We start from the raw sequence: 115,343 nt of genomic DNA on the forward strand, positions 1-115,343 counted from the left end.
CGCCTTCAGAAATTGGAATTTGCATGCCAATTGCCTGCTGCACCCGTTCCTGAAGCAGGGTACGCAATTGGTCAGCCTGACGTTGTAAATTGGCGACTGTGGGATGGCTGCTGCGGTAGCGGGCTTGCTCGATGGCCAACTGGCTCTGAACGTTCTGGTACTGGCTTAAGACCTCTTGCACACCGGGCGTTTGGCTCAAGGAAGCCAGCAGCGCGGCCTGTCGAGAGTCCATCCCCAACTGATTGCGCAAAGCGCTCGACCGGGCCACCATCTTGGCCAACTCAGCTTCGGTATCGGCAATCTGCTGGTCAATGGACGCAATGATATTTACGGCAGCCGTCGCTTCGGTATCAAGCGCCACAATTTGGTTGGCTTCCTTAAATTCTCTTAGCGCTCGCTCCGCCTGTCGAACTGCCGCCTCGACTCTGGGAATCTCGCGGCTGATAAACTCCCGAGCTGCAGCCGCTTCAGCGCGATTCGCCGCAACGTTATTCTCGATATAGACATTGATGACCTGATTGACAACCTTAGCTGCTCGTTCTGGATCGCTATCGGTGTAGGCCAAATGAAGCACATCAGTGCTAGGAATGTTTTTAACCTTGAGTTGTTTGGAAATGTCTTGAGGTTGCAAACGCTTGCCGTTATCATCCCGCAGGTCAAGCGCCTCAATTGTGGTCCTGGCAATGGCAGCAGAGCGTACAATCTCGGCCTGGGTTTCTACTGGGCTGTTAGCCGTGGTTAGGGCCTGTAGCTCGCCCGTCTCCACTTTGGTCAGGCCGACCAACGAGGAACTGCGATCCGCTTTGACCAAGAGGCTTGCGGTTGCCGTGTAGGTTGGCTTTTGCATGACTGCCGCCAGAGTAGATAGCGCGACAACAGTGCCAAAAACGCCTGTTGCAGGTAGCCAGCGCCGCTTCAGCACCAACCAATACTTTTGTAGATCTACTTCTTCTAAATGATCCTTAGGATGCATATTGAAATGCCAAAATGAGGCTGTTGCCGAACTGATGCCAGGTAGACGACCCGAATCGGAGACCTAAAAGGGCCATACGATTCAATCCACTCTGCACAAGCCTTCCTATGCCCTTTACTGCCCTCAGGTCTAAATCAGGAGTTCAACGGCGGGAATTCAACAGGCCACACATTTTGGAGTAATACGCTTGGGAGTAACACACTGGGAAATAACACACGTGGAGCAAGGAACCGAAGAAACTAATTGATGACGCTAACCTACGACCCAGTTGCTCCAGTCCTCTCGCTAATCAAATCTTCTCGTCAACGCCCCCGATGAACTTTCTGCGTTAACCTTTGCATGGCTCCTGTTCACCGATAGTGAGAAATCAAGAATTAATTGAGTCTCTTCAGTATAAACAAGGATGTCTAAGGTTAACAAGTTTAAATCATACGGGGAAATCTCGGAGGTTTCGATAGCTAATACGTAGTGCTTATGAAGGCATTAATCAAGGGAGACCGCAATATTTCTAATAAACCTTGATATCAGCCCCAGAGTATGTAAATTTTTGATGAACTTTTCCTCAAAAATTTTGGCACCTGAAGAATGAAGAGTAGCAATCAATACCAGTTGCCTGAATGAGGATTTGTCGCCGGGTGCCCCGCCTCACCCCTGCCTTATCCCCGCCTCAAGGTTATTAAGTGTTGCCAAATATTAAGGACTGTGTGGAGTTGAGCTAGGGGGTTGACTTTAAACGAAAGCATAGTACATTTGTTTTAAGTTCACTTGTACCAACCCTTTCCACTAGACCTATGCCACAGCAACTCCAACTCTTTGTTGAGTCAACCGTTGATTCAACATCAGAATCATCCCCCCAACCTCCTGTGCTCAACCTCTCCTCAATATCGCTAGCTGCTGACTCTTGGGATGATACGGGTTCTGACTCTTTGCTGGAACAAACTCGACAGCTCTTTCAACACAATGGCTCCAATACAGAGCTGATGGCACAAGTCATGGCTGCAATTAGAGCACTTGACGAAATTTTTGAACGGCCTTGTGAGCATCAATTTGAATAATTTGAATAATTTGAATAGATGTAAGAGTAACTAGTTTTCTGCAAAGTCCGTTCTAGATACAAACCTCCATCACAGTTCCTGGTTCGATCGTCCTGCTCCTAGGGCGATCGTTTTTATTTGCTCTGAGTCTTTGACTGTTACAAATGCGCTATCGTAGGTCTGAACTGGCGTAAGAGAAGAGATGTGAACTATATTTGCGTATTTTGTGGCTCTAGTTTCGGCATTCGGCCTGCCTACAGACATGCAGCCCAAGCAATGGGAACTGCCTTAGTTGAGCGGGGTATTGGTTTGGTGTACGGGGGTGGCCAGGTGGGATTGATGGGGCTTGTGGCCGATACAGTGATGGCCACAGGCGGTGAAGTGATTGGCGTCATCCCCAAATTTTTGGCTGAAAAAGAAATCGCCCACAGCGGCCTGACCCAGCTTCATCTGGTTGACTCCATGCACGAACGCAAAGCCCTGATGGCAGACTTGGCCGACGGCTTTATTGCTCTGCCCGGTGGCTACGGTACTCTAGAAGAATTCTGCGAGGTGCTGACCTGGACCCAGTTGGGTTTACATCAAAAACCGCATGGTTTGCTGAACGTGGAAGGCTACTACGATCACCTGATCCGGCTATTCGACCACGCCCTGAGTGAAGAGTTTGTTCGCCCCCAACACCGCTCGATTGTGTTGACCGCTGCTACACCTGAACAACTGCTCGATCAGTTTGCCGCCTACCGGCCCCAAAATGTAGCCAAGTGGGTTGAAGATATCAAGCCATAAGCGCTTGATGCGTTGTTACCGATTCAGCTTGCCATTCAGCTTGCCCATTCAACCCCATTCAATCTATTTGGGGTTAGATTCCCCGATCCTTGAGGCGTTCGTATTTGGTCATGTGAACCGAAATATCCCGCCGCTTGCGGCGGGGTGAGTTTATTCAATGACTGCTACAACGATGGCTACAATTGGTGCAGCTAACCTTCCTCTCCCTGCCCTATGTTCCCTATTTTCTACTCAGACGAATTTTTGGAACACGATACTGGTTTCTATCATCCGGAAAACGCAGGTCGCCTAACAGCCGTGACTACTGCATTGCAGGCAACCACTTGGGCAGACCAACTCGAATGGTGCACTCCTACTCCGGCCTGTTTAGAGGATGAGCGGCTGGCCAATGCCCTCTATGCCGTGCATCCGCAGCGGTATGTTGAGGCGCTCAAACGCTTGGCCGATGAGGGAGGTGGTCATATTGACCCGGATACAGCTGTTTCTCCTCGCAGCTACGAGGTGGCCTTGTTAGCAGTGAATGCTTGGCTCGATGGAGTTGATCGGGTGTTGCAGGCGAAGCAGCCAGCTTTTGCGCTCACTCGTCCCCCCGGTCATCACGCCCTTGCTCAACGCGGGATGGGCTTCTGTATTTTCTCGAATGCGGCAATTGCGGCTCTGTACGCCCTGCGGCAGCCTCAGGTAGAGCGAGTGGCGATTCTCGATTGGGATGTGCACCACGGGAATGGAACTCAGGCCATCGTCGAAACCAATCCGGCGATTGTCTACTGTTCGCTGCATGAATTTCCCCACTATCCGGGCACTGGTACAGCTCAAGAACGCGGCAAGTTTGATAATGTACGCAATTTTCCAATGGCGGCAGGCAGCAGCCTCAAAGACTACCAGCCGTTGTTCGAGCAGGAAATCATTCCTTACTTGCGGGATTTTCGTCCGAATTTGCTGATCGTCAGCGCTGGATACGATGCCGCCAAAGCCGATCCCCTGGCTCACATCGCTCTCAATCCCAGCGACTACGGCCTTTTCACCCAGTATTGCTTGCAGTTGATGCCTCAGGTGCTCTTTGGTTTAGAAGGCGGCTACGATTACAAGGCTCTAGCAGAATCGGTTGTCAGCACAATCGAAGCTTGCAAAGAGTATTTCTAATCTGTCCTTGCTGATTCAGTAGACCGTCAGCGAAAACGACGCGACATTGCTACCACGAAGCTTTAGACTAGAGGATGCACCTTTTTGAACTGTTGAGACGAGATAGCCATTGAATTCACCCGTGCGTAAGGTCATAATTGCTGGCAACTGGAAAATGTACAAAACCCGTGCAGAAGCACTGGAGATGTTGCAAAAATTTCTCGATCAGCTCGATGAGATCCCAGAGGATCGGGAGATTGTCATCTGTGCGCCCTTCACGGCATTAGAGACGCTATCTAAAGCGCTGCATGGCACACGAGTTCGCCTCGGCGCTCAAAACGTTCACTGGGAAGCCGAAGGAGCCTACACCGGCGAGATTTCTGGCCCCATGCTGGCAGAGTTAAATGTACGCTATGTCGTGATTGGTCACAGCGAGCGGCGGCAGTATTTTGGCGAAACCGATGCTACGGTCAATCTGCGGCTGAAGGCGGCACAAAAACATGGTCTGATTCCGATCCTCTGTGTGGGAGAGTCAAAGCAGCAGCGAGATACAGGCGAAACCGAAACGGTGATCACTGACCAGCTCACCGAAGATTTGGTAGGAGTCGATCAACACAATCTTGTGATTGCCTATGAACCAATTTGGGCGATTGGCACCGGCGAAACCTGCGATGCTACTGAAGCCAACCGGATTATTGGCCTGATTCGCAGCCAGCTCAAAAACCCGGATGTCTCGATTTTGTACGGCGGTTCGGTGAAACCTGGCAACATTGACGAAATTATGGTTCAGCCCGAAATTGACGGTGCCCTGGTCGGTGGAGCCAGCCTGATGCCGGGTGATTTTCTGCGAATTGCCAATTATCAGAGCGCTTAAGCCCGGCCTACGGCTCAAAAACTTGCCAAAAAACTTCGGGGCAGAGAGTTTCCTCTGCCCCACTTAATTAGCTGGAAATTAGTTGGAAGTGCTGCATCCATGCATTCTATAGCTGCTGGATCCTATAGCTGTAGATCGGGCGGCAGCAACACTTGGTCGATACCGTGGACCACACCATTGCTAGCTTGGATATCAGGTTCGGTCACAGTTGCGCCACCAACCGTCACTTGGCCAGCATCGGTAGCGATGTTTACAGGTGCACCGGCAACGGTTTCAACTTCACCGGGTGTAATGTCTGCCGAGGTGAGCGAGTTGGGAACCACGTGGTAAGAGAGAATTTGCTGAAGCTTGTCACGATTTTCCGGCTGGCGCAAGGCTTCCAGCGTTTCTGGAGGTAACGCTCTAAACGCCTCATCCGTAGGTGCAAAAATGGTGTAGGGACCGGCTTGGGCCAGGGTGCTTTCGAGTCCAGCTTCGCCGATTGCTTCTTCCAAAATGCTGAAGGAATCGTTGTCGCTAATCACTTCCGCCACAGTTCCATCGGTTGTGGTCGTTTGTGGAGCTTGGGTTGTGGTCGGGGCTTCTGTGGTCGGAGCTTGAGTCGTATCAGGTGCAGGCGCAACTTCAGAGGTAGTTTGGGGCTGGTTGCAAGCCGCTAGCGTCGCAAAAACGCCCAATCCGGCGGCACTCAACAAAAACTTTTTGAAAACACGATTGCGCTGAAGCATAGCTATATCGGTCCTTTACAAAACATCCTCAACAGAAGTTAACAATCGTGGCACGGCTCAGCCCTCGTCCATGAGATAGACCTTTCGCCTCAATTTTTTCTACCCTTGTCTAGATGTTGAGCAGGTTCCCCAAATTAGTTCGGAAATAATCATTGACTTGAATCAGAAGCTGTTTGCTTTGCACAAAGGTGATTTGCTCCAGCGCAGCTTGGAACGGTAGCCAGGCATAATCGCGGATCTCGTCAGCCTGATAGTTCACCTCTGCTGAATTCACGAGAGCCACAAAATAAGTTACCGTTTTGCGTAGCGTTTTGCTTTTTTTAAAGACGGTATAGGTTTCACTAAAACTGGTGGTGCCAATTAGCCGATAGGCGCGAATTCCTGTTTCTTCTTCAAACTCTCGACAGGCTGACTCAATTGGCGTTTCGCCCAACTCGGCGTGCCCCTTGGGGAATCCCCAGTGCCCTGCTTGATGCTGAATCAGCAAATATTTTTCTGCGTCAACTTCTGGACTAGACCCTCCAGATGCTGCCAAAATGGGCACAATTCCAAAGGCTTGATCGTCTACGCCATTATTACTCGCCATCGTTCGTTCCTAAAGTTGCTACTGCTGGTTCTGATTTCACGTTGGTAACAGCCATATCGCCTCGCTAACCTTAGTTTACAAAGCTAGTTACAAAGCTAGTTACAAAGCTAGTTACAAAGGTCGAAGCACTCCCCAGAAGAGCCATCAGAAAAACCATCAGGAAAAACGCGCGCATCCTGATGCCATACTTGCTATCGGAATTGTCGCTTACTCAATGTTGTTTTAGTACTATGCGAATTGATATCAAACGCTAGGGTGAATGGACCAGCAAAATAAAAGTAGTGAGAATTAGACAATCATTTAGAGCGTCCGGATGGAATTACCAGGATTAAAATCGCCCCAACTTTGAGAAAAGCCATAATATAGAGGGCAATATAGTAGCTCCAGTTTGATTCGCAGCTTAGCTAAACTGCACAACTTACAGAGCATGTCGGTGTAGGATTAGGTAGATTAGTAGCCCCAGATACATAGTGCCCTATGACTTCCACTGCAAAGGTGCCGCGATATTCTCCCGCAACCCTAGAGCGAGCCGAACGAGCTGTTCGTTGTGCTCCCTTTCAATTGAAATTGTTTACAACGATGCGGCGGCAAAGTGTAGATATCAGGGCGATTGCCGGATCTGCAGGCGTTGAAAATGGATACAGCCAGCAGCCGCTTCCAGAAATGGCGGTCGAGCAGTTAATGCTTTGGTTAATTCAGGTGGGACTATTACGGCGAGAGGTGGATGGTCAGGGGTTGACCAGCAGCTTTCGCTTGACCCCATTGGGGCATCTGTTGGTGGAACAGTGGCAGCAAGGAGGTAAGCTTCCTGCCGCGAACTGGCGCGATCGTTTATATAATTCCCTGAGTCGATGGCTTCGTTTGCCGGATTGGTTACAGCCGCTTTAGCAGCGGTGGAGCGACCTGAGGGAATCGCTTGCTTCTGCATAGCAATGATATAGAGGGATGAAGGAGGACTGGCATGAAAGCCATCATGGTTGTGGGAACGACATCTCACGCTGGGAAGTCGCTGCTCTGTACAGCGCTCTGTCGGATTTTAAGCCGACGGGGCTGGCGCGTGGCTCCGTTTAAGGGGCAAAACATGGCGCTCAATGCCTATGTCACTGCTTCTGGGGGAGAAATCGGTCATGCGCAGGCAGTGCAGGCGTGGGCCGCTGGCATTGCCCCACGGGTGGAGATGAACCCGATTCTACTCAAGCCCCAAGGCGATATGACGTCCCAGGTGATTCTGAAGGGCAGAGCCGCTGGCAAGGTGGGCGCGGCCGACTACTACGAGCAGTTTTTTGAACCAGGTTGGCAGGCAATTGAAGAATCGTTGCAGCGCTTGGGTGAGGAATTTGATCTGCTGATTTGCGAGGGGGCAGGCAGCCCAGCGGAAATCAACCTGCGCCATCGTGACTTAACTAACATGCGAGTCGCCAAATACCTGAATGCCCCTACTCTGCTGGTGGTAGATATCGATCGCGGCGGGGCGTTTGCCCATGTGGTCGGCACGTTGGAATTGTTGGAACCGGATGAGCGTGCACTCGTGAAGGGCATTGTGATCAACAAGTTTCGGGGGCAGCGGTCGCTGTTACAGTCTGGGATCGATTGGTTGCAGGAACGCACGGGTATTCCGGTGATTGGCGTGGTGCCCTATTTTGAAAATTCCTTTCCTGCCGAGGATTCTCTGTCCCTGCTAGATCGCAAAGGCGAAAACGCCGCTAACGAAATTACGATTGCCGTGATTCGGCTACCGCGCATCTCTAACTTTACCGACTTTGACCCGCTAGAATCGGAACCCAGCGTTACCGTGCGCTATGTGGGGTTGCGCGACTCGCTTGGCTATCCAGATGCAGTGATTCTACCTGGTTCTAAAACTACGATTGCCGATTTAGTAGCAATGCAGCGAACCGGCATGGCAGAGGCAATTCAAAACTACGTTGCGGCTGGCGGCACGATTCTCGGTATTTGCGGCGGCTATCAAATGATGGGCAAAGTCCTAGCCGATCCGGAAGGAGTGGAGGGGCAGGAAGGTCGCTATCGGGGGCTGGGCTTGTTTCCCCTTAAGACAGTAATTACTGGCCAAAAAGTAGCGCGGCAGCGATTAGTCACGTCTAACTCTCCGCAGGCGGGGCTGCCGGTTGCTGGCTATGAGCTGCATCAAGGGCGTAGTCACCTGGCGATCGAACCCGATCCCGAAACTGGCAAACCTCAATTTCAAACCCTGTTCGATGATTCCAACCTAGGCGCGGTGGATGTCACCCAGTCGATTTGGGGGACCTACCTGCACGGCATTTTCGATAACGGCCCCTGGCGGCGAGCTTGGCTGAATCGGCTGCGGCAGCAGCGCGGCTTAAAATCCCTACCAACGGGCATTTCCAACTATCGAGAGCAGCGGGAAACCATGCTGGACAGCATCGCTGAAGCGATTGGAAAACACCTGGACCTGACGCCGATTCTGAACCATTTGGATAGTAAGTAGATGGAAGGCAGGAGGCAGGAGACAGAATGGGGTTTAACTCCTGTAGGGACAGAGTCAAGTCAAGTCAAGTCAATGGATGCTCTGCTAGACTGTTCACCTAGCTGCAAAAGCCACCCCTACGGCTACTTCTAGCTCCTAACTGCTGACGCCTGACTCCTGTTTCCTAACTCCTCCATCCCAAACCTCCAGGCAAAGGGGTTCATGCTGCATACTGGAACTGTTGACTGTTTCACTAACTGGTACCAAACCCTTACTCAACCAAGTCAATGAGCGTGCAAATTCGGTTCCTTCCAGACGATGTCACAATCGCAGCCGAAGTCGGCGAACCCCTACTGCGCGTTGCTAGCCGAGCCGGATTGTCAATTCCGACCGGCTGTTTGATGGGATCGTGCCATGCCTGCGAAGTCGAGCTGGAGGACGGCAAGATCATCTGTGCTTGCATCAGTTCGGTCCCTCCAGGTTGCCAAGAGCTGACAATCAATTTGTTTGTCGATCCCACCTGGTAGAGGATTTACGTTTTAATTTCTACATGCCTAATTCACCTGATTCTCAATTGCCTGTCCATCAAGCAGCAGTAGCTATGGGCAGTAATTTGGGAGATTCCTACGCCATTTTAGAGGCGGCGCTCAAAACCTTGGCCCACAGTCCGGGGATCATCCTGCAAGCCCAATCGCCGATCTATCAAACCGCTGCCGTGGGTCCGCCCCAGCCTGACTACCTCAATGCCTGCGCTTTGTTTAGCACGACGTTGGAGCCAACGGCTTTTTTGGAGACGCTGCTGCGAACCGAAGCGCAGTTTGGCCGGGTGCGGCGAGAACGTTGGGGTCCCCGCCTGCTCGATCTCGATTTGTTGTTATTTGATGACTTAATCTTGCAGTTGCCCAATCTACAAATTCCCCATCCGCGCATGACGGAACGCGCCTTTGTCTTGGTGCCGCTCAACAACATTGCCCCCGATTGGATCGAACCCGTTTCCCAAAAATCGATCGCCCAGCTGGTTCGGCAGGTAGACTGCTCTTCAGTGCGAGTTTTAAGTTCTAAGTTTTGAGTTTTGAGTTACGGACCATGGGTTCAATCAGTGTTAGGGTAGTTACGCAAAACCCGAAAAACGAAATTTATTTCAGCTCAAACTGAGAACTCAGAACTACTGCTACGATAGGCTACGCTACCAAAACTCAAAACTCAAAACTCAAAACTCAAAACTTCTCCAACCATGCCCATCGGACCCGAACCACCCCAATTGTTACGCCAAAAGCTGTTTTATAAGGGACGTAAATTCAACTTTGAGGTCAACCGGTTGCGCTTGCCAAATCAAGCCGAAGGCGACTGGGAATGTGTCCGCCATCCGGGAGGTGCTTTAGCGGTGCCGGTGACGCCTGATGGCAAATTGGTTTTGGTGCGCCAGTATCGCTTTACAACTCAAGGACGGATCTTAGAGTTTCCGGCGGGTACAGTGGAACCCGATGAAGACCCGGCCACCACGATCCGGCGCGAAATCGAAGAGGAAACCGGCTACCGCGCTCATCAATGGCAGGCGCTGGGCAAATTCTTTTTGGCTCCTGGCTATTCGGATGAGGTAATTTACGCCTTTCTGGCCCAGGATCTGGAAAAGCTGGAAACCCCACCCGGTCAAGATGAAGACGAAGACATGGAAACCGTTTTGCTCACACCTGAAGAGTTGGAGCAGGCGATTATGCGCGGCGATCCAATCGATGCCAAGTCGATTTGTAGCTTCTTTCTGGCCCGTCCGTTTCTGAACGGCTCCTCCAACGGTGCTCGTGACCAGTAGCAGCGCAACCTAGCCGACCTGGGGGCTGCCATACCAGTGCTGCTCAATCGCTTGAGCAATCGCCTCGGCTTCCATCCGATCCTGATTGTCGTTCAGGAGGACTGTGACATGCCCCAGTTTGCGGCCTGGACGGGAGGTTTTGCCATACCAGTAGACATGGGCTTGGGGAAATTGGCTGAGGCGCTGGCGTTTTTCCGCATAGTCGCTGCTGGAGGTTTCATAGCCTAACAGATTCACCATCACGGCTCCTGTTGAAATCAACTGGGGGCTGCCCAAGGACAACCCGCAAACAGCCCGCAACTGCTGCTCAAACTGGGAGGTGACGCAGGCATCGAGGCTGTAGTGGCCGGAGTTGTGGGTGCGGGGAGCCAGTTCATTAACCAATACGTTGCCGTCGCGGTCGAGGAAAAACTCAATTCCAATGACGCCAACATAGTTCAATGCGTCTAGAATGCGGCGGGCAATTGCTTCGACCTGAGCTGTGATGGCTGGGGCAAACGCCGTTACATAGACGCGCCGGCAAACCTGCTGTTCCTGCTGGGTTTCCACCGTCGGGTAGATCACCACCTCGCCATCAATGGAACGAGCAGCCATTACGGCTAACTCACACTCGAAGGGAATGAACTCCTCTAGCAGCCATTGGTTGGGGGCAGCTTTCGGCAAGTCTGACTCAGGATGCTGCAAGATAAAAGTACCCTGACCGTCATATCCGTGACGGCGGGCCTTGAGAACGGCAGGTAGACCAAATTGCAAAACTGTGTGCCTGAATTCCCCATCTTCGCCCTCAACGGCCAGAAATCGCGGCGTAGGCACACCGATGCGCTGCAAAAACTGACGCTGATCCAGCTTGTCTAACAGCGGTTTGAGAGAATCAAGCGTGGGATAGAACCTAGCTGCCGCGATCTGGGACAGGGCCGGTAGGTCAACAAATTCGTTCTCGAACGTAATCACATCGCACTGGCTGGCGAGTTTAGCCGTCGCGGTGGCGTCATCTACCGGAGCAAAAACGGTGGCGCTGGCAATTGCCACAGCCGGATCGGTGGGGTTAGGCGTTTGCACCAGCAGTTGAAGGCCCAGCTTGCGAGCACCCGCTGCCATCATCCAAGCCAACTGACCGCCGCCGATTACTCCAACTCGTTTCATCATTGCTCCTATCGGCATCCCAAAGAGTCTCGTGTAGCCACACCCGTTTTAGAGTTGACGCCGCTGGCATGCTGACAGAGTTCCTTCACCTGAGCGCCATCCAGAATCGCGTCACTGAAGTCTGCGCCAGTAATATCCGTGTTCTTGAACGTCGAGCGCAGCAAAATCGTTTCGACCAAAACGGCATCGCTTAGATCTGCACCCGCAAAGTTAACCTGATCGGCCATCGCGTTCGTCAAGTCTGCTGCGTGCAGATTGGCCTGGGTCAGCACCGAAGCACTAAACACCACCCCCCGCACATCTGCCTCGGCAAAGCTAGTTCGTTCTAGATGCGCGTTAGAAAATTCTGACCCTTGCAGCTCCTGCCCAGAAAAATCCCGTCCGTGCAAATCCGCATTGCTGAAGGACATCGGTATTGTCCAGTCTGCTTCAGCCGGTAAGCTCCAAGCCCAGCTCAGGCTCCAGCTCAACAGCACAATCAAAAGACATTTAGCCAAGCGCCCCATGATGTTCACTCTATTTCTCTCTATCCATCTTATCGAGGATATCTTATCGAGAATTGCTATTGAGGTTGAGGCTGGGGAGCCACATTCATCGTTTGGGCCTGCTGAAGCAGTTGGGCGGCACTGTTGGCCCAGGGTAGATTTTGCTGCGCTGCAAACAAATCTCTGGCATGTTGCAGCACTTGCTGAGCATCGGTTGGTTTGCCCTGACGCAAAAATACTAGTCCGGCTCCGTAGTAGGCATTGGGATAATTGGGGTTGGCCTCTGCCGAGCGGCGAAAGGCATTCAGCGCCTCCTCGAAATTGCCTCGCTGATACCAGATCGTACCCAAGCTGTAGTGGGCTTCAGCATATTGCGGATTAATCGTTACCGCTTTTTGTAAGGCTTCCACGGCATCGCGCACCTGCCCCTGCTGTAGGTAGAGCAATCCCAAATGATAGGCTGGTTCTGCGGCGCTAGAACTTAAATTCATCGCTTTGCGAAATGCTGTCACCGCCTCCTGGAGATTGCCCTGCTGCCGTTTCACCAAACCCATGTTGTAGTGAGCCAGCGCCATGTTGGGATCAAGCTGGATTGCGCGCTGCAGGTACTGTTCCGCCTGAGTGAGGTTGCCGCCTTCTAGCAGCGCTGCGCCTAAATTGGCGTAGGACATAGCAAAGTTGGGATCGGCCTGGATCGCCTGATAAAACGAGGTAGCTGCTGTCTGCAAGTGTCCCTGCTGCCGTAAAGCTAAACCGAGATTGTAGTGAGCTGCTGCCAGTCTTGGATTGAGAGCAACGGCCTGTTGAAAAGCGGCAACCGCCTGATCCACGTGACCCTGCTGGATATAGTCCAGCCCCAGCGCTAACTGAGACTCAGCCGTTGGCCCATTGGTTGGAGGAGCCGGTGATGCCGGTTGGCCAGTTGATGGATTGGGGGCCGGGTTGGGCGCACCATTGGCTTGAGCCAGCAGGCTGGAGGGCGTTTGAGCCACGCTGGGTGAAGCGAGTAGCAATATCCCCGCGCCTAGGGTCACGATTCGCCAAATTTTGACCATCTGCTGATTCCTGCTCATGCGTTGCTCTAGTGCTCGATTCTGGTTTCCGGTTGGACAGCCGTTTAGCGTCTTGTCGCCAGGAATTTTAGCCTAGGACAGCAAAAATGAGCATAAAACTTCTGAATTGATCACCAAAAACAACGTTAGAGGGTGTTTTAAAAGTCGCCGATGCAACCCAAACCGCCCCCTACATCCCCCATTCTGTTGGTTGCCGCGCTCGAAGCGCGAGGGGGGACGTTGAACCAGCCCCCTCCATCCCCCATCCATGGGGGACTGTGAACCAGACATACGGGATCGGAAGTCCCCCACTCGTGGGGGGTTGGGGGGCAATGCAACACGTTTGATACGTTTCAAACATCCTCTTACTTTCCCGGATCTACTTTCCCAGTGACGCTTGGGCACGAGCGTTTCGCAAAATGTTGTTTAACCACTAGAATCAGCGCCAGAAACAAACCGCAGCACACGATTGCCACCAGCGTTTCCCTGAGGCTGGGTGAGATAACTACGATGAACCCTTTTCCCTTAATTAGGGCCGAGAAACTGGAGACGCAAAAGGGCATCAAATATAGCCGGAAGGTCTGCCAATGGTCTTTTCTCCCCCTCTCGCCTGCCGAAACGCTAAGCACCAGTCCAGTGCCAATCACAGCGCTGATTCCAAGAGAATTGATCCACAGTTTGGGCGAAGGATCGAAATGAAAGTAAACCGTCACCAAGTACCAAATTAGGTAACACCAAAGAATGGCTTTACCTAACTTGAGCTGATAAAGATACTGAATCACCCCTTTCATATTTGGAACGGATCTTTTCGCCTGACCCGGTGTTGCACAATCAGCACAGATCGGAGCAAAGCAGTGCGTACGCACCTGAATGCTGCCTCCTCACCGAGCCTAAGGGGATAGGCCGAAACTTTCCGTATTGGGGGTGACGTTAACGGAATGGTTTCAACCGATTACATCGCTGAGGGGAGCGGCTGCCGGTTCCACTACCGCTGTCGGCATTGGTTCTAGTTTGCCAATTGCCGCCTGAATCAGCCCGTGAAAGAGGGGATGGGGTTTGCTGGGACTGGACTGAAACTCTGGATGAAACTGGGTGGCGATAAAGAAGGGATGATCGGGTAACTCGATGATTTCGACTAGGCGACCATCGGGCGAAGTACCGCTGATTTTGTAGCCTGTTTCCAGAAACAAATTGCGGTAGGCGTTGTTGAATTCATAGCGGTGCCGGTGCCGTTCGTAAACCACCTCTTCGCCATAGAGTTTTTCGGTCAGGGTTTGGGGCGTGATCCGGCAAGGATAGAGGCCGAGGCGCATCGTGCCGCCCAAATCCACCACATCTTGCTGTTCTGGCAGCAGGGCAATCACCGGATTCTGGCAGCTAATATCAAATTCAGTGCTGTTGGCATCTTCTAGGTTTGCCACATGGCGTGCCCATTCAATAACCGAACACTGCATTCCTAAACATAACCCCAAAAATGGAATCTTGTGTCCACGAGCGTATTTAATTGCGGTAATTTTACCGTCAATTCCGCGTGATCCAAACCCCCCCGGCACCACAATCGCATTCACTCCCGCCAATAATCGCTCTACCGTATGCGGTTCAATATCTTCTGAGTTAACCCAGCGCAGACGTAGCTCGGTACAGGCAGCAATCGCCGCATGCCGCAGAGATTCCACAACCGACAGATAGGCGTCGCTGAGGCGGACATATTTGCCCACAATCGCCACTTCCACAGTTTGCTGCGGGTGGTGCAGCCGATCCACTAGGGTTTGCCATTCGCTCAGGTCAGGCTGGCGCTGTTCGAGCTGTAACAAGTCCAACACCTGATGGGCCAAGCCTTCGCGCTCCAGGGTGAGCGGCACTTCGTAGATACTGCTAGCATCCTGGGAGGTGATCACGCACTCCACCGGTACATCGCAGAATTCGGACATCTTGTCTTTCAGTCCGGGCGGCAGGGGCCGATCGCAGCGGCAAACCAGAATATCCGGCTGAATCCCAATCGAGCGCAGTTCTTTTACCGAGTGCTGGGTCGGCTTGGTTTTCATCTCGCCCGCCGACGGAATCCAGGGCACCAGCGTCACGTGAGCATAAATCACATTGCGGCGTCCGCCCACATCTTTGCGGAACTGACGAATCGCCTCCAGAAACGGCAGGGACTCGATGTCGCCCACGGTGCCACCAATTTCGGTAATCACCACATCGGGATTGGTGTCTTTGGCGACGCGCAGGATGCGTTCTTTGATTTCGTTGGTGATATGGGGAATCACCTGCACGGTGCCGCCCATATAGTCGCCGCGTCGTTCTTTGTTGAGCACGGCCTGATAGATCGAACCCGTCGTCACACTGTTAAGCCGCGACATGGAAGTATCGGTAAACCGCTCGTAGTGGCCTAAGTCCAAATCCGTTTCGGCTCCGTCTCGCGTCACAAACACTTCCCCATGCTGAAACGGACTCATCGTGCCCGGATCGACATTAATGTAGGGATCGAGTTTGAGAATGGAAACCGAATAGTCGCGCGACTTCAGCAGCCGGCCCAAACTAGCCGCCACAATGCCTTTGCCGATACTAGAAACAACTCCACCCGTAACAAAGACAAATTTCGTCATAATCACCTGCCCATTCACTCACCGCCAGATTTTAACCCATCTATTGTGGCATCGGATGGCGGGTTTGGCGTGGAAGAGCACGAGCAGGGCTTCCATTACTCAGGCTAACTGTGGGTAATTTCACCCAACGCTGTTTCAATCACCGCATCACTCACACCATGTCGCTTCAAACTCGCGATCAATGCAGTTACAGTTTCGCTCTCGAACCGCTCTAAATCGGCTCGCAGTCCCTGACCAATATAGGCACGAATCAACGGTTGGTAGCCAGAAAAACCAAGTAAGGGTGCCAGCCGCTTCAAATCATCGACTACATCTTCGGGAATGCGAATGGTGATACTAGTCATGGGACGGTTTTTATCCAATCGTTTTTTGAGTGCTTCAACTTTCATACTCTGCTCGCTCCTGACGAGTTGCTTTTCGGGCTGAGATAATCCGAATCATGTCACCTTCATACTCGATATGAACGACGTAAAGTAAATTCCATCGAACATCCATGCCAATTACTGCATCGCGTGCTTCATGGTTACGGCTTGCATCCACAACAATCAAAAATGGGTCAAAAAACGCTTCAGCCGCTTGCTGAAATGTAATGCCATCATGTTTGCTAGGGTTACTCCGCGCTTTATCAGCGTCCCACACAAACGTAATGCCGTTTAGCACGAAATACATATCCATGCTTTGAAGTGTAGCCAGGTGTATTTACATTGTCAATACGCTTCAGAAGGTCGAATATTTTCACTGGTAGCAACAGCTTGATGGAGCGATCATGCTGGCGTGCAAATCTGGATTATTGACACGAAAGACCAGCTGATCCACCAAATCAACGAGTTCTACGTCCAGCAGATTGCGGCCGACCGCAGCCGCTTCACTCTGCTGATTCCCGCTCCCTGTGGGCGAGATAAGTACATGACGATGTTGATTCAATAAATTTACAGCCTTTTTCAGGCTAGTGAAGTATGAAAAACGGGGTGTAGGGGCAGTGCCCCTGAGTGGGGGCTTCGTCCTCACACCTCCATCCCTCACATGAGTGAAAAACGCTGTATTTGGAATTCGGAGTCAAAAACATAAGTCAGAATCCAAATTCAAGGAGTCAGAATAACACAGCGAACTGTTGCTGCGTTGAACCCATCTCAGACTTGGGTACTCTAAGCGTGACACTGGTATCTATTCATACGACTGCTGAAACTCGTCCCGCTTTTACCTCTTGCTGCTATGTTGATTCTCCAGCCTTCCACGCCATCTGTTCGGTTAAATCAATCTTGCCTGGTAGCAAATAGCACCCAGATACTGGCCTTTGTTGATGCTACCTTTATCAATCATCTGCCGTTAATTGGCAGTATTGATGCGGGCTTGGAAGTGGTGCTGCTGGATGCAAACCGTGATGGGATTGAGCAAGTCACTGAAGTTTTGTTGGGCCACAGCTCTGTGAGACGACTGCAAATCTTTACGGCTAGTGCGCCTGGAACTGTGCAAATTGGCTCAGCACGGCTCAACCTCTCTACAATAGAAGCCTACAGTCATCAATTTCAAACCTGGCAACGGATCTTGACACCGGATGCTAGCATTCTGCTCTGGGGCGAGGTGGTAATGGGTACGGCAGGAATGGCCTTGATGGGGCGATTGAGCCAATTGACGGGAGCAGTTGTTGCGGTTACGGGTCAGCCAAACCACGCTCCAGAATCCGATTGCTCTGGCTCAGATGATGCAGCTACCTGGAGCCAATGGATGGATCTACTCGACTAGGTTGTGAGGTTTATGGCTAGTTTGGGACTAGTCTATTCTGAGAGCAAGTTTGATAGTGAGTTGAGGCGCACCGAATGATTGGCGTAATTGGGACTGGCTTGATGGGTGCACCGATGGCGGAGCGGCTGCTGGCGAACCGGGTGGCTCTAGTCGCGTACAACCGCACACCGGAAAAACTGACATCTTTGCAGCAGTTGGGCGTAGAACTTGCAGCCTCGGTGCCAGATCTACTGCATCAGTGCAATGCGGTAATTTTGATGTTGAGCGATGCGGCAGCAATCCAGACCGTAATTTTGGCCGAAGACGTAACACCTAGTCTGGCCGGACGGACGCTGATCCAGATGGGGACGATTGGGCCAAGCGAAAGCCGTTGGATTGCCGAAGCAGTGCAAGCCAATGGTGGCGAGTATCTGGAGGCTCCGGTACTGGGCAGTATTCCAGAAGCCAAGGCCGGTACCCTGCAAGTCATGGTAGGAGCTACGCCGGCTCAGTTCCAGCAGTGGGCACCGCTGTTGTCTCATTTAGGAACACCAGTCCTGATTGGTGAAGTGGGCACTGCCGCTGCCCTCAAGCTGGCTTTGAATCAGTTAATTGCGGCCCTAACAACGGCCTTTGGCCTCAGTTTGGGGTTGGTACAGCGTCAGGGGGTGGAGGTGGAAACCTTTATGCAGATTCTGCGGCAGAGTGCGCTCTATGCTCCTACATTTGACAAAAAACTTCAGCGCATGGTCGAGCAAAACTACGCTAATCCCAATTTTCCCACCAAGCATTTGCTCAAAGACACCAACCTGTTTCTCACCGAAGCCAAAGCTGCTGGCCTTCAAGTTGACAGCCTCACCGGGGTGCGGCAAATTCTAGAAATGGCCTGTCAGCTTGGTTTAGCCGAGGCAGACTATTCGGCCCTATTTGCGGCTGTTAATCCAGCGAACCCATCATCTCTGGAGGAAACCAATGCAGAGTAAAACCGCCACGATTCAGATGGTGCTGCGACCGATAGCTTGGGCGTTAGCATACCCCCTTTTGCCAGATAGCGCTCGTAGGCAATAGTAGACCAAAAACCACCGCAGCGTTCATTCTGACTCTTGACTCCTGACTCCCGACTCCTGTCGGCTGACGCTCTGGGAAGCCCGACTCCTGACTCCTGCTTACTCCTCACTCCTCCACCCGCAGTTCCTCCACATTCCACAACCCCCAGCTCGGCAGGCCGTTGTACTTCACTCCGGTGACGCGATCGCGCACGGCCATCAGGGCTATTTCGTTGACCAGATGAATTACCGGCAACTGCTGCTGCACCACGATTTGGAACTGGTCGTAGAAAGGTTTGCGTTTCGCGGGATCAAACTCGCGTGCTCCGGCGTTGAACAAACGGTCGATTTCCTGTTCCCAGTCGGAAACGACCCAACCAGTGAGCGGCGGCTGGCCTGGTTGGGGACCGAGATTAAACAAATGCGAGCTACCGTTGCTCATCCACAGGTTAGCTCCGCCGTGGGGTTCGATGCCGCCGGTGAAACCGACCAGCACACAGTCCCAGTCGCGGGTGTCGCTGGTTTTGGTGATTAGCGTATTGAAGGTAATCGGGCTAAAGTTGACCCGGATGCCGATCTGAGCCAAGTCTTCCCGAATTTGGCTGCCCATCGCTTCGCGGATTTTGTTACCAGCGTTGGTAATCAGGGTGAATTCTACCGGGTTGCCCTCAGCATCGAGCAATTGATTGTTGGCGTTGTATTGAAATCCGGCAGATAGCAGGAGCTGCTTGGCTTTGGCTGGGTCATAGTCATACACGGGCAGGCCGGCTTCGGGTGCAAGAAAATAGGGACTTTGCACCGAGATGGGCGAGTTCTGCGTGGTGCTGATACCGCGATAGATATTGTTGATCAGGCGGGGACGATTAATCCCATAGGCAACCGCCTGTCGAAAGGCTACATGATTGAACCAGCGCGATTTAATTGGATTCACTAATGACTGTCCTCTAGCGTTCTTCGCCTGATTCAAGTTAAAGGCAATAAAGGTTGTTCCCGACCATTCACCGCCGGTATAAACCGTAAATCGGCCCCGCCTTTCCTCGCGTTTCAGCAGCTCAAAATATTCGGGCCGCAGTGGACGTACATCCCCCATGGCATCTAGATCACCGGAGCGAAAGGCTAAAAGCTGGGTATCGGTGGATTCGGCAATTTGCCAAACGATGCGATCTACATAGGGCAACGGCTGGCCCTGGGTATCTTTTTGCCAAAAGTAGGGATTGCGACGAAAAATTACACGCTCGCCCGGTCGATATTCAGCAATCTGGTAAGGACCATTGACGACGATTTCGTTTGGATCAGTGCCGGTGCCCCAAGTGGAGAGAAACAGGGGATTGCCGTTGGCATCCAAGGTTTGCACCGATTGCTCCAGCTTGTGCTTGGGCAGGATGACGATATCGGTGGGAGGGCCAGCGGTGGCGGCAAGAAAGGGCGCAAATGGTTCTGCCAGGGTGAACTGAATCCGGCGGTCGTCCAGCTTTTGCACGTCGGGTAATTGCCGTTCTGGACCAATCCGCAGCGCTTCTTGTGACTCAGCCGGAATTTTGGGATTAAAAATCACATCCCGATAGGTAAACACTACATCATCTGCGGTGAGCGGTGCTCCATCAGACCATTGCAGCCCTTCCCGCAGGGTAAACACCACCTGCCGCTGGTCCGGCGAGATCTCCCAGGATTCGGCCAAGTCGGGCTGGAGTTTGCCGGTAGTACCTTCTTCGCGCGTCAACCCTCGATAGCAAAACAGAAAAATACTAGGAAACTCCTGGTTCAGCGCATAGTTAAAGGTTTTGGGGTCTTGGATTGTGCTAAGCACAAGCTGGGTTCCTGTTGCCGCCCTAGTTCTGAGACCAGTACAGCCAGCGAGGCCAGCTGCCACCAAGCAAATTAACAGCAGCCCTAACAACCAGCGACGAACGGTAACGGTGATAGTCATCGGTCCAGCATAAAGGCGGAAATCCCTGCGTTCCAGCCATTGTCTCAGCATAAGGGAAGCTAGCTGATTCGGATCAGTGAATCGGAACACGAGCTGTGCTTTTTGAGTCCGGAACTGAACACAAACCGCTTGTAGAATTTGCCAGAATCGATTCAACATCTGAATAGGAGCATGGTGCTCAATCTCATGAAGCTAAAGCACTGGACAATCATCACTCTCGTCGTTGGTTTAGGACTCCTCACTGTCCGTCAGGGTCCGGCCACAATGAAGCGCCAGTTTCTAGTTAATCATTTGCTTAGCAGCAAGAATTGTACAGGCTGTGACCTCAAGGGAGCCGATCTAGCAGGGTTAGACCTGAGCGGCATCAATTTGACCGCTGCAAATCTGGCAGGAGCCAATCTACGCGGCGCGAAACTGAACAACACGATTCTCACCGACGCTAACCTAGCACAGGCGGATCTGCGAGATGCGGACCTGGGTTGTGCCACAGTCAACTTCAATCTAAAAGCCGATCAGGAAACGGCCAAGGTGAATTTGACGGTCGATCCCGCCAGTCAAGCAGCCATCACCCAGCGAGACCACATTCTGGATTTCAACTTCGACGCAGATGGACAGGGTGCGACCATGAGCTTTAACTTCGGCGGCTGTGCCAATCTAGAAGGAGCAAATCTTGCTGGAGCCACCCTGCCCGATGGAACAGCCTATGATAAGTAGAATCGCGGTCCCTAAAATCGCGACCATCCACTCAAAACAAAGCAAACTCAACTTACTCCTCTGCATTTTCATCGGCTTAATCCTATCGTCCTGTTGGCAGCCTACCAGCAATCAGAGCGGCAACCAGACACCCTTATCATCCTCCAGCCAACCCCCGACCGATGCCGCCGGTTTAGAGGAACCTGTTGTCGTGTTTAAGTCGGTGACTCAACTCACGGATGTTGCCTCCACCGATCAGGTTTATCAAGCTCTAGAAAATCTGATCGATCGCTATGGAATTGCCGTGGCCTATGGCGATACAACCTTTAAAGCAGACAAAGGGCTGACGCGATACGAATTAGCCATGACGTTGGGCAGCACGGCTGATCAATCCACAGCAATTGCCAACCTCGCCTTCGCGCCCTACGCCACACAGGAGCAACTTCTGATTATCAAAAGATTTTCAGAAGAGGTGGCTGCCGAAATAGCGGTCGTTACAAAGCAGCTAGATATTTTAGAAGCCGAGCGCGCAGCTCGAAGATTGTCTGGAAGCTTGTCTGATCCAACGATAAATACTTGTGCCGCAACTAGTGCATCCCATCTCATTACATCCCATCTCATTGCATCTAAGCCTAATCCGGCCTTGCCCAGAAGCCAGATTTTGAGCAGCAATGCTTCGATTCAATCCAATATTCAAATCGCATCAACCGATACTACCACACCGCCATCTCCCGCTGGTGTCAGTACCATAACCCAGATTCCAGATGTATTGCCAACGGATTGGGCCTATCAAGCAATTCAATCGCTAGTTGAGCGTTACGGTATTGGAGATGCTCTGGTGTATCCAGATGGAACATTCAAAGGTAATCAGGTTCTCAATCGCAGTAAATTCGCTGTTGCCTTGAGTGCAGCGCTGGAGAGAATCATTGAATTACAACAAACTCTCTCCGTTGATATTGCTACCAAATCAGAGGTTATTCTCCTGGCGGCCTCTTTGCAAGATATGGCTACAGAATTAGAAAACCTGAAGGTTCGCTTAAAAGACTTGAGACAGGAAACTTCGACCAGCAGCTTGCAAAAATTAGACGCAGCTCAAAACGCTCGGCATGGCGTTCTCAGGGCTTTCTATCGTTCTTGTAATCAATTTCCGCAATTAGCATTCTCTAAAGATGCAAATTTAGATTCAGCTCCTCGCTTGATTGCATTGAATCAAGTCAATTCCAACCCTGAAAGGCAATCGGAACTGTTGCTCGCCCAGGTTACGTCTACTAGCCAGATTATTGATGTTCCCAATAACCACTGGGCCTATGAAGCAATCAGAACAATGGTTGAAAAGTTTGGGGCATTAACAACTTATCCTGACCGTACCTTTCGAGGCAACAATCAGGTGAGTCGATATGAGTTTGCTGCGGTTCTCAATGCTACTCTTGATCAAGTGGTTGAATTAATTGGATCATCCAGTGCTGAACTTGCTAGCAAACAAGATTTGGAATCCCTGCAAGCCATATATACAGAAGCATCGGTGATGCTCAGCACTTTAGAGCAGCGGCTGATGGGATTTGAGAATGAGGACAGCAGTTCGCGGTTGTAGATTTTGGATTGACGAGTTGTAGATTTTGGATTAACGAATGGATGCGTTTTCGATCTAAGAAAGGTCAAAAAACCTGATTGCGTACTTCTCTCCGAAATGATGGTCGCGCTCAAATCCATCTCGGTAATGATGTCGACGGGGCAGCGGGCGGCTATTTGGGCTGTGATGCTCTACCGTGTTCAAAAAGCAATCTGGTAAATGATCGGGCGGTACTTCGGTTCAGGAATAGGCTTACCCTCTGCTTCTGCTGCCTCTAACCATGCTTTTTTGGCATTCAGGACTTCATGCAAGGCTGCTTCCTCTGTTTCACCCCAGGCCGAACAATATTTCAAGTCGGGAATATCAGCAATATAACCACCATCTTCTTCGCTATAGAAAATATTGATATGATAGGCTTTCATGATTCATCCTCCAACGTTAAGGCATATTGCTCAATCAAAGAGAGAAATTGACGAACTTGATAGGGAACTGCTTTCCCTTGCTTATTTTGCAGATTAACAATTTCTGGGATTTCAGGGTGAGTAAAAATATGGTGACTTCCATTGATTCGTGACAATGTGAATCCAAACGCTTTCTTGAGTGCAGCGGGCTTTATGCTCCCACTCCCAGGCTCGAATTGCCTGCTGAAGACGGTTCAGTCCAGCAGAGGTGAGAAGGTAAACGTGGCTCATATCTGCCCGAATAAAATCCCGGCTACTCACTGCGAAGCGCCGGGTTAATTCAGTTGTTCAGTTGTTTTGGCTCCAGTGGTTTTTAGAAATCCCCCACCAAGCCGGTGGAATAGTGGGGGAGGCTCGATTCACGTCGGAGCACTAGCCAACTCGTCAAACCAGGGAAAGCTACAGCCGCGTTAGCTATAGAGGTTTTGCTGATATGACTGGTCAAATCTGGAGTTGAGCGCATTCAGGGTTTCCTGACGCTCCTGGTCAAAGCGCTGATTCAGGGAGTTCAGGTTGTCCCGGTAGGACTGATCAAAGCGAGGGTTGAGGGCATTGAGCGTTTCTTGCCGCTCTTGGTCAAACCGTTGATTCAGGGAGTTTAAGGTCTCTTGCCGCTCCTGGTCAAAGCGAGGGTTGAGGGCATTCAGGGTTTCCTGACGCTCCTGATCAAACCGTTGATTCAAGGAGTTCAAGTTATCGCGGTAGGACTTGTCGAAGCGAGGATTCAAGGCATTGAGCGTTTCCTGCCGCTCTTGGTCAAACCGTTGATTCAGGGAGTTCAGGTTGTCGCGATAGGACTTGTCAAAGCGGTCATTCAGCTTATTGAGAATGTCCTGCCGTTCCTGGTTAAAGCGGTCATTTAGTTTGTTCATCGTCTGTTGGCGTTCTGCATCGAAGCGGTCAGACAGCGCCAGTGTAGGGGTTGCAGTTGCCGTCAGAGCTAGGACAGAGAGAGTAGCGAGTACGATGCGTTTCATGATAGTTGCTCCTTTGAGGTTGTGTGAATCAGTGAGTTCGTTTCCTTGCTTGATTACTAGAATGCGACCCCTGCCTGAATCTGCTCTGACAGCAACCTGAGTGCAGCTTAATCGTTTGCTGAGAAAACTGAGAGACTCACCTAGCATGGAGCTGTACGTAAGCCTGAAAGAGGTTTATCTATTTGCAGGAATCTTGCAGAATCTTGCAGGAATCTTGCAGGAATCCCCTTACAGCCCTTGACAAAGCTCCTGATCTAGTTTGCTGGAACTGCTGTTGACAAAATAATTTCTGCCCCAATCGCAGCTATCGGCTAAAAGTTGTTTCAAGCCAATTGCGCCTAACCCGATTGTTCCATCGTTACTGGCAGAGGCAACCATCTGACCATCTGGGCTAAAGGCAACGCTGTTTACAGCATCCTGATGCCAATTAAATGTATCGATCAATGTCCCATTAGAACGCCAGAGCCTGATGGTTTGATCGCGGCTAGCTGAAACAATGAACCGATTATCGGAGCTGAACCTAACGCTGCTGACGTAACTAGTATGTCTACCGCTAAAGCTTTGCAGGATTTGCCCGTCGAATCCCCAAGTTTCGATCGCTCCATTCAATAGCCCTACAATCAAGCGTTGACCATCGGAGCTGAAGCTGAAGCTGGTCACACTGGCATCGCGGTTTTCTGGTTCAAAGCGCAAAGGTGTGCCATCCCGATCCCATAATTGGACTTTACCCTTGATATCCAACGACGCTAAAAAGACACCATCAACGGTCTTAGGACTGAAGATTACACGGGTCATCTCTGCATCACCGTCGATTGTTCTAATTAGCGTACCATCCAGTTTCCATAGTTTGATCGTTCTATCTCGGCTAGCAGATGCAATCATCTGACCGTCTGGACTAAAACTGGCGTAATTAATCCGATCACTGTGTTGTTCCTCACTATCTGCTCCAAGTTTCGCCAGCAGTGTACCGTCCTGTTGCCAAAGGCTCAATTGCCAGGTAAACGGTCCAAACTCCCATCCGGTAGAAACTAGCATTTGCCCATCTGGGCTGAAGCCGATCTGGGTAATGTGCGTTGAGGTGTCCAGCCAAGTCTTAAGAAATTCTCCATCTCGTTGCCATAAACTGGTTGTGCCATCTCCATTTACAGACGCCAACCATTGTGAATTTGGCACAAAATCCACTTGGGTAACAATGCTTCTCCGCTGTTTCAAATAGGCAGGCAGCCGATTATTACCGAGTTGCCAGATTCTGACTGTTTTGTCGTTGCTGCCAGAAACTAGAGTTTGATCATCCTTGGGATTAAACCTGAGGCTAGTAATTGCTTCCGTATGGCCTTCTAGGGTTTGGATGAATTCCCCATCGAGTTGCCAAAGTTTGATAGTATTATCAGCCCCACCAGAAGCAATCGATTCACCATCTGGACTAAAGCTGAGGCTGGTTACAGCACCATTGTGCCCCTGGATAGTTTTGAACGAATTGTCCTGGGGCTTTGTCTCTTGAGTCTCTGTAGATTGATCGGCCTCAGTAGATGCCGGAGTGGATGCTTTAGTAGGTACTTGAGTAGATACCGGAGTAGATATTGGAGTAGAAACTTGGCGATTCGCTAATGATGCTGACTCAAGGTCTTGCTGACGATCTGAGCTATTCGCATCTATATTCGCATCTATATTCGCATCTATTTGCCACAGCTTGATCGTTCCATCCTGGCTGGCAGACGCTAGCAATCGACCATTGGGGCTAAAGTCAATCTGAGTTACTCTGTCTTGATGGCCGTTGAGGATAGCGATTGGTCTACCGTCAAGTTGCCATAGTTTGATTGTGTTATCCTCACTCGCAACGGCAAGCATTCTGCCATCTGGACTAAAGCGGACACTAGTGACTGCACCGCCTTGATTGGGGAAGTTGCGCAGCAGTTGACGATTGCTGATTTGCCACAGCTTAACCGAATCATCCGCGCTTCCGGTTACGAGCAGTTGGCCGTCTGGACTAAAGCTAACGCTTGTCACGGCTGCCCCATGTCCTGGCAAGAGCTTAAATGTGCCATCTACTTTAGCCAGAATCACCATATTTTCAGTTGTTCCAGCCGCAATCGTCTGCCCGTCTGGGCTGAAGCTAACGCTATTGATCTCAAACCTTTCTGGTGGAATGGATTGCAGCAGCTTGCCATCCGGCTGCCAGAGCTTGATCATGCTGTTTTGACTGGATACGACCAACTGCTCACCGTCTGGACTCCAAGCAAGGCTCGTAACCTGTCCAGGATGGCTGAGACGATTGCGCTCCTTGATGCCATAGCTGGCTTTGATCAGCCGAACGGCTACATCTTGATGGATATCCTTTGGAACAACCGTAGCCCAAAATGGATTCTGGAGTTGTTTAGCAGCTCGTACACTCTCTTTCAAGGCATCCAGCCGATTATTAGCATCGAACAGTTCCCTCGATGAAGCAATCAGCACCTTCAGCAATTGATTTTGGGCATTGATCCCTAAGACCAGTGCAATTATTCCGGCAATTCCTACAACTCCCACAAATGTAGTCACCGCACTGAACAACCGCAGCCGATTATTGCGATTGCGGCGAATACTGCGTTCGATGAATTCAGTTTCTGGCAAATTCAACCAGGAGTGGTCTGATTGATAGATCTGTTGCAGTAAAGGTAAACGCGGATCATCATCCCACAGTAGACCCAGAGATTGTTTACTGTTCTGTTCTGCATGCCATTTATTGACGGTTGGCGTCAGTTCTCGCTGTAATAATAAATTAGCTAAATCTTGCTGTTTCCAATCCAACAGTCGCTGCCACCCCTGCACCAATGCATCATGGGCTGGCTCTACATAAGTCTGCTCCTCTACATCTGTGCCGCTCACCAGCAATCGAGCCGCCGCAAACCGCTGCACGACCTGTTTGACTCTTGTATTTTCCGGCTCTGGGTACTCCAACTCCGATAACAGCACCCGTCGGCGTGCCAGTTCACCGCCCACCGCCACCATCCGCAGCATCACTAGCCGCACCGTTTGGGCATAGGCCGGATCTTGCTGCATCAAGGCTTCATATTCCTGATCGGCCCGCTGTGTTAATGATCGCGTCACCCCGCCTAGTTCGTCGTAATCGGTTTGCGTAATCGCTCGCTCCACCAGTTCACCGCTGATCTGCGCTGCTAAATAGCGTTGGACCAGCTTCAAATAAAGCTCACTCAACGTAAAGGACAGTAACGGCAAGGCCCCTGGCATTTGCGCCACCTCATCGATCAGCTGATCCACCAACGAATGCGGCTGGAAATACACCACCTTGGCAGATGCTGGCTCCTCAATCGCTTCTCGCAACTCCTCCCGCGTCATGGCAGGCACTATAAATCGAGCTTCCGGCCAAAAAGTCTCTAAGGCCGTGTCCCGGAACTGGGGTTCAAAGTCGGAGCGCAAGGTCAGAACTAGATGAAACTGCCTGGAGCCAGTTTGCAAAACTTCTGCGAGCAGAGCCAAAAACTGGTCGCGTTCTTGTTCGCTTCGGCTTTGTGTAATGACTTGTTCACTTCGACGTAGCGTAATTAACTCCTCAAACTGATCGATCACCAGCAGCAGATTGACATCAGGATGAAGCGAACTCCAGTCGGTAATCGCCTGACTGACTGTTTTTGCATCGAATGCAATCTCTTTTAACAGCTCTGCTAACGGTGATTCTGGACGTTTTAGGGCTGCACTCAATGCTGTTAACGGTGTTTCTCCTGGGCGAATCGCTGCCAACGTTTTCCACGATTGTGCAGGAGCGGACGGTTTTTGATCGTTTAAGCGGCGATGCTGATGATGCCCTGATTGCTCCAGATAAGGCATCAAACCCGCCTTCACCAGGCTGGACTTGCCTGTCCCCGATGCCCCTAGCACCACCGTCAAAGAATGGCTGGCAACCCTCTCAGCAAGTTTTTCGGTCAATGCCGTTCGGCCAAAAAACAGTTCGCTATGCTCTTGATCATAGGATTTCAAGCCGCGGTAGGGATTGTTTTTCTCCTGCGCGTCTAGCTCTGGTGCATTTGGTAGATTCAGGACATGCCCTGGAGTCAGAAAAATATACTCGCCTTTATCATGCTTCTTTAAGCACCACAGTCCCGGCGTTTGTCGCATCCGTTGGGCATCGGTTGCCACCTCAACTGCGTCGCGTAGATACAAATAGAGTTCTGTAGCCGTAATCACGCCATCCCCCGCCGGTCGTCCATCTTTGGCCGCAGGATAGGCATCGGCTTCACCTCTCAGCGCCTTGATCAAGGCGGCAGCAAATGGAGAATGCTGAGCAGTAGAATCCCCCCCTCGATCATCCTTTAGTTCCAAATTATCCAGAGCATACTGGTCATAGGAGGCGGAGGTAATCACCTGCCAAGCGGCATCCTGAATAAAGCGGTCATAGCGCTCTTTATGAATCACTTGCGTAATTGGCATCAACTGACGAGTGCTCGACCAACGAAATGCCCCCGCAAAGCAGCAATCGAGAATCACCAAACAATGCCGACAGGGTAACTGAGCCAACCAGGCTTCTACCTGCGGCATCGGCAAGTAGGTGCTGACATCGCCCAGTGTGGCACCTTGGGGAATCAAATAGCCCTGTGGGCCATCATCGCCATTTAGCGCAATTCCATGGCCAGCAAAGTAGAACAGCAAGCGGTCATCTTCCTGCACAACGGCGGGCAACGTCACTGTCAGCAGGTTCTCTAGATTCGTTCGGGTTGCGGCTGGAAGACCCGTCTGGGGAGCGGCGGGGTCAACCAATTGCCAGATCGGCTCATACTGGTGCGCCTCTCTCAAAACTTGAGCAAGGGCATTCGCATCATTTGCAGCTGTGCTGAGTGCAGTAATTCCATTGGTGTAATGATCAATACCGACGATTACCGCAAGACTGCGATTGAACTTTGCCATAGAAATCACGCTTCAGGAAACTGACGCTACTGACATGAGCTGATATAAGTGAGCTGATATAAGTGAGCTGATACAAATGCATCAACCCGTATTTCGCCGAACTTAACCTATGTTCCGCTCAAGTGTCAAAAAGCTCAGTTGCAGCCTCTAGAATCTGTTCACGGCAAAATCCCTACCAGGAAGAGGTAGCGCAGACTTACCTACTAGTGGGAGTCCCGCACTACGGCTTGCCCAAATAGCTTGGCCTACCTGTGATATCCTCAATCATGCTCACGAGGCGCAACATCATCGGAATTGTTGCCGCGATTATCTATCTAGTTATCACTTGAATCATTCTGTAATTCAACAGCACCTTTTATCGTTTTAGTTTGAAGAACAAGTATTATTCATCAGGCGATGAATCTGACACAAACTTAAAGAGCAAGCACAGCAAAAACTGACTGTCCTGAGCCAGCCAGAAGCTTCAGTGCAATCAGTTTCTGTTAATCCAATCTTTGACTTGAGGAAAACTAGAGTTACCCTGGGGGGCTGTCAATACTAGGCGGATGACGATCGGCAAGGTTCTCCATATTTTCAATCACATTGACTGAATCGGTGAGAGCGCTAGCATCCTCGGTTTTGCGATCATCAATCGTGTCAGTTTCCGTGCCTCGTTTAGCTAGATTTTGCCAAGTGGCTTCTTTACTCTCCTCAGATTGCAATTCGTTCGGTTGAGGAGTGCGAAATAGAGGTTCAGAAGGATTGGGCTGATTTGAGGTCATGTACTTCTATACCAATGCAATTCTATGCCAATGCAACTGGGGTAGCCAAATTGTTCTAGTTGGCATCCCTAGCTACTAGTTTCCAGCCTCTACCCAAAAAGCTTCATCCTCCTAGCGAAGCATAAGTGTTATACCATGTTCAATCTATTCATCATGGAATCAAAAGCAAATCCGGAATTTTTAGCGGAGTTTACAGTTCCTCGCTGATTTGGTGTAACTTCTGTAAAGTCCGAGTTATCCACTGGCTTGATCAACACAGAATAACAGAGAATCACAGTAGATCCACTGAAGCGGACAAAAAGATGACTGTTGACACCTTAGACTTGGCTAGACAGGGCGATCCTGTTGCGATTGCTGCACTGCTCAATCATTCGCTTGGGAATAAGGGGGTCACTACCAGAGCTACAGGCTATCATAAACGCTTAATTATCTTTGTTGAATACCAAGCTAGTTCAAAGCGAGATGCCTTGGTTACTTTTCTCAAGAATAGCCTGATCAAGCTTCAACCTAGGAATATTTCGCAGGTTACTATTCGTGGTTCTGCGGTTGGTCACACCATCGATGCATGGCGCGAATCGTTTGAACTGGACGCAAACGAACCCGTTGGTAGCAATTGTGCTGCTGATAATGGCATTGCTGAATTTAGCTTGGCGACTGCCTTGCAACATTCCAATCAACAGAAAGCGCTGGCCCAAACGGCAACTAACCCAAACGAAATGCTGGCATTTGGCATCATCACATTCCTGTTGATTGTCAACCTCGGTTTCTTTTTCCATTCCTCCTGGACTGGACTGGTTGCTGCCCCCTCCAGAATCGATAGGCCCTGCAATTTGAAGTAATGGAGACCTCCCCATACAGCTAAACCGTGCCCATATAGAAGTTAAACGCCATTCCGACTCCTGACTCCTGGCTGCTTAGCAACCAATGCCAACATAATTCGGCTGAGATTGGACACGAGTCAGCCAAGCTTGAATCGCCGGAAACTGGCTTAAATCAAAGCCGCCTTCATCAGCCACATGGGTGTAGGCATAGAGGGCAATGTCGGCAATCGTGTAGCGGTCTCCGACGAGAAACGGATGGTCTTGCAGCCGTTGTTCCATCACGCCTAGGGCAGCATAGCCGGGAGCGCGCTTCTGTTCAATCACCGCTTGGTGCTGTTCAGGGTCTGTGGCATAGTGCAACAAAAACCGAGAGGTTGCGATGTAGGGTTCGTGGCTGTACTGTTCAAAAAACAACCACTGCATCACATAGGCCCGCTCTAGTTTGGGTTCCGGCTGGTAGGGGGTGCCTTCGCTGAGGTAAATCAAAATCGCGTTGGATTCGGATAAATACACATTGGGTTCAAGCTCTAGCACGGGAATTCGTCCGTTGGGGTTGATGGCTAAAAACTCTGGCGTGCGGGTTTCACGCTTCAGAATGTCTTTCTCGATGTACTCGAACGGAATGCCGAGTTGGGTCAGCAGCAGTCTGACTTTGTAGCCATTGCCAGAGGGGCGGAAGTCGTAGAGCTTGTACATGGGTGGATGGGTGAGTGGTAAATGACAGGTGAGTATGGGTATCTTGCTTGCGTCGGTGGGCGGTTTGTAGGCACCATCATTTGCAGCATAAGTAGGTAGGCTAAATTAATCTTCGCTCCACAATGCCGGGTCTCGACTCCGCTCAACCCTCTGCTCCCCGAAAAGTTGCGCATTGAGCGGAGTCGAAATGCGTCTTCTCAATCATTGCGCCCACCTACTTAATTGAGGTGCTCTACTTGTCTCAAACTCTCAAGCTATTAACGCTGTTCACCTATTTCTTTTTCTTGCCGCCCTTCTTTTTATCGTCAGGTTTTCTGTTGTCAGTCTTTTTAGCAGGTTGATCCTCAGATACATCCAAAGCACCATTCACCAGACCGTTGAGTCCATAGACCTGGCGACTGCCTACAAACGGCACTAGTGTCACTTCTCGCTCATCCCCAGGTTCAAATCGCACGGCTGTGCCAGCCGGAATATCAAGCCGCATGCCTCGCGCTTGCTGGCGGTCAAACGATAGCGCTTTGTTCACCTCATAAAAGTGAAAATGGGAGCCGACCTGAATCGGGCGATCGCCGGTATTAGCTACAGTCAGGGTGACAGTGGGGCGACCTGCATTTAGCTCAATTTCGCCGGCTTCAATCAGCATTTCTCCTGGGATCATGGGGATGCTCCTCTAGTGGGGATTTATGGCGTGAATGTTTTCTAGAATAAGAGAAATTAGCAGCCGGAATTGCTTTCTGCCTACTTTTTATCTAAAGTTTTGCTGCGAAGGCCGCATCGAGTTTGGCTTGAACCACAATTGCAGCATCACCACCAGTGGGATCAGGTACAGATAAAACGCAAAGGGAATGAACCGCCAGTCGGTCATCAGCACGGTGGCCGGGACCAAACCAGCGATATTCCACGGCACTAGCGGAGCCAACACCACGACTGTATTCTCTAAATCAAGCGCGAGTTCGGTTGGGTCTTTGGAACTGGTTGCGTACTGCTGCCGCACCAAATGTTCGGTTAGAAGAATGCCAATCGCTTGTGTGCAGCCAAAGGCCGAGGCTGCAATTCCCACCAGCACAGTATTGAGGAAGATAGCAAGCCGAGACTGAGCAGATTTCAGCAGTTGTTCAATACCCTGTAACGCATTTGTTCCTGCTAATAATCCCGAAATGGCGGTAGAAATCAGGACAATGCTACATACTTTAGCCATTGATACAATGCCACCGCCGATTAAAATGGCCTGAATGGGAGTGTCGGCGTCGAGGCGAAAGCCCAGCAGCGCAAAGCGCAACACCTGCCAGAAAGAGTAGTGTTGATGGAACACCGCAAGGGTGATAGCAACGCCAGTGCTGATCAGCATCGAACGCTTTACTTCTACGCGGCATAGCGCCAACACTAGAATCATCAGCGCTGGTAACAGTACAAGGCCATTCAAATCAAAAAATTGCTTCAGTTCCGTAGTGAGCGAGCGGTTGCTGGTGGCAACCGGGTACAGCCAAGACAAACCGGCGTACAGCAGACAGGCAAGGCCAAAGGGCAGCAGTCCGGTTTTGACCATGTTTTTCAAATTGGCATAAAGGTCGGTGCCTGTAATGGCCGCCACCAAATGAGCGCTCGACGACATCGGAGAACAGCGATCGCCTACATAGGCTCCAGCAATCACCGCTCCAGCCACTAGGTGGGGATTCGCTTCACCGCCCTTGGCCATAATCATCAGCGCCAAACCGATAGTGCTTGCCGCACCAAAGGATGTGCCAATCAAAACCGAAACCAAACTCGTCAACAAAAAAGAGGCCAGAATAAACCAATGGGGATTGATCAGTTGAATACCATAGTAAACAATCGCAGGAACTGTTCCTGCCGCCATCCATGTGGAAGTCACAGCCCCAATCAGCAGCAAGATCGAGAATACCGGCCATGCTTTACGACTGCCCTGAATTGCCATTTGTCCCAGCGCTGCTATGGAAAATCCCTTGCGCATTAGTACGAGGCTCAGAATAATCAGCGTACAAAACAGTGGATAGACAATAAAGACACCATTGACAACGCTAACAATCAGGAGAACAAACGAAGTCAGTAAAGCAAATAAGAGATCCATGATGGGGGATTTATGGGGGTGAGGAGTCAGGCTTGGAGTATGGACAATAGCGCAGAAAGATGGCTAGGTAATTTATTACACAAATGTCGTTCAATCTATACTTAGAATCATGTGGACTGCTATCCGTCTACAGTCAGTGATATAAAGAAATCGTTACTATAAAACATAAGCTTATTTGGAGTCGATGCCTGAGCCGGTTTGGGAAATGTTGATGCAAATTCTGCTAGTTGAGGATGATCCCTCTACTTGTTCAATTCTGACTCAGAGCCTAACGGCGCATCACTATCAGGTCAACACAGCAGCAGATGGACAAACCGGCCTAGAGATGGCCCAGCAGTATGAGTATGACCTAATTTTGCTCGACATTGAGCTGCCCAGGCTAGATGGGATGCGGTTGTGTCAGAAATTGCGCTCGCAGGGCTATGTCAACCCGGTTCTGCTGCTCACCGCCCGCGACAGCACCAGCGATCGGATTCTCGGCCTCGATGCCGGAGCCGATGACTATGTCGTCAAACCTTTTGACATAGAAGAACTCTTGGCGCGGGTGCGGGCATTGCTGCGGCGTGGCAAAGCGCTCGATAACTCGGTGATTACCTGGGAAAATCTGCGCTTTGATGCTGCTAACAGTCAAGTTGTGGCAATCCATGCCTCCAGCGAGCACCTCCTTCACCTAACGCCTAAGGAATATGGCCTATTAGAACTGCTGCTGCTCCACCCCAAACGAGTCTTTAGCCGCAGTGCAATTCTGGATCGGCTGTGGGACTTAGCCGAAGCGCCGGGCGAAGAAACCGTCAGCACCCATATCAAGTGCTTGCGACAAAAGCTGAAAGCTGCCGGGGTAGCCGATTTAATCGAAACCGTGCATGGCATGGGCTATCGGTTACGGCCACCCTCTGCTTCACTGGCACCAACGCCGCCTCAAGCCAATCAACCTCAGCAGGCTATTAGCAAGCAAGCCATTAGCAAGCAAGCCATCCACCGCGAGCAGGTCAAAGCCATCACAGCCCGAGTTTGGCAACGCTCGAAGCAGCAATTTATCGAGCATATGCAAATCTTGGAGCAGGCTGTTACCAGATTAGAAAATGACAACCTGACACCTGAGTTGCGTCAGCAGGCAAAGCAAGCCGCTCACAAACTAGCGGGGTCGCTCGGTATGTTTGGCTTGAGCAACGGCTCCGATTTGGCAAAACATCTAGAAGACTGGCTACAGCCACAAATTTGGCTAGACTCCACTCAGTTTGCCCACCTGAAGCAAACGGTGCAGGAGCTGTATCAAATCATTCAACCTCAGGCCATTCAACCTCAGGCCATTCAACCTCAGGCCATTCAACCTCAGGCCATTCAACCTCAGGCCATTCAACCTCAGGACTCAGATGCGCAATCGGAGCACGGCTCTACCACTCAAATCGGATCTAGCCTGTGCCCAGTTTTCCCCATATCGTCAGATTTCCAAAATCCAAAATTGCCGCTCGTCTTAGTAATTGACACCAATCAACCTCTGATTCACCAACTTCAGACCCAAGCACCCAACTGGGGCATTCAGATTGAGGTGGCGGCTGATCTAGCAGCGGCTCGCGCCATTCTCCAGGAAAGACCTCTTGAGGTGATTCTGTTGAATCTCGATCTTTCCGGCATTACCCCTGAGCTGTGGACTGAACTGCGTCAGCTTACCCAGCCGATTCCCCTGCTAGCCCTGACCACACGAGACCGCCTGCAAGATCGCTTAGCCGCAGCTCAGTTGGGCAACTGTTTGGTTTTGCAGCAACCCTTGCCGCTAGACACTATCCGAGCAGCGATCATGCGCAGTCTGCAGCAGCCAAACATGCCTGTCAATCGCGTCATGGTGGTTGATGATGAAGACGCCGTGATTGCCTATCTCACCGCTCTGCTCCAGCCTCTGGGCATAGAGGTGATTGGGGTAAGTCGGCCACAGGATTTTTGGCAAATGTTGCAGCAGACTGCCCCCAGCTTGGTGATTCTAGATTTAGAGATGCCCGACTTGGATGGCCTCCAGCTCTGTCGCGTCGTGCGTAGCGATCTCTATTGGTCTAGGCTCCCAATTGTGTTTCTTTCTAGCCACAGCCAGTCTGAGCAAATCGACCAAGCGTTTATCGCCGGAGCCGATGACTACCTATCCAAATCAGCCGCTGCCCACGAAGTCACCGAGCGGATTGTGCGACGGCTAAAACGGACAGGCTTTCGAGAGCAAACGGGCAAGGACATTGAAGAATGCATAGAACAATGAAGCAACAATTCTCCAGGTTCATCGCGTCCCGGTGCTGGCTCCAAGATAAGCTCCTGCTGCGCGGCGGCTTGGGCATCTCTCTCCTATTACTTTGTGGAGTTGGGACGGCCTCCTATCTCAACACGCGACAATTGGCCGCCAATCGCTATTGGGTGGAACATACCTATCAGGTGTTGGGAACGATTCAAGATGTTGAGGATGGCCTCCAAAATGCAGAGCGAGGACGGCGGGCTTATAGATTGACCCAAGACCAGGAATTTTTGCAAATCTACCGCCAGGGTATTCAAGGCACCCAAGCCTCCTTGCAGCGCTTAGACAGCCTCACGGCAGACAACCCCCGTCAACAACAGCGCTTAGCTCTGGTAAATCCCCTAATTAAGCAGCGGATGCGCTTACTGCAACAGTCCATTCAGCTACCTCCCACAGCGACAGAGGAACAGGCGGCGTTAACCCGCCAGGATATCCAGATGCAGCAGGGGATCCAAACGCTCCTCAAGACTATGGAGGAGGAGGAACAGACTCTATTACAGCAGCGCGCCCAAGCCCCGAACATCGCCCTATCCGTAACCAACCTGTTCAATATTCTGGGGTATGGCTTCAGTTTCGCTTTACTAACGCTGATCTATGCGTTGCTAGAGCAGGAAATTCGGCAGCGGCAGCGGGCAGAAATTGCAATTAAACAATATGTCGATGAAGTAGAAGACCTCTATAACCATGCGCCCTGTGGTTATCATTCGCTGGATGCAGAGGGACGATTGATCCGTATCAACGATACTGAGCTGAAGTGGTTGGGCTATGACCGTTCTGAAGTAATTGGGAGGCTCTACACCGAACTTTTAACTCCCAACAGTCAGCAAAGTTTCTTCTCTAACTTTCCCAAATTTGTCGAGCAGGGCTGGATCAACAACCTGGAGTTTGAAGTTAAGTGTAAAGATGGCTCGATCTTGCCGGTAGAGGTGAATGCTACCGCCCTCACAGATGCCGCCGGCCAGTACATCAGAAGTCGCTCCACCTTGGTAGACATCCGAGAACGCAAACGGGCTGAAACCGCGCTCCGCACCAGTGAAGCCAAATTTCGTTCCCTCAGTGAAGCGGCACCGATCGGGATTTTCATGGCCGATGCCCAAGGCTACATCACCTACACCAATCGGCGTGCCCAAGAAATAGGCGGCTTTTCGCTAGACGAATCGTTGGGCTATAGCTGGATGCAGTTTATTCACCCTGATGATTCTGAGTGGATGTTAGCCCAATGGCAAGCCGATTCTGTCGCTGCACAAGGCAGCATCTACAACGACGTTCGGTTTCTGCATCGCAATGGCATCATTCGCTATGTCCGGATTCAAACAGCCCCGATTGCTGATGCCTCAGACCAAGTATTGCTCGTCGTTGGCACCATCGAAGACATTACCGAAAGCCGCCGCGTCGCCCAAATGAAGAGTGAGTTTGTTTCGACCGTCAGCCACGAGTTGCGCACTCCCCTCACTGCCATTCGCGGAGCTTTGGGTCTACTGGCTGCTGGCGTGTATGAGCGAAAACCCGAAAAAGCCAAACGCATGGTACAAGTGGCCGCCGAGCAGAGCGATCGTCTAGTGCGGCTGATTAACGACATCCTCGATTTTCAACGGCTAGAGTCCGGCAAAGTTCAGCTTGTGATGCAGCCATGCAACGCCGCCGATCTACTCCAACAGGCCGTAGAAACCATGCGCCCCAGTGCGGAAGAACATCAAATTAGCCTCAGCCTCACCGCTGCCCCCATGCAGGTCTGGGCCGCCCCCGACGCGATTCTGCAAACCCTGACTAATTTGATCAGTAACGCCATTAAGTTTTCTGATCCTGGCGGGGTGGTGTGGGTTGGGGTGGAAATGGCGGCTCGTGAGCCTTGCCGAACGGGGAAGATGGGGGAGATTAATTCTTCCTCACCTTCCCCACCTTCCCCACCTTCCCCACCTTCCCCACCTTCCCCACCTTCCCCATTCGTCCTCTTCACCGTCCAAGATCAGGGGCGCGGCATTCCGGCAGATAAGTTAGAAATTATTTTCGAGCAGTTCCAACAGGTGGATGCATCGGATTCGCGTCAGCGCGGCGGCACTGGGTTGGGTTTAGCCATTTGTCGTAAAATAATCGAGCAGCATGGCGGCAAAATTTGGGCGGAGAGTGCTCTGGGGCAGGGGAGTCGCTTTTATTTCACGTTGCCGATTGTTTCTCAAGTAAGCCATACCGATGCTGATGAGTAAGCGTGTCCTAATTGTTGATGACGAAGCCCCAATTCAAGAAGTCATCCAGGGGTGCTTGGAAGAGCTGGCGGGTTGGGAAGTTTGGACAGCCTCGTCGGGACTCGAGGGGTTGGAGCTTGCCTCAGACCAACCGGATGGGATTCTGCTGGATGTTTCGATGGCAGGAATGGATGGGTTTGAAGTACTGCAAGCTCTAAAGGCTGACCCCAAGACGCAAACCATTCCCGTCGTGTTGTTGACGGCCAGGGTGCAGGCCAGTGATTTGGCCCAGTTCGCCAAATTGCCCATTGCGGGCGTAATTCAAAAACCATTTGATCCAGTCCTGCTGATTGATCAGGTGGCTGAGGCATTCGGCTGGTAATGGTTTTGGCTGGTACTGGTTTTGGCTAGTAATTGTAACGTTTTACAACTTCAGAAATTCCTCAAACTTTATTTCTAAATTAGGAGACGTTCACAGAACACTTGCAAGCTGAGGAACATGAGTAGACAGAGGGAATGCAAGAACTGAATTGGGGAGGTATGTTTTTATCAGCCCTAGGTTTCACAACTGGGTGCAGTGCGAGGGGAGAAGAATACGGCAGAAAAGATCAGGGGGTTACTCCAAACTCTCGACGCTGCTATTCAAATCCATTGCATCGGTTGCTGAGATTGGTCCCTCAGTTCTGAATTCCGTCTGTCTTTTTTCAATGGTTTGACTCACGTTTCAATTCATCTTTCAGTTCGCAGCTGCGGCAATCGTGGAATTGGAGTTGGGACATAGTGTGGAAGGATCAAAGCGATGGAAGCCAGCTCAGCTCAGCCTGTTTTGTTAGTAATTGAGGATGACGATCCAGTTCGAGAAGTGATTACCAATTGCTTTGAAGATATAGCAGGATGGAAAGTAATTGCGACCAAGTCTGGGCAGGAGGGGTTAAAACTGGTTGCCTCTCAACACCCTAAAGCCATCGTTCTGGATGTAATGATGCCAGAAATGGATGGAATTACGTTCCTGCAACAGCTCAGAGAACTAAACACAACTCACTTGGCAGATACTCCAGCAGTTCCTGTTATCATCATCACTGCCTATTCTTCTGGTTTGAATTCAAGTGAATTAACGGCATTGGGTGTGAAGGGCGTCATTGCCAAACCCTTTGATCCGTTCCGACTGACAAAGCAAACGGCTGAACTTTTGGGATGGGTATGATTTCATGAAATGATATCGGATTTATTTAAGCAGTATTCTCAATTGATATCATATTTCTCTAAGCAGCATTCTCGATAGAGTACCATAGCGATATCTATCTTCTATGGATTAATTCTTATTAGAACTTCTAAACATGATCACAGTTTTGGTTATCGAAGATAATCTTGATTTTCAAAAAGTGTTGGTAACCTGGCTATACCTGGAAAATTTTTTTGTACTCACTGCCGAAAATGGTGCAGTAGGTCTACAAATGATTCGAATCGAGCAGCCCGATATGGTGCTCTGCGATCTACACATGCCGATCTTAGATGGGATGAGCCTGCTCAAACTGATTCGCCAAGAACCCAAAATTGCCAATACCTTCTTTTTTATCATGACCGCAGGTTGTGAAGATGCAGCTTACCAAGAAGCACAGCGTTATCGAGTCGATGGCTGGATAGATAAATCTCGCATTTGGGAGCGCATTCCCGAAATTATTGCAGGTCGATTTCGCTAAACTTTCAAAATTAGTTTGAATGCACCAATGATTCTAATTCTTGAAAATGATCCAGCCTTTCGGAAAAGTTTAACAACTTGGCTGGTGCTAGAAGGCTTTTCGGTCCAGACAGCCAGTGACGGGATTGCCGGATTACAGTTGATTCAATCTCAACATCCAGATGCTGTGATTTGTGACCTCGATTTGCCGAAACTAAACGGTTTAGATGTTCTCAAAGCGCTACGACAAAATGCATCGGTTGCTGATACAGCATTTTTGCTAATGAGCAGCAATCCCAATGACAAGATGCGCTGTCAAGCCCAAAAGTTGGGAGCAAATGGTTTTCTGGAGAAACGACGAATGTGGAACCAGCTATCTCTGATTCTCAAATCGTGTTTATCCAATCAGTCTTACTGCAAGGATATGACAAGATGAAAATTATTGATCAAGGCTATCGCTGCTACATGCACAATCGCATTCTGGGCCATTGGAAACTACAATGCCATCTCTATATCTATTTCTCTCACCCAGAGCAGCAAACTATTGTCATTTCTAATCTGCGCCTAGAGTCGGGACAATTCGCGTCCTTCTTAATGACCCATGTAGTCGAGCAAATCATCTATGACTTTAAGCTCAATCCTGACACCACCGTGTGGATAGAACATTACACTGGTTCTCACGAACAACCCGCTGCTCATGCATTTACCCACATCACCTTTCAATGGGTTGACAAACACGTTCAAGATCTACAGCGAAAGTTAATTAGCCATCAACAAGCACAAATCACGAGCGGCGAAAGTTTAGAGTTTTTGTTGACCGAGTAATACCAATTCTTAGTTTTAAGTTTTGGCTTCCGGTGAGTCAGCCGAACCGAGTTTTGAATGACGGAAGCTGCATACCGCAACCCACCGAATGCTGTAATCTGTAGCCCGATTAAAGGGAAATGGTATGAGAGACCGGAAGCAGCACCGAGGCAGAGCCTCTTCACAACTGACATCGCAACCCACCTCATTTCTGTGTCTTTAGATAAAGCGCTAGAGTTTTCAGCCCTAATAAAATGTATTGCGTTGAGTAGATTTGGCCCTCTGCGTCAGTTAGCCTTTGAGCCATCTGCTGTAGCTGTTGGGAAGTGGGTGGCGGACATTTGCCGAAATAGCCTTGGCGGCGGAGCAACAACAAATCGTGGCGGTAAACGATATGGTAGATTTCGAGTAGGTGACAGGCTCGTTCAATTTTTTCTGCGGTCAAGTCCTCTGTTTTCTGAAGATAACGGCGCAATCTTGCCGCAGTTAAACTATTCAACATTGACCAATCGCTAGGGGATGACCGCTCTCGGTCTTTAGGACGAGACGAGGAATCGTGTTGCGTCGGTAGGTTGGGGGGAAAGCCATAGTTGGAAGTAGGAGTAATCATAATCTGTGCTCTAAATTTGAAATAACAGCAATTCGATTCAATTGACAGGTTCTCAAGCAAGGTCGTTCACTCCAAAGCCACCACCACCGGGCGTCTCAATCACAAAGCAATCACCGGGCTGCATCTGAACTTCGGCTTTACCGGGTAAGGGTTCAATCGTGCCGTCGTGGCGCTCAACAAAATTGCGGCCCACCATTCCTGATTCACCTCCAGCTATCCCGAATGGCGGCACGACTCGATGGCCTGACAGAATCGCAGCCGTCATCGCTGCTCGAAATTTAATCCGGCGAATCACCCCATTGCCGCCTTGAAATTTGCCTCTACCGCCGCTGTTGGCCCGAATTGCAAAGTTTTCGACCAGCACAGGAAAGCGCCATTCTAAAACCTCTGGATCGGTTAAGCGCGAATTGGTCATGTGGGTTTGTACGGCATCGGTGCCATTGAAGTCCTTTCCAGCCCCCGATCCGCCGCAAATCGTTTCGTAATATTGGTGGTGCTGATTGCCAAACGTGAAGTTATTCATCGTGCCCTGAGCAGCCGCCATCACCCCTAATGCTCCATACAAAGCATTTGCGATTGCCTGCGAGGTTTCCACATTGCCTGCTACCACCGCTGCTGGATAGCGGGGATTTAACATGCACCCATCTGGAACATGAATCTGCAAGGGTTTGAGGCAGCCTGCATTGAGCGGAATGTCATCGTCTACCAGGGTGCGAAAAACATATAGCACAACGGCTTTACAGATCGCGAATGGCGCGTTCAGGTTGGTCGATTGTTGGGGAGAGGTGCCAGTGAAATCGATTGCAGCCGAGCGGTCGCGGTGATCAATGGTAATCTTGACACCGATCTGGCAGCCGTCATCCATTGCGTAGACAAACTCGCCATCTTGCAAAACATCAATCACGCGCCGCACCGATTCTTCTGCATTGTCTTGAACATACTGCATATAAGCCTGCACCATCTTCAATCCGTAATGTTCGACCATGCGCACTAGCTCATGCACACCGCGTTCATTGGCGGCAATTTGGGCTTGCAGATCGGCGATATTCTGAGTCAAATTGCGAACTGGATACGGTCCAGAGGTTAACTGCTGTATCAGTTCTGCTTCCCGGAAGTGGCCCTGATCGACTAACTGGAAGTTATCGAGCAACACCCCCTCTTGTTCCACCGAAGTGCTGTAAGGTGGCATAGAACCGGGCGTGATGCCGCCAATATCGGCATGGTGGCCACGAGAGGCAACATAGAACAGGGGAGACGGTGGATTGCCTAGATTGATAAATACAGGAGTGATTACAGTGACATCCGGCAGATGAGTGCCGCCATTGTAGGGATTGTTAGAAACATAGACATCTCCTGGTTTGAGGGCAGCTCCTTTGGCTGTGATCAAACTATGAACACTTTCGCTCATAGAGCCGAGATGAACTGGAATATGGGGCGCATTAGCAACAAGCTGCCCCTGTTGGTCAAAGATGGCGCAGGAGAAATCTAAGCGTTCTTTGATGTTGACAGAGTAGCTGGTATTTTGCAGCGTAACTCCCATCTCTTCGGCAATGGCCCGGACTAAATTATTGAAGATTTCTAGAAATACAGGATCGGGTTTTGCAACAGCGTGGAGTGGATGGGTAGACGTCTGCTGGCTCGCTGCCCCTACCTTGCTCTCCTGCCGCAAAATCAGGTAATTGCGATCGGTGAGTTCGGCACTCCATCCGGGTTCAATCACATTGGTGCCCGTCGGTTCAATAATTAGGGCTGCTCCCACAATCCGATCGCCTGGCTGCAGGTCTTCGCGCTGATAGATAGGAGTTTCGTACCACCTGCCTTTGCTGTAGATCGGAACGGTTGCAATTGGAGTCAGAGGAGTCATTCGTTTAGCCGTGAGCAGTGGTTCTGTCAACGATGTTGCTTGCCCAATCGCTTCGACCGAAACAGCTTCAACAATCAGGGCTTTGTCTGGCATCGTGAAGCCATAGCGCTGTCGGTAAACCTGCTCAAACCGCGAGCGCATCTCATCCAGGCTACCAAACCGGACCATCAGAGCAGAATCCGTACCTTCGTAGCGCAAGTGTACATTGCAGAGAATTTGCAGCCGCTCGCGACTGACCCCCTGAGCCAGAATTTCTGCTGCTCCATCAGCCGTTAGTTGCTCTAGCACCTGCGTCAATAGGGGCAGGGTCCCAGCCGTTAAGGGGGCTTCTATGGCTTTTTCCTTGAGGCTACGCAAATCGGCCAAACCGATGCCATAGGCCGAGAGCACACCTGCATAGGGGTGAATAAAAATCTGCTGCATTCCCAAAGCTTCGGCAATCAAACAGGCATGTTGTCCTCCTGCTCCTCCAAAACAGCAAAGCGTGTATTCAGTTACGTCATAACCGCGCTGCACCGAAATTTTCTTGATTGCGTTCGCCATTTTGTCAATTGCGATGGCTAAAAACCCTTCTGCTACCTGTTCCGGAGTACGAGAGTCGCCAGTTTTTTGCTGAATTTCAGCACTCAGGGCAGCAAATTGCTGCTGCACCACGGCCCTATCTAGCGGCAAATCTCCAGATGCCCCAAACACATGGGGGAAAAACGCCGGTTGAATCTTACCCACCATGACATTGCAGTCAGTGACGGTGAGCGGTCCGCCTTTGCGGTAACAGGCAGGTCCTGGGTTCGCCCCAGCCGATTGTGGTCCCACACGATAACGAGAGCCATCAAACTGTAAGATAGAGCCGCCGCCCGCCGCCACGGTGTGAATCGACATCATTGGTGCCCGCAACCGCACACCCGCCACTTCGGTTTCAAAGGTCCGCTCATACTCGCCATTGAAGTGGGATACATCGGTGGATGTGCCGCCCATATCGAAGCCAATAATCTTGTTGAATCCGGCGACAATGCTAGTCTTAACGGCTCCTACAATGCCGCCTGCCGGACCAGAGAGAATGCTGTCTTTGCCTTGAAACAAATTAGCGTCGGTTAGCCCGCCATCGGATTTCATGAATTCTAGCCGAGTAGAATGGGTCGCGGTTCCCTGGAGTGCTGCCGCCACCTGTTCAACATAGCGCCGCAAAATCGGAGATAGATAGGCATCTACTACGGTAGTATCACCTCGGCTGACCAATTTCATCAAGGGGCTGACCTGATGAGACACAGAGATTTGGGTAAAGCCGATTTGGGCCGCAATTGCCGCGACCTGCTGTTCATGATCTGGGTAACGGTAGCCGTGCAGCAATACAATCGCACAGGAGCGGATCCCAGCCTCGTAGGCGGACTGCAATGCAGTAGTTAATCGAGCTGCTTCGGATGCGGTAATCGGCACTAATTCTTCGCCTTGGGCCGTATAGCGCTCATCTACTTCAATCACGCGCTCATAGAGCATCTCCGGCAAAACAATCTGGCGGGCAAAGATATTGGGACGGTTTTGATAGCCGATGCGTAGCGCGTCGCCAAATCCTTTCGTGGTCACTAGTACCGTGCGGTCGCCTTTGCGTTCGAGCAAGGCATTAGTCGCGACCGTGGTGCCCATCTTCACGACCTCGACCACCTCTGCTGGAATTAGCTCGTGCGCCTCTAGTCCTAAAATATCTCGAATTCCCTGAATCACCGCATCCTGATAGCGTTCCGGCTGTTCCGACAGCAGTTTATAAACAATCACCCACTGCTGGTCAGGTAAGGCAACCACTTGAAAGCGTTCTGGCAATTGCGCGAGCCGCTGGACAATGGCCTGATCATCTGTAACAGCCACTAAGTCAGTAAACGTACCACCACGATCAGCAAATACTTTCAACATGATTTCATCATCCAAACTTGATTGCGAGCAAACCTGATTTCGCTCAGACAGTGCGATTAGTTGTTGATTAATTTGTCGTCTGGAGCCGCCCCCTTTCCTGGGATGCCCACAGGGCTATCATCCCCTATTAGTGGGAACTTATTAGTGGGAACTTGGAACAGCGATGGTTCGGGAAAGTCCCCCAGAATATGTAGGGGGATGTAGGGGGCTTTTTAAACGGATCCTCTAGCGCTTCATCCTACAAATCGCTGAGCAACCTCAGTAGATCGAAAATGAATGCGTTTTGATGACTAGACTTAGGTTCGTTCGCGCAGTGTGTGCATAGCACAATCCCCCTAAATCCCCCTTCATAAGGGGGACTTCAAGCCACGGGTGGCCTGGTTCCCCCCTTTGGTAAGGGGGGCTAGGGGGGATCTCAACATGATTTGCGATCTACTGAACCTGCTTGTTCCTACCCCCTATTAAGCAATAAATTTTTGTGTCGTGCTACTGACAGGCGTGAGGATTTTTTTAAATAGCTGTAAGCAGCGTCGCTAATCAAGCGTCGCTAATCAACGGAGTGCCGGTTTGCCTCTTGCAACCCTCTTATTCGGGCTTTGACATAGATCTCAGATGCACCCAAGCCCAGCGTTTTTTGATTTCAACACTCGTGCCAGCGTGGATGTGACCGTCTTCTTGCTGCGGCTCCGAGACTTCCTGCACGGCTACAATTTCTGCTGGTGGAGCGATGCGATTGCCATTCTCCTGAAACTTGACTATGCCCGTTACCCCTTTCACTGCTTTGTTCTTCACCTTAAAAAATCGGCGCATTTGCACCAGCAGGCTCTCGTTCTCTTGCTGGTGTTCCAGAGTTTTGAGAATGATCAGCACCGCATCAAACGCGGTGGCGCTGCGCCATGTCACGTTTGCACGTCCCCATAGCTGACTACCCAACTGGCAAAAGTATCGCGCTAGGGCGTTCGGGCTATTACAACCATTTTCCTCGCTGTACCAGTGCCAAGGAATGCAGGCAAGCAATTGGTTCTGAGCTATATTGCTCTCTCGCTGGCTGCGCTCATACATCCAATGCAGCACATTTTGTTGATAGAAGGTTGCTGGCCCTACAATCATGCAGTTTTTCAGATTGAGGCGGCTAATCAATCCGGCATTATGCAAGGAGTTTGGTTCGATTCCACCATCGGGAATCAAAATCACGATATCAACTCCTGTCTGCTGAATCTGGGTGAGATAGGTCTGAATTTCGTCAAACTCTCCGCCCAACCGCCCAAATTCTGATTGCAGTTCAAGCTGATTTTGATGATTTTCTAAACTTGCTTTCACTGCTGCCCGATAGGAACAGCTATAGCCACTATTTTCGTTATAGATAATCGCCACTTGCTTGATGGCTTTCTTGAAGCCGGAGCCAGACGAACTTGTGGCTAAATAGTGAATCAGTGACGTTGCGCTAACCCGGTCGTGGGTTGTCAGTCTAAAAAACCCCATAGTTTCGTCCAGCTCTGATAGCTCATCGGACGTGCTAGAGGCATTGATCAAAACGATGCCCTTCTCCGAATAGAACTTCAATGCTGTTTGGGTCATTTCGCTAGAGTAGTGACCAATCACAGCACTGAGATTGAGCTGAGCAGCTAAGCTGGCCAATCGTTCAGCTGTCTGATTGTAGGGGTCATAAACATGATTTGGATCGTTGACGACCATGATTTGCAATGCGAGCTTGCTAGACGTAATCGGCCCAGCATTACCAAAAACCGAGAAGATGTTGGATCTAGTGATTTTCGGTTGCTCAGCTTGATCAGATTTCCCATTTTGGCCAACATCCGATTCTGCCGATTGACAAAATTCCATCTCTAGACTGGGAATGTCAAAATTCTGAAAGTTGACCTGAGATTGGATCTGAGCAATTCCGCGTAGAATTTCTGCCGCAACTCTCCCTTGATTGTGATGAAACGGCACAACCACAGCCAGAGTATAGATGGGAATGTTCTGTTTCTCTAAAAAGGGCTTTTGATATTCAATTAAACAGTTATTCAGATAAATGCAGATTTCTGGATTCCCTCTGCCGTAGATTTTCTGTTCTTCATTCCAGGCTTTCACGAAAAATAACAGCGCTTGGTAATATAATCCCTGTTGATACCGTTGGGTTCCTTTGATTTGAAGCTGAACAATGCGCTGATCCGGCGAATAGAAGAACATCTGCCGCCCAAAGCTGCCTTGAAAATTATCGCTGTTCAACTGAGTGGCCGGATTCAACCGATAGCCATGCGCTGGATTCAGCAAAAAATTCAGAATTAACACCCAGTTATTGGCGATTTCGCTTTGCTCTACCTGCATCAAATCGGCAATTCTGGGATAAATGTTGGCGTTGAGCTGATTGCCAACTTCGGCATCGCACAGGTTAACTTTCTCGGCAATTTGCTTGCGGCGGTAGCCCAGCAAAAACAAACAGATGATTTCCTTGTCCCGCTGGCTGAGCGGCTTTTTATATAGACCTGCTTCTAGTCGCTGCAGAAACAGCTCAATGTCAATCCCTAATTGCGCGATCACCTGCTGATAGCTGGAAACCATAGAAGGCAACTCTTATCCGTACCTAAAACAATACTCCGATTGCCTCGAATTGAAAACTGACGGATGTAGAAGAATTGCTTACAGCTATCAGCACGGCAATGGGGGGCATTTCCATTCAATTGTTTTCCCCAGCGAGTGGGGACTTACAGACCTCGCCGACATCGACCTAGGAGGCGCTAAGTTTCCATTCAATTGTTTTCCCCAGCGAGTGGGGACTCTACTGAACGTCCCTTTACACGGCTGCATCCGTGTTTCCATTCAATTGTTTTCCCCAGCGAGTGGGGACCTGAGGTTGGGTCGGCTTGCAGCCAGCTTTGTCACCGAGTTTCCATTCAATTGTTTTCCCCAGCGAGTGGGGACTGTTGAGCTCAGAAAACCCATGAATAAACAACAAGCTGTTTCCATTCAATTGTTTTCCCGAGCGAGTGGGGACTACCCTCTACCTCAGAAACCTCAGTAACCAGTTCAAGTTTCCATTCAATTGTTTTCCCCAGCGAGTGGGGACCTTAGTTAGGCCGCATGGAGAAGTTGTGACAATTAAACAGTTTCCATTCAATTGTTTTCCCCAGCGAGTGGGGACGAAATTAAATCGCTAATTGAAGCACCAAAAGGGTTTAAGTTTCCATTCAATTGTTTTCCCCAGCGAGTGGGGACCTATCCAAGAAGCTGCTGATGCCTTCAGCGTTGAAGTTTCCATTCAATTGTTTTCCCCAGCGAGTGGGGACGGCTATCTTTAGTCAAGATCATGGGAACATTGCCGCACGTTTCCATTCAATTGTTTTCCCCAGCGAGTGGGGACTTGGAAATTGGCTTGTGCCCTCCGTTTGACCCCTATTCGTTTCCATTCAATTGTTTTCCCCAGCGAGTGGGGACCAAGCAGAACATGATTCTCAGAAACAACATCACCAAGTTTCCATTCAATTGTTTTCCCCAGCGAGTGGGGACCCTACTAAACACAGTACTAGAACTATCCCCTGTTAAAACGTTTCCATTCAATTGTTTTCCCCAGCGAGTGGGGACTTGGGGATATCCAAACAGTGTTGGTACTCACCGGCACGTTTCCATTCAATTGTTTTCCCCAGCGAGTGGGGACTCAATGGCAGGATAGCTGGGCTATCACAGGCAAGGGTTTCCATTCAATTGTTTTCCCCAGCGAGTGGGGACGGTACCTGGTAGAGAAACCAAAGTTCTATAACTTGATGTTTCCATTCAATTGTTTTCCCCAGCGAGTGGGGACCTAATGAGCAAGAACAAGAAACAACCACTGGAGAAATCGTTTCCATTCAATTGTTTTCCCCAGCGAGTGGGGACTGTACTATCCCTAAATATCTTTAGATATTTAAATTAATGTTTCCATTCAATTGTTTTCCCCAGCGAGTGGGGACGTAGTGCCGAGATTTCTAACATCAGGCAGCGATTATGTTTCCATTCAATTGTTTTCCCCAGCGAGTGGGGACCCATATACGGTGAACCAGATCAAACTGACTCTGAGACGTTTCCATTCAATTGTTTTCCCCAGCGAGTGGGGACCTAGTTTAGAAAGGAGTAATTTTTATGGGGCCAAATGAGTTTCCATTCAATTGTTTTCCCCAGCGAGTGGGGACAGAACGTATTAACCCATCAAAACCAGTGGATCCACTCAAGTTTCCATTCAATTGTTTTCCCCAGCGAGTGGGGACCTATTTTCAAAGAAAAAACTGGAAATGTCAAAAAAAGTGTTTCCATTCAATTGTTTTCCCCAGCGAGTGGGGACAATATCCGTAGATTTAGAAGCTACTGTGTCCTTAGGGTTTCCATTCAATTGTTTTCCCCAGCGAGTGGGGACTTAATTCTGAATGCGGTGAGTACTGTGCTAAATTTGCGTTTCCATTCAATTGTTTTCCCCAGCGAGTGGGGACATGATTGAATTCGAAGAATGGGAGTCGCCAGAGATTGTTTCCATTCAATTGTTTTCCCCAGCGAGTGGGGATCCTGTAATTACAACCTTCAGCACCAGGTCCTTGATGCGTTTCCATTCAATTGTTTTCCCCAGCGAGTGGGGACCCTTGATTTGACGTACTATTCAGGCTTTTTAACGGGCAGTTTCCATTCAATTGTTTTCCCCAGCGAGTGGGGACCTATGTCATTATCTTCGCGTTCAGCTACCAAAACCAAAGTTTCCATTCAATTGTTTTCCCCAGCGAGTGGGGACCTTTCTTTGTTGCTTTAGCTGGCTTGCTGCCAACCAAGTTTCCATTCAATTGTTTTCCCCAGCGAGTGGGGACCCATCCAAGTAGTCTTACAACCTTTTGACACTGTAATGTTTCCATTCAATTGTTTTCCCCAGCGAGTGGGGACATATAGCTTGAATCCATTAACAACACATAAGCTGCAAAGTTTCCATTCAATTGTTTTCCCCAGCGAGTGGGGACTTAATCGATTCAATAGCTATCTCATAACTAGATTTAAGTTTCCATTCAATTGTTTTCCCCAGCGAGTGGGGACATGGGTAGTTTACACCCATCCAGACAATAGCTACAAGTTTCCATTCAATTGTTTTCCCCAGCGAGTGGGGACACGTCATACATTCACTAACGCTAACCTGACATCAGGCAGTTTCCATTCAATTGTTTTCCCCAGCGAGTGGGGACTTGACAAGTTCGGTGCTTGTCGAGTCTTCATTAAAAGTTTCCATTCAATTGTTTTCCCCAGCGAGTGGGGACAACATAAAGGAAGCTATCTTTCTGTGTTTTAGTTTAGGTTTCCATTCAATTGTTTTCCCCAGCGAGTGGGGACGTTAAGGTAACTAAAATGCAAGAACTTAAAAATTTCTTGTGTTTCCATTCAATTGTTTTCCCCAGCGAGTGGGGACAATCAGTTACAAAACCTTTTAACCACAAACTACTTAGGGTTTCCATTCAATTGTTTTCCCCAGCGAGTGGGGACGAACTAGTATTGCGTTTGGAATCGAATTAGCCAGGTAAAGTTTCCATTCAATTGTTTTCCCCAGCGAGTGGGGACGATATAGTTATTGCTGGACTGTTCGTGGGACAAGGACGGTTTCCATTCAATTGTTTTCCCCAGCGAGTGGGGACTTTACGTTCACCAACTTTGGTGAACGAGTTAGTTAGGTATTCACGCGTTTCCATTCAATTGTTTTCCCCAGCGAGTGGGGACTTAATCTGGACGTAGCAAACTTGACGTTAACGCAAGCGTTTCCATTCAATTGTTTTCCCCAGCGAGTGGGGACAACGCTTCCGGAAGTGCGTTACAAGTTAATCTAAAAGGTTTCCATTCAATTGTTTTCCCCAGCGAGTGGGGACAAAGAACAGAAACAGAAACTACTAGACCTACCGCTGTCGTTTCCATTCAATTGTTTTCCCCAGCGAGTGGGGACGCGATCGAGGCGACGCCTAATCCCCAGACCAAACGATGTTTCCATTCAATTGTTTTCCCCAGCGAGTGGGGACCTAGAATTGACCGACCTTGAGCAATGGCGGGCAGTTGTTTCCATTCAATTGTTTTCCCCAGCGAGTGGGGACCTAAAAACTTTTGATTGACATGTTTTGCTGGATAGCGTTTCCATTCAATTGTTTTCCCCAGCGAGTGGGGACTACCCAGCGTGCGCTTGATATGCGAGTAGGCATTAATGTTTCCATTCAATTGTTTTCCCCAGCGAGTGGGGACCCACCAGTTCCATACCACTCTCCCACGGTACGGTATTGTTTCCATTCAATTGTTTTCCCCAGCGAGTGGGGACCAATTTACGGCGCATCTCAAATCGTTGCAGCAGAAACTGTTTCCATTCAATTGTTTTCCCCAGCGAGTGGGGACTGGAATAAGGGGCAACGTCAAGAGATTAATTTAGGGTTTCCATTCAATTGTTTTCCCCAGCGAGTGGGGACAACCTCAAAGTTACCTATGCGGCTTATATTGGCAGCAGTTTCCATTCAATTGTTTTCCCCAGCGAGTGGGGACATTTACAATTCACAACACACATAAAACAATGGAAGCAGTTTCCATTCAATTGTTTTCCCCAGCGAGTGGGGACCCCAAGATTACCGGACGGCAGCCCCGTGCTCGACTGAGGAAAAGGTTTCCATTCAATTGTTTTCCCCAGCGAGTGGGGACTCCCTGCGCCATTGACTGGTATCAGACCCAGGCTGATTTGTTTCCATTCAATTGTTTTCCCCAGCGAGTGGGGACCCCCTCAATTGTGGCTCTAGAAATATCGGCAGCCGCCGTTTCCATTCAATTGTTTTCCCCAGCGAGTGGGGACTCTTACTCAGCTTCATAGTAACCATCCTCTTGTTGGGGTTTCCATTCAATTGTTTTCCCCAGCGAGTGGGGACGTGTATGGGTCTGTTCCTACCCCCCAATGGGACATGTCGTTTCCATTCAATTGTTTTCCCCAGCGAGTGGGGACTCCCCTCATTCAAACCCAGAATCAGCGCTTTGTCCAGCGGCCATTTGCGAAGGATCCATCAACCATTTCCAGTTTACCATCCGCTTCAGCCCTCAGAACAGCCTGTAACCCCTACCCCAACAACCATCGAGCGATTCCACCCAAAACCTTAGCTTCAGCGATTTCCGCCATCCCTCGCAGCAGTTTCCGACGAAATCCATACCTCGCCAAACTCCTAAACAATAACTGACCCTGGTACTGGCGTCAGCGGCGGTTCGCCCCACACCTCCACCTGCCCCAGCGTATGCCCAGACAGCGGATAAAACCGCACGCTATCTTCCTTTATATTAATCCGAGCACGCAGACGAGAACGCAACTCATCATACTTTCGAGACGGCAGCACACATTCAAACACACTATACTGCACCCGTCGCCCATAGCCCTCTAGTAGATTCGATACACGCCTGCGACGGCGATGACAAGGAATATCATAGGTGACAATATAAAGTAACATGGTTTTAGCAAATTTGCTTCAACGAATTAGATACGGCTGATAGCCCGAACTCGGCGCATAGACAAATCGCTTAAACGCCTTCACCTGCTGCGTCAGCAAATCCCAGCGGGGTTGGGTGCCGTCCTCCGTCTGCAACGGTTCCTCCATCCGCTGCACAAACGCCCGCAGATACTTTTTCCGTCCCGACTCATTCAAAAAACAACCCTGATTGCGGTACTCAAAATCCTCCTCAATCCGCACCACACCTCGATTCACCAAATACAGCATCAGCGAATCCACAATCGGTGCCCGAAACTCTTCAATTAAGTCTGATGCCAACGCCGCATGCCGCTCACTGCCCTGATGCAAACAAGCACAATAGGGATCCAACCCCTGCAGCTCAATCAAGCTCAGCAGATGGTTCCACAACACCTGATAGCCAAAGCTCAGCAGCGCATTCACCGGATCCGCAGGCGGACGGCGGGAGCGCGCCCCAAACGCAAACCCTGCCCCGACCAAACAATCCCCCAACGCCCCAAAATAAACTGCCGCTCCACTACCCTCCAGCCCCATCAACGCCTCTAACGAATCTGTCCGCTGCACCTGGGCCATCAACAGCTCCAACTGCCCAATCGCCGCCAGAATCCGCTCCGTGCCCCGCTGCCGCTGCTGCCGTTGCAACATCACCCGACTATTCTTCAGCTTCGCCTGCACAATTGCCCGCGCCACCCCCATCCGCTCCCCAAACGCCAACTCCTGCTGATAGCGTCCCAACTGGCGATAGCCCCGACCAATCGGCAACACCCGCCCATAGCACCAACCCAACCGCGACAAATACCCAATCGGAATCTCCCGCCACAAACAGGCCCGAATTGCGGGCGTTGTCACCTGTGCCTGACCAAAAATCAACACTTGCTCCAGCAATGGCAACGGCACTTCCTCCAGCACCGCCCCACCCCGCTTCACCCGCAGCGACTCCTGCCGCACCGAAACATAGCAGCCCTGCTGAGAGACATACAGCGTTCGCATCATTGCCTCCCTAGCGCTGCTTGATTGAGATTTCTAAAAGACTATTCACCCCCACAGGCCCAATCGCCCGTTTGCCTGCCAGATCCTGGACCTGAGCCATTTGTATCCAACTATTCATCACAGGGTCACCTCAGAGAAAAAGGCATACCAATCTTTCACGCTGCACCCTGGATGCTCCTATCATTCCCTGCCACAGGTTGTCGTTAACGTTGCTTCAGTGCCCGCCCACTACCTCCTGTGCTGCTATCTCATTCAGCTGGACTTGCGCCTCAAACGTTAACTCATCCTCTGCCAACGTTCATGTTGCAACATTCAACGCTTGATCCAACAGCTGGCAAATCTGCCAATTCAAATCATCGAATGGATTGGTTTCAGGCAAACTCGTGACCCGCTTCATCAAGGTTTTGAGCGTAGACAGCAGCTTCTCCTGATCTTGAATCTCAGAAACCCCAGCAAACTCATGCACCGCCCGATTGCGTAAATCACAATAGTCATTCAAATAATTGATCAACGGCATCACCGAAGTAAGCTGCGGTACATACTCTAAAATGGCAATCATCCCATAGCGGCTGACGGATTCGTCTAGTCTCAGCGATCCTCCTTTGGGCAATCTGTAGTTCTGCAAATGTCGATAGAGCTTGCCCTGATCCACTTGTTTGATCCGCTCCCAAAACTGAGGCGTCTGTGCTCGATCCGGCACTGGCAGCCCCATATAGCGCTCAACCAGATGCTTCAGTAAGCACTCCTGCAACCCAAAGACATCAATCAAAAAATCAGCATACTTCTGGTTCTTCAACCGAATTTGAGCGTTAAAATACGCCTCTTGCAGCCGCGCTTTCACATCCTTTTGCCGCAGCCGCGCCATCTCCTGAGTCCAGCGGCTATCAATCTGCCCTCTCACCGACCCCAAGCTCGCATCCGCTCGATCAAAGTCGCGAGAACTGCGGTAATAGCCATAGTGCAGCAAGGCGGCGATTTCGTCAGTCAATAACTGGCTAGATCCCAGAGTCATCAATGCGCCGCTATAGTTGTAATCCTGAACCTGCTGCTTTGCCACTTTCAGATCAAATTCCCGCTTCAAAAAATCCAGATTCGACGGAAACACCCGCTCTTGCCCAGCCCGGATCTCATTGGGATTCCTCACCTGCCACACCTGACTATTTGGCGCATACCCAGCCGCCTGCAAAATACTCCAGGCTGTTTTCATCGCTGGTGTGCCTGATGAAGTATTAAACGCCAACCAATCCTCTGAAGTTTGCTGCTGTTTCGCCCGCTCCAACGCACGACGCGCCTCCTGCACCGCCAATCGCGAATCGACCGGATCCTGAGAAAGCGCCTCATCGACTGCAATCAACTCAATCGCCTCTTCTGTCAATGTTGACTCAGACAGCAGCCAATCCCTAGTGTCCATCGCATTCGATTGCGTTCCCGCCGTATACAGCAGCAAAGCGCGCTTCAGCGGCTGATGGTGCGCCTGCAAATGAGCCACCAAACTGACAATTGAACCCGGCTGCTGAGTGGTATTGGAATAGGGGTCTTGGCTACCCACAAACGAGAGGAGAATCGTTGCCATAGGAAACAAAAGTAGAAGAACAGCAATTGGACATAATGAGAGCTGGCTGAGCGAAGCCGAAGCCAGCTCTGGTTCAGGTGGGGCTTTGTTTAGTTAGCTCTGGTTCAGGTGGGGCTTTGTTTAGCCAGCTCTGGTTCAGGTGGGGCTTTGCTTAGCCAGGGTTGACTTGGTGGAATAGCCCGTTATGCCGGGAACACTCACTACAAGATAACCAATGCTACTACCCTCGCTGACCCAATAAATCCACACACTCTGTTTGCCAAGTCAATTCCCACCTTCCCATTAACCCAGCAAACCCATACACCCTCTGTTTGCTGAGCGAAGTCGAAGCAAAACACCACCATGCCCTACACCTACATCCTCGAATGTGCCGACGGCAGCTTTTACACTGGCAGTACCTGGAACCTAAAACGAAGGCTTTGGCAACACCAGCAAGGACTGGGAGCAAAGCACACCGCTAAACGATTGCCAGTTAAACTTGTTTACTATGAGACATTCGATCGCATCGACCTGGCTTTCTACCGCGAAAAGCAGATCCAGGGCTGGAGCCGCAAGAAGAAACTAGCTCTGATTGCAGGAGACACGAACCAACTCCATCGATTAGCTGAATGTCAAAACGAAAGTCACTACAGGAATATTCAAAGATATCAGAAAAGCTAAGAGACTTCTTGCCAACAAACTCTCTACTGCTTTCAACTGCATTCCTGATGGACTTTCGTCACCAAACTCGCTTCTTCTAAGAGCTTGTTTGTAAACAAAGATTGAGATCCCCCTAAATCCCCCTTAAAAAGGGGGACTTCAGAGATTTAACTCGGTTCCCTCCTTATTTAAGGAGGGTTAGGGAGGATCAGATGTGAAGTCGATTCTAGCCTCTTAAAATTCATTTACAAACAGTCTCTAAGGACTCAAACTCTTTAGGCAAATCTTCTTTAGCAATAAAATTGAGACCGTTGAAAATTCCCTTCTTCCATTGTGTTCATTTGTAAGAGATATCTCGACGATGCACCAATATGAATAACGAGAACCATCCGCTGCCTATGATTAATCTCTAAGGTTGTCAATTTCTAACCCTGCTCAAGCGGCTCCTTAGCGTCCAAAGGTTGGCTCAAAATTCCTAACAAAATCGCCATCAAATCAGCGATATCCGCCGGAACACGATACAGGTTCAAATCCTGCACAATCGAAGTCTGCTGCAACTGCGCAAACTGCCAAATATTCCCTGTTGTCACCGCACCATAGCAATCTCCCATCTCAATCATTTCAGCCGCCAATTGCGTAAACCCTCTAGTCAAATCATCCTGCTTGGCTTCTACCACGAGCAGCGTTGCCTCACCGCGAATCAAATAATCGAGCGTTCCCTTCCCGCGCTGTCCCGAAACCGGATACTCAATATTCAGCCGCAGATTGAGCTGCTCCACCACCCAAAACAAGATTGGCGATACCAAAGCCTCTCGCCGTGCCTGCTCACTCGTTAAAGGCGTTAACTGGATTCGCCGCTCCAGAGTTTGCCGCAAATCTGCCACATCCGTTACTGGAGCTGTGGGAAGCGCCAGAGGCTGAATCGAGTACTGATACCCTAGCTCAGCCAAAATTTCATTCGGGGGCTGGCTAAATTCGGCAAACTGACTGAACAGATACACTCGATCGGTTTCTAGAATCGGCATAGCAGGTAGAACCAAGGTCAAAGCTACTTTTAGTATGAAACTTTGTTCTTCACCGCAGCAAGGCTGGAAAAAGCGCGGTCGAAATCCTGAGTCATTCGATGTTTTTCAGTTTAGGCTCACAGCCCCCTTAACGATAAATATCTCGACGATGACCAATGTGAACCACTAGAATCATCTGCTGCTCATCATCAATCTCATAGATGACGCGGTAGTCTCCTACTCGAATCCGCCATCCCTCTCGTCCTTTCAGTTTCTGACAACCTGATGGTCTAGGATCTTCTGCCAGTGCCCGCACCGCATCTCGAACTTTGATATAGGCGGGTTCAGAGATGCCTGCTAATTCCTTTTGGGCACGACGCAGCAGTGAGACTTGATAGCTCATGGTGCACTTTGTCGGGATTGCTCAATTTCAGCAATTGCCGCTTCCAAAGCTACTACTTCATCTTCTAACGCTTTTGCTGCATCATATGCCTGGATTGCCTCCAATTCCTCCCATGCTTCCAGCAGACGCTCATATTCTTCAAGGCTCAAGATGACAGCAACCTTTGTACCATGCTCATCGGTTAAATATCGCTCTTTTAGTCCACTCATGGTTTTGCTCCTAACTTGCCTTTAATCCGGCTATCCAGTTCTATTTTCCCTATTTTCAACGCTTCGCACAGAGATCAAATGCCCGCCTCAGAGAATCAACGTTCGACTGAAAACCCCGCGCCTGTAAACAACCGAGTGGAAGGTTTTCATAGCACATTTACGCCTTTCTTTATCTAAGATTCAAGAGTTGACGAACTTGTCTCAAAAATTGCTCTGACGTTTCAATAGCTTGTTCGGCACCGCACGCTATAGCCGCAATCTCATCATCGTGACTCACAGCACTTTGCCCTCTTGCTGAATATTGCGATAAAGCTGAGTTGCTCCTGCCTCAAACTCAGAATAGAGCGCAGGTTTCGCCGAAATCCAATGGCTAGCTTCGAGCTGAATCGGATACAGCAGATCCACAATGGTTCGCAATTCGCTGAAATAATCGATTGGTGGATTGAGTACGACCAGCAGATCGAGATCGCTATTGGGACTGAGATCTTGTCGTGCGGCTGAGCCAAACAGAACCAACAATTGCAGACGATTGCCATAATATTCTCGAAGCAACCATTTGCAGGCAGCTAAGGTTGTAGAAATATTGGAATCGCGAGACTGAATGGCTGGCATGGGCAAGTTCTGTTGAGAAGGCTATGTTTCTCTAGTGTACGAAATCAATATGGCTAGTTACGATTTCTACAGCGGCCAAATTTGGGCAAAATTGCTCTGTCTAGTACGCTTTCGCAATTCATTTACAAAACGTTTGCGTGGATCTTGTGTTGATCCAAAAACTGTGACAACTTAGTACTTTTCTAAATTTTATAGGGTTGATTCAGATCTCCAAAGCGCTGCCTTCCGTGTATGAGCTGCCCCTCTAGTGTAAACTCCACTTGGAAGAACCCTTTTTTCGTTACTTGCCCTGCTCTTGCGATTTCTCCATTACGAAAAAGGGCTACCCATTCGTTGACGCACCCAACTGCGGAACTGGCGGATTACCGTGGTATCGTTCGTAGTTTCTGCCAGGGTGATAAATCGGGTGAAGTCAGAAGGCTGAATTGTGGGGAACGTGGCGCTGTGGGTCAGCCGTTCGTAATGATCGCCTTGCCGTTCGAAAAATTCCAGCGTCGTACCATCAAACCGCCAGACTTCAGGAATGCCCAGAGCGGCGTAAATGGCCATGCGGTTGAGAGAACTGCTGGTCATGTCAATTTCGATTGCCAAGTCGGGAGGAGGATCTTGCGCCAGATCGATCGCCTGTTTCCCTCGCACATCGGGTTCATGCTCAATGTAAAAACATTCGTCCGGTTCTAATCCCCGTTCTAAATCTTGACGCTTGAACGTGGTCGAGCCACCCCCCGCGATTGGAATATCTAACTCTTCAGTCAAGGTTTCGACAAACCGAGCCAATAGTTTCTTGTAGCGTTCATGTTGATAAGACAAAATCATCAGTTCCACTACCCCTTGGCTGTAGGTTGTGCGAACAGGGCGATTGCCCAGCACATTCAGCAGGGTTTCATACCCCTCCCAACTGATGTCGTAAAGTGTCAATCGTTCGGTGATTGCGGTTGGGGTCGAAGTCATAAAGCACCCTCCCATGAGGCATCCATAATAATTCAGAGTAACCCAGTTGCCTGATTCGCTTTGCTCTGGCGAGGGCTTTTCCTCGAGAGTCTGAGCTGGCAAACCCGACAACTGAAGGATTGTAGGTTTATCACAAGCCTCCACAACGCCCAAACCGTCTCTTTTAATCCTGCAACAAAGCCATAAAGAATCACTAGCAGATCCAAATCGCTATTAACTCTCAGAGGCTGCCGCGCTGCTGAGCCAAATAAAATTCAGTGTCATGTTCTCTAAGCAGCCGCTTGCAGGCAGCTAGCGTGGTGGAAATGCTGGAATCACGGGGCTGAACGGCTAGCATGGGTATTGTTTAATGGCAAAGGCTGCTTTCAGTATACGAAATTGGGATGGTTATAATACCATCAGTCTAATAAACCCCAAATAGACGAATAGAGCCAGGAATATTGGCAAGCTCTTGTAAAAACTGTTCTCGTAGTGTGTTACGTTCACCCATAAACAAACAGACAGTTTCTTGACATTCCTGTTGTTTAGGTATTTTGTGTCGTTTAATACTAACCCAAGAGCAATGAGCATTGCTACCACCTGCTGCCTTCCCTCCCACATCAACTTTTCCTTTATACGTTGATTTATAAATGAGATTCATGCCCTCGCCACGGGTAGCTGTAGGTGTCGTTGTAATCCACTCTAAATTCTGTGTATCGATCGGTTCCTCATGAGGTTGAGGCACAAGATACACAGCACAGGAAGTTGGAGAAAAAACTTCTGCTCTTAAGCCTACTTGCCCAGGTGCAAATCGATTAGCCCAATGAGTTTGAACAGCAACCTGCCATTGTTCGTAAAGCTGCTGCCAATCATTCGAGTTCAGTGCTACTCCGAATGTTTTTGTCACGAGCTGTGGCTTATCCTTCAGCTTTACCTGATAAAACAAGCGGAGATAACCACCTCTGGCTGCTGGTTTGCCATTATTTTTCATTACAAAAATATGCAACGGTCGTCGCCAACCGCGTCCAACTCCCCCTACCGTTGCTGCAAATTTGATTACCGGCAGAATCACCTGATTCAAAATGTCAGTAGGAGCCGCAATAGAAATTTTCCCCTTCCAAGTATAAAAATAAGGGCTATTTTCAGACCGTTCTCCCCAGATATCCCCCGCCGTCATTTTGAGTTGAAGAAGTCCTTTACGACTCCCACCATCATCAGGAGCTTGCAAAGTTCCCATCAACTCACCAACTGTTAGCCTCGCATCTTCTGGTGTCATTACACCTAAAAAGAATCGTAGCAGCCATGAGCGTAGCCATCCTCGCCAATGAGACGGGCGTAGTTCCATTTTTTTTGGGTTAGGTCCAGCATTGCCCTGACTATGAAGGATAAACTCTAGCTGTTTGGTCGCGAAACCTGGGGCTGGTTTGCGAAGTTCCGGTGCAACTTGAGGTTTATAGGATGGCTTCAGAATACCGTAGCCTGACGCAGTGCGGCTTCCCACTCCATGTGCAATCAAGGCTTGTTGAACCCATTGCCAAACTTGCTCAACGTCTGTTTCAGTTGCTTTACCTGGAATGCCGCGAATAGCAACGGTAATTGGAATCTTGCTCTGACCATCTCCTAAAGTGTAAAGAGAAAGAGGTGTTCCTTGTCCTTGATGGTAAACCTGAAACTGTTCTTGCGGATTGACAATATCGAGTCTTAGTTTAGTTGGTTTTTCCGGAAAGGCGTCCAGAAATTCAATCTTACCTGCCCTAATTGCGTCACCTTCTTGGTTGCCTAGCAATCGGATCATCTCAAGCTTAACGTCAGGTCGTTGATTTGCCCAAGCTCTGACAATGCCGCGGATTGAGGCTCCTGGAATATAGCCATAAAGCGGCAACTCTGGAAACTGTTCCCAGTTATCTCCTACATTGCGCTTATCTTCTGGTCGTCCTTGCTTAGGTCGCCAACTTCCGCAAGGCTCCCCTGCTGAAACTAACGTTTCCACATCAGCATGAGGGAAAGAGCCGACTTTCGCTCGCCATTGCAACACAAAGGTTCCTTTTTTGAACAATCCTGTTTGTGCTCGCGCTTGGTGTTGTTGTTCTAATAGCGTGATTAATTTTACTCCACTGTATGGATACATCATGCCTCCGAGTATGCCCTCGCCCAGAAATTCCAATGATTTGCCAGCACTAAAGACTTGCGCCAAGTCTGCATATATTGACTGGGCTGGTTACGAGCCATTTCAACGACCCGCCGCATTAGATCTGCTCTTGCAGGAGGATTTTGCTCATTGATCAGTTGACCTAACAGAGATTCCCAGACCGGAACTGTGCGTCCACGAACTTCTCCACCTTGGGCGTTCGCCTGATTCACATATCCAACCGCAGATAACAACCCAAACACTCGCAAGTGCTGTGAGAGTCGCAATACGGCTGTTACATCATTGTCAGACAACGCTTCTTTACCATCTAGATAGACTTGAATATGTTGATGAGCCATCAAACTTACTTGTTCTGGTTGCACCATATTGTTTAGTTCTCCATATCAACAGATGTACGTTCATTAGAAACAGGACTAGATTGATCAGCAATCCAGCTTTGTACCCAACCTCGACCAATATTGGCTTGCCCTCCTACCTGAAGCAACCCACTCAAAATAGTTGTCAGACCTTCATGATCTTGGCTAGTGATGGGATGTTGTTTGTGAAGACTATAGCCCCAGGCATAGTAAAGGATGGTATCTCTGGGAATGCAAATATCAGTCCAGAAAATCTGCGCTGCACCTACATCTTCATCAATTTTGTTTCGCACCTGTGTCCACAGCGAGTGCTCCATCAGAACTTGAAAATCACTATCTGGTAAAACAATTCGGCATGTAGACCAAGTGGGTTTTACCGCTGTTGCTAGCGAGTCTGCCCATTTTCCAGCCAATTCAATCATTTGCTTCTGAGTATTACTGAAAGCAGTAACTTGAATTTCTGCGTCTGCTACAGTATATGTTCCGGCACGATCACCAACTGCATAATCAGGAAACACTTCAAAAGACCGTTTAGCAAGCAGAGCATGATCACGCAGCAGAGATGGGCAACTAACCCAGAGAAAAACATCGTTTCCTTGTAAGGACATCGTTCGCATTGGTACCCACAGCAGACGAGCATCACTAAACCAAACCTGATGGACACCCATCTGGTTGCCATCTTCAAGCTCTTTACCAAACAGACGGTCGGCTGATTCTTTGCTAATGCTCTGTTGTACCTCTTCTCGTAAACCACCTCTCAAGGAAGAACCAGGGATATAAGGGAAATTGGTATGGACCTCGCGGGCAATCTCTAGAATGTTGCCCAAATCACCCTCACCGCCGCAGTGAATCGGAGCAAGACTGTAAAGGTAGCCAACTCGAAAATCAGCCATAATTGATCCTCTCTAGGGTTGATAAGAAATCCAAAGTAGTTCCGAGTAACCAAGCTGTCGCCAGATTCTTGCTCTATGCGGTTTTCCATTCTTGCTTAGTGGTGGGTCATCCTGAAACAAGGGATAATTTCCTCGGATTTTGGGTGGAGAGTTCAGGTAGTAAACCGTTCCGGGTGGAGCTGCAAACACCTGGGGAGCAGGAATACTTTTAGTTTTATCCTTCTCATCCCGAATGCGGCAGCTTATTGGTACAGCTTTAGCCGTTGCAACACTGACTAATGGCCCCTGGGTTTGAGTTGGGTTGCTTGTATCAGCCAACTTCCATTCCCAGGGCCATGCCTGACAAATTGCTCTGCTCTGCGTCTGGCGCTCAAAAACACCAGGCGTAACAAGATAGGCGAGCACTCGCCCTCCTCGATCAAAATTCGCTCCTGATGAGCATTGAAGCTCCTGCCATTGCTCATCTAAGGTTTTACATCGTTCCAATACTGCCCGATGCCCTTCACCGCCTAAACGCACCACCAAAGCACGCCCCGCAGCTTGTTGTTGAATCGCTTGATGAGTTTGATTATCTAACCCAATCGCCAAGCTCCAGTGTTTATACAGGCGAATGGCATTCTCCACAAAATAGCCATCGGCATCCTTTACTTGCCGACTCCCTGGCTCAATGCTATTGTGGGAGCGAGATTCGACTGTCCAGGGTTGGTCTTCTCCTTGATACTGCAATTGCCAAACCTCTTCGGCAATCGTACCTTTGTCCAAATAATCCTTTACAATTTGCCAAGGCAGATATTGGCGACACTTGACTTCGGCCCTATCAGAGCAGAGGGTATCTGAGTCATCATGTTCGGACTGAGGACCAAATGGCTTAACTAATGGACAGGGTCTGGTTCTGTCCCACTTCAGTTGACCATTTAAAGGATGATTATTTGCCCAATTGAGAGGAATAAGAGGTATCTTATTTACGAAACCAAGGGGACAAGGAAAATAGAGCGTTTGATAATCATGACAGAAAAAGGGACCTCGGATCTGGAGTTTTTCTTCGGTGCCTAGTAACCCCCGGATGGCTCCAGCAATTGCATGCCCATTGGGAGGAAACGTGCTGCCTGCCCAAGCTCGTTCTCCTGGTGTAAAGGGTTTAGCATCCCGAAGCATCAATACGTCCAAGGGTGTGATGGTGTACCAGAAGAATTGAGGCGATAAAGTCATGATTGAACACCTCCAGTTTTGATGTCCCGATTACGCAAGACAAAAGCAGTGAGTTTGAACCAGCATTGGATTTGGCGATCGCAATCGTGATTTGGAGTGGTCAAACACAGTGCTTTGAGATAATTAGCTAATGCTTGTTGAAACTCTTGTTGAGAGCCGTCACCGTTTTCACACTTAAATAGATCCCGACGTTCACAGAATGCTTTTGTCCAGGGGGTAATCGCGGCAAATGGGTCAGGTGAATTTTCTAAGAGTGGAACGGAATGCTGACTCCAAAGCTCAGCTACTTGCTCAAATAAGGCAGGGTCAAAATCAAGCTGTGAATGATTTTGCTTAGAATTCAGCAATTCTTTCCACTGATTAAATACATCGAACTTACTGGTTGCCTTCAGAATATTGCCATTACTATATAACACTCGAACTTGCACTGCGTCCTTTGAGTACTTTTCACCGTTTTGCCAAAGTACATGTCCTTTTGCTTCTTCTTCGGCTGCCCACAGGTTTTCCAGAGCTATTGCCAATGGCACCGAATGATGAGCAATCACAATGCCGAAGCTAATAGAGGCTTTCTTTCCCATGGTAAATAGCGGGCGAGGTGAGATATTCTCAGGTAGCTCTCTACTCTTCCACTGCCAATAATCCCCCGTATTATCAAACTCATCGTGGGGATCTTGATTTCCCTTAAAACACTGGCGGATGTCCCACAGCCATCCATCCCACTCCCACAGGTTAGTGTAAGCCAGTACATCATCCCCACCACTGTAGATTAGCCGTCCCGCGTGGCGTTGCTCAGTCAGGTAGGGCACGAGTTGATTGGAGAAGTCAAGCAAGGCACGAGAGAGGGCGGCGTGGGTTGCAGGTCCCATGCGCTTACGCTGTTTTAAGAAGTTGTCGAAGGCTTGTCCTTCTTCCTCTGGCGGTTGTTGCTTTGGGAAACAAGAAGGAACATACCTTTGATAAGGTTCCATTTTTGTGCCTTGCAGCCACTCCCCCATATCATCACCGTCACCGCACGCCAGCACGTACCAATCAGTAGGATTTCTATTGGAAAAATACTTATCAAGAAAAGAACGCAGTTTGGAAGTCTCTTCTTTGGTCTGTTTTTGTTTCTCTCTTTGAGTCAGAGGGCGTGTAGTGTCAGAGGGGATTGGCATATAGTCGTCAATCAACCAGCCAGCATTCAAAAGTCTCGGATGTCGCCAAGTATCGCGTCGTTCTTCGTCGTCATCAACCCAAGGTATTCCCCAAGGTTCTACTGCCACTTCAGATGCCCAAGGAAATTCAGCTAAGACAGCTTCACAAATTTTCTGATAATTCGGTATTTCGTCTTGGTTCTGCCTCAACCAACCGGCTACCCCACTCGTTAGATCTGGATAGGTTGGAATTGAGCTAGATGGCAATGATAGGAATTTAGGTAGAACTTTCTTAAGACCACGCTTAACAACTTCTGTTGCATTGAGTTGCTCTCTACCATCAAACAACCCTCTTTGTTTTTGCCAAAAATAGTTGATAGGACTCAAACCATCAGTCTCATCAGAATATACCCAGTCATTCTTCGCCTCTCGGCGCACAACTGATCCAATCCCTGAAATCGTTGATCGAGAGCCAAATGCCGTTGGTAAAGACCACACACGAGCATTCTTGATAGCACTGAGGCTATTGCGTGTTTGGTCAAAGATGGGTGCCCACCAAGAACCAACGTTGATGAGGTGGAGTTCGCCTATCTTAGTTTTTGCTCGTGGTGATTCCTGGAAGAAAAAAGCTTCAGCTTCCTCAAATAGAGAATCTTTATTCGATAGACCTGCTAGACTATTTTGTTTTCTGCGCCACGTTTCAAAACTTGCTGCGGCTGGCTTGGCTAAAGGTACACTTAGATCTCCTAGAGGTAAAGCCGTCCAGTAAATTTGCCACTGAGCCTTTAGCCACTCTTCCCAAACAGACGATGCAATTGGCTCATTCCCAAACACATCAAGCTTGACCTGATCGGCTAGCTTCATCCAAGGACTTTCAATTTCTTGAGATTCGCCAGTTAATAGCCGTCTTGCCAAGTCCATCGCAGACTGCACTTTACTCTCAGGTAAGACAATAACTAAAACATTTGGGAACCCTGCTGTTAAAAGTCTGCGAAGCATTGGCTCTCTAATCAGATCCTTGTGCCAATAAGGATGAGTCGATAGTGGGAATTTTTGATTTAACAACCAGTGATCAATCAAAGGCTGATCGTAGAGACTGGGATACACAATAGCGTCGGGTCCATATTCATTCGCCCATGCCCAACAGATGCAGGCAGAAAGATAGTGCAAAATCCAGGAGCCGGCCCAAAAATCTTGCATCTTACGACTAGCTTTCACAACTTCCTGAACGGGCGTGAATGTAAATGTTGCAATGTAAGGACGCGAGTTGTCAGATCCATCGTATCCCATTAAACTTCCAGCCAAAGCAGCCGCCACACTGCTATGGCTCCAAATCGAGCAATCAGGAATTCGAGTCTCTGCAGGAATCAGAAGTAGTCGTGGATCGCTGATCTCAGGATGACGACTCAGCGCTTCTGGTAAACAACGCCACATCCACCAGAAGACTTCTTTAGGATCGCTGGACCGTTTAATTTCTTGAGGGATTATGTTGCGAATAAACTCCTCAGCAGCTTCTCTTTCTTCTTTGGCTAATTGTTTAATCAGATTTTTTTCATCATTTGTATAGGCATTCCAGTCAGATTTTCCAATTCTTAGGTGCTCCGCCTCAATTCTGTCACGCCCCTGCCTCAAAGGGCTATCTTCAGGCAAATGAAAAGGTATATTTGCACCTGATAACAAATGACATAATTCATCGCTGTAATCTACCTCTGCCCATTTTGGAAGTGCTCCAAAAGCAGCACGATCACTTGCAGCAGCGATATAGTCTGCTTGCAGGAGGCGATCATTTTTACTAGGAGCCTGCCATCCTGCCATGACATGTAAGTCTGCCCATGGTCCTGTTCCACTCTTGTCTGCAATCAATGGCTTGAGCGGCGGATCATGCAGTAGCCCCCAGATTTTTGCTTGCCAGAATTTGGTCAACACAAGCCGTCCTCATCAACTGTTTATGCAACTATAGCCAGAGTTTCCGATCAAATGCTCGAATATCACAATATCTATAAAAATGTATTTCTAGTGTGTAAATTGTTTATTTTTTAGTACTTTGGCCACACTAATAGACAACAAATCAATATCATGATTTTGCCCCTCCCTCTTAACTATGGCAAAACCGCCCGATCTCCACTCCTACTCCGACCGTGCCAGTTTTGAGCGGTTGCTTTTATTGATGGCGGCCCTAGTCAAGCAGCCGGGGGTTGGTGCCGGAGATAAGACCGAGCGCATCGCCGCTGTGCAGCAGCAGATGCAGACCATTGCGGCTGAATTAAAGATTTCACTGCCCTGGTACGCCGAACCGACCTTACAAAAAGACCTAGGCGTGTTGCGGCGCTATGGCATTCTAGACCGGCAGATTTACCGGCACGGCTACTATGTGGGAACTGGGGTAATGACATCAAATGAGCTGCGGTTGGCGCTGAATGCGTTGGCCTCTCAGGCGAAATATCAGGGGGATGCGCAAGCGCGACAGGCTTACCAAGCGATTGGTGAACGGTTGCAAGGACAAAAATTTGAATCAGAAGCGGCGTTTTATCCGGTACGGCTGCAGTTCAACCGCCCAACCACCTACACCGACCCGGACGAGATGATGCGCAAGCAAGCATTTCGCAATACGCTATTTCACCAGCTCGAACAGGTCGAAGTAGCCATTTTACAGGGCTTACCTTTAGAAGTTTATGCCCACAAACGTGGGCTATACGAATCAATTTATCCGCTGCAGCTTTTGTACCATGATGTGGCTTGGTATCTGCTTTGCGAGGAGATGACGACGGGGCATCTCATGACCTACCGGATGGATCGGCTTGCCAATTATGCGCGCCCATTGGCTCAAGTGGGGCGTGGTATCGCAGCTCAACAAGAGAGTCTACAAGCAGTTCATCAGTTGCTAAAAACAGGATGGGGATTGTTTTTAGGAACACCTAAAGAGCAAAAGCGAGAACGGCAAGGGTTACAAGAATTTGAACAAATTAGAGTGCGATTTTATGACGAGACAATTCCGCTGATCTTAGAAGCAGAACGACGGCATCCTAAACAAAAGCTGCGGGTAGGAAAACTCGATGCAGACACCGGCTTGCCGCTGTATGTGGACTATAAAATCAGCTTGCCGCCTCGATCGTTACCTGAATTTGGCCTCTGGTTGAATCGGTATATGGGCAATGTCCGTGTGCTTGCTCCTACGGCACTTCTAGAACAACAGCAGCAGGGAGCGAAACGCTTGCTAGAGCGCTACCAAAATTCGGTTTGAAATCCTCAAGATCTGCGACTAACTTTAGAGGATATCAATGCGATGCTGCATCAATTCCTTCAGGTAGTTCAAGGTCGTCTTACAGCGTTTTTCACTCATGTGAGGTATAGGGGGTGTGGGGGTGTGGGGGCACGGCCCCTGCACCCCATTTTTCGTACTTCACTAGCTTGAAAAAGGCTATATCACCAAAGAAGAGCCGCCACTAAATGCTACTGAAACAGACAGAAGTAGATCTGGCCAATAGACTTGATGAGCAGCGTGACGGCATCCTCTAAAATCATGCGCTGCCAAATGCAGCCGTGAATAGAAGCAAAACTAGCGGATCAAAATTTCAAGTTGATAAGTGGCGTTTCCGCGCGTTTTACCCACTACGATCAGATGATCACCGGTCAGCGGAAATCTCAAGATGTCATCGATTCCTGGAATTACTTCCTGATTATTAGCAGTAACGATTGAATCTATAACAGCGTTGTCTTCTGGAGATGTGATATTGAGCCGAACAATTTGTCCAGCTTTGGCATTGACGACATAAACTTCAAAATCGCCTCGCACTGAACTAGTTGCAACAATACCGGAAGTGGCACTGGGGGCAAACTCAACTCGAAAGGGTCTAAAGTTTGCGGTTTCTGAGAACGCACCTGGCAGCGATTCCCGAAATAGAACGGACCAGGTTTGAGGGCCGACAATTCCATCGACCGTGAGATTAAATAGAGTTTGAAATCGTCGCACGCCTGCTGCGGTTCGAGGACCAAAGTTTCCATCTACGGTTAATGCGGCTAAACCGGTTAGCCCAGGAATGGTGCGGATGATATTCAAGCGCTGCTGAAGTAAGCGAACATCGTTACCTGTACTACCAGAACGGAGGACTGCTAAAGAACGAGAGACGGTTGAAGTAGATTGCATGGAGAATAACCTCATATGTTTCATAAGCTTTAGTTCTAGTATGTCTAAAGCTCAAAGAGTGGTTTTCTCAGTATTGTTATCACCTTTTTCTCAGTTGCCTCAGCTATCTCAGCTATCTCAGCTATCTCAGTTGTCCCAGTTGTCTCAGTTGTTTCAAGGTGAGTTTCAAGGTTATAAGCATGAAAAAAAGGGAGCGGAAACGATCTCCTCTCCCCTCGCCAAAGGTTTACTAATTAAATTGCTGATGGTTTTACATCGCGTGCTGTCGATACCAGTCGATTGTGTTTTTCAGTCCTTGTTTGAATTCCATCTCTGCGATGAATCCAAATTTTTCTTTGGCGCGTTGCGTGTCCAGACAGCGGCGAGGTTGGCCGTTCGGTTTGTCGGTTTCCCAAACGATTTCCCCCTCATAGCCCATTAGTTCACAGATGAGCGTAATTAAATCCTTGATCGAGATTTCGTAACCCGTCCCCAGGTTGATCGGCTCTGATTCAGAGTACAGGCGGGTACCCATAACAATGCCTCTGGCTGCATCCGTAGAATAGAGAAACTCGCGGGTAGGGCTGCCATCTCCCCAGACTGGAATCTGTTTGTCGCCACGCTGCTGGGCTTCGTGGACTTTGCGAATCAGGGCGGGAATTACGTGCGAACTGCGCGGATCAAAGTTGTCTTCAGGGCCGTATAGATTCACGGGCAGCAGGTAGATGCCATCAAAGCCATATTGCTGCCGATAGGCTTGAAGCTGGACTAGCAACGCTTTTTTGGCAATGCCGTAGGGAGCGTTTGTCTCTTCTGGATAGCCATTCCAGAGGTCCTCTTCTTTGAACGGTACGGGTGTGAATTTGGGATAGGCGCAGATCGTGCCTACACAGACAAACTTTTTCACCCCGGCTGTATAGGCAGCGTGAATCAACTGGGTACCCATCATCAGGTTGTCATAGAACAACTCGGCGGGCTTTTCGCGATTCAGACCAATTCCACCCACATGCGCGGCTAGATGGATCACTATATCCTGCTGATCGACCGCCCGCTGACAAGCTGCCATTTGGCGCAAGTCCAACTCACGGGAGCGGGGCGTAGAGATTTTCTGGCGATCGGCTCCAGCCTTACAGAGTTGATCGACCACCTGCCGACCCAAGAATCCGGCTCCACCCGTTACCAGAATGCGCTGATTGGTCAGATCTAAGGGAGTTGAAGTCATGACTGAGAGAGATGAAGGTAATAATAATGCTCGAAACTAAACGCTCGAAACTAGAGGCTCAAAACCAGCGACACAGGGCTAAGCAGACCAGAAGGATGGATGAGAAGCAGAAGACTGAGCGTGTTCAAGCACTGTTACATCGAGATATGGATGTTCACGTCAAGCTGATTGTAAGCCAACTATTGTCCCCTGCTCTCCCCAATCGGAGTTGGTCTAGCCTAACTCATGCTGCTGCCAACCACTTGACGCACGGTCGCCTGATCCGAGACGGGCTGCAAAACATGGCCATTCAACGGGACCAATCCCAATGCCTTCAGGTCGGCTTCTACCATGAGTTGCACCAGTTGCTCGAATGTAACCGAAGGTTCCCAGCCTAGCTTTTGCTTCGCCTTGGTCGGATCACCGATGAGCAGATCTACTTCTGCCGGACGCAAATAGCGCTCATCAAACTCGACATAATCCTGCCAGTTGAGGTTGACATAGCCAAAGGCAATATCCAGAAATTCGCGCACTGAGTAGGTTTCACCCGTGGCAACCACATAGTCATCTGGCTGCTCTTGTTGCAGCATCAGCCACATAGCGCGGACATAATCTTTGGCGTAGCCCCAGTCGCGCTTCGAGTCGAGGTTACCCATGAACAGTTTTTTCTGTTTGCCAGCAACGATGCGAGCAACGGCACGGGTAATTTTACGAGTCACGAAGGTTTCGCCCCGCCGGGGAGACTCATGGTTAAACAAAATACCATTGCAGGCGAACAGTCCATAGGATTCGCGGTAGTTCACGGTTTGCCAGTGGGCGTAGACCTTGGCACAAGCATAGGGACTGCGGGGATAAAAGGGCGTGGTTTCTTTCTGAGGTACTTCTTGCACTTTACCAAACATTTCCGACGAACCCGCCTGATAGAAACGCACTTCGTTGCCGGTTCGTTGCTGGTAATCCCGAATTGCTTCTAGCAGCCGCAGCGTTCCCATGCCGACGGAATCTACGGTATATTCTGGCGAATCGAAGCTGACCCGCACGTGGGACTGGGCACCCAAGTTGTAGATCTCGGTTGGCTGTACTTCTTCTAAAATTCGCCGCAGGGTGGTTCCATCCGTTAAATCACCGTAGTGTAAGAATAGACGAGCCTGTTCTTCATGCGGATCTTCATAGATATGGTCGATCCGATCCGTATTGAAGGTTGAAGTTCGGCGGATAATGCCATGCACTTCGTAGCCCTTTTCCAGCAGCAGTTCGCTCAGGTAGGAACCGTCTTGACCGGTAATCCCGGTAATCAGTGCGCGTTTCGATGATGTCATGCTTGTATATCCCGTAAATCACATGGGTGAAAAAACTTACCTAGATTTAAAGAGCAGATCATAAAGGAATAGGTCTACCTCTATCATCTAGGTATATCTCTGCATAGATTGAATTAGCAGAACTTTACTTTGTAGAGTTCCCTAAAATTCAAGCCGCACAACTCCCGAATCATGGATCGGGTATTGGGTAATATTACTGAAACAATCATCTAAAGACCGTAAACATTACGCTCTTTCATCATATTTTGACGTTATCGCCTTCTTTCAATCAGTCAGCAGTATAACCAAGAAATGACCTACACCTCTATTTCTACAGGGCTTGCCTGGTTAACGTGCTCTGATTTGAAGTTTTGTACAACCCTGAGACCAAACCCAATTGACTGGGCACTCTACAACGGTTCTTAAAACGTAATTGCAGCCAGGAAGTGAATCTTGCGGTTTAACCATTCCGGGACCGTAAGTATTCCTTGATGCTGCTTCAAGGAGTCTCTGAAGATGGTCGAATTTCCAACTAGCACAACTCTGATTCTCACAGGCCCCGACTCTACGGCCCATTATGGCTTACTGGGTGGTTTATTGGGCAACCCAGGGACCGGCTTACCCCAACCCAATCAATCCCATGCGTTGGAGAAATCGCCCTTTGCTGAGCTGCCTTCTCCGCTCAACCGCTCGAGCCAATCACTCCGCCTCGACGCCGCTGACATTTTGGATGTCGCCCAACCTCATGCTCGTAAGCCAGTTGGTCAAAGGTCCAGTCCACTTTCTGCGGATTCTTTCAGCCCAGACCGTGATCCATTGCTTCCATCCGAGGAAACAGACGCGGCTAAACCGAGAAGACGCAGTGGTGCTGCTTCAGACAAAGATGCTGAGAAGGATCCATTAACTGGTGTGAAGCAGAGCAATGCCTTAGTTGCAGTAGATGGTCAGAAGACTGGCCCCTTGGGTCCTGCTACTCGTCAAAGAGCCGTAGGCTTGCCCTATCCAGGTCGAGTGCTGAAGTATGTGCCCGGCGCACCCCTCAAGTTCGATACAGCCGCTAAACAATGGCAAGAACGGATGCAAGAACGGGGCTGGTCAATTCAGGTGGATGGCTTCTACGGGCCGCAGAGCGACAAAATTTGCCGCCAGTTTCAGCGCGAAAAGGGATTGCAGGTGGATGGCATGGTCGGCCCTGCGACTTGGGCTGCTGCCTTCCGGGCCGATAATGTCACGACTCCAAATCCCGGTGGCTCCTCGGAACTGGGCCGGATCAATCAAAAGGGACTGGAATTGGTGAAAAAATTTGAAGGATTAGTGCTGAAAGCCTATCGAGATCCGGTTGGCATTTGGACGATTGGCTATGGGCACACAGGACCAGAGGTGGGGCCAGGAGACGTAATCACCAAGGCCGAAGCGGAAGCATTGCTCAAAAAAGATTTGATGCGCTTTGAAAAAGCAGTCCGCAATCTAGTCAAGGTGCCGCTCAACTCAAATCAGTTTTCGGCGCTGGTCTCCTTTACCTTTAATGTAGGATCTGGGGCGTTCGCCCAATCCACCATGCTTTCGCTGCTGAACCAGAGGGACTATCAAGGCGCGGCCAATCAGTTTTCTCGTTGGGTTTACGGCGGTGGTCAGGTTCTGCCAGGGTTGGTTCGCCGCCGCAACGAGGAACGAGCGCTCTTTCTCACTCGTGTTTAAGCCAATGCAGTTGGTAAGGGAATCGCCTACCATCTAAAGATGGAGGTGGGAAGAGAATGCAATTTATTGATCAGGCCAAAATTGAAGTGCAGGCAGGCAAAGGCGGCGATGGCCTAGTGGCGTTTCGTCGCGAGAAATATGTGCCGGCGGGCGGTCCAGCGGGCGGCAATGGGGGCCACGGCGGCTCAGTGGTGCTCGTTGCAGTTGAGCATCTGCAAACCCTGCTGGACTTCAGATACGCCCACTGCTTCAAAGCCGAGGATGGTAAACGCGGCGGCCCCAAAAATATGACAGGGGCATCGGCAGAGGATTTACGCATCGAAGTCCCCTGCGGCACGGTCGTTTATGATGCGGAAACCGGCGAAATGCTGGGCGATCTGGTGCAGCCCGGTCAAGAACTCTGCGTGGCTAAGGGCGGCAAGGGTGGACTGGGCAATCGCCACTTTTTGAGCAACAATAATCGTGCACCAGAACGAGCCTTACCGGGTCTACCGGGAGAACAGCGGCAGCTGCGGCTAGAGCTAAAGCTGCTGGCCGAGGTGGGAATTATTGGCTTACCAAATGCTGGCAAATCAACGCTAATTGCGGCTCTCTCAGCAGCGCGGCCCAAAATCGCCGATTACCCATTCACAACACTGATCCCCAACTTGGGCGTGGTGCGCAAACCAACTGGTGATGGCACCGTATTTGCGGATATTCCAGGATTGATTGAAGGTGCCCATCTCGGTGCTGGTCTGGGCTATGAGTTTTTGCGGCACATTGAACGCACTCGCGTACTGCTGCACTTGATCGACGCAACGCAGGACGATCCAATCGCCGCCTACGAAACCATTCAGGCCGAACTGCAAGCATATGGCCATGGGTTAGCCAACCGTCCGCAAGTGATTGGGCTAAACAAAATCGACGCCCTACCGCCCGATAGCCCTATCGCCCAGGGGCTGGCTGAACAGCTCCAACAAAGGACTACTAACCCCGTCTTTCTGATCTCGGCAGTCGCCAAACTAGGCTTGGAACCGATGCTGCAATGCGTCTGGCAACAGCTAGAAACTGCGGTTGAACCAGAGATCCAGTTTGTTCCACAGCCTGCCCTAGCGGTCAGCGAGATTGAAGATAACGAAGAGTTAATAGCCTTTGATGTCGATGAGTTTGATTAGAGTATTGGTTGGAGAAATTTAGGCATCTTCCTCCCAGGTTTCAACAGCCAGCAGGTCATCAATTGGATCCTGCATGGTGAAGCCGAAATCTTCTAGTTCGCGTTTCCAAAACGCCCACTCGTCGCCGTATAGGAGGGCAATTTTCCAGAGGCTGTCCGCTGGTTTCACGGCCTTGGATTGAACAAGCGAACGCACCTGACGCTGAAATTTTTCCATCGGGTGACCGATCTGCTGGGTCATAACACCTTCAGACATAAAATCAAAGAATTGAGTTTTACAAATGCTCGACTAGACAGACACTCCAAACTTGATGCAGCGCCAGTCAATACGAAGCTTTTGACTGCACTTGTATTCGGAGTTCATTACTCAATGATTTTATGCTAGCACAACGAATTTCTAACCAGCCGAAATGCCGATTTTTTCAATTTCCTATTGTTTGTGCTAATCATTGGTCGCTGTTTAATCAGCGCTGACTATATGTGCTGACAAGTGTGCTGACAAGAGAGGCAGGTTTTCATTCATAGACTTCTAGCGCTATAATCAGAACTTTGGGTAAAACTTATTTCACTGTCAAAAAGAGGAAGCTAGATGTCGCGATATCGAGGTCCCCGCCTGCGAATTACGCGCCGCCTCGGTGAACTACCGGGTTTGACGCGCAAAAGTGCCAGACGGGCATATCCCCCAGGTCAACATGGCCAAGCCCGTAAAAAGCGCTCGGAATACGCTATCCGTCTAGAGGAGAAGCAGAAGCTACGCTTCAACTACGGAGTCTCTGAGCGTCAATTGCTCCGCTATGTGCGGAAGGCCCGTCGAGCTGCCGGTTCTACTGGGCAGGTGCTGCTCCAACTCTTGGAAATGCGTTTAGACAATACGGTGTTCCGCATGGGGATGGCTCCTACTATTCCAGGGGCACGCCAGTTGGTGAATCACGGTCACGTTACCGTGAATGGCCGTGTTGTAGACATTCCCAGCTACCAGTGCAGGCCTGGTGATGTGATTGGTGTGCGGGACAGCGATCGCTCGCGCAAATTGGTGGAAGCCAACCTGCAATTCCCTGGCCTAGCCCACCTGCCCAGCCATCTAGAGTTCGATAAGAATAAGATGGAAGGTAAGGTGAATGGCGTGGTTGAACGTGAATGGGTAGCGCTGTCCATTAATGAACTGCTTGTGGTTGAATACTACTCACGTCAAGCTTAATTCTTTGTTACAAACTTTTTATTGATTTTGGTCGCATCTGCGCGGCTGCGGTGTGCCATCTAGTCTCTAAATTTCCTCAAGCTCTCTGATTCCGTCAGTCAGAGGGCTTTTGTATTTGGGAGATGAGGAAGGTGGGGGAGGTGGGGGAGGTGGGGGAGGTGTTTGCATAGAGTGCTCGTGAAGGTAAAAGATCCGCTTTCCCATATTCCCCATCTCCCTCGTTCGGCGAGGCTCATGAGCCGCCATCACCCCCATCACCAATACTGATAATGCTGCAAAAACTAGCCACCAATCTGGGACATAGTCCGACTATAAGCCCCTGTTGTGCCAGAATCGCGCATTTTGAAGTTAATCTCTGGTTTAGCATCCAGCAGGGCTTGCACTTTGGCACGCAGATCGATCAACGGCATGCCTGATCGCAGGGCTGTTTTCAAATCGAGTTGGCCGGTTTCATTGAGTAAGCAGGGGCGTAACCAGCCATCTGCCGAGAGGCGCATCCGGTTGCAGCGATCACAAAAGCATTCTGACATCTGGCTAATAAAGCCCAGCGTTCCCTTCGCGTTTGGGATCCGAAATACATCCGCTGGACCGTTTCCTTTTACCTGCGCTTCGGTTAAACCCCAACGTTCGCGAATCTGCTGCCGCAGCGTTTCCGAATCAATCCAGCCTTTTTGTCCAAACAGGTCATGATTGCCAATTGGCATGAATTCAATAAAGCGGACATGCCATTCTCGCTCGATGCTGAGGGCAGCCAGCTCCAAAACTTCGTGATCATTGACGCCGGGAATCACAACTACATTTAACTTCAAGGGTGTGAAACCAACCGAATGAGCGGCCTGAATCCCGGTCCAAACCTGCTGCCAGCGAGAGCGACCTCGACTGCCGATAATCCGATCAAAGGTCTCTGGTTCGAGCGAGTCGAGGCTGATGTTAATTCGTCGTAATCCGGCAGTGTATAAATCCTGGGCCATCTCGGCTAAGCGAAACCCGTTCGTGGTCATCGACAGATCTTGAGTTTCTGGAAAGGCAGCAATCGCACGTACAATCTCTACCACATCCGAGCGCACGAGCGGTTCGCCTCCGGTCAAGCGAAAGCGGGTAAAGCCGCAGGGAATTAAAACATCCCGCAACAGCGTCAGCAATTCGGCACTGGTCAGCAACTCTGGCCGCTGCAAGTACTCTAGCTCTGCTTCTTCAGGCATACAATACAGGCAGCGGAAGTTACAGCGGTCAATCAAGCTTATCCGCAGATAGTCAACGACAGGATTCACAGTAGGCGACTCATAGATAGTGAAGCAGTAGATAACGTAGATAACAAAGTATTTGCATCATTCTTAACGACGATCTTAACGAACCAACGCCAGAATCCTGCTGATTGACCTCAAGCAAAACCGATTGAAGAATTGATTGTCTGTATTGAGTTTGGCAATATTTGACAATATTGACTAATCGACTGATGAGGAATCGAGAAATTTCCGGTGCTCTGAGCTGGCGATCCCCTGTTGAAGCTGATTTAGCACCTCGGTCAGATTGCCTGCTAACAGCGCTTCAGCGGCCAACCATAGCCCAGGAAATTGGCGACTGCGCATTACCTGATCCGAACCAGCGGCCAGCGGTTGGTATTCCTCAGCTTCTAAGTAAAACCAATCGATCTGCTGACTGTAGGTGCGCCAGACAATGTACTCTTGCACTCCGTTACGTCGGTAGACTCGCAACTTATCATGCAAATCATAGGAGGCGCTGCTGGCAGCAATTTCTACAATTAGCTCTGGTGCGCCTTCGATGTAGTCGTCATTGCTGATCCAGGACCTCCCACCTTGCTCTAGACGCAATACCGCATCGGGTTGGGGTTCATTGTCTGCATCGAGACGAATCGTGGGATTGTCGTAACACCCGACACTCGGTGTTGCAGCGCTGTAGGTTCCCAACCAGGTAATAATGGCACTATGGGGTTTACCATGTGCTTTGGCACGTAAGGGAGACGCCACGTAAACCACTCCTTCAATTAACTCGGCTTTTTTCAGGGCAGGCATGGCCGCATAGCGACGCTCAAATTCGCTGCGGCTGAGTCGGTCGCCACTTTCCAAAGGCGGCAGTTTTGTGAGTTTTTCCGTGGTCATAATTGCAGTGCGCTAGCGTTTCACGCATCCAGTTAGGACAGCTTTGGATTGATTGTACTGAGATTATTCTCGATCCGGCCTACCTGACGGCAATTCTCCGAATCGTTCTGGAGGCCAATAGCGCCAAACGACTTTTCCTAGCAAATGGTCGCGGGGCACCACTCCCCAAAAATGGCTATCAAATGCATTGTTGCGGTTATCGCCAAACACGACAAAGCTATTGGCTGGAATGGTGATGGGTCCCCAAGTATAGTCAGGTGCAGCCTCAAGATATGGTTCGGACAAGGGGTGATGATTGATAAACACTTTGCCTTGCTTCACCTCTAGTCGTTCTCTAGGCAACCCGACAATCCGTTTCACAAAGACCGTGTCCTGATCGATAGTCATGATACCCTGCATCATCTTTGTCAATTGGGCCGGAGGACGAAAGATGACAATATCACCTCGGTTGGGAGCAGTGATGCGATAGGCCGCTTGATCACTCACAATTCGGTCATTCACCTCTAGCGTGGGCAGCATCGATTCTGTGGGGATGTAGTAGGTTTTGTAGCGAGCTGGCGAACAGGCCGTCACCAAGGCAGTCAGAGAGACGATCAGAACCGTTTTCAGTCGCGTTCGCGCCATAAGCGTTGCAGAGCCAGCCAGGATATAAATAATACATTTAGATTAGCGCCTTCTCCGATAATCTACGCAATGAACAGTTTCTGTTCTCTCAACTCTATTCCAATCAACACTGCAAACTATACTGGCTCCTCTAGCTACCTTGACTCGATGTACTTCTTTTGAATTCACTTCTTGCATCAATACTCTTGAACTAATGCCCCTAAAATAGAGAACATCCTGAGCGCAAGCCGAGGTGATGCCCATGACAACTTTTTCGCCCCTCGATCTCGATGACGACCGCCTGTTTCCCGATAGCGACGGCAAGCCAATGGCAGATAATACCGAGCAATTTCGCTGGATTGTGTTAATCAAAGAAAACCTAGAGATCCTGTTTGCTGATGATCTGCTAGTTTTTGTGGCCGGCGATCTACTCTGGTACCCAGTGCGTTCCACCCTGGTTGATCCTACCGCTCCTGATGTGATGGTGGTGTTTGGCAGACCGAAAGGCAGACGCGGTTCATACCGCCAGTGGCAAGAAGACAATATTCCGCCCCAAGTGGTGTTTGAAATTCGTTCTCCCAGCAATACCGACATGGCTCTGACGCGCAAGCAAGAATTCTACGAAACCTATGGCGTCGAAGAGTATTACCTGTATGACCCAGAGATAAACCAGTGCAACGGTTGGCTGCGGCAACAAGATAGGCTGGTTCCGATTCCCGACCTCAATGATTGGATCAGCCCTCGCCTGCAAATTCGCTTTCATCCCGGTTTACCGGAACTGACGCTCTATTACCCGGATGGACGCAAATTCCTCAGCTCCATCGAATTAGAGCAACGCGCTCACGAAGCTGAGCAACGCGCCCGTGAAGCTGAACAACGCGCGGCTAGTGCTGAATCGGCTCTAGAGCAGGAGCGCCAGCGAGCAGAACGATTGGCTGCCTACCTGCGCTCTTTGGGAATTGCCGAGGATCAGCTTCCTGAGGTTTAACAAGGGAAATCGTAAGCCTTCAATTATTTCTAATTCTCTTAACTCCGTGAATCTTCCCCGTTCTGGCTACACCCTGCCGGTTTTTGCGTGTGCCTCGGCTGTGGCGGCTCTGCGCTGGCTACAAGATGATTTGGCTGCTTTGCCATCGGTGAGTATTGATTTGATCGAACCTGCCGAAACGGCTGAGATTGCGATTGAACAGGTGGCACGACTCAGCCCAACCTCGGCCCTAGCGATTACCCGCAGCGATCCGGGAGACAATTTAGACCTGACGCGCCATACGCCGGTGTGGGCGGTGGTGGAGCTGAGCACCGAGGCCGCAGGCGAAACGGGGCAGGAAGCAGTGGCGATTGAATTGCAGGGCGGCGAGGGCGTGGGGCGGATTCTGACTGCTGACCAACCTGCCATTTACACCTATGCGCGGCGACTGTTGGAAACCAATTTGCGGCAATGGTCGAGGCCGGGACAAACGATGCGGGTGACGGTGATTTTGCCAGAGGGGCGGTTGTTGGCCGAGCGAACGTCTAATGCTGCGTTTGGCGTGGTGGAGGGATTGTCGCTGTTGGGGACATCGGGCATCGCTCAACCCTTGAGTGCTCCCGGTCAGCTTGAGGCGTTTCGGCGGGCATTGCAGCAGCAAGCAAGTTTGGAGAATTTAGTGTTTTGCATCGGTGAAAATGGGCTGGATCTGGCTCAATCATTGGGGATTAAACCAGAGCGATTGCTGAAAACCGCCAATTGGCTAGGTTCAATGCTGGTGGAAGCCGGGGTCCAAAAAGTGCAGTCGATTTTGCTGTTTGGCTATCACGGTAAATTAATCAAACTGGCAGGCGGCATTTTTCATACCCATCACCATGTGGCCGACGCGCGGCAAGAAATTTTAGCGGCCCACTGCGTCAAAGTTGGACTGCCAACCGCAGAGATTCAGCAAGTGCTGGCCAGCAGTACCACCGAGGCTGGTCTCAAGTATCTGCGTGAATTGGATGCTACCAGCCGCACAACTTGGGTGGAACAAGTGTATGGCTCGATTGCCGATCAGATTGATCAGCGGGCGGAGGCTTATATCTACACCCACAGCGAGCAGCACGTGCAGGTCGGTTCGATTTTATTTGACCGCGATCGCCAGATCATCGTGCAAAGCCGAAAAGGGGATTCACTTTTGTCGCAGGTTTGTTAATCTAGTTAAAATATTCAAAATTCATTACATTTAATTGACTGGTTTAATTTCCGCTAATTCAAAGCGACTCCTATAGTTAGTTTGTGCCAATAGTTTCGTGCCAACAGTTTGTCAGCTCTATTTCCCCCTCTAGAATTTGTATCAGGACGCAACAGTGACTCTCCAAACTGAACAACCGCCAGCACGCTCATCGGCTAACCGACTCGACCGCCAGATGATCGTGATTTTGGATTTTGGTTCCCAATATTCTGAGCTAATTGCTCGCCGGATTCGCGAAACCCAGGTTTACTCAGAAGTGCTCTCCTACCGCACCACCGCTGAGCAATTGCGTCAGCTCAATCCCAAGGGCATTATCCTTTCGGGCGGTCCCAGTTCGGTTTACGACCAAGGTGCGCCGCATTGCGATCCTGCCATCTGGACGCTGGGCATTCCGATTCTGGGCGTCTGCTACGGCATGCAGTTGATGGTGCAGCAGTTGGGTGGCGGCGTCGAACGGGCCGACCGGGGTGAATATGGCAAAGCCTCGCTCTATATTGATGACCCGACCGATTTGTTCACCAATGTGGAAGATGGCACCACCATGTGGATGAGCCACGGCGATTCGGTGACTCGTTTGCCAGACGGGTTTGAACTGCTGGCCCATACTGACAATACGCCCTGTGCCGCGATTGCCCATCACGAAGCTAAGCTCTACGGCGTCCAGTTTCACCCAGAAGTCGTGCATTCGGTTGGCGGCCAAGCGCTAATTCGCAATTTCGTCTATCACATCTGCGCCTGCGAACCCACCTGGACCACGGCAGCTTTTGTGGAAGAAGCAGTGCGGGAAATTCGCGCCAAAGTAGGCGACAAGCGGGTGTTGCTGGCCCTTTCCGGCGGGGTAGATTCCTCAACGCTGGCCTTTCTGCTGCATCGGGCAATTGGCGATCAGCTCACCTGCATGTTCATCGACCAAGGCTTTATGCGCAAGGGCGAACCTGAGCGGCTGCTGAAGCTGTTCCAAGAGCAGTTCCACATTCCGGTTGAGTATGTCAACGCTCGTGAGCGGTTTCTGAAACGGTTAGAAGGCATCACCGATCCGGAAGAAAAGCGCAAGCGTGTCGGCCATGAGTTTATTCGCGTCTTCGAGGAAGAATCGAAGCGGCTCGGTCCGTTTGACTACCTAGCTCAGGGCACGCTCTATCCAGACGTGATTGAATCTGCCGATACGAACGTGGATCCCCAGACCGGCGAACGAGTAGCCGTTAAGATTAAGAGCCATCACAATGTCGGCGGCTTGCCGAAAGACCTCCAGTTCAAGCTGGTGGAGCCGCTACGCAAGCTATTCAAGGATGAAGTGCGCAAAGTTGGCCGCTCGATTGGCCTACCCGAAGAGATCGTGCAGCGTCATCCATTTCCGGGTCCCGGCTTGGCGATTCGGATTTTGGGCGAAGTCACCGAAGAGCGACTCGATATTCTGCGGGATGCCGACCTGATTGTGCGGCAGGAAATCAACCGCTGTGGCTATTATCACGAACTGTGGCAGGCGTTTGCTGTGCTGCTGCCGATCCGCAGCGTTGGCGTGATGGGCGACCAGCGCACCTATGCCTATCCGGTGGTGCTGCGCTTTGTCACCAGCGAAGATGGCATGACCGCCGATTGGGCCAGAGTGCCCTACGATCTGCTAGAAACGATTTCTAACCGGATTGTCAACGAAGTGCGGGGCGTCAATCGGGTGGTGTACGATGTCACCTCGAAGCCGCCGGGAACTATCGAGTGGGAATAGATTGAATGGAAATCGCTGCTTAGCAGTGAGCAATTGCTAAATTAGCCATTTACGAAGATACAGAGACTCGATTCAAGATTGAGATTTGTATCTTCGTTTTTTTGTGGTACCTTATCCAGGATTGACCGTGCTTTGCGTCCTCACTCGTTACGCTCACAGCTCACTTTATCCAGCACACCCACAACCGTTGCTGCGAGCCTAGCCTACAGCCAGAGAATATTGCCATGCAGAAGTAAGCGACAGGGAGCCAATTGCTGCGAACCATGAAAAAAGTTCTGGTGAATGCGCGGGAGCAACTCAGCCGCAAACCACACATGTGGATTGGTCTGCTGATTTTTGCAGCCAGTTTGTTTATCTACTTGGCCAACGGACGCCCGCTCAGTTCTGGGGATAATGTTCCTACCTCGCTTTTGGCCTTTAATTGGCTGTTTGAACATAGCCTCAATTTTGATGCCTTTCGCGATGGCCATATGTTCAACAAAAGCCAGCTCTGTGCTACCTGTGCCGGAGCAGATGGAACACCCTACTACTTGGTTGAAGCTCCGAACGGTCACCTCACCTCCACCTATCCGATTGGCACCGCTATCATTACATTTCCGCTCTATGCGTTGTTTGCGATTACTCTGAAGCTGAATAGCATCGTCCAAAGCTGGCTGACCAATGTGCCAGTGCTGATTCCGCCCGTTACAGAACCGGGGTTTGAGATTTACCGACAACGCTACGAAATGTTGGCCGCCGCTATTCTCACAGCCAGTTCGGTGGTGCTGTTTTATTTTTGTGCCGCGCTGAAATTTCACCCGGCCATTGCCCTACTCACAACTTTTGTTTTCGGTTTTGCAACCAACACTTGGGTGACTAGCTCTCAGGCTCTCTGGCAACACACGGGCGCCAATTTTGCCCTGCTCTGCGTCATGCTCTGTTTGTTGAAGGCCAACCGCACCGTTGTAAGTCGAGGCAAGCTGTTGTTAGTAGCCGGATTCTTTTGTGGCCTGATTCCCGGATGCCGTCCCACCAGCGTTTTGTTTGCTATCGCCATTACGGTCTACTGCTGCTTTGCCTATGGGCGAGAGGTGCGCTTCTTTCTGCTGGGTTTACCGTCGTTTCTGCTCAGCAGCGGCTGGAATTTTTATTACTTTGGCGCTAGTCCCAAGAATCTGCTAGTAGCTGGCTATTCGCGCTTCTCCAACAATTCCTTTACCAGTTCGTTCTACCAATTCACACCCCAGCAATTTATCCAGGGCTTTACTGGCCTGCTGCTGAATCCGAATCGGGGTTTGTTTGTTTACTCGCCTGTGCTGCTGTTTGCCCTGCCTGGAGTCTGCCGCGTCTGGCAACTGCGCGGAAAAAAAGATGAACAACTGTTGGGCTGTTTGACAATTGCCGCCGTTTTGATCTTTATTCAGTACTGCTTTTTTGGCATCTGGTGGGGGGGGTGGTGCTATGGTCCCCGGTTCCTAACCGATATTCTGCCGGTGGTTTGCCTTTTGCTCGGTTACTGCCTGCGGGACGGGCTAGGGCAATTCCAGCGGCATCGCTACTCGATGATCGGAGCGGCGATTGTTTTTTTCAGCCTGCTGGTGTTTTCCGTTGGCGTGCAGGTGGTAGGAGCATTTAGCGCTACGAGTTGGGATGCTATTCCCGGCACCAATGTACCGCCCCAAGCCTGGACCTTTCAAGACACACAGATTCAGCGCCACGCCAACCGCTTGTTCTACCAACTGCACCGACCGATTGAGAAACCGCGACAGTACCTGCGCCGCAGTGACGGCATTGTTCAGACGGTTCAAGATGCTAACCAACAGCCGATCCCAGATCCACTCACGGCTACGCCTGGACAAGAAATAGTCTTGACTGCCCAGATTAAAAATACCGGCAAAACCCAGTGGTACGGTTACGAAACGGCCCTCGGACGAGGCGAGGCCCGGATTCAGGTTCAGTTCTTGGATAATACGGGCACAGTTGTGGCACTCGGATTTGATAATGTGCTCTATGTCTCAGGTAGACCTGAACCTAAAGAAACGACTCATGCCGTTGGTCCAATTCGGTTCCCGACTGAGCCGGGAGCTTATCAAATGGTGCTGACACCCACACTGCATGGGCTAGGCGAGTTGCCTGAATACAAGCAACAGCTACGGCGACCCTATACGGTACCCGTTGTTGTGACTCAGTGAAAGGGTTGCTCAGTAGATTATGTTGGTGTGTTGTGAAGTCTTTCACACTCTGCTCAGGAGTTACTTATGACTGATGTAATTCCCTATGTTTCGAAGCTATTTATCTATCCAATCAAATCGTTGGACAGAGTTGGCATTGAGAATATAACCGTTCTCAGAAGTGGGGCACTGAAGCGAGATCGTGAGTTTGCCATTTTTGATCAATCAGGTAATTTCGTGAATGGTAAGCGGAATGATCGGATTCATGCCATACGCTCTGCGTTTGATATCGCAACCAATATGGTCTCGTTGCAGGTGCAGGGAACCGATCGAGCGCAGACATTTCAGGTTGAGAAAGAGCGTGAAGCACTTGAATGCTGGCTAAGTGAATTCTTTGGATTTCCAGTAGAAGTGAAGCAAAATCTCGATACGGGTTTTCCAGATGATACGGTGTCTCCTGGTCCAACCATCATTAGCACAGCAACCCTAGAGGCCATTGCCTCATGGTATCCCGGACTTGATGTTGAAGAAGTCCGCTTACGGTTTCGCGCCAACATTGAAATTTCAGGTGTTCCTGCCTTTTGGGAAGATCGGCTTTTTACAAAAGCAGAGGGAACGGTTGATTTTCAGATTGGAGATGTACAGTTTATGGGCATCAACCCCTGTCAGCGCTGTGTCGTGATTACCCGTGATTCCAAAACCGGAGCAGCTTACCCAAACTTCCAAAAAACTTTTGTAGCCCAACGCCGGATAACTTTACCCGAATGGGCAGAGCGATCGCGGTTTAATCACTTCTACCGCTTGGCAATCAACACACGACTGCCTGTTACCGAAGCAGGAAAAACAATTCGCATCGGTGATGAACTCAGAATTGACTCACCTCGTTAATACTTTATGCCAATACTTTTATGGCAACTTACGGCAACCTCATCTCCAAGCCTAAGTTTTCCTCAACTTTCCCCAACTCCCCCCTACCTGTGGAAAACTAGCCGAAAGTCTGTGGAAAACTCCCCTTACCCTGTGGAAAACTAGGGTAAATCTGTGGAGAACTCTGTTAATCTCTGATCACGTTTAACTCGAATCACCGGATCGGGTAAAACTGCGTGAGTTTTTCTACCCCAGATCGGAATTGTGCCGTCATCGTAGCTCGAACCAGGGAATTATTCAAGCTCAAGTTATTGTCCTGGGTATGTTTTGGGAATAGCCGCAGCACTCCGCCTAGTCCAAGTTAGCGGTTCATTTGCCGCTTCAATTCTTCCAGTTCTTCATCGGTTTCCCATTTTCTAAAGGCTTGCTCCAGCGGGTCTGCCGCACTAGAAGCTCTAAAGGTCTGGTTCCAGCCGCTCGTCTGCCACTGTTGCTCTACCGGATTTGAGGCTGCTTGGTAGCTAAAGCGGTTAGCCTGAGCCTCCGCCACTTTAGTCCGCACCTCCTGCCGGCGTGTCTGAATTTGTTTCTGCAACTCGATAGTTTGCTGAATCCGCTGCTTTAGGACTTCCATTTGACCCCACAGCTGATTGCCCTGACGCAACAGAGCTGCTTCCCGTTCTTCGGCGGGTTTGACCAGATCAAAGCGCTGGGCATTCTTAGCCTTTTCGATCCGCACGTGCCAGCGTTGAATTTCTTGTGCGGTAGCTAGGATCTCATCTTGCAGCCGCTTTTCCCGCAGCCGCAGATCGCCCAGGAGTTTAATTGTTTCCTCTTCTTGCTCGCGCAAATTCTCTTCGAGGGCCTGCAATTCCAGATGCGGGTTGTTTCTGAGAAATTCTTCCAATCGCATCTCTAGAAACGAGCTGAGGTCTTCAAACAATCCCATTGCAGGTACTCCTGTTACCGTTAATGTTGGCTCTAATATCTGGTCATCCTAACAAGCATCCTAACAGGCACTTCTAGAATTGCGACTGCCTAAAGAGAGGGAGATGGATCGCGGCCCTGTAATTTCGCTTTTACGCCCACCACGACCGAGCGCAGCTTCCAGAATTTGCTGGTCTGCATCCAGCGATTGGTGGCTTCTAGTTGCTCAGCTTTTTCTTTGTTGCGTTTTAATTGGGTCTGTAAACAGGCGGTAAGGTGACGGTAGCAGTTGAGCTGAAATTGAGTATCCGGTATTGCCTGCTTAATCGCCTGCTTATAAAATCGCACCGCTTGGGCTGGTTTGCCCATTTTTTCGTAAATATGCCCCGTCCGAAAATAAATCTTCGGTCGATATTCTGCCTCTAGCGGCGTACCAGACACCATAGATTGCTCAGCTTTTTGAACCAGCTCTAACGCTTGCTCAAACTTACCCTGTTGCTCGTAGTGTTTTGCTTGATTCAACTGGCTCAGGATTACCAAGCTCAAAATTGAGCTGGGAAGTTTCTCGACTTTCTGATAAAGGGCAATGGCTGCTTGGTCCAGCCCAACACTGCTGCAATAGGCCGCTAACGGCATCAAATGGTCTTCATCCTGATACACCTCGCAGAGAGGTAGAACTTCCAGGCAAACGGTTCGCAGTTCCTCCAGCTGGGTTTGGGCGTATAACGTATCGGCCAAGCGTCGCAAAGCTCGTACTTTTAGCCTTGGTTCAAGGTCAAGCTGAAGCAACTTTCTGAACAGTGACTCGGCCTGGGCAAAATCCTTGGCTCGATAGCAATCCCAGCCCGCTAAATAAAGGTACCAAAATTCTGGCAGCCAGCTTTCATCGTAAGCACGGGAGAACTCCCCCGACTTACGTAAGAAGAAGGCAATACTATTGAGATAGATATCGTTGCAATACACCTGAATGGAAGGAACTTGCTCTCGGCGCGGTAGAGGTTGATTTTCGGGTCGATTGCTAACTTCAAAGTCCGGCTGGTCAATTACCTCAAAGCCCTGCACTAGCGGGTCGGCACCCGTTAGCCATGTCTCCATCCATTGGCGATCGGTAAACAGCATGTTTGGCTCATAGCTGGGGCGATCGGTGGGGTTAAATTCGGTTGTTAGAGCTGCAATGCCACCGGGCTTGAGGACGCGATGGATTTCCTGGTAAACCTTGTGCAGTTCGCGGAAGTTGTTAACATGTTCGATGGCACAGCAACTCCAGACAAAATCAAAGCTTTCATCAGGATACTGAATCTGCGTCATGTCCATATGCTGGACTGTGAGCCGCTCCCGCTGATAGGGAAAGGGATTTTTGTCGTAGACTTCTTGAACGGCCATCGAAGCGGTTGACCAGTTCTCGGACTCATACAAATCCGTCGCAATCACATGTTGACAAACATTCGTGAAGGCATAGATCAGCATCTCATGTCCAACTCCCAAACCGATGGCCTTTGATTCGCCCTTTAGCAAGCCCAAGTGTTTGAGACCTTTGTAGACCTGAATGAATTCCCACCCTTTGCGGCTAGGAGTTCCGCACATCAGTAGGGATGAGATAGCTTGAAATTCAGAATCTTGCCAGTCTTGAATGTCCGCCACTTTGCAGAATTTCATGAATCTAACCCGCCCCCTGCTCAATTGCAACAATTCTTTGAATTAGGAATAGCTTACATGAAGATGGAGGTTGCGGTGGAGATTGGTGCTATTGGCAACCACTGTAGTCGTTATTGAGTGCTATCAAGGGTTAATTGCTTGAGAAATAACAGCCAATCTTCGTTGAGGCGATGGGTCAGGCATTCTTCAATCGTCAGGGGTTTCACCTCGGCATCAAAATCAATGTGCTTTAGCTCAAACCCATCTGCCTGAATCATCTCTAAAAAGCCTTTGGGGTCAGGATAACGCCCACAGTTGAACTCCAGCACAATTGTTATCTGGGAATGGCGCTGGATGGTTTGGCGCAGTCCTTGCCAAATACTTTCTTCGGCTCCTTCGGCATCGATCTTAATAAAGTCAAGCTTTTGCCAATCCTGGGTCAGTGTATCAATCGATGTAGTTTCAACCTCAACCGCTTCATCCGTATCACTGGCGTAGCGCGTCACCGAGGCATTCATACCGCGCCCTTTGGGAATCACGAGTTTGATCGGTTCTCCAGGTTGGTCAATGGCTGCCTTCGCCAACACGGTGGTAAAAGCAGTAAAGCCATTCACATCAATGGTTTGTTGGAGCAGCGTCGCCAGTTGGGGATTTGGCTCTAGGGCAAGGATCCGCCCTGTGGTACCGATCGCATCGGCCATTAACAGGGTGTAGTAGCCATGATTGGCTCCCACATCGATGCAGTGCCAGCCAGGTTGTAGGATTCGGGCCACGGCTAGCGTCATCCAGGTTTCCCAAAAGCCATCCAGGCTCAAATGGGGCACAATCCCCAAATCTTGACTGTCTGCATAAAGCAAATATTTGCCCAATACTCGACAAATTAATGTATTGTTGCCCAGATAGGAAGTCTGACAAGCAACTCGGCAAGCAAGCTGAAATTCTGCCCACGTCATCTGAGCAATGGGTTTTGTATTTTCTGCCCAAGTGCGCTGCTGAAGTGATTGAAATTGTATCTGTTGCTGTAATTGCTCAACGCTATGCCCCAAACGGCGGGTTTCAGTTCCTACGTTGGCTATTTCTATCTCGATTTGCTGGTGCTTAGCTTCAAGCTGCCGGACTCGCCCAATCAGCGTTTGCAACAGAGTTGTATTGCGCTCAACTCGATTTATGCAATCCGCAATGGCATTGAACTGATGAGCCTGTATGGTTGCATCTGTGCCTAACCAATGCCTGATGCGTTGTCGCCATTGGGGTAGTTTTCCAGTTGACTGATTAGCTGAGGGGGACAACCGTTCATAAGGATTCACTTGCTCAAGAAACGCCGCCATATCTTGTGGATTCACGGCGGTAGCTGGCAAATCTTTCCGTCTGGTCAGAATAACGAAAACTTGATTGGCAAACACTGGAGAAAATTGCTCGCTTGCTTGCTTTAAAAAGCTGTGATTAATTTTACTTAGCATGCCTTTATGCAGGAGCAACCACTCGAATTGCTCAAGGCTCTGCTTATAAGTGGCTTGGTAGCTGGAGGCATGAGGAAAAACCTCTTTGAGGGCAACAGGTGCAAGGAGCCGATCCTCAGGTTGAAGATGCTGTTTGACAAACTCTTTTGCCTCTTGCCAAAACCTATCTTCGCCCTGCTGCGCCATAATGGACTGCCTTGAGTAAATATTGAAACGCCTTATTAACCATACCGCAGCAATGTGCCTTTCCTCACGGCAAATGTTTGGAGACCTAGGTCTCGCTGTTTGAACTGATCCAACAATTTAGGTGTTTTGTTGAATGCTTGATTTAAAAGGCATCCAACCACAAAGCTTGCGTAAATCATCCTTACAAATTTGAACCGATTGTAATTCAGATGTTAGTCGTATCAGCTTTAGATTTTAAGGAGCGTAGGTGGGCTGCTCTAGGTCTTTCCTTCTTAATATTCTTTAACAAACAGCAACCTAATTTTGTACAGTTTTGTCAAAACCTTGCTGAATCTGGCTATGGGCAGGGCAATAAAATACTATTGCTTATGGTGAATCAACGATCAAAACTTGACAAGGAGCCAATTTATGCAGACTAGTGAACTCAAGTTTCTTCTCAAGCTCCTAGGTCGTGAAAGTTATCGTGCTCCTTCTGTAAGGGAACTTGCACCAAGCAGTAAAACTTCTGCTTCGGAAGTAGAAAAAATTTGTCGGAATTTAGCAGAACGAGAAATTGTGGGTTATGCCTACGTGATCAGAAAGTTTGAAATTGAATCTGCGGGTAAAGCACTACTTCAACAAGACTTAAGTCAGGTTCCTGTCTCAGAACAACAGCTCATCGTGCTGAAAGCCTGTAAAACTAAAGCAATAGCTCCTAGTGATATCAGCAGCAAAAAACTACCCGCGCAAGATCGGCAGCTTGTTATTCAAGATCTTGCTCAAAAAGGACTTGTTAAGGCCAAAAAGGTCGAAATCAAGGAGGTTTGGCTAACTGATCGAGGAGCCGAGTATTTACGGGATGAACTGAATCTGACTGGAATTGTTAAGCAGTTTGACTTAAAGCTGTTTGGAAATTACTTAAATTTCATGCGCAAGTTGATGCGCAGTTCTGAAATTCCTCCTGAACTGCCTCCACCTGACGGACAAGCAAAACCAACGGATGAAGAAATTTTGCAAACTATTCGGAATCTAGATCGAGAACTAGGTACAGAGAATTATCTTCCTATTTTTTACCTGCGGAAAAAATTACAACCACCGCTATCTAGGGATGAATTAGATCAGGCGCTCTATCGTTTGCAAAGACAGGACAAACTTGACCTGAGTTCATTAGTAGAAGCCATTCATTACACATCAGAAGAAATTCAGGCTGGAATTCCTCAAGAATCTGGTGGCCCTCTGTTCTTTCTGGTTGTGAACGAATAATCTGTTCAAACTTTAATTTCTTGATATTTGCTGCTATGTCTTAGAGGTCACAGCATGGCTACGATCGATGAAATCATTCAACGAGAAGCAAACCCGTTTGATCCCGTCACATTTAAAACGGGTAATTTTTGGCAGGAAGAAGACTCCACAATCACCTCAACTGTCAATTCGATTCATCAAGAGGCGATCGATCAAATCACGGGACTGCTTAACTCAGTTGCCAAAGACTATCACACTCGTACTGTTCGCCTAACGGGTGATGTGGGTTCTGGGAAAAGCTATGTACTCAAACGCCTTAAAGACAGCTTGAACTCCAAAGCTTTTTTCGTCTATATTCCACCGTTTGTAGACAGTGACCATATTTGGCGGCACACCCTACGGCAAACCGTTGATAGCTTGATGCACAAACCAGAGGGACAGCAAGAGTCTCAGTTGTTGCTTTGGCTTAAAAGTTTGTCAGTGTTTAGCGATCGCAACCTGATGAAACGATTGTTGGGTGAGCGTGCCTTGTTCATTAAAAATTTTCAAAGTGCCTATCCAACAGGAATTTATCAAGCCAAAGAATTCTTTGGTGCCCTATACGACTTAAACAATCCAGATTTATATTTCACTGCTTGCAGTTGGCTGAGGGGCGACGATTTAGACGAAGATGATTTGAAAACGCTAAAGATTAGAAAATCAATTGACAGCGAAGCTGCCGCTCAAGGAATTTTAGCAAATTTGGGTAGAATCTCAACGTCTACTTATCCCATTGTCCTTTGCTTTGATCAGGTTGAAAGCAAGCTGCTACCTAATGGTTCACCAGATATTCAACCTGTTTTTAACATCAATACTACATTCCATAATGAAAGACTGAAGAACTTTTTAATTATTATCAGTATTAATATAGAAACTTGGAAAAAGCATAAGGATACAATTCAACAATCTGATAGAGATAGAGTGGAGCAAGCCGTACTTTTAAGACGAATTTCTCTTGATCAAGCTGAAGCGTTGTGGGCAAGCAAACTAATGCCTTTACATCGTCAAGCTAATCCACAGCCAAAAACAAAGATCTATCCGTTGACACGAGAAGCATTAGAGGAAAAATACCCAGGTGGAAAGACGACTCCTCGTTCAACGCTAGTTTTTGGTCATCAGTTGCTGCTTCGCTACAAGCTAGACAAAGCTGGGATTGATGGGTCGGATGAAACAAGCAAACCCGATTCCAATGCCTCATTCAAACTTCTGTGGGAAAAGGAATTTAGCACGACTGAACAGAAAGTAACTCGCATTCGTCATTTCTCAGAACCCGAACTGATTTCAATGCTCAGCAGAACGTTGTCTGCTTTGCAGGTGAAAAGCATTAAACCGAAATTACTTTCCAGCAAGACCTATGCCAGCTATTCCTTTTCTTATCAAGACCCTCAAACGAATAAAAAGATAGGGTTGGTTTGGGCAGAAAATTCTAGTCAAACCTTTATTCACACTATGCGATCGTGCGACTCAGCAGAACGAGAGAAATCCTGTCAAAAAATATATTTGATTCGGGCAGAAGGAACCGGCAGATCAAATACTCAAGGCTATAAACTATACAAACAACTCTTTGTTGATCTGCCCCACAATCGACACATTAAACCTGATTTAGAATCAGTTCACTATTTGGCGACATACGATCGCCTTGTCAATTCAGTTTATTCTCAAGAACTAGTCATTGCTGGAAAAACCTTGAAGTTGAACGAGCTTGAGGCGCTAGTGCGAGATTCAGAGGTATTAAAAGGGTGCTCTCTCTTACAAGAATTAGGTGTCGTTCCAAAAGGAAAGGGTGGTCAACCTTCTTTGGGTCGAGAAAAAGAGTTTCTGCTGAGTTTTGTCAGAACTCATCACTTGATTGCCAGAAGAGTTGCTGTTCAAAATACCCTTGGGCAATTTCCCAAATTAACGGATGCCCAAATGGAACAAATTATTCGAGAACTTTGCCAAGAGAAACGAATCAGAATTTTAGATGAATCGGCAAAACTGGATGAGCAAATTATTTGTCTAATTCCCAAACAATCTGCGGCTTAACAATTAAACATGTCCTACTTAACAGATGTTGCGGAGATTGAGGCAACGATTCTTCAACTGGCGAACTCTCCCATTCTTTGGATAGACACCGAAGTTGCAGAATGGTGGACATCTCAACCAAAACTATCGCTGATTCAAGTGTTAGCTGATGCCGACGATCGCAACGGTACGGCTGCTTATTTATTGGATGTGCTCGATCGCCCTCATCTGGTGCAGCATTTCATTCACCAGATCATGATCAATCCAGCGATCGAAAAAGTGTTTCATAATGCCAGCTTTGATCTGAAATTCTTAGGACAGAGCCACGCTCAAAATGTCACCTGTACCTTGAAGCTTGCCCGACGCTTTCCAAAAACGGTTCTAGGAACTCCGAATTACAAACTAAAAACGCTAGCCAAAGAACTGTGTCAGTTCACCGAGGTTGACGCCGAGCAACAGTCTAGCGACTGGGGCAAACGTCCGCTTAGCTTTAAACAACTGGTTTACGCGAAAATGGACACAGTCTATCTGGCTCACGTCCATCAATACTTACTTAGGCTGGTGCAGAACAAGCGTCCTGAAACCGTGACGACTCCATCTCCTCCTGACCCTACCTCGTTCAGCGTGACGAAAGTGCGGGTGGCATTTGAATGTGCCCGGTTGTTTTATTTGGCGCAGCGGTTTGACGGCAAAACCCAATTTCTGCCAAAGGATCAAACGCGGGGCATCGGTAACGCCTTTCACGAGTTATCCGATCGCTTCGTCCAAGCCGCATTAGAGCACCCTCAGTTTCAGGAGCTATTTGCCGCCAAACCTGACCAGCTTAATGCAGAGGCGATCGCCAGCCAAATGCAGGATGCCTTCTTCAATCTGGTCTTCTACCCGTACCTGCAAGCCAAAATTGAGCGTGATCCAAGCACAGCACCCGCCCTAAATCAACTTTGGCAAGGGTTAATCGGGTTAATTCAGCAATGGACACGCCTGCTGGTAAATAATCGGCGCTATTGCTCGGCAGACGATTTGATCAGCAAAACATTTCTGGCACAAGAACTCAACGTGCAGCATTTGTTCACACTGCCCGATGGCAGCCAGCAGCAGGTTAGGGGGCGATTTGACAGCCTGGTATATGACTTTGAGCAGCGGCGTTTGTGTGTCATCGAGTATAAAACCTATCAATCGCTAGATCAGTCGGCGCAACTGGCACAGGTTGCTTTATATAGCTACATGCTGAAAGAGCGCGTGGGCGTTCCGATTAACTCTGCTGTATACAGCGTTCTACCCGATTTAAGAGAGTTGACGTTCACCTGGGATGAATTAGAAAACACCGTTCATCAACTGATTCCTCACAAGTTATTGCAAATGCGCCACTGGGCAGCGTGGGAACCCGGACAGCCTAATCCGCCACCGCCCACCAGCCAACCGCCGCTCTGTGAGATTTGTCCTCAACGCACTAAATGTCAAACGTTTTTCCTGACTGCTGAGTTTTCATCCCAGTCTGCAACCGCTGATTCAACTCCTGTTTCCCCGCCGCCTGAGCCGATCGCATCTCAAAATCAGCCGCAAAACCCAGCATCCCACGCAACTACGAACCCTGACGAAGAAACAACCTGCAATGCCGATGCAATTGCAGAGAGTTTAGTCCAAACGTTGAAGTCGTTTGGGGTGGGAGTAACTTATCACGGGGCGGCGATCGGTCCTGCCTTTATCCGAGTCAAGTTAAAGCCCGCTCCTGGCGTCAAAGTTAATTCGATTCTGAAGCTCTCGGATGATTTGCGAGTTCAGTTGGGAATTGCCAGTCCGCCCTTAATTGCCCCACAAGCGGGTTACGTCAGCGTGGATTTGCCTCGTCCCGATCGCCAAGCCGCCTATTTCGATCGCTACCTTCAACCTGAACTACTACCGCCGACTGCGCCCACGCGAATCGCCATTGGTGTGAATCTAGACGGTCAACTGATTGAAGCGGATTTATCCGATCCCAACACCTGTCATTTTTTAGTGGGAGGCACCACAGGCAGCGGCAAAAGTGAGTTTTTGCGTTCACTGCTGCTGAGTCTGCTGATGCGTCATTCGCCGCAAACGCTGAAAGTGGCGCTGGTTGATCCCAAGCGAGTCACGTTTCCAGAATTTGAAACCATGCCTTGGCTGTATACCTCGGTTGCCAAGGAAGGCGATCGCGCCATCGCTCTCATGGAACAGTTAGTTGCCGAGATGGAGTCTCGCTATCAAAAATTCGAGGTCAACCGTTGCAGCGATTTAACCAGCTACAATCAAAAATTCAGTCAGCAACCCGCCAAATGTTTACCGCGAATTGTCTGCATTTTTGACGAATATGCGGATTTCATGGCAGAAAAAGAAACGGCTCAAGCGTTGGAGCTGCATATCAAGCGATTAGGGGCAATGGCACGCGCCGCAGGCATTCACCTGATTATTGCCACGCAGCGACCTGAAGCTAAAGTTGTCACGCCAATTATTCGTTCAAATTTACCAGGGCGCGTGGCGCTGCGCACGGCAAGCGAGGCAGATTCCGCAATTATTTTGGGTGGAAAACAAACTGAAGCAGCCTATCTATTGGGCAAAGGGGATTTGCTCTACCAAGTTGGAGCTAATTTACTGCGATTACAAAGTTTATTTGCGCCAACGATAACATTAGCCAACATTTTGTAAGGCTTGCTCAGCGACTAAAGCTCACTTCACAACCGTACAAAAATTATTCATGCCCAGTTGAAAATAGTGATGCTTGAAGTTTCTGAATCCGGTCTCTTTCACCAGCACCTGCTGTAACTTGGTGCGGTTGTAATAGCGCTTGTGATCGCGGATTTCGGCCTCATCGACAATTTTGAGCCGATAGGAAAGAAACTCTAGAACCGGCTGCGCCCACACCGAGGGTACGGTCAGCACCAGCTTGCCGTCTGGCTTTAGTACCCGATAGATTTCCTGTAAAATCGGCTTTTCGTGCTCGATGTGTTCTAGTACGGCTAGCATCGTGACGACATCAAAGCCAGCATCGGCAAAGGGCAGTTTATGGGCCAGTTTGAGCTGCACAGTTTGAATATTCTCTAGCTGCATTTCTTTGACTTTGAAGTCTACACCCACGCCATAGTCAATCCGAGGCGCAATGGTCCGAAGAAATGCCGCCGAACGGCCACAGCCCACATCCAGCACCCGTGCCCCTGACGGAATATGGGGCATTACCTTACGAAACCGAAACCACCGCAGCAGTGGTTCAAGCAAAACTTCACGTGCCAACGCTTTCACTCCTCACAAGTTGCCTAGCCAATCGCCCAACGGAATCAGCGATTCAGCCTTTGCAATAGCTTATATCAACTTGCTTTTCCTTTGTAGCGAAGATAGGGATATCGCTGTGAGGAAGGACTGGTGATTTCAGTTTATGAATGATATAGCGCTTCCGATGCCCGGTCTGGATCGGCCTGATGCAGCATCAGGGTCATTTCTTGCCGCAGTTTGGCGACCTGTTTCAGCGCTTTTTGGGCGTTTGTTTTGCTGCCGCGCACCCAGAAGAACTGAGCCGCCAATTCAAAATCGGCAATTGCTTCTGAGACGTTTTCGAGCTTTTGCTGAGCTACAGCGCGATAGTAGTAGGCCACGGCTGAATCGGGAGCGAGCCGGATCGCCTCATTGTAGTCAGCAATAGCCTCGGTATAGTTTTCTAATTTTTGCCGCGTCATGCCGCGATAGAAGTAGGCAATTGGGTAGTCGGGACGCATCTGCAAGGCTAGCGTGTAGTCGTTGATGGCGTCCCAGTGTTCGCCCTGCTCGGATCGAATGAAGCCTCGATTACAGTAGGCGGCTCCTTGGTGTGGGGCCAGCCGGATCGCTTCAGTGAAGTCGGCAATGGCGCTGGCTATGTCACCCAGATCATAGTGGGCCAAGCCCCGGTAATTATAGGTGATATCGTCTTCGGGATTAATGCTGAGCATATGAGTATAGTCAGCAATCGCTCCTACTTTGTCGCCCAAATCATAGCGGGTAACGGCACGATTCCAGTAGGACAGCAAGTCATCGACTGGTAGGGTTGGATCGTCAAACCGCTGAATTAATCGCTCGATCACGCCGGGATCAGTGGTTTTGAGCTTGAGCTGGAGTTCGGGGAAAGCGGTCTTGGTTTTTAACACATTGGCAATGCCCAAAACGGCAAAGCTGTCATCTGCGACCAAAAAGTTTTCGCTGGTACCCAGGATTTTGAACTGGAATTGGTCGGGGTACATGCGCTTCAGCTGCAATAGTTTGTGCAGGGTTTCTTGCAGCAAACTGCGGTGGGTCAGGTCGGTCATCCAGCCTCGCTGCATTTTACTCAGCCAGCGGTCCTCATCCCGATCGGCTAGATAGCACCAGCCTACGTCCAACTGCTTGCCTTGACTGAGGAAGGTCTCAAACTGACGAAACAGCAGTTCGTCAAATTCACACTGCTCAGACCAGGGCCAAATCACAATCAAGCGCTGCTGGGTTTCCTCTAGAGCCTGTTCCAGCACAGCTCGACTGCTGGGGGTGGACATCTCTGTAGGGGTCGCATCGGCTGGATAAAAATCGAAAATCAGCTCGGAATGAGGTGTGGCCGCCACCATCTGCAACTGCTGATTGATGTATTGCAGCTCTTGATGCAGCACGTCTTGCACCCGCAGCTTAAACGATTCGATTGCGCCGTCGGAAACCGGAATCCGCTGAGAAAGTTCGCTGAGCTGACGTTGTAGCGCAATCACGTCTAGGGTTTGCGGTAGTTGGCTGAGCTGCTCCCGCAGCTGCTTCTGCTGGCGGGCTAGGCTAGTGGTAAAGTCATGAATTGTGTTGAGCTGGTCTCGCAGGTTGCCTAGGTAATTAGCAGCTAGCTCTTGTAATTCGGGGTAAATGCTGGAGGAGGCCGATCCCAATGTTGTTAGAGCCGTATGGTGTGCAGCTAGTTCGGTTTCTCCGGGTTGGTTGTGGATGCGACCATTGCTCTCAACTGCGCCATCTTCGGGTTTTGGCAAGTCATGAAACGTGCGTCTAAAGCTCAAGGCTGCGGTCTCGATAGCTAAGACCGATTGTTTTAGAGCTTCCTGCTGAGCGTGGAGCGCTTCTACTTCACTCACTAAGCTGCTCAAGTCGCGCCGGGGGACCAGATCGGCCACAATTTTGATCAGCTCGGCTACTTCTTGCTTCAATGAGCTGACATCAACCGGAGGCGGTAGTTTACTGAACTGACGATCTAGCCGCGTGATGTGCTCTTGCAAAATCGTCAGGTTTGGCTTGGTTTGGTAGCTAAAGCTGTCTAGATTAACCTGAAGCGTGGCGACATCCTGTTTTAACTGATCGACTGTTTTTTGAATTCCGTCAGCTTGCACCTGACTCGATAATCCACCCAGATCAGTTTCCATCTGGTTGACGGTTTCCATCAGATAGTTGCAGCGTTCGACCACCTGACGAACTTCCTGGCGCACAGCCCCCAACCCCTGTTGCTCAATGGCAGCCAACCGCTGGTGCATGCTTTGTCTCAGTGTTGAGATTTCATTGTGCAGCTTTTCGGAAACTTCCTGATTTTTGAACAGCAGCGACCGATTGAGGCGATTGATCGTTTCTGGTTTGGGCAGCGAGGCCACCTGTTGATGTACTCGATCAATTTGCAGCGCTAGATACTGATCGGTCTCGGCCAGAGTGGTGTCGCGCTGCTCGCTCATTTGTGCTAAGCGACGACGATTCAATAATCCCAACACCACCAGCAAAGACAGGGGCGTCGTTGTGTAGAACACCTGATTGAGCAGGAGAGATGCCACTGAGCCAGCCCCTAGGCCAACGAGCGACGCGTTCTCCAGGGCATTGAGCCACGAGTACTTCTTCATGTTGAGACAACAGCTTGTGATATACGTTTTAATTCAGGCAAGGTTGGGTCCATTCCGGGGGCATATTCTCTTTTTACGAAGTCTGCCTATGTCGTCAGGAAAACTGCCAAAAACCCCAGCCGCAGGGAAAAACCAGGCTCAGTGTCCTCTATGGCTCTGTGGTTGCTTTATTTAATGTTTCTGAAGCGATTGAACTTTGCGAGCAAACCATGCCTCCTGCATAGCAGCACAGAATCCGCCAATAAAAAATGCCTGCGAAAACAGCTTGAACGCTTCTTCGATGACATGCAGCGATCGTCTTAATGTGACGTTCGTAAATGTAGGCAACACGCCAGATAAAACAGGAATTTCCTTTCTATTGCCTAATGTATCTAAAATGACCATTACCAGTAAGAGAGCGAAACCAACCGTCAGGTGTCTCAGCATCCGGCGACTGTAATTCTGTTTGATGGTTGGTAGGTATAAATAGATTAATCCAATACTTAATAAACCGTACAGCAAAACGATAAAGTCATTAATTCTAACTGTAATAAAATTCCGTTTTAGATTGAATGCAGTAAAAATTGCAACTTGAAAAAAATCTTCGTGCAACTCAAATGCTTCATCCACTGCAAGAAACAGAAAGCCAATTGCAATCATCAACCACAAAATGCATGGCGACCGCCATCCTTCAAATTTGAATTTGCTGCTGCTTAACCAACAAACTACCAAAGCAATCCCTGCTGCAATCAAAAGCTGAATTAAAGAGAGCCGAGTAATATATTCTTTCTCATGAAAGTAGCGAGTGATCGGCCTCTCTAGATAAATTGCCCTTCCCACCCCAGCCAAAACAGCAATACTATTAATTAGCAGCAGCAGCAAGGTAATCAAATTTGGTCTAATTTTGGTCTAATTCTCAATAGCTTAAGTGGTCAATTTTATATCGAAATTGAGCCTCTATCTAGAACCAATTTCTAAACAGTTATGAAGTCCTCTGCTGTAGTTTTGCCAAGCATGTTTGATGCTTGATTTCTAAACTAAAAAGCCCTCTAAGCAGAAGCTGTAGAGAGCCGTGAAAACACATTCTAGAAATTTGTGCTGGAATAACAGGGCCGGTTGAACCTTGTTATTAAAATCACAGCAGTAGCTTAGGCCGAGAGAGTACGACGCTTCGAGACCAGTCGGAAGACCTGGATAATATCGCCTAGTGCCCAGTCTTTGAAGCTATCGATGCCGATACCACACTCATAGCCAGCGTTGACTTCCCGCACATCCTCTTTCATCCGCTTCAGTGAGTCGAGGTTGCCTTCATAAACTACCTCACCGCCACGCCGGACGCGAACTCGGCTGTTCCGAATCGCCTTACCTGACAGGATATAGCAACCAGCCACCGCTCCGCGACCCACCGGGAAGACAGCCCGCACTTCTGCCTCACCCAGCGGCTCTTCGACCATTTCGGGTTCCAGCAGACCTTCCATCGCGCCCTGAATGTCTTCGAGCAGCTTATAGATGATGTTGTAATCCCGCACATCAACTCCGGCTTCATCGGCGGCCTGACGAGCACCGCTTGCAAAGGTGGTATTAAAACCCACGATTACGGCGCTACTGGCGGCAGCCAAGTCCACATCGGTTTCGGTGATCTCGCCCGGAGCAGCCAGCAACACCCGGACCTGCACTTCTTTTTGGGGAAGTTGTTGCAGTGCGCCCAGAATCGCTTCGACCGAACCTTGGACGTCCGCCTTCAGAATCAGGTTGAGTTCCTTCAGCTCGCCTTCCTGAGCCTGAGCCGAGAGCGTATTCAGGCTGACTCGACGAGAAGCCATTGCCTGCTGCAGGCGCGATTGCCGCTGTTGATCGGAACGGCTGGACGCAATAGCCCGCGCTTCTTTCTCATCCAGGTAGACTTCAAATTCGTCACCGGCTGCTGGCACATCACTCAAGCCCAGCACCTCGACGGCAAAGGATGGTCCTGCCGCATCGACCCGCTTGAACCGGTCGTCTACCATCGCTCGCACCTTGCCGAAGACCGATCCCGCCACCAGCACATCGCCAACACGCAACGTCCCGTTTTGAACAATCAGCGACGCTACCGGACCCTTGGCCTTATCGAGATGGGCCTCAATCACGGTTCCCTTAGCCGGACGATCCGGGTTGGCATACAGGTCTTCAACCTCGGCCACCAGCAGAATCATTTCCAACAGCGCGTCAAGGTTTTCTCCCTGAATGGCGCTCACAGGCACCATAATCGTGTCGCCGCCCCATTCTTCAGCTACCAGACCATATTCGGTTAGCTCCTGCTTCACCCGGTCGGGCTGGGCTTCTTCTTTATCGATCTTGTTAATCGCTACCACGATCGGCACACCAGCAGCCTTAGCGTGGCTAATTGCTTCCACGGTTTGAGGCCGCACGCCGTCGTCAGCCGCCACTACCAGAACGGCAATATCAGTGACACGAGCACCCCGCGCTCGCATCGCGGTAAAGGCTTCGTGACCTGGCGTATCTAGGAAGACGACTTGCTGCACCTGACCGTTTTGTTCCACATCGACGTGGTAAGCCCCGATATGCTGGGTAATCCCACCTGCCTCGCCTTGAGCCACTTTGGTTTTGCGGATCGAGTCGAGCAACGTGGTCTTACCGTGGTCAACGTGGCCCATAATCGTAACCACCGGAGGACGACGCTGGAGGTTTTCCAGATCGGTTGCATCCAGCATCTCTGTCACCTTACGGGCTTCGGCTTCGGCTTCAGCCGTTTCTACCTCGACCCCAAATTCTTCAGCCACCATGATGGCGGTGGGAATATCCAAAATCTGGTTGATATTGGCAGCGATGCCCTTCATGAACAGCAGCCGAATCAATTCCGTTTCGGGCACAACCAACTCCTCGGCTAGGTCATGCACCGTAATGCCGCCTCGCAGCACAATTTGCTCAGGCCGCTGCCGCACTTCTTCTTGCCGCCGCTCACGTCGAGTACTGCGCGAAGACTCAGAGGACCGTTTGGCTCTGGGAGGAGCCGGAGCCGATACAGATGGCTTCGATTGGCCAGCCCGATTCTTCGGCTTCGGTGGACGCGCTAGCGAAAGGCTGACTTGGACGGTTGCATCCTCATCTTCGCCTTCGTCTTCGTCGTCGAGCACCTCATCCAAATCAATAATGTCGATATCCTCGTCGTCATCAATGACCGGCGTGCGACGTTTCGATTTGGTAGCAGCTTTGCCACCTGCCTTTTGAACTTCTTCTTCAACCTCTTCCTCTTCTTCCCATGCCTTGCCTCGCTTCGGCGGCCGAGGTAGGGTTGGGCGCTGTAGTTCTGGCAAAACATCCCCGGGCTTACCTGCAGGCTTGCCGGGAGATTTAGCAGCGGTCTCAGTTTCGCTGGCTGTTTCGCCCGGTCGCACGGGCTTGCGTCGCAATTCTAGAACGGGCCGCGCTTTAAGAGCTGGCTCTTCTGCAGTTTCCGAGCGACGAGGTTGCCTAGCAGGAGCCGCATCTGCCGACTGGCCATTGGTACGGGCGGCGGGCTGAGCCGTATCTGCCTTGGGTCGCTTCAGGATAGGACGGTTAACTGAACCCGGTGCTTGATTGGAAGGACGGCTAGGCGATGCCCCAGCCGATTGACTCACTTCGGGTTTCGGTGCTGCAACTGGACGAACCGGCGGCTGCACCAATTCTGTCGCTGGTTCAGCAGGCAGTTCTTCTTCAGGTTCTACCGTCACTTCCTCTACTAGCTCAGGAGCAGTCGTTTCCACCAACTCAGTCCCTGCCTCCAGGTCAAGATCAATGTCTTCCTCAGCTAGCTGTTCAGCTTCGACCGCTTCAGATCGCACTGGACGATTCGGCGGACTTGGCTGCTGAGCCGGCTGAGCAACAGCAGGCTTGGCAGGGGCAACATTAGCAGCAGAATTAACAGGGGTTTCGGCCTCTGGGCGTCTTGGAGGCTCGGATAGAGGCCGATTTTTACGAATTTCAAGAATCTGTTGCTTTTTCACAGGCGGTTGTGAATTCGCTTTCTTAGAACCAGAGCTAGTCGCGTGGGACGCCACTGCTTTAGAAGGGGGGTGACTGCTGACAACCTTTTCGGCAGCGCTACGAATGCGTGCAGCTTCGGCCTCCGTTATTGTACTGCTATGGCTTTTAACTGAAATATTAAGCTGGTCGCAAACTGCCAAAATTTCTCTGTTATCCAAATTCAATTCCTTTGATAACTCGTATATTCTCACTTTGCCGTTGTTCATCCACTATCCCCTCTGCGTCCCAATCGATTGTCACATATTGACCTACTGCTTTTGTGAAACTACATCTGTACCTACACTAAACTACGGTTCTGATCAGGGCATGATTCAGTCGCTCAAAACCTAAATCTTAGGTACTGGGCGATCTGCAGCCGCTTTGCTTTCTAAGCTGTGTTCCTTAAAGATCTTCCCAAATTTCTCCAACCGAAAGGTTGCACTACCGAGTCAGGGTGCGCACCCTCTACCATCTTGCACGAATTTTTAGAAAATTGAAGCCACCTTTTGGTGCAGTTCCAGCTAGATTTCGCGTTTTTACCCTACTCACCTTTCCGATCTTATCGTTTCAGTCAACCTTCTGCCGAATCCTTCTCTGTCGAACCCTTCGCAGTGATTCTAACGATTTCATCGGAATCTGGGTCTAACTGTGGCCGATCTGCCTCAACCACTAACCGTTGCCATAGAGTTTGATAGATCTGCTCTGGAACAGATGCCTTCAGCGATCGCCCTAATCGGTCCTTTTTCTGAGCTGCTTGTAAGCAGCTCGCTTGCCGACAGAGGTAAACCGATCGCCCCATTCCCTGATCCAATTGTACCTGGTGAGAAGGAAATACTCGCACCACTCGCCAAAAAGCAGATTTGTGGGCAATTCGGCGACAGCTAATGCAACGACGGTAATGGGGAGGCATGAGATTCGACTAATTTAGCTTTTCTAACATCAGGTAGGACTTCTAGAGCAAGAATCGGCCAGAGGTAGAGCGGCTGGGCCTGCTGGAGTGGTTTCTGGGTCGTTTACTGGGGCCGTTGAAGTGCCTCGTTGGCAGCTATACCGAACCCATCAGCCCCCGCTGCATCGGCTTCTAGGGCGTCGTCCAGCTCGGATTCATCCGCTTCTAATTCTTCTTCAGCTTCATCCTCTAGCTCGTCCTCTGGCAGCAGTTCGTCTTCATCTTCGTATTCCTCTTCTGCTAGAGCCGCTTCTCGCGCCAAACGCCGCTCTTCGATCAACGCTTCCATCTTGCGCGTTTCTGCCTCATAGTCGTATTTAGCCGCATCTTTGATGTCGATCTTCCAGCCCGTGAGGCGAGCCGCCAGCCGCACATTTTGGCCTTCCTTGCCGATAGCCAGGCTCAATTGGTCGTCTGGAACCAGCACATGGGCTTGGCGTTCATCGGGGTTGATCAGCCGCACTTCCTGCACGCGAGCAGGGCTGAGGGCGTTAGCAATGTAGGTAGCTGGGTCAGGGGACCAACGAATCACGTCAATTTTTTCGCCGCGCAGTTCATTAACCACGACCTGAATCCGGGAACCCCGCGCTCCAATGCAGGCTCCCACCGGATCGACATCCCGCTCTAGCGTATCCACGGCAATTTTGGTGCGGGGTCCTACGGCCCGCGAGGGCGGGTTGGCTTCTCGTGCCACAGCCACAATCCGGACGATTTCATCCTCGATTTCGGGAACTTCGGTTGCAAACAGGTCTACGACCAAACCGGCATCAGCCCGCGATACCAAAAGCTGCGGTCCGCGATGGGAGCCTTCCAGCACTTTCTTCAGGTAGACCTTAAAAGTAGCATTGGCCCGATAGTTATCGTTGGGAAGCTGGTCCCGCTTTGGCAGTTCGGCTTCCACTTCCGGCTGACCAAAGCCACTGCTAACGGCCATCACCACCGACTGGCGCTCAAACCGTAGCACTCTCGCCTGTAGAACCGTGCCTTCTAGTTCCTGAAATTCCTCCTGAATCAGCTTGCGCTGCTGGTCGCGCAGTTTCTGGGCCAGCACCTGCTTGGTTTGAATGGCAGCCATGCGGCCAAACTCGCCTTGGTCGGGCGTCACATCCAATACCACGGTGTCACCGAGCTGGGCTTCGGCAGCCACTTCCTGTACTTCGGTCAGCGCAATTTGATGGTCAGGGTTGGTGACCGTTTCCACAATTGTTTTGGTCGCCAGTACGCGAAAGCCTTCGTCTTCCACATCTAGCTCCACTTCAAAATTGTTGAAGTATTCATCGTCAAAGCTGGCTGAATCAGGGCGATGGGTGCGACGATAGCGTTCGTAGCCTTTGAGTAGGGCTTCACGCAGCGCAGCCTGAACCGCATGCTTGGGAAGATTGCGTTCGCGGCTGATGTTATCGATCATGTCTTGCAGCCCAGGGAGAGTAACCATTGACATCGGAGGAGCCTCCAAATTTTCAGTTTTAAGTTTTAAGTTGTTAGTTTTGAGTGCTGAGTGAGGCACAGAATTCCGTGGGTTTAATGCTGAAGGTGAGTTGAAGAATCAGTTTTGATCAATGCATTGCTTAGATTTACTTCAAGTTTGAAGATCTCAAACGAGCAGGATTACCGCCCAATCCAAAACTTAAAACTAAGCACTCAAAACTTTTGATTAAGCCCGCTCTACCAACTGAACCTTAGTGATTAACTGGCGAGGAATGGCAATCGAACGCCCTTTTTGGCTGAGATAAAGCGCCGTTTCGTCTCGCCGTAGGAGTTGACCCGTCCAAGTCGTTTGGCCGTCGTGGGGTGCACTCGTCATCACAACCACAGGAAATCCCTTGAAGGAAATAAACTCGCGATCGGTGGTGAGGGAACGAGAAATTCCAGGGCTGGAAATCTCCAAAACATAGGCGTCTGGAATTACATCGGCTGCATCCAGAGCAGCTTCTAGGGCACGGCTCATCCGTTCGCAGTCATCCAAACTTGTGTCTTGCTCTAAGTTGCGAATGTCAACCCGCAACACAGGTGGATGCTGATTGGTATGAAACACGGCTCCCACTACATCTAGCCCCAGTGCGTTGGCGACTGGAGTTGCTAGCTCAATAACTTGAGGAATCAGTGGGTGAGTCATCGCTGCCAACCGAAATCGCTGTTTGTCTCCTACTATGCCTAGGAATTAAAAAAAGTGGGCACCGACCCACTTCCAGTGAAATGAAATGTCATAACACCGGTAGAAGATGAACTCGTCTCCTACTAAGCACAAGTTTAGCGTATTGATCCAAAATTGGTGTACCAGCTACGCATATGTGCCGTTTGATCGCAATCTGCAATTCAAGCAATTCTCAATTTAAGCAATCTACGCAAGGGATAAGGCAAGGACTTTTGTTGGAACTAGTCCAATCGGGCACTTTGAGTGATTTCGTAAATCCGCGTTTTCTGCTGGAGCAGCTTTTCGTAGTCTTCCGCTTCTAGGCGCTTCACGTAGTTCACCTTGACCTCGTCCAGCAGGGCAACCGTCAAGGCTTCGATTTCTGCCAAGGCATCGTGTTGCTTCAGCTCTTGGGTAAAGATCTCCCCTAGCCGGTGGATGAGTTGCTGCGTCAAGGTTGTTCCACGGTCGTCTTCCAGAGCTGTGCGGATGGCTTGATAGGTGGTTTGGGAAACGTCAGAGACGATTTGCTGGGTGATTTGCTGCGACACATGACTGACTCCTGGCAGTTTTTGCAAACTTGCATAGGCAGGCGATGTCTGCAAAATTTGGCTGACGCTGTGGCCCAGCAATGCCTCCACTTCTGGTCGAAGCTGTGGCAGCACGTTGTACACCATTACATTGGTCAGGTGTTTAGCGATAACCTCGACCTCATTCACACCATTTAGGTCGATATAGCGGTTAGTTCGGAGCAGCCAGCGGGTTGCATCACCTCGCCGAATGATGTCTTGGGTTTGGTCGATCACCTGCACCACCACCATCTCAGTCAACTCCACCACCACGCTCGAAATCAGGATGCGCACTACCCGATTGTTGATGGGTTTCAGGTTGATTAGCTTGGCCTGATCGAGCCGAATCACGACTGGGATCACCCGCAGCCAGCGCCAAAAGGGCAGCAGCAGCAGTAAGTCATAACAGCGCCAGATCACCGCATCAATCCAGCCTGCTCGCTTGTAGCGCCGACTCAAATAAAAGGTCCGTGCCAGGAACTCAGCCGCAAAGATACCGACAAACCAAATATCAATTTTCCAGAACCAATCAATCGGTTCGCCGTTTTCGCCAATATGACGGTAGTAGTTGGTGGCAAGCAGGGGCTGAATTTCCTGCTGAAAGAACTGGAGCGAAGGATTCCAACCCGCTTGCATCAAGTAGTCCTGGCTCCAAAAGGTGGTAAACGCCTGTTTCGAGGAGTCGGCCCTCACCTGATCGCGCATCCGGTTTTTAATTCGCTCTAGAATGCCGGTTTTGTTGGCCCCATCAAACGGATTTTCATCCACCATCTCCACGCTCAGTCGCTGCAGGTTCAGCAACTGCTGATTCACCTCAGGCGACTGCAGTCCGGTCAGCGCCACCTGTTCCTCTAGCTGCTGCACGGCGTCTAGGTAGGCGGTGGTCATCCGATGTGGCTCAATTCCCTTGAATTGCCGGCCATACCATTCAGTGAGCTGTGGCAGGCGTCTCAGGTAGAAATCTCGCCAGGGAATATAGCTCAAATCAAACAAAACCAAGCCCAGATTTGCCAACGCGAGGAGGGCCATCGCTCGTTCAAACCATAACCCTTTAAACTGTTTGCGAGCATTAGGATGGATCTCTCGTCGCCACATCATAAATAGAAGTAATCAAACGAACGGAATCAGGACACTGCTAAGTCATTCAAACTGCTAAGGCATTCAATTAAGTCATTCAACCTCAACAAAACAGGCAGCTTTCCCATCACGAGCAGGATATTCTCAGGAATTGGGAGCTGATAAAAATCCGGTTGAGTCACTTATGAATTACCTAACAGCCTGGATTGATTCTAGTCATTTACCTATCCCGGTCATCGGTGCTCTCGAGAGCTTCCCTGCCTCTAGCTCAATGCCCTAGCCCAACTCAATACTGTGGAATCTGGCTTCTGGGAGAATCTCGGCCCTAATGCTTACGCTAAGATCATTCACACAACTTTACATTTAGATGCGAATATGCAAACCGCAGTTGCCGCAGCTACAGGAGCCTACTGGCAGTGGCGCGGCCATTCAATTTATTACGTCAAAGCAGGTGAACCGCAGCCCCATCGTCCGCCTCTGTTGCTGGTGCATGGCTTCGGAGCCTCAACCGATCACTGGCGCAAAAACCTGGCCGGACTGAGCCAGGACTTTCAGGTTTGGGCGATCGACCTGTTGGGGTTTGGTCGTTCCGAGAAGGCCAATGTACAGTACAGTGCTACCCTATGGCGCGATCAGTTGCATGCCTTTATTACAGAAGTGATCGGTCAACCGGCGGTGCTGGCGGGTAATTCGATCGGCGGCTATACCTCTCTATGCGTGGCGGCACAACGGCCTGAGTCGGTTGCTGGCCTAATTTTGCTCAACCCGGCAGGTCCGTTTACCGAAACTCAAACCGTCACCAAGCCTGACCCGTTTCGGGAGATTTTCTTCAAGCTGACCCGATCGGTTCTGCTAATGCCCTTACCGAGCTATATGCTGTTTCAATATGTGCGGCAAAAGTCGATGATTCGCAAAACCCTCTCAAAGGTGTATCTCGATCAATCTGCCGTCACTGAGCAACTCGTAGAGGACATCTACCGCCCGTCTTGCGATCCGGGTGCGGCTGCCGTGTTTGCGGCAGTATTCAAAGCGCCAGAGGGCGAAAAAAATGACGTGCTGCTGAGCCAAATGACCTGTCCGCTGCTCATGCTGTGGGGGGAAGGCGATCCCTGGATCAATGCCCGATCTAGAGGCGCTAGATTTCGACAGCACTATCCACAGTTAACGGAATACTATCTCCAAGCTGGACACTGTCCCCACGATGAAGTGCCCGATCAGGTGAATGCCTTGATTCGAGACTGGATGCTGTCGCTATAGCTAAACGGCAAGGGTTGAACGTCGCGTTTAAGGTAAAGCGGATGACAGGGTTGCCCTGATTGATTCATGCCTAAGCAATGGAGTTTGGTATGGAGTCGCGGAGCGGCCAGCAGATCCAGAACTACCTGATCCCGACTGTACAAGCACCCCCAATTGCCCCAAGCCACAATCATCTGTTCGGCTCGCTCAACCGCTGTCAAAATATGGGCATCGCAGTCTGCACCAACCGGATCGGCAACCTGCCGTAGGGTTCGGGGATAGGGCGTTCTGAGACTAAATAGGTTGACTACCTCCAGCGAACCATAGCCCCAGCTCTGAGCAAAACCAATGCAGCGGCGAATCGTGGCATCGTCGTGCTGAGCATCGGCGGTGCTGGGATTCAGCATAATAAAGGCCAGTCGAGGGCTAGTCCAGTTCCAGACCCGCCATAGCGAATAGCGGTAAGTTCCGGTTGCATCAAAGCAGGCACCGCTGTTCCTGCGCTGGTTTAAGCACCGATGGGGCAAGGCTTAACCTCTTGTTTCATTGAGAACTTCTAGAAATATGCTATGACAGAAGCACCCTCACGAAGCTAGGTCGATGCTGCGGCTGAGTCTGCGGATCTGAGTCTTTCAAACCAGCTGGCTGACCGGCAATTGTTTGGCTTCAGGCTGCACAACTCGCAGTGAATTCGATAGGCTAGAAGGTAGATTTTCGCTAAGTTCATAGCCGCTGACCTCGTATACCGAAAGGAAAGATAGAGTCATGGGACTATTCGACCGTGTAAGCCGCTTGCTGCGAGCCAATATTAACGACGCTATCAGTAAAGCAGAAGACCCAGAAAAAATTCTGGAACAGGCCATCATCGATATGCAGGAAGACCTGGTGCAGTTGCGTCAGGCGGTTGCCACTGCGATTGCTAGCCAAAAGCGAACTCAGCAACAGTATGCTCAGGCTCAATCAGAAGCGGACAATTGGCAACGTCGTGCTCAGCTAGCCCTGCAAAAGGGTGATGAAACCCTGGCCCGCGAAGCCCTCAGCCGTAAGAAAGTACAGGTCGAGACGGCCACAGCCCTCAAAACCCAGCTTGATCAGCAAAGCGGTACGGTTGAAACCCTTAAGCGCAATCTGATTGCCCTAGAAGGCAAGATTTCGGAAGCTAAAACCAAGAAAGACATGCTCAAGGCCAGAGCCAGTGCCGCCAAAGCCAATGAGCAGCTCCAAAAAACCGTGGGCAATCTGGGAACTAGCACTGCCATGTCAGCCTTTGAGCGGATGGAAGAAAAGGTGATGCAAATGGAGGCCCGTTCCCAAGCTGCCGCCGAACTGGCTGGAGCCGATCTAGAAAGTCAATTTGCTCAGTTGGAATCCGGCAGCGATGTCGATGAAGAATTGGCTGCTATGAAGGCTCAGCTTTTAGGAGGTGCGGCACCCAATCAGGCCCAGCTTCCCAGCACTTCAACTACCAGCGCTCCGCCCCAGGATGCAGCAGTCGATGCGGAACTAGAAGCCCTCAAGCAACAGCTTGATCAACTCTAAGCCAAGCCCAAAACTGCTGAATCGATCTGCTTTTGCCAACCTATTTAATTGAATTAGCCATTTAGTCGGCGGTGGAGTGATGCATGAAATATCCTCCACCCTTTTTTATGGTGTGTGCGCCTGTTCGCTTACCTTCGATAGGGTTTTGTCTAGCCATTCCAGTGATTGCATTGAATTGATCAGGACTGGGATAAGCGCTACTAGCCCAGTAAGCTAGAAAGAGGAAATCTAAACTTTTATGACTATTTGACATGAGCAATAGTGTTATCGTCATCTCTGATCCCCAGTTCACCTCGGAAGTGATCGATGCATCTCAACCCGTGTTGGTTTATTTCTGGGCATCGTGGTGTGGCCCCTGTCGCTTAATGTCGCCAGCAATCGAGGCAGTTGCGACGCAGTACAACGATCGGCTCAAAGTCGTCAAAATGGAAGTGGATCCGAATCCAGAAGCGGTTGCTCAATGTCAGGTCGAAGGGGTACCAGCACTGCGTCTGTTTCAGCAAGGCAAAGTCATTGATGCCACCGAAGGAGCCATGAACCAACAAAAGCTAGAAAGCTTCTTGAGTCCACACTTATAGATAAGTTTTGAGTTTTGTTGGCGCAGCCTGTGCGCAGCACGTAGTTCTAAGTTTTGAATTGAAAGGCCTCTAAATGATTGACCTAATTGCTTCTCGGCTCCTAAACAGTGTCTAGATCTTTTATCTGCGGCGGGCAAGAGGCCCGTACTCTATCTACTATCTAGTTGAACGCCCTAACTCAAAACTCAGAACTTAAACCTCAAAACTTTATTAGCTATGCTTCTCGCCAATCGTTTACAGCCATTACAGGCGAATGTGTTTGCCGACATGGATCGGGCCAAGGCTAAAGCCAGAACTGCCGGTCAGCCGATTATTGATCTGTCGCTAGGGTCATCGGATTTGCCCACTCCACCCCATGTGCTGGAGGCTATTGCCCAGTCCTTGTCGGATACGAGCACCCACGGTTACTTACTCTTTCACGGCACCCAAGCTTTTCGACAGGCGGCGGCTCAATGGTATACCCAAAAGTTTGGGATCGCAGTCGATCCGGAAACCGAAGTGCTGCCGTTAATTGGCTCTCAGGAGGGAACGGCCCATCTGCCACTCGCCGTGCTCAACCCAGGTGACTTTGCCCTCTTGCTCGATCCGGGCTACCCGTCCCATGCTGGGGGCGTTTACCTAGCAGGCGGCCAAATCTACCCGATGCCGATGCTACCAGAACACCAATTTTTGCCGGTGTTCGAGGATATTCCGGTTCCGGTGCTGGCTCAGGCTCGGATGATGGTTTTGAGCTACCCCCACAATCCCACCACCGCCGTTGCGCCATTGGCCTTTTTCCAGTCAGCGGTTGACTTTTGTCGGCAGCATAATCTGGTCCTGGTACATGATTTCCCCTATGCCGATCTGTACTTCGAAGGCGATGCTCTGCCTTCTGTATTCCAGGCCGACCCAGATAAGACTGTCTCGATTGAGTTCTTTACCATGTCCAAATCCTACAACATGGGCGGATTCCGAGTTGGGTATGCCATTGGCAACGCCGAACTGATTCGAGCACTGCGTCAAGTCAAAGCTGCCGTAGACTTTAACCAGTATCGCGGCATCCTAAACGGGGCAATTGCTGCTCTTACCGGACCTCAGGACACCGTCAAGGCAGCTGTTACAACCTTTCAGCAGCGCCGGGACGCCTTTGTAGAAGCACTGCACCGGATTGGCTGGCAGGTGCCTGTACCAACCGCCACTATGTATATCTGGGCCAAGCTCCCCGAAGCCTGGGCAACGGATTCAATTCGGTTTTGCACCGAACTGGTAGAACAAACGGGCGTAGCGGTCTCACCGGGCGCTGGATTTGGTAAATCTGGCGAAGGCTATGTTCGGTTCGCGCTCGTACATGAGCCGGCCATTTTAGAAACAGCAGTTGAGCGGATCGCTCAGTTTCTTTGCTCCTAGTTGCTTCATGCCGTCTATGGTCTCGTGCGTATCAGAAAGTGCCTCAGAGCAGGATGGATGGAGGAGTTGGTGGAGACGAGCTACACAGCTTGCGGTGACGGTAGGCTGCTTCGTTAGCCTGCTTCCTCAAGCGGCAGCACAGACGGCACCATCCCTCTGTCGAGCCAACCTTGCTCCTGGTATCGAAGCGATTACTAACCGCCCTGAGTTCCGGCGCGCTCGCTGGGGCATTTTGGTTCAGACGCTAGAAGCCACGCCTCAAACCCTCTACAGCCACGATGCCGACAAATTTTTTATTCCGGCTTCTAATGTCAAGCTCCTGACGACCGCTGCTGTCCTAAATCAATTAGGGCCAGAATTTCGTATTCGCACTTCGGTTTATCAGATCCCCAGTCGCGATGGAATGGTTAGGCTGCGAGTAGTGGGACAGGGTGATCCCAGCTTTAGCAATACCCAATTGCAGGTATTGGCGGGACAGCTTCGCCAGCGCGGTATCCGTCAAATTGATCAGCTCATTGCCGATGATCAATTCTTTCGAGGCGAGACCTTCCATCCCAACTGGGAATGGGAAGACATCCAGGCAGGCTATGGCACTGCGGTCAACAGCTTGATTTTGAACCAAAATGTGGTTGCCCTAACGCTGGTCCCTCAGGCGCTGGGGCAGCCTCTACAGGTGCAATGGGATGATCCCAGCACAGCCGCCGGTTGGCAAGTCGTGAATCGCTCCCGAACGGTAGCAACCACGGCGGCGGAATATGTGCAGGTAGGACGAGATCTGAGCCAGCCCATTCTTTACGTTGATGGTCAATTGCGGGTTGGGTCGGCGGCTGAGCCGGTGGCTGTCTCGATTCCCCAACCCACCCAGCATTTTCTCGAGCGCTTACAGCAGGCGCTGGCAGTAGAGCAAATTCGTGTTAATCAAACTAGAATCGCATCAGAGCCATTACCGGCTGCGGCTCAACTGGTCACTGCAATTGAATCAGCACCTCTAGCCGAACTGATCCAAGAAACCAATCAGCAAAGCAACAATCTTTATGCAGAGGCCCTACTGCGAATTCTGGGGCGGCAATCTATCGACTCTTCCACGCTTGATACTTCCACACCTGATACCACGCCAACCTTAGCCGCCGGTATCAGCGCCCTAGAAAATGAACTGTCATGGTTGGGGGTTGATTCTAGTAGCTATCGTCTCGTTGACGGTTCTGGATTGGCTCGACAAAATCTGCTCAGTCCGGCAGCACTGGTTGCCACTTTACAGGCAATGGCCCAATCGCCCTACGCTGCTATCTACCGCCATTCGCTTGCAGTGGCTGGTGTACGCGGTACACTCCGCAGCCGATTTCAAGAAACGCCTGTGCAAAGTCGACTAGAGGGAAAAACTGGTGCATTGAGCGGCATCGCGGCCCTATCTGGCTATCTGCAACCAATGGATTCCTCTCCACTGGTGTTTAGTATCCTGATCAACCAAGTCGAACTGCCTTTAACTGAGATTCAGAGTGCCATCGATGCAATTGTGGAACTCATGACAACTCTAAAAGCCTGCTGATCCCACGCAATCTATCCTGACCTTTGGACCGCAACCAAGTCTATGATCCCGACAGCCTATAATTTGATCCCCGCTGGTCTTGACAAGCTCCGTCTAGATGATTAACATACCTTATCAGACGGTTCAGAATAATTAAAGCCGGAATAGGTCAAGGTCAAAAATTAGCAAGCTACTGGCCAAACTAACCTGTTAGAGCAGAGGAATTAGGAGGGGAATTAGGAAAGTTGAGCAACAGTTGGGCGATATTCGGACGGTTTGATTTGGTATTTCACCAGGTTTGCCAATTCCTGAAGCTGACTGATGGCTTCAGCTCCTTCCAGCTTCATCAATTCACGATCATCTCGCATCTCTGTCCAGGTGATGCCGTAGTCAGACACCAAAAAGCGAATCAGGTGATTTTCGCCCAAACTAACCATGAAGGAGGCACTGTTCATTTGCCCTCCACAGGTATAGCAAGAGGCTAGGTATCCCCGCTGCTCCAGCACAATCGCTAAAGCTTGCAGGTTCATGACAAGATCCTGCACAAATTGGCGGTGTTGTTCTGCAAGTCTGAGGAACATGGTTTAAGGCCTCCTTTCACCACACTTATCACATCATTCTAGAACCTTTTATGTTTTCTTAAACATTTGGTAAGGGTTGACTGTTCTTCTTGTCCCAGAATACAAGTCAGAAAGCGGGGATTCCGTACAAAGAAGGGCTTTGGTAGCCTTGTTTAAGCAGCTTTTATAGATCGCTGCTATTTATGAAGTTCCCGATTAATTACCACAGCCTAACTGATGGTTTCTATCAATAAAGTATCGGGCATGACAGTCAACTGTAGTCCTGTAGTCGCCGACTCGGTATACCCCATTACAGCGAGTAGCTGATGATCAGGCTGCTTATTAGACTGCTGGTTATAACTGGGTTATAACTGGCTATAAACTGTTGGCCGATCACACAGATCACCAATGAGCCGTAGTTATTTCAGCCTAACGCCTTTTGGGGGAATCAAGCGAAAACGTTAGGCTTTGCAACATCTATATTTCCGTGGGTTTACCTAGGTTGTTAAGAGTAAGCAAGCGGGTGTGTGAGTTGGCTACTAACCTGCTATCAAGCCTTAGTTAACCTGCCACAGCCCCAGTGCCGGACCAATAAACCGGACAGTTACCCAGTAGAGCACCAACAGGCCAATCCCAATCCAAGCGCCACGAGTCGTCCAGCTCACAAATTGCTGGGCTTGGCTTTTCTTGACTGGCAGCCACGGAAAAATATCGGCTTCTTGCCCGTACTTTTCCCCTAAGGCTTCCTTCCGACGTTTTGAGTCTCCCATCTTCTTTCTTCCTAAAACTTGCTCTGATTTTGATATTAGCGCTTCTCAATCGCCTTATAGAGCAGGATCAGGCAAGGCTTCTCAATCGCGTGCTCCCAGTCCCTCAAACTGGGTAAACAGGCTGGCATCCACATAGTTGATCCGAGCGAGAGGACTCATAGCCGTTAGAACCTGCTGCCCGTAGGTACGGTGATTGACGCGGTTATCCAGTAGCGCCACTACACCTTGGGATTCACGTACCGGCGCAATAGCTCGCTGCAATTCGGTCAAAGCTTCGGGGAGCAGGTAGAGGCGGAACCAGTCCTGCCGCGCTCGTTTATAGTGAGCAACTCGACCCGCCACGAGCGGATCTTCCAACGAAGGTAGCGGCAGTGTTGTGATCACCAACAAATGCGGTGCGGGCAGCACGGCCTGATGCTGACGCCAAAACTCCCAGCCGCTGATCAGAATGCCATTTTCATCCAAGCAAGTTTTCTCGACTTGAACGCGCGAGCCAAATTCTGCGGCCAGCATTGAGCCAACCTGAGCTTTGAGCGGCATATCACCCACCAACAGAACGGTCAGCCCTTGCTTGGCAGTGTTTGTCGCATTTAGGAGTGCCCGGACCTCTTGCATCAAAATTGGCTGAAATTGGGGCGTATTGGGCATAGGGAGGCCATCGGGCAAGTAGAGCTGGATCAACTCATGCTGACGGTCTGGAGAAAACTTCACACAGGTTAGATCTCCCAACCCCAACCGCTGCCGAAAGGTGGGGGCATCAGTTTCTAGATCTAGCGCACCTCCAATTAGGACAACCGGCTGCTGGGCCCAAACTGGTTCTAATACTGAAGCCACCTCCGCCGGAGCAGAATGCAATGAAAACTGCCCCTGAGGACGAGCCACCTCGGTCCAAAGCAGTTGATCTCGACTGGCGAGCTGTTCCTGAAGCGCCTGCCAGTTGTGAGGCAACGTATCTACTTCTCGATTTTCCGCTTGTCGATTTGCATCTTGCTGACCGCTCTCGGTAGCTCGGTCCTCTAGCAAGGTTTGATACAGATCCTCTAAAACGGCCTGTTCGGGCATTTCCAGCAAATAGCGGTCGTAGGGATTGACCGGATGCTGAAATATCGAGCAGGTCAACTGGACACGGGCATCTCGAATCTCGTCTGCTTGATCGGGATAACACTGCATCAAGTCATTCCAGTCCTGTGAGCC

At 50.0% G+C, this 115,343-nt stretch carries 99 protein-coding genes, 1 pseudogene and 1 CRISPR repeat array (2 of these 101 only partly in view); of the genes and pseudogenes, 41 read left to right on the top strand and 59 right to left on the bottom strand.

Going from position 1 to position 115,343, the window contains the following annotated elements; translation table 11 throughout:
- A protein-coding gene (locus HJG54_RS13730) for a GumC family protein (RefSeq protein ID WP_316435564.1) crosses the window boundary here: on the bottom strand, positions 1 to 973 show its 5' portion. The gene continues 1,241 nt to the left of window position 1, outside the view; the window shows 973 of its 2,214 coding nt (coding positions 1-973); its start codon is at positions 971 to 973; the stop codon falls past the left edge of the window.
- Between the two features lie 791 nt (positions 974 to 1,764).
- On the opposite strand from HJG54_RS13730, the gene HJG54_RS13735 reads away from it, so the two are divergent.
- From HJG54_RS13735 to tpiA, 4 genes are all read left to right on the top strand, one after another.
- Positions 1,765 to 2,028 carry a hypothetical protein gene (locus tag HJG54_RS13735; RefSeq protein ID WP_316435565.1) on the top strand — a complete coding sequence of 88 codons (264 nt, stop codon included), beginning with the start codon at positions 1,765 to 1,767 and terminating at the stop codon, positions 2,026 to 2,028.
- Positions 2,029 to 2,211: 183 nt separating this feature from the next.
- Positions 2,212 to 2,793, top strand: a complete 582-nt coding sequence (locus HJG54_RS13740; protein WP_316435566.1) for a TIGR00730 family Rossman fold protein — start codon at positions 2,212 to 2,214, stop codon at positions 2,791 to 2,793.
- Positions 2,794 to 3,006: 213 nt separating this feature from the next.
- Positions 3,007 to 3,936 (top strand): histone deacetylase, encoded by a 930-nt coding sequence (locus tag HJG54_RS13745; protein ID WP_316435567.1) that lies wholly within the window; start codon positions 3,007 to 3,009, stop codon positions 3,934 to 3,936.
- Between the two features lie 121 nt (positions 3,937 to 4,057).
- Positions 4,058 to 4,789: a triose-phosphate isomerase gene (gene tpiA, locus HJG54_RS13750; protein ID WP_316435568.1), complete on the top strand. Its 732-nt coding sequence runs from the start codon at positions 4,058 to 4,060 to the stop codon at positions 4,787 to 4,789.
- A gap of 122 nt (positions 4,790 to 4,911) precedes the next feature.
- Here the strand turns inward: tpiA and HJG54_RS13755 are convergent, their stop codons facing one another.
- Both HJG54_RS13755 and HJG54_RS13760 read right to left on the bottom strand, forming a co-directional pair.
- The gene (locus HJG54_RS13755; RefSeq protein ID WP_316435569.1) at positions 4,912 to 5,517 is read right to left on the bottom strand and encodes a fasciclin domain-containing protein; all 606 of its coding nucleotides are present in this window, start codon (positions 5,515 to 5,517) and stop codon (positions 4,912 to 4,914) included.
- A gap of 109 nt (positions 5,518 to 5,626) precedes the next feature.
- A complete protein-coding gene (locus tag HJG54_RS13760) occupies positions 5,627 to 6,103 on the bottom strand; it encodes a bis(5'-nucleosyl)-tetraphosphatase (protein ID WP_316435570.1) in 477 nt (158 codons plus the stop codon).
- Positions 6,104 to 6,580: 477 nt separating this feature from the next.
- Between HJG54_RS13760 and HJG54_RS13765 the strand changes: the two genes are divergently transcribed.
- The 5 genes from HJG54_RS13765 (at position 6,581) to HJG54_RS13785 (ending at position 10,356) form a co-directional block, all read left to right on the top strand.
- Positions 6,581 to 6,991, top strand: coding sequence for an Npun_F0494 family protein (locus HJG54_RS13765; RefSeq protein ID WP_316435571.1), 411 nt, complete (start codon positions 6,581 to 6,583; stop codon positions 6,989 to 6,991).
- Between the two features lie 73 nt (positions 6,992 to 7,064).
- A complete protein-coding gene (cobQ, locus tag HJG54_RS13770) occupies positions 7,065 to 8,567 on the top strand; it encodes a cobyric acid synthase CobQ (protein WP_316435572.1) in 1,503 nt (500 codons plus the stop codon).
- Positions 8,568 to 8,833: 266 nt separating this feature from the next.
- Entirely contained in the window at positions 8,834 to 9,073 is a 240-nt protein-coding gene (locus HJG54_RS13775) for a 2Fe-2S iron-sulfur cluster-binding protein (protein ID WP_036005841.1), read from the top strand.
- Between the two features lie 74 nt (positions 9,074 to 9,147).
- The gene (folK, locus tag HJG54_RS13780; RefSeq protein ID WP_316435574.1) at positions 9,148 to 9,615 is read left to right on the top strand and encodes a 2-amino-4-hydroxy-6-hydroxymethyldihydropteridine diphosphokinase; all 468 of its coding nucleotides are present in this window, start codon (positions 9,148 to 9,150) and stop codon (positions 9,613 to 9,615) included.
- Positions 9,616 to 9,780: 165 nt separating this feature from the next.
- Positions 9,781 to 10,356, top strand: a complete 576-nt coding sequence (locus HJG54_RS13785; protein ID WP_316435575.1) for an NUDIX hydrolase — start codon at positions 9,781 to 9,783, stop codon at positions 10,354 to 10,356.
- A 9-nt stretch (positions 10,357 to 10,365) separates the two neighbouring features.
- On the opposite strand, the gene HJG54_RS13790 is transcribed toward HJG54_RS13785, so the two are convergent.
- The 7 genes from HJG54_RS13790 to HJG54_RS13820 form a co-directional block, all read right to left on the bottom strand.
- Positions 10,366 to 11,502: a 5-(carboxyamino)imidazole ribonucleotide synthase gene (locus tag HJG54_RS13790; protein WP_316435576.1), complete on the bottom strand. Its 1,137-nt coding sequence runs from the start codon at positions 11,500 to 11,502 to the stop codon at positions 10,366 to 10,368.
- 5 nt (positions 11,503 to 11,507) lie between these two features.
- A complete protein-coding gene (locus tag HJG54_RS13795) occupies positions 11,508 to 12,005 on the bottom strand; it encodes a pentapeptide repeat-containing protein (RefSeq protein WP_316435577.1) in 498 nt (165 codons plus the stop codon).
- A 56-nt stretch (positions 12,006 to 12,061) separates the two neighbouring features.
- Complete coding sequence (locus HJG54_RS13800) at positions 12,062 to 13,057, bottom strand: tetratricopeptide repeat protein (protein WP_316435578.1); 996 nt, start codon at positions 13,055 to 13,057, stop codon at positions 12,062 to 12,064.
- 344 nt (positions 13,058 to 13,401) lie between these two features.
- Positions 13,402 to 13,827 (bottom strand): hypothetical protein, encoded by a 426-nt coding sequence (locus tag HJG54_RS13805; RefSeq protein ID WP_316435579.1) that lies wholly within the window; start codon positions 13,825 to 13,827, stop codon positions 13,402 to 13,404.
- Between the two features lie 153 nt (positions 13,828 to 13,980).
- Positions 13,981 to 15,642, bottom strand: a complete 1,662-nt coding sequence (locus tag HJG54_RS13810; protein WP_316435580.1) for a CTP synthase — start codon at positions 15,640 to 15,642, stop codon at positions 13,981 to 13,983.
- A 104-nt stretch (positions 15,643 to 15,746) separates the two neighbouring features.
- The gene (locus HJG54_RS13815; protein ID WP_316435581.1) at positions 15,747 to 15,986 is read right to left on the bottom strand and encodes a hypothetical protein; all 240 of its coding nucleotides are present in this window, start codon (positions 15,984 to 15,986) and stop codon (positions 15,747 to 15,749) included.
- 34 nt (positions 15,987 to 16,020) lie between these two features.
- Positions 16,021 to 16,311, bottom strand: coding sequence for a BrnT family toxin (locus HJG54_RS13820; RefSeq protein WP_316435582.1), 291 nt, complete (start codon positions 16,309 to 16,311; stop codon positions 16,021 to 16,023).
- Between the two features lie 105 nt (positions 16,312 to 16,416).
- On the opposite strand from HJG54_RS13820, the gene HJG54_RS13825 reads away from it, so the two are divergent.
- The 3 genes from HJG54_RS13825 to HJG54_RS13835 all read left to right on the top strand — a co-directional run bounded on the left by HJG54_RS13825 (position 16,417) and on the right by HJG54_RS13835 (position 18,347).
- Complete coding sequence (locus HJG54_RS13825) at positions 16,417 to 16,569, top strand: hypothetical protein (RefSeq protein ID WP_316435583.1); 153 nt, start codon at positions 16,417 to 16,419, stop codon at positions 16,567 to 16,569.
- A 285-nt stretch (positions 16,570 to 16,854) separates the two neighbouring features.
- The gene (locus tag HJG54_RS13830; protein WP_316435584.1) at positions 16,855 to 17,385 is read left to right on the top strand and encodes a DUF4347 domain-containing protein; all 531 of its coding nucleotides are present in this window, start codon (positions 16,855 to 16,857) and stop codon (positions 17,383 to 17,385) included.
- A gap of 74 nt (positions 17,386 to 17,459) precedes the next feature.
- Complete coding sequence (locus HJG54_RS13835; RefSeq protein ID WP_316435585.1) at positions 17,460 to 18,347, top strand: NAD(P)-dependent oxidoreductase; 888 nt, start codon at positions 17,460 to 17,462, stop codon at positions 18,345 to 18,347.
- Positions 18,348 to 18,537: 190 nt separating this feature from the next.
- Here HJG54_RS13835 and HJG54_RS13840 read toward each other — a convergent pair whose 3' ends face one another.
- Positions 18,538 to 20,337 carry an ABC transporter substrate-binding protein gene (locus tag HJG54_RS13840; RefSeq protein WP_316435586.1) on the bottom strand — a complete coding sequence of 600 codons (1,800 nt, stop codon included), beginning with the start codon at positions 20,335 to 20,337 and terminating at the stop codon, positions 18,538 to 18,540.
- Between the two features lie 171 nt (positions 20,338 to 20,508).
- Between HJG54_RS13840 and HJG54_RS13845 the strand changes: the two genes are divergently transcribed.
- The 3 genes and pseudogenes from HJG54_RS13845 to HJG54_RS13850 all read left to right on the top strand — a co-directional run bounded on the left by HJG54_RS13845 (position 20,509) and on the right by HJG54_RS13850 (position 22,621).
- Positions 20,509 to 21,051, top strand: coding sequence for a pentapeptide repeat-containing protein (locus tag HJG54_RS13845; RefSeq protein ID WP_316435587.1), 543 nt, complete (start codon positions 20,509 to 20,511; stop codon positions 21,049 to 21,051).
- A pseudogene (locus HJG54_RS35475) lies at positions 21,041 to 21,382 on the top strand (hypothetical protein); the annotation flags it as partial. The gene HJG54_RS13845 and the pseudogene HJG54_RS35475, both read left to right, overlap by 11 nt.
- 18 nt (positions 21,383 to 21,400) lie before the next feature.
- Entirely contained in the window at positions 21,401 to 22,621 is a 1,221-nt protein-coding gene (locus HJG54_RS13850) for an iron uptake porin (protein ID WP_316435589.1), read from the top strand.
- Between the two features lie 179 nt (positions 22,622 to 22,800).
- Here HJG54_RS13850 and HJG54_RS13855 read toward each other — a convergent pair whose 3' ends face one another.
- From HJG54_RS13855 to HJG54_RS13875, 5 genes are all read right to left on the bottom strand, one after another.
- The gene (locus tag HJG54_RS13855; protein ID WP_316435590.1) at positions 22,801 to 23,022 is read right to left on the bottom strand and encodes a type II toxin-antitoxin system HicB family antitoxin; all 222 of its coding nucleotides are present in this window, start codon (positions 23,020 to 23,022) and stop codon (positions 22,801 to 22,803) included.
- A complete protein-coding gene (locus tag HJG54_RS13860) occupies positions 23,019 to 23,216 on the bottom strand; it encodes a type II toxin-antitoxin system HicA family toxin (RefSeq protein WP_316435638.1) in 198 nt (65 codons plus the stop codon). Before HJG54_RS13860 ends, HJG54_RS13855 begins: the two co-directional genes overlap by 4 nt.
- A 255-nt stretch (positions 23,217 to 23,471) precedes the next feature.
- The gene (locus tag HJG54_RS13865; RefSeq protein ID WP_316435591.1) at positions 23,472 to 24,038 is read right to left on the bottom strand and encodes a hypothetical protein; all 567 of its coding nucleotides are present in this window, start codon (positions 24,036 to 24,038) and stop codon (positions 23,472 to 23,474) included.
- 228 nt (positions 24,039 to 24,266) lie between these two features.
- Positions 24,267 to 28,937 (bottom strand): eIF2A-related protein, encoded by a 4,671-nt coding sequence (locus HJG54_RS13870; RefSeq protein ID WP_316435592.1) that lies wholly within the window; start codon positions 28,935 to 28,937, stop codon positions 24,267 to 24,269.
- 515 nt (positions 28,938 to 29,452) lie between these two features.
- The gene (locus HJG54_RS13875; protein WP_316435593.1) at positions 29,453 to 29,698 is read right to left on the bottom strand and encodes a hypothetical protein; all 246 of its coding nucleotides are present in this window, start codon (positions 29,696 to 29,698) and stop codon (positions 29,453 to 29,455) included.
- A 302-nt stretch (positions 29,699 to 30,000) separates the two neighbouring features.
- Between HJG54_RS13875 and HJG54_RS13880 the strand changes: the two genes are divergently transcribed.
- The gene (locus tag HJG54_RS13880; RefSeq protein WP_316435594.1) at positions 30,001 to 30,537 is read left to right on the top strand and encodes a hypothetical protein; all 537 of its coding nucleotides are present in this window, start codon (positions 30,001 to 30,003) and stop codon (positions 30,535 to 30,537) included.
- 75 nt (positions 30,538 to 30,612) lie between these two features.
- On the opposite strand, the gene HJG54_RS13885 is transcribed toward HJG54_RS13880, so the two are convergent.
- The 3 genes from HJG54_RS13885 to HJG54_RS13895 form a co-directional block, all read right to left on the bottom strand.
- Positions 30,613 to 31,215, bottom strand: a complete 603-nt coding sequence (locus HJG54_RS13885) for a glutathione S-transferase family protein (RefSeq protein WP_316429324.1) — start codon at positions 31,213 to 31,215, stop codon at positions 30,613 to 30,615.
- Positions 31,216 to 31,486: 271 nt separating this feature from the next.
- Positions 31,487 to 31,873, bottom strand: coding sequence for an urease subunit beta (locus tag HJG54_RS13890; RefSeq protein ID WP_316429325.1), 387 nt, complete (start codon positions 31,871 to 31,873; stop codon positions 31,487 to 31,489).
- A gap of 87 nt (positions 31,874 to 31,960) precedes the next feature.
- Positions 31,961 to 33,301 (bottom strand): Na+/H+ antiporter NhaC family protein, encoded by a 1,341-nt coding sequence (locus HJG54_RS13895; protein WP_316429326.1) that lies wholly within the window; start codon positions 33,299 to 33,301, stop codon positions 31,961 to 31,963.
- Positions 33,302 to 33,485: 184 nt separating this feature from the next.
- Between HJG54_RS13895 and HJG54_RS13900 the strand changes: the two genes are divergently transcribed.
- The 7 genes from HJG54_RS13900 to HJG54_RS13930 all read left to right on the top strand — a co-directional run bounded on the left by HJG54_RS13900 (position 33,486) and on the right by HJG54_RS13930 (position 40,262).
- On the top strand, positions 33,486 to 35,546 hold the full coding sequence (locus HJG54_RS13900; RefSeq protein ID WP_316429327.1) for a response regulator: 2,061 nt from the start codon (positions 33,486 to 33,488) through the stop codon (positions 35,544 to 35,546).
- Positions 35,543 to 37,780, top strand: a complete 2,238-nt coding sequence (locus HJG54_RS13905; RefSeq protein WP_316429328.1) for a PAS domain S-box protein — start codon at positions 35,543 to 35,545, stop codon at positions 37,778 to 37,780. The genes HJG54_RS13900 and HJG54_RS13905 overlap by 4 nt, the downstream gene beginning before the upstream one ends.
- The gene (locus HJG54_RS13910) at positions 37,773 to 38,141 is read left to right on the top strand and encodes a response regulator (protein WP_316429329.1); all 369 of its coding nucleotides are present in this window, start codon (positions 37,773 to 37,775) and stop codon (positions 38,139 to 38,141) included. The genes HJG54_RS13905 and HJG54_RS13910 overlap by 8 nt, the downstream gene beginning before the upstream one ends.
- Positions 38,142 to 38,558: 417 nt before the next feature.
- Complete coding sequence (locus tag HJG54_RS13915) at positions 38,559 to 38,963, top strand: response regulator (RefSeq protein ID WP_316429330.1); 405 nt, start codon at positions 38,559 to 38,561, stop codon at positions 38,961 to 38,963.
- A 133-nt stretch (positions 38,964 to 39,096) separates the two neighbouring features.
- The gene (locus tag HJG54_RS13920) at positions 39,097 to 39,459 is read left to right on the top strand and encodes a response regulator (RefSeq protein WP_316429331.1); all 363 of its coding nucleotides are present in this window, start codon (positions 39,097 to 39,099) and stop codon (positions 39,457 to 39,459) included.
- 27 nt (positions 39,460 to 39,486) lie between these two features.
- Positions 39,487 to 39,873, top strand: coding sequence for a response regulator (locus HJG54_RS13925; RefSeq protein ID WP_316429332.1), 387 nt, complete (start codon positions 39,487 to 39,489; stop codon positions 39,871 to 39,873).
- A complete protein-coding gene (locus HJG54_RS13930; protein WP_316429333.1) occupies positions 39,870 to 40,262 on the top strand; it encodes a hypothetical protein in 393 nt (130 codons plus the stop codon). Before HJG54_RS13925 ends, HJG54_RS13930 begins: the two co-directional genes overlap by 4 nt.
- 184 nt (positions 40,263 to 40,446) lie before the next feature.
- Here the strand turns inward: HJG54_RS13930 and HJG54_RS13935 are convergent, their stop codons facing one another.
- From HJG54_RS13935 to HJG54_RS13960, 6 genes are all read right to left on the bottom strand, one after another.
- Positions 40,447 to 40,851 carry a hypothetical protein gene (locus tag HJG54_RS13935; protein WP_316429334.1) on the bottom strand — a complete coding sequence of 135 codons (405 nt, stop codon included), beginning with the start codon at positions 40,849 to 40,851 and terminating at the stop codon, positions 40,447 to 40,449.
- Between the two features lie 52 nt (positions 40,852 to 40,903).
- Positions 40,904 to 44,620 carry a hydantoinase B/oxoprolinase family protein gene (locus tag HJG54_RS13940; protein WP_316429335.1) on the bottom strand — a complete coding sequence of 1,239 codons (3,717 nt, stop codon included), beginning with the start codon at positions 44,618 to 44,620 and terminating at the stop codon, positions 40,904 to 40,906.
- 585 nt (positions 44,621 to 45,205) lie between these two features.
- The gene (locus tag HJG54_RS13945) at positions 45,206 to 47,182 is read right to left on the bottom strand and encodes an ABC transporter substrate-binding protein (protein WP_316429336.1); all 1,977 of its coding nucleotides are present in this window, start codon (positions 47,180 to 47,182) and stop codon (positions 45,206 to 45,208) included.
- Between the two features lie 107 nt (positions 47,183 to 47,289).
- Positions 47,290 to 51,587: a CRISPR direct-repeat array (repeat unit 36 nt; unit sequence GTTTCCATTCAATTGTTTTCCCCAGCGAGTGGGGAC).
- Positions 51,588 to 51,801: 214 nt separating this feature from the next.
- Positions 51,802 to 52,080: a CRISPR-associated endonuclease Cas2 gene (gene cas2 / locus HJG54_RS13950; RefSeq protein WP_316429337.1), complete on the bottom strand. Its 279-nt coding sequence runs from the start codon at positions 52,078 to 52,080 to the stop codon at positions 51,802 to 51,804.
- An 18-nt stretch (positions 52,081 to 52,098) separates the two neighbouring features.
- On the bottom strand, positions 52,099 to 53,091 hold the full coding sequence (cas1, locus tag HJG54_RS13955) for a CRISPR-associated endonuclease Cas1 (protein ID WP_316429338.1): 993 nt from the start codon (positions 53,089 to 53,091) through the stop codon (positions 52,099 to 52,101).
- A 295-nt stretch (positions 53,092 to 53,386) separates the two neighbouring features.
- Entirely contained in the window at positions 53,387 to 54,661 is a 1,275-nt protein-coding gene (locus HJG54_RS13960) for a hypothetical protein (RefSeq protein WP_316429339.1), read from the bottom strand.
- A gap of 342 nt (positions 54,662 to 55,003) precedes the next feature.
- Between HJG54_RS13960 and HJG54_RS13965 the strand changes: the two genes are divergently transcribed.
- Entirely contained in the window at positions 55,004 to 55,321 is a 318-nt protein-coding gene (locus tag HJG54_RS13965) for a GIY-YIG nuclease family protein (protein WP_316429340.1), read from the top strand.
- 404 nt (positions 55,322 to 55,725) lie between these two features.
- On the opposite strand, the gene HJG54_RS13970 is transcribed toward HJG54_RS13965, so the two are convergent.
- The 11 genes from HJG54_RS13970 to cas10 form a co-directional block, all read right to left on the bottom strand.
- On the bottom strand, positions 55,726 to 56,325 hold the full coding sequence (locus HJG54_RS13970; RefSeq protein WP_316429341.1) for a hypothetical protein: 600 nt from the start codon (positions 56,323 to 56,325) through the stop codon (positions 55,726 to 55,728).
- Between the two features lie 127 nt (positions 56,326 to 56,452).
- Positions 56,453 to 56,707, bottom strand: a complete 255-nt coding sequence (locus tag HJG54_RS13975) for a type II toxin-antitoxin system RelE family toxin (protein ID WP_316429342.1) — start codon at positions 56,705 to 56,707, stop codon at positions 56,453 to 56,455.
- Complete coding sequence (locus HJG54_RS13980; RefSeq protein ID WP_316429344.1) at positions 56,704 to 56,916, bottom strand: hypothetical protein; 213 nt, start codon at positions 56,914 to 56,916, stop codon at positions 56,704 to 56,706. Before HJG54_RS13980 ends, HJG54_RS13975 begins: the two co-directional genes overlap by 4 nt.
- A 273-nt stretch (positions 56,917 to 57,189) precedes the next feature.
- Positions 57,190 to 57,528, bottom strand: a complete 339-nt coding sequence (locus HJG54_RS13985; RefSeq protein WP_316429345.1) for a nucleotidyltransferase family protein — start codon at positions 57,526 to 57,528, stop codon at positions 57,190 to 57,192.
- A gap of 309 nt (positions 57,529 to 57,837) precedes the next feature.
- On the bottom strand, positions 57,838 to 58,479 hold the full coding sequence (locus HJG54_RS13990) for a Uma2 family endonuclease (RefSeq protein ID WP_316429346.1): 642 nt from the start codon (positions 58,477 to 58,479) through the stop codon (positions 57,838 to 57,840).
- Positions 58,480 to 58,511: 32 nt separating this feature from the next.
- Positions 58,512 to 58,673 (bottom strand): hypothetical protein, encoded by a 162-nt coding sequence (locus HJG54_RS35480; RefSeq protein ID WP_420717250.1) that lies wholly within the window; start codon positions 58,671 to 58,673, stop codon positions 58,512 to 58,514.
- A 209-nt stretch (positions 58,674 to 58,882) separates the two neighbouring features.
- Entirely contained in the window at positions 58,883 to 60,589 is a 1,707-nt protein-coding gene (locus tag HJG54_RS13995; protein ID WP_316429348.1) for an RAMP superfamily CRISPR-associated protein, read from the bottom strand.
- A complete protein-coding gene (locus HJG54_RS14000; RefSeq protein ID WP_316429350.1) occupies positions 60,586 to 60,972 on the bottom strand; it encodes a hypothetical protein in 387 nt (128 codons plus the stop codon). Before HJG54_RS14000 ends, HJG54_RS13995 begins: the two co-directional genes overlap by 4 nt.
- Before the next feature lie 5 nt (positions 60,973 to 60,977).
- A complete protein-coding gene (gene cmr4, locus HJG54_RS14005; RefSeq protein ID WP_316429351.1) occupies positions 60,978 to 61,856 on the bottom strand; it encodes a type III-B CRISPR module RAMP protein Cmr4 in 879 nt (292 codons plus the stop codon).
- 12 nt (positions 61,857 to 61,868) lie between these two features.
- Positions 61,869 to 63,065: a type III-B CRISPR module-associated Cmr3 family protein gene (locus tag HJG54_RS14010; protein ID WP_316429352.1), complete on the bottom strand. Its 1,197-nt coding sequence runs from the start codon at positions 63,063 to 63,065 to the stop codon at positions 61,869 to 61,871.
- A complete protein-coding gene (gene cas10, locus HJG54_RS14015) occupies positions 63,062 to 66,124 on the bottom strand; it encodes a type III-B CRISPR-associated protein Cas10/Cmr2 (protein WP_316429353.1) in 3,063 nt (1,020 codons plus the stop codon). Before cas10 ends, HJG54_RS14010 begins: the two co-directional genes overlap by 4 nt.
- Positions 66,125 to 66,299: 175 nt before the next feature.
- Here cas10 and HJG54_RS14020 point away from each other — a divergent pair, with 175 nt between their 5' ends.
- Positions 66,300 to 67,439, top strand: coding sequence for a helix-turn-helix transcriptional regulator (locus HJG54_RS14020; protein ID WP_316429354.1), 1,140 nt, complete (start codon positions 66,300 to 66,302; stop codon positions 67,437 to 67,439).
- 315 nt (positions 67,440 to 67,754) lie between these two features.
- Here the strand turns inward: HJG54_RS14020 and HJG54_RS14025 are convergent, their stop codons facing one another.
- The 3 genes from HJG54_RS14025 to gmd all read right to left on the bottom strand — a co-directional run bounded on the left by HJG54_RS14025 (position 67,755) and on the right by gmd (position 70,841).
- Complete coding sequence (locus HJG54_RS14025) at positions 67,755 to 68,342, bottom strand: peptidoglycan-binding domain-containing protein (RefSeq protein ID WP_316429355.1); 588 nt, start codon at positions 68,340 to 68,342, stop codon at positions 67,755 to 67,757.
- A 250-nt stretch (positions 68,343 to 68,592) separates the two neighbouring features.
- Positions 68,593 to 69,543 (bottom strand): GDP-L-fucose synthase family protein, encoded by a 951-nt coding sequence (locus tag HJG54_RS14030; protein ID WP_316429357.1) that lies wholly within the window; start codon positions 69,541 to 69,543, stop codon positions 68,593 to 68,595.
- Positions 69,544 to 69,761: 218 nt separating this feature from the next.
- Positions 69,762 to 70,841 carry a GDP-mannose 4,6-dehydratase gene (gene gmd / locus HJG54_RS14035; protein ID WP_036005631.1) on the bottom strand — a complete coding sequence of 360 codons (1,080 nt, stop codon included), beginning with the start codon at positions 70,839 to 70,841 and terminating at the stop codon, positions 69,762 to 69,764.
- A gap of 495 nt (positions 70,842 to 71,336) precedes the next feature.
- Between gmd and HJG54_RS14040 the strand changes: the two genes are divergently transcribed.
- Complete coding sequence (locus tag HJG54_RS14040) at positions 71,337 to 72,518, top strand: glycoside hydrolase family protein (protein ID WP_316429359.1); 1,182 nt, start codon at positions 71,337 to 71,339, stop codon at positions 72,516 to 72,518.
- Between the two features lie 56 nt (positions 72,519 to 72,574).
- Positions 72,575 to 73,672 (top strand): GTPase ObgE, encoded by a 1,098-nt coding sequence (gene obgE, locus HJG54_RS14045; protein ID WP_316429361.1) that lies wholly within the window; start codon positions 72,575 to 72,577, stop codon positions 73,670 to 73,672.
- Positions 73,673 to 73,690: 18 nt separating this feature from the next.
- Here obgE and HJG54_RS14050 read toward each other — a convergent pair whose 3' ends face one another.
- Complete coding sequence (locus HJG54_RS14050; RefSeq protein WP_420717251.1) at positions 73,691 to 73,927, bottom strand: DUF4327 family protein; 237 nt, start codon at positions 73,925 to 73,927, stop codon at positions 73,691 to 73,693.
- Between the two features lie 333 nt (positions 73,928 to 74,260).
- Here HJG54_RS14050 and rpsD point away from each other — a divergent pair, with 333 nt between their 5' ends.
- Positions 74,261 to 74,869, top strand: a complete 609-nt coding sequence (rpsD, locus tag HJG54_RS14055) for a 30S ribosomal protein S4 (RefSeq protein WP_036005627.1) — start codon at positions 74,261 to 74,263, stop codon at positions 74,867 to 74,869.
- Positions 74,870 to 75,150: 281 nt separating this feature from the next.
- On the opposite strand, the gene moaA is transcribed toward rpsD, so the two are convergent.
- The 3 genes from moaA to lepB all read right to left on the bottom strand — a co-directional run bounded on the left by moaA (position 75,151) and on the right by lepB (position 77,613).
- On the bottom strand, positions 75,151 to 76,140 hold the full coding sequence (gene moaA, locus HJG54_RS14060; protein WP_316429364.1) for a GTP 3',8-cyclase MoaA: 990 nt from the start codon (positions 76,138 to 76,140) through the stop codon (positions 75,151 to 75,153).
- A 174-nt stretch (positions 76,141 to 76,314) separates the two neighbouring features.
- Positions 76,315 to 76,989 (bottom strand): Uma2 family endonuclease, encoded by a 675-nt coding sequence (locus HJG54_RS14065; protein WP_316429365.1) that lies wholly within the window; start codon positions 76,987 to 76,989, stop codon positions 76,315 to 76,317.
- Positions 76,990 to 77,052: 63 nt separating this feature from the next.
- Positions 77,053 to 77,613 carry a signal peptidase I gene (gene lepB / locus HJG54_RS14070; protein WP_316429368.1) on the bottom strand — a complete coding sequence of 187 codons (561 nt, stop codon included), beginning with the start codon at positions 77,611 to 77,613 and terminating at the stop codon, positions 77,053 to 77,055.
- A gap of 241 nt (positions 77,614 to 77,854) precedes the next feature.
- On the opposite strand from lepB, the gene HJG54_RS14075 reads away from it, so the two are divergent.
- The 5 genes from HJG54_RS14075 to HJG54_RS14095 all read left to right on the top strand — a co-directional run bounded on the left by HJG54_RS14075 (position 77,855) and on the right by HJG54_RS14095 (position 84,557).
- Entirely contained in the window at positions 77,855 to 78,580 is a 726-nt protein-coding gene (locus HJG54_RS14075) for a Uma2 family endonuclease (RefSeq protein WP_316429369.1), read from the top strand.
- 46 nt (positions 78,581 to 78,626) lie between these two features.
- Positions 78,627 to 79,757, top strand: a complete 1,131-nt coding sequence (cbiD, locus tag HJG54_RS14080) for a cobalt-precorrin-5B (C(1))-methyltransferase CbiD (protein WP_316429371.1) — start codon at positions 78,627 to 78,629, stop codon at positions 79,755 to 79,757.
- Between the two features lie 214 nt (positions 79,758 to 79,971).
- The gene (gene guaA, locus HJG54_RS14085; RefSeq protein ID WP_420717390.1) at positions 79,972 to 81,519 is read left to right on the top strand and encodes a glutamine-hydrolyzing GMP synthase; all 1,548 of its coding nucleotides are present in this window, start codon (positions 79,972 to 79,974) and stop codon (positions 81,517 to 81,519) included.
- A 263-nt stretch (positions 81,520 to 81,782) separates the two neighbouring features.
- A complete protein-coding gene (locus HJG54_RS14090) occupies positions 81,783 to 83,690 on the top strand; it encodes a hypothetical protein (protein ID WP_316429374.1) in 1,908 nt (635 codons plus the stop codon).
- Between the two features lie 66 nt (positions 83,691 to 83,756).
- Positions 83,757 to 84,557 (top strand): MOSC domain-containing protein, encoded by an 801-nt coding sequence (locus tag HJG54_RS14095; RefSeq protein WP_316429375.1) that lies wholly within the window; start codon positions 83,757 to 83,759, stop codon positions 84,555 to 84,557.
- A gap of 340 nt (positions 84,558 to 84,897) precedes the next feature.
- On the opposite strand, the gene HJG54_RS14100 is transcribed toward HJG54_RS14095, so the two are convergent.
- The 3 genes from HJG54_RS14100 to HJG54_RS14110 form a co-directional block, all read right to left on the bottom strand.
- Positions 84,898 to 85,485 (bottom strand): TIGR04376 family protein, encoded by a 588-nt coding sequence (locus HJG54_RS14100; protein ID WP_316429376.1) that lies wholly within the window; start codon positions 85,483 to 85,485, stop codon positions 84,898 to 84,900.
- A gap of 89 nt (positions 85,486 to 85,574) precedes the next feature.
- Positions 85,575 to 87,119 carry a methyltransferase domain-containing protein gene (locus HJG54_RS14105; protein ID WP_316429379.1) on the bottom strand — a complete coding sequence of 515 codons (1,545 nt, stop codon included), beginning with the start codon at positions 87,117 to 87,119 and terminating at the stop codon, positions 85,575 to 85,577.
- Positions 87,120 to 87,229: 110 nt separating this feature from the next.
- Positions 87,230 to 88,744 (bottom strand): FkbM family methyltransferase, encoded by a 1,515-nt coding sequence (locus HJG54_RS14110; RefSeq protein ID WP_316429381.1) that lies wholly within the window; start codon positions 88,742 to 88,744, stop codon positions 87,230 to 87,232.
- A 408-nt stretch (positions 88,745 to 89,152) separates the two neighbouring features.
- Between HJG54_RS14110 and HJG54_RS14115 the strand changes: the two genes are divergently transcribed.
- The 3 genes from HJG54_RS14115 to HJG54_RS14125 are packed head-to-tail and all read left to right on the top strand — an operon-like array spanning position 89,153 to position 94,672.
- Positions 89,153 to 89,986 (top strand): hypothetical protein, encoded by an 834-nt coding sequence (locus HJG54_RS14115; protein ID WP_316429382.1) that lies wholly within the window; start codon positions 89,153 to 89,155, stop codon positions 89,984 to 89,986.
- A gap of 54 nt (positions 89,987 to 90,040) precedes the next feature.
- Entirely contained in the window at positions 90,041 to 92,029 is a 1,989-nt protein-coding gene (locus HJG54_RS14120; RefSeq protein WP_316429383.1) for an ATP-binding protein, read from the top strand.
- Between the two features lie 9 nt (positions 92,030 to 92,038).
- The gene (locus HJG54_RS14125; protein WP_316429384.1) at positions 92,039 to 94,672 is read left to right on the top strand and encodes a DNA translocase FtsK; all 2,634 of its coding nucleotides are present in this window, start codon (positions 92,039 to 92,041) and stop codon (positions 94,670 to 94,672) included.
- Positions 94,673 to 94,693: 21 nt separating this feature from the next.
- Here the strand turns inward: HJG54_RS14125 and HJG54_RS14130 are convergent, their stop codons facing one another.
- The 8 genes from HJG54_RS14130 to HJG54_RS14165 all read right to left on the bottom strand — a co-directional run bounded on the left by HJG54_RS14130 (position 94,694) and on the right by HJG54_RS14165 (position 106,576).
- Entirely contained in the window at positions 94,694 to 95,254 is a 561-nt protein-coding gene (locus HJG54_RS14130; protein ID WP_036009251.1) for a class I SAM-dependent methyltransferase, read from the bottom strand.
- Positions 95,255 to 95,394: 140 nt separating this feature from the next.
- Entirely contained in the window at positions 95,395 to 97,842 is a 2,448-nt protein-coding gene (locus HJG54_RS14135; RefSeq protein WP_316429388.1) for a tetratricopeptide repeat protein, read from the bottom strand.
- A gap of 171 nt (positions 97,843 to 98,013) precedes the next feature.
- Complete coding sequence (locus HJG54_RS14140; RefSeq protein ID WP_316429390.1) at positions 98,014 to 98,712, bottom strand: hypothetical protein; 699 nt, start codon at positions 98,710 to 98,712, stop codon at positions 98,014 to 98,016.
- Between the two features lie 257 nt (positions 98,713 to 98,969).
- Positions 98,970 to 102,053 carry a translation initiation factor IF-2 gene (gene infB, locus HJG54_RS14145; RefSeq protein WP_316429391.1) on the bottom strand — a complete coding sequence of 1,028 codons (3,084 nt, stop codon included), beginning with the start codon at positions 102,051 to 102,053 and terminating at the stop codon, positions 98,970 to 98,972.
- Between the two features lie 344 nt (positions 102,054 to 102,397).
- On the bottom strand, positions 102,398 to 102,736 hold the full coding sequence (locus tag HJG54_RS14150; RefSeq protein ID WP_316429393.1) for a YlxR family protein: 339 nt from the start codon (positions 102,734 to 102,736) through the stop codon (positions 102,398 to 102,400).
- Positions 102,737 to 102,839: 103 nt separating this feature from the next.
- Positions 102,840 to 104,210 carry a transcription termination factor NusA gene (gene nusA, locus HJG54_RS14155; protein WP_316429395.1) on the bottom strand — a complete coding sequence of 457 codons (1,371 nt, stop codon included), beginning with the start codon at positions 104,208 to 104,210 and terminating at the stop codon, positions 102,840 to 102,842.
- 219 nt (positions 104,211 to 104,429) lie between these two features.
- Complete coding sequence (rimP, locus tag HJG54_RS14160; RefSeq protein WP_036005593.1) at positions 104,430 to 104,891, bottom strand: ribosome maturation factor RimP; 462 nt, start codon at positions 104,889 to 104,891, stop codon at positions 104,430 to 104,432.
- 260 nt (positions 104,892 to 105,151) lie between these two features.
- Entirely contained in the window at positions 105,152 to 106,576 is a 1,425-nt protein-coding gene (locus tag HJG54_RS14165) for a hypothetical protein (RefSeq protein WP_316429396.1), read from the bottom strand.
- Between the two features lie 354 nt (positions 106,577 to 106,930).
- Between HJG54_RS14165 and HJG54_RS14170 the strand changes: the two genes are divergently transcribed.
- Positions 106,931 to 107,812 carry an alpha/beta fold hydrolase gene (locus HJG54_RS14170; protein WP_316429397.1) on the top strand — a complete coding sequence of 294 codons (882 nt, stop codon included), beginning with the start codon at positions 106,931 to 106,933 and terminating at the stop codon, positions 107,810 to 107,812.
- Here HJG54_RS14170 and HJG54_RS14175 read toward each other — a convergent pair.
- Together HJG54_RS14175 and HJG54_RS14180 are read right to left on the bottom strand one after the other, a co-directional pair.
- Positions 107,770 to 108,318: a DUF1643 domain-containing protein gene (locus tag HJG54_RS14175; RefSeq protein WP_316429398.1), complete on the bottom strand. Its 549-nt coding sequence runs from the start codon at positions 108,316 to 108,318 to the stop codon at positions 107,770 to 107,772. The two genes, HJG54_RS14170 and HJG54_RS14175, sit on opposite strands and share 43 nt — an antisense overlap.
- A 105-nt stretch (positions 108,319 to 108,423) precedes the next feature.
- Positions 108,424 to 108,558: a hypothetical protein gene (locus HJG54_RS14180; protein ID WP_316429400.1), complete on the bottom strand. Its 135-nt coding sequence runs from the start codon at positions 108,556 to 108,558 to the stop codon at positions 108,424 to 108,426.
- Between HJG54_RS14180 and HJG54_RS14185 the strand changes: the two genes are divergently transcribed.
- From HJG54_RS14185 to dacB, 4 genes are all read left to right on the top strand, one after another.
- Positions 108,557 to 109,330: a PspA/IM30 family protein gene (locus tag HJG54_RS14185; RefSeq protein ID WP_036005588.1), complete on the top strand. Its 774-nt coding sequence runs from the start codon at positions 108,557 to 108,559 to the stop codon at positions 109,328 to 109,330. The genes HJG54_RS14180 and HJG54_RS14185 overlap by 2 nt on opposite strands.
- A gap of 251 nt (positions 109,331 to 109,581) precedes the next feature.
- Positions 109,582 to 109,908 (top strand): thioredoxin family protein, encoded by a 327-nt coding sequence (locus HJG54_RS14190; protein ID WP_036005586.1) that lies wholly within the window; start codon positions 109,582 to 109,584, stop codon positions 109,906 to 109,908.
- A 216-nt stretch (positions 109,909 to 110,124) separates the two neighbouring features.
- Positions 110,125 to 111,294, top strand: coding sequence for an LL-diaminopimelate aminotransferase (locus HJG54_RS14195; RefSeq protein ID WP_316429402.1), 1,170 nt, complete (start codon positions 110,125 to 110,127; stop codon positions 111,292 to 111,294).
- 16 nt (positions 111,295 to 111,310) lie between these two features.
- Positions 111,311 to 112,840: a D-alanyl-D-alanine carboxypeptidase/D-alanyl-D-alanine-endopeptidase gene (gene dacB / locus HJG54_RS14200; protein ID WP_316429403.1), complete on the top strand. Its 1,530-nt coding sequence runs from the start codon at positions 111,311 to 111,313 to the stop codon at positions 112,838 to 112,840.
- A gap of 215 nt (positions 112,841 to 113,055) precedes the next feature.
- On the opposite strand, the gene HJG54_RS14205 is transcribed toward dacB, so the two are convergent.
- The 3 genes from HJG54_RS14205 to HJG54_RS14215 all read right to left on the bottom strand — a co-directional run.
- On the bottom strand, positions 113,056 to 113,400 hold the full coding sequence (locus HJG54_RS14205) for a DUF1815 family protein (protein WP_036005578.1): 345 nt from the start codon (positions 113,398 to 113,400) through the stop codon (positions 113,056 to 113,058).
- Between the two features lie 536 nt (positions 113,401 to 113,936).
- Positions 113,937 to 114,149 carry a DUF2839 domain-containing protein gene (locus HJG54_RS14210; RefSeq protein WP_316429405.1) on the bottom strand — a complete coding sequence of 71 codons (213 nt, stop codon included), beginning with the start codon at positions 114,147 to 114,149 and terminating at the stop codon, positions 113,937 to 113,939.
- A gap of 81 nt (positions 114,150 to 114,230) precedes the next feature.
- A protein-coding gene (locus HJG54_RS14215; protein ID WP_316429406.1) for a helicase C-terminal domain-containing protein crosses the window boundary here: on the bottom strand, positions 114,231 to 115,343 show its 3' portion. Its footprint extends 480 nt past the window's final position; only the last 1,113 of its 1,593 coding nucleotides appear in the window; the start codon falls outside the window, past its right edge; the stop codon is at positions 114,231 to 114,233.

Origin of the sequence: Leptolyngbya sp. NK1-12, assembly GCF_032598965.1 — a bacterium.
GTDB lineage: Bacteria > Cyanobacteriota > Cyanobacteriia > Elainellales > Elainellaceae > Elainella.

What these genes read in the sequence shown, in the direction of transcription:
- HJG54_RS13735 (WP_316435565.1), top strand. Translation starts at nt 1,765, where the DNA reads ATGCCACAGCAACTCCAACTCTTTGTTGAGTCAACCGTTGATTCAACA.
- HJG54_RS13745 (WP_316435567.1), top strand. Translation starts at nt 3,007, where the DNA reads ATGTTCCCTATTTTCTACTCAGACGAATTTTTGGAACACGATACTGGT.
- HJG54_RS13755 (WP_316435569.1), bottom strand. Translation starts at nt 5,517, where the DNA reads ATGCTTCAGCGCAATCGTGTTTTCAAAAAGTTTTTGTTGAGTGCCGCC.
- HJG54_RS13760 (WP_316435570.1), bottom strand. Translation starts at nt 6,103, where the DNA reads ATGGCGAGTAATAATGGCGTAGACGATCAAGCCTTTGGAATTGTGCCC.
- HJG54_RS13765 (WP_316435571.1), top strand. Translation starts at nt 6,581, where the DNA reads ATGACTTCCACTGCAAAGGTGCCGCGATATTCTCCCGCAACCCTAGAG.
- cobQ (WP_316435572.1), top strand. Translation starts at nt 7,065, where the DNA reads ATGAAAGCCATCATGGTTGTGGGAACGACATCTCACGCTGGGAAGTCG.
- HJG54_RS13775 (WP_036005841.1), top strand. Translation starts at nt 8,834, where the DNA reads ATGAGCGTGCAAATTCGGTTCCTTCCAGACGATGTCACAATCGCAGCC.
- folK (WP_316435574.1), top strand. Translation starts at nt 9,148, where the DNA reads ATGGGCAGTAATTTGGGAGATTCCTACGCCATTTTAGAGGCGGCGCTC.
- HJG54_RS13785 (WP_316435575.1), top strand. Translation starts at nt 9,781, where the DNA reads ATGCCCATCGGACCCGAACCACCCCAATTGTTACGCCAAAAGCTGTTT.
- HJG54_RS13790 (WP_316435576.1), bottom strand. Translation starts at nt 11,502, where the DNA reads ATGATGAAACGAGTTGGAGTAATCGGCGGCGGTCAGTTGGCTTGGATG.
- HJG54_RS13795 (WP_316435577.1), bottom strand. Translation starts at nt 12,005, where the DNA reads ATGGGGCGCTTGGCTAAATGTCTTTTGATTGTGCTGTTGAGCTGGAGC.
- HJG54_RS13800 (WP_316435578.1), bottom strand. Translation starts at nt 13,057, where the DNA reads ATGAGCAGGAATCAGCAGATGGTCAAAATTTGGCGAATCGTGACCCTA.
- HJG54_RS13805 (WP_316435579.1), bottom strand. Translation starts at nt 13,827, where the DNA reads ATGAAAGGGGTGATTCAGTATCTTTATCAGCTCAAGTTAGGTAAAGCC.
- HJG54_RS13810 (WP_316435580.1), bottom strand. Translation starts at nt 15,642, where the DNA reads ATGACGAAATTTGTCTTTGTTACGGGTGGAGTTGTTTCTAGTATCGGC.
- HJG54_RS13815 (WP_316435581.1), bottom strand. Translation starts at nt 15,986, where the DNA reads ATGACTAGTATCACCATTCGCATTCCCGAAGATGTAGTCGATGATTTG.
- HJG54_RS13820 (WP_316435582.1), bottom strand. Translation starts at nt 16,311, where the DNA reads ATGTATTTCGTGCTAAACGGCATTACGTTTGTGTGGGACGCTGATAAA.
- HJG54_RS13830 (WP_316435584.1), top strand. Translation starts at nt 16,855, where the DNA reads ATGTTGATTCTCCAGCCTTCCACGCCATCTGTTCGGTTAAATCAATCT.
- HJG54_RS13835 (WP_316435585.1), top strand. Translation starts at nt 17,460, where the DNA reads ATGATTGGCGTAATTGGGACTGGCTTGATGGGTGCACCGATGGCGGAG.
- HJG54_RS13840 (WP_316435586.1), bottom strand. Translation starts at nt 20,337, where the DNA reads ATGACTATCACCGTTACCGTTCGTCGCTGGTTGTTAGGGCTGCTGTTA.
- HJG54_RS13845 (WP_316435587.1), top strand. Translation starts at nt 20,509, where the DNA reads ATGGTGCTCAATCTCATGAAGCTAAAGCACTGGACAATCATCACTCTC.
- HJG54_RS13855 (WP_316435590.1), bottom strand. Translation starts at nt 23,022, where the DNA reads ATGAAAGCCTATCATATCAATATTTTCTATAGCGAAGAAGATGGTGGT.
- HJG54_RS13865 (WP_316435591.1), bottom strand. Translation starts at nt 24,038, where the DNA reads ATGAAACGCATCGTACTCGCTACTCTCTCTGTCCTAGCTCTGACGGCA.
- HJG54_RS13870 (WP_316435592.1), bottom strand. Translation starts at nt 28,937, where the DNA reads ATGGCAAAGTTCAATCGCAGTCTTGCGGTAATCGTCGGTATTGATCAT.
- HJG54_RS13875 (WP_316435593.1), bottom strand. Translation starts at nt 29,698, where the DNA reads ATGACCTCAAATCAGCCCAATCCTTCTGAACCTCTATTTCGCACTCCT.
- HJG54_RS13880 (WP_316435594.1), top strand. Translation starts at nt 30,001, where the DNA reads ATGACTGTTGACACCTTAGACTTGGCTAGACAGGGCGATCCTGTTGCG.
- HJG54_RS13885 (WP_316429324.1), bottom strand. Translation starts at nt 31,215, where the DNA reads ATGTACAAGCTCTACGACTTCCGCCCCTCTGGCAATGGCTACAAAGTC.
- HJG54_RS13890 (WP_316429325.1), bottom strand. Translation starts at nt 31,873, where the DNA reads ATGATCCCAGGAGAAATGCTGATTGAAGCCGGCGAAATTGAGCTAAAT.
- HJG54_RS13895 (WP_316429326.1), bottom strand. Translation starts at nt 33,301, where the DNA reads ATGGATCTCTTATTTGCTTTACTGACTTCGTTTGTTCTCCTGATTGTT.
- HJG54_RS13900 (WP_316429327.1), top strand. Translation starts at nt 33,486, where the DNA reads ATGCCTGAGCCGGTTTGGGAAATGTTGATGCAAATTCTGCTAGTTGAG.
- HJG54_RS13905 (WP_316429328.1), top strand. Translation starts at nt 35,543, where the DNA reads ATGAAGCAACAATTCTCCAGGTTCATCGCGTCCCGGTGCTGGCTCCAA.
- HJG54_RS13910 (WP_316429329.1), top strand. Translation starts at nt 37,773, where the DNA reads ATGAGTAAGCGTGTCCTAATTGTTGATGACGAAGCCCCAATTCAAGAA.
- HJG54_RS13915 (WP_316429330.1), top strand. Translation starts at nt 38,559, where the DNA reads ATGGAAGCCAGCTCAGCTCAGCCTGTTTTGTTAGTAATTGAGGATGAC.
- HJG54_RS13920 (WP_316429331.1), top strand. Translation starts at nt 39,097, where the DNA reads ATGATCACAGTTTTGGTTATCGAAGATAATCTTGATTTTCAAAAAGTG.
- HJG54_RS13925 (WP_316429332.1), top strand. Translation starts at nt 39,487, where the DNA reads ATGATTCTAATTCTTGAAAATGATCCAGCCTTTCGGAAAAGTTTAACA.
- HJG54_RS13930 (WP_316429333.1), top strand. Translation starts at nt 39,870, where the DNA reads ATGAAAATTATTGATCAAGGCTATCGCTGCTACATGCACAATCGCATT.
- HJG54_RS13935 (WP_316429334.1), bottom strand. Translation starts at nt 40,851, where the DNA reads ATGATTACTCCTACTTCCAACTATGGCTTTCCCCCCAACCTACCGACG.
- HJG54_RS13940 (WP_316429335.1), bottom strand. Translation starts at nt 44,620, where the DNA reads ATGTTGAAAGTATTTGCTGATCGTGGTGGTACGTTTACTGACTTAGTG.
- HJG54_RS13945 (WP_316429336.1), bottom strand. Translation starts at nt 47,182, where the DNA reads ATGGTTTCCAGCTATCAGCAGGTGATCGCGCAATTAGGGATTGACATT.
- cas2 (WP_316429337.1), bottom strand. Translation starts at nt 52,080, where the DNA reads ATGTTACTTTATATTGTCACCTATGATATTCCTTGTCATCGCCGTCGC.
- cas1 (WP_316429338.1), bottom strand. Translation starts at nt 53,091, where the DNA reads ATGATGCGAACGCTGTATGTCTCTCAGCAGGGCTGCTATGTTTCGGTG.
- HJG54_RS13960 (WP_316429339.1), bottom strand. Translation starts at nt 54,661, where the DNA reads ATGGCAACGATTCTCCTCTCGTTTGTGGGTAGCCAAGACCCCTATTCC.
- HJG54_RS13965 (WP_316429340.1), top strand. Translation starts at nt 55,004, where the DNA reads ATGCCCTACACCTACATCCTCGAATGTGCCGACGGCAGCTTTTACACT.
- HJG54_RS13970 (WP_316429341.1), bottom strand. Translation starts at nt 56,325, where the DNA reads ATGCCGATTCTAGAAACCGATCGAGTGTATCTGTTCAGTCAGTTTGCC.
- HJG54_RS13975 (WP_316429342.1), bottom strand. Translation starts at nt 56,707, where the DNA reads ATGAGCTATCAAGTCTCACTGCTGCGTCGTGCCCAAAAGGAATTAGCA.
- HJG54_RS13980 (WP_316429344.1), bottom strand. Translation starts at nt 56,916, where the DNA reads ATGAGTGGACTAAAAGAGCGATATTTAACCGATGAGCATGGTACAAAG.
- HJG54_RS13985 (WP_316429345.1), bottom strand. Translation starts at nt 57,528, where the DNA reads ATGCCAGCCATTCAGTCTCGCGATTCCAATATTTCTACAACCTTAGCT.
- HJG54_RS13990 (WP_316429346.1), bottom strand. Translation starts at nt 58,479, where the DNA reads ATGACTTCGACCCCAACCGCAATCACCGAACGATTGACACTTTACGAC.
- HJG54_RS13995 (WP_316429348.1), bottom strand. Translation starts at nt 60,589, where the DNA reads ATGATGTATCCATACAGTGGAGTAAAATTAATCACGCTATTAGAACAA.
- HJG54_RS14000 (WP_316429350.1), bottom strand. Translation starts at nt 60,972, where the DNA reads ATGGTGCAACCAGAACAAGTAAGTTTGATGGCTCATCAACATATTCAA.
- cmr4 (WP_316429351.1), bottom strand. Translation starts at nt 61,856, where the DNA reads ATGGCTGATTTTCGAGTTGGCTACCTTTACAGTCTTGCTCCGATTCAC.
- HJG54_RS14010 (WP_316429352.1), bottom strand. Translation starts at nt 63,065, where the DNA reads ATGACTTTATCGCCTCAATTCTTCTGGTACACCATCACACCCTTGGAC.
- HJG54_RS14020 (WP_316429354.1), top strand. Translation starts at nt 66,300, where the DNA reads ATGGCAAAACCGCCCGATCTCCACTCCTACTCCGACCGTGCCAGTTTT.
- HJG54_RS14025 (WP_316429355.1), bottom strand. Translation starts at nt 68,342, where the DNA reads ATGCAATCTACTTCAACCGTCTCTCGTTCTTTAGCAGTCCTCCGTTCT.
- HJG54_RS14030 (WP_316429357.1), bottom strand. Translation starts at nt 69,543, where the DNA reads ATGACTTCAACTCCCTTAGATCTGACCAATCAGCGCATTCTGGTAACG.
- gmd (WP_036005631.1), bottom strand. Translation starts at nt 70,841, where the DNA reads ATGACATCATCGAAACGCGCACTGATTACCGGGATTACCGGTCAAGAC.
- HJG54_RS14040 (WP_316429359.1), top strand. Translation starts at nt 71,337, where the DNA reads ATGGTCGAATTTCCAACTAGCACAACTCTGATTCTCACAGGCCCCGAC.
- obgE (WP_316429361.1), top strand. Translation starts at nt 72,575, where the DNA reads ATGCAATTTATTGATCAGGCCAAAATTGAAGTGCAGGCAGGCAAAGGC.
- HJG54_RS14050 (WP_420717251.1), bottom strand. Translation starts at nt 73,927, where the DNA reads ATGTCTGAAGGTGTTATGACCCAGCAGATCGGTCACCCGATGGAAAAA.
- rpsD (WP_036005627.1), top strand. Translation starts at nt 74,261, where the DNA reads ATGTCGCGATATCGAGGTCCCCGCCTGCGAATTACGCGCCGCCTCGGT.
- HJG54_RS14065 (WP_316429365.1), bottom strand. Translation starts at nt 76,989, where the DNA reads ATGACCACGGAAAAACTCACAAAACTGCCGCCTTTGGAAAGTGGCGAC.
- lepB (WP_316429368.1), bottom strand. Translation starts at nt 77,613, where the DNA reads ATGGCGCGAACGCGACTGAAAACGGTTCTGATCGTCTCTCTGACTGCC.
- HJG54_RS14075 (WP_316429369.1), top strand. Translation starts at nt 77,855, where the DNA reads ATGACAACTTTTTCGCCCCTCGATCTCGATGACGACCGCCTGTTTCCC.
- guaA (WP_420717390.1), top strand. Translation starts at nt 79,972, where the DNA reads ATGATCGTGATTTTGGATTTTGGTTCCCAATATTCTGAGCTAATTGCT.
- HJG54_RS14090 (WP_316429374.1), top strand. Translation starts at nt 81,783, where the DNA reads ATGAAAAAAGTTCTGGTGAATGCGCGGGAGCAACTCAGCCGCAAACCA.
- HJG54_RS14095 (WP_316429375.1), top strand. Translation starts at nt 83,757, where the DNA reads ATGACTGATGTAATTCCCTATGTTTCGAAGCTATTTATCTATCCAATC.
- HJG54_RS14100 (WP_316429376.1), bottom strand. Translation starts at nt 85,485, where the DNA reads ATGGGATTGTTTGAAGACCTCAGCTCGTTTCTAGAGATGCGATTGGAA.
- HJG54_RS14105 (WP_316429379.1), bottom strand. Translation starts at nt 87,119, where the DNA reads ATGAAATTCTGCAAAGTGGCGGACATTCAAGACTGGCAAGATTCTGAA.
- HJG54_RS14110 (WP_316429381.1), bottom strand. Translation starts at nt 88,744, where the DNA reads ATGGCGCAGCAGGGCGAAGATAGGTTTTGGCAAGAGGCAAAAGAGTTT.
- HJG54_RS14115 (WP_316429382.1), top strand. Translation starts at nt 89,153, where the DNA reads ATGCAGACTAGTGAACTCAAGTTTCTTCTCAAGCTCCTAGGTCGTGAA.
- HJG54_RS14120 (WP_316429383.1), top strand. Translation starts at nt 90,041, where the DNA reads ATGGCTACGATCGATGAAATCATTCAACGAGAAGCAAACCCGTTTGAT.
- HJG54_RS14125 (WP_316429384.1), top strand. Translation starts at nt 92,039, where the DNA reads ATGTCCTACTTAACAGATGTTGCGGAGATTGAGGCAACGATTCTTCAA.
- HJG54_RS14135 (WP_316429388.1), bottom strand. Translation starts at nt 97,842, where the DNA reads ATGAAGAAGTACTCGTGGCTCAATGCCCTGGAGAACGCGTCGCTCGTT.
- infB (WP_316429391.1), bottom strand. Translation starts at nt 102,053, where the DNA reads ATGAACAACGGCAAAGTGAGAATATACGAGTTATCAAAGGAATTGAAT.
- HJG54_RS14150 (WP_316429393.1), bottom strand. Translation starts at nt 102,736, where the DNA reads ATGCCTCCCCATTACCGTCGTTGCATTAGCTGTCGCCGAATTGCCCAC.
- nusA (WP_316429395.1), bottom strand. Translation starts at nt 104,210, where the DNA reads ATGGTTACTCTCCCTGGGCTGCAAGACATGATCGATAACATCAGCCGC.
- rimP (WP_036005593.1), bottom strand. Translation starts at nt 104,891, where the DNA reads ATGACTCACCCACTGATTCCTCAAGTTATTGAGCTAGCAACTCCAGTC.
- HJG54_RS14165 (WP_316429396.1), bottom strand. Translation starts at nt 106,576, where the DNA reads ATGATGTGGCGACGAGAGATCCATCCTAATGCTCGCAAACAGTTTAAA.
- HJG54_RS14170 (WP_316429397.1), top strand. Translation starts at nt 106,931, where the DNA reads ATGCAAACCGCAGTTGCCGCAGCTACAGGAGCCTACTGGCAGTGGCGC.
- HJG54_RS14185 (WP_036005588.1), top strand. Translation starts at nt 108,557, where the DNA reads ATGGGACTATTCGACCGTGTAAGCCGCTTGCTGCGAGCCAATATTAAC.
- HJG54_RS14180 (WP_316429400.1), bottom strand. Translation starts at nt 108,558, where the DNA reads ATGACTCTATCTTTCCTTTCGGTATACGAGGTCAGCGGCTATGAACTT.
- HJG54_RS14190 (WP_036005586.1), top strand. Translation starts at nt 109,582, where the DNA reads ATGAGCAATAGTGTTATCGTCATCTCTGATCCCCAGTTCACCTCGGAA.
- HJG54_RS14195 (WP_316429402.1), top strand. Translation starts at nt 110,125, where the DNA reads ATGCTTCTCGCCAATCGTTTACAGCCATTACAGGCGAATGTGTTTGCC.
- dacB (WP_316429403.1), top strand. Translation starts at nt 111,311, where the DNA reads ATGGTCTCGTGCGTATCAGAAAGTGCCTCAGAGCAGGATGGATGGAGG.
- HJG54_RS14205 (WP_036005578.1), bottom strand. Translation starts at nt 113,400, where the DNA reads ATGTTCCTCAGACTTGCAGAACAACACCGCCAATTTGTGCAGGATCTT.
- HJG54_RS14210 (WP_316429405.1), bottom strand. Translation starts at nt 114,149, where the DNA reads ATGGGAGACTCAAAACGTCGGAAGGAAGCCTTAGGGGAAAAGTACGGG.